The following is a 115,343-nucleotide window of genomic DNA, read 5'->3' on the forward strand; positions in this document are numbered from 1 at the left end:
GGCCGGCGCGCCCCCTGGCCTCCCGGCCGCTGCCGCCGCCGCTGGGGGCGGCCCCGCCGGCGGCCTTGCCAGCGGCCCCGCCAGCGGCCCCGCCAGGGGTGCCGCCAGGGGTGCCGGGGGTGGCGAGGCCGGGGCTAGCGCTGGCGGGCGGGGACGTCACGGCGACGGCCACCTGGGCGTGGTCGCCGGCCCCTTCCTGGGCGCGCAGCGCGAGCGCCACGAACGTGGCGTCGGCGACGTCGAGCACCCGGCTGGCGAGCGCGTCGAGCGCGTCGGTGTCCCCGGCCATGAACAGTCGGGTGATCTCGGCGGACGCGGTCATCCACAGGTGTCGTTGCTGCGACTCGTGGTAGAGCCGCGCGTTCTCGATGGCGACCCCGGCGTTGGCCGCGAGCGCCAGCGCGAGTTCCTCGTCCTCGGCGGTGAACGGCACACCGTCGTGCTTGTCCGTCAGGTAGAGGTTCCCGAAGACCTCGCCACGCACCATGATCGGAACGCCGAGGAAGGTCCGCATGGGCGGGTGCCCCGGCGGGAAGCCGTAGGCGCTCGGGTCCTCGGCGATGTCGTCGATCCGGCGCGGCCGCTGGTCGTCGATCAGCAGACCGAGAATGCCCTGGCCGGTCGGGAGGTACCTGATCCTGGCGACTTCGGCGTCGGTCAGGCCGACGTGGACGAACTCCTCCAGGGTGCGGTCGGGCGCGACGACCCCGAGCGCGCCGTAGCGCGCTCCGAGCAGGTCGGTCGCCGCCTCGACGATGTGCCGCAGCAGCACGGGCAGCCGCAGGTCGGTGGCGATGATCCGGTTGGCCTGGAGCAGGCCACGCAGCCGGCTCTGGGTGGCGAGGACGTCCTGTGCCCGCTCGACGAGCTGGGTGAGCAGGTCGTCGAGTTCCAGGCGGGCCACGGTGGGGAACAGCAGCCCGTCGCCGGTGCCCGTGGGCAGTGTGACCGGCAGCGGCTGGCCGGGCTGCGCGCCCGTCACCGTCTCGCCGCGGCCCGCGGGGCCCGCGGTGGGTCCGGTCGTGGGGCCTGCCGCGGAGCGCTGCCGTCCCGGGGAACCCGGCGTGCTGGGCCGAGGTGTCGCGGACCGGGGCGTGCTGGATCGGGGCGTGCTGGATCGGGGCGTGGTGGACCGCGGCGGGGACGCGGGCGTGAGCGGACCCGTGATCGGGTGGGGGGCCGGTGCGGAGGCAGGGTGGGCGGTCTCCGGCGGGCGGGCGGCGGGCGGTTCACCGAACCGCCCGCCGTGCCGCCCGGTGGATGTCGGTCGGCGCGGGTCCGTGTTCAAGGGTCTTCGCCTCCGGCCACGGGTCGGTGTGGAAGGTGTGCTCCGGACCGGCCGGCCTTGACCGGTCGTCGGAGTGCGCGTCAGCCCCCGTGCTGGCGGTGGGCCCCATCCCGGGCGGTGGGGGCGCGCAGCGGAGCTGGACGAGGTCGGTGAAGGCCGCGCGGGCGAGCATGGCGGCCTGCTCGCGGTCGTGGCGGCGTGCCCAGGGGGCGTCGATGACGACGGTCTCGCCGCGTTCCACCGCGGTCCGTGCCCGCCGCAGCAGCTCGTCGCGCACCGCGTCCTGCATCGCCTCGTCGCTGTGGTCGCCCGGGGCGAGGTGCGCGAGTTCCCGCTCGACGGAGGCGTCCCGCAGCAGCGTCCAGCCTTCGGCCTCGGCGAGCCTGGCGGCCACGGCGGAGCGGCCGGTCTGGGCGGCACCGCCGACGAGGACCAGCCTGATCCGTCCGCGGCGGAGGCTGGCCAGGGCGAGGGAGGCGAGCGTCCTGGCCTCGGCCGCCGCGGCGCCCGCGCCCTGCGCGTACTGGGTGCAGGCGAACCGGCACATCGCGAAGGCTCGGTAGGCGATGTAGAGGTTCTCCAGGGAGAGCGGGTGCGTCACGGCCGTGTAGGCGCGGTACTGGTCCATCAGGAAGCGGCTGAGGTCGGCCCGGCCGAGGCGTTCGAGGTCCATCGCGAGGAACGCGATGTCCGCGAGCACGTCGCCGATCCGCAGGCGCTGGTCGAACTCGAGGCAGTCGAGAATGCGCGGGCCGTCGTCCAGGCAGTAGATGTCGTCGGCCAGCAGGTCGCCGTGGCCGTCGCGGATGCGCCCGTCGCGTTGCCGTTCGCGCAGCAGGGGCCCGCGGCCGTCGATGTAGCGGCTCGCGAGGTGGCGGATCGCGTCGACGGTGGTCCTGTCGAGCACCGGGCCGAGGAACGGCTCGATGCTTTCCAGTACCTCGTTCCACAGCCAGCGCAGGTTCGCCGGCGAGCCGGCCTCGGTGATCTGCGTCGAGGTGGCGCACCGGGCGTGGAAGTCGGCGAGCAGCCGGGCGACGGCGCGCAGCGGACCGCTGACGTCACTGCCGGCGATGAGCAGTGCGGACAGTCGGCGTTCCGCGGGCAGCCGCCGCATCACCACCATGTGGTCGAGCGCGTTCCCGTCCGGGCCGAGGATGTCGGCGACACCGAGGTAGACGTCCGGGGCGAGCCGGCGGTTGAGGTTGACTTCGGCCTGGCACGCGGCGAGACGTGCCTCACGCGTGCGGAAGTCCAGGAACCCGAGATCCGCGGTCTTCTTTATCTTGTAGACCCGGTCCCCGAGGAACACGAGCACGGACGTCAGCGTCTCGGAGAGAGCGGCGGGCAGGCCCGGCACCGCGCCGAGACCGGGCTCGGCGCCCACGGGGACCGCCATGCCGGTCGTCGCCATACGCATGGCATGAGCCTGCCGGGCGACCCCGGGGGAGCACAGCGTGCGTGAGTCGGCCTGGTGGCGTCCGAAGGTCGCACCCCGGGGGGCGGAAGGTCACCCGTCCCCCTATGATCGCCCTTCGTGACAGATCCGGTGNTGATGGGTGGGGACCCGTGGGGGGTGTGCTCCGGAAGTGGACCCGGTGCCGTTGTACGACTCGGCGCGAGTGGCCGCCGCGCTGCCCGGCTACACTTTGGGTGACCCGCTGGGTGTGGGGGCGTCCGGGCTGGTCATCGCGGGGTGGCATCACGGCCTGCAGCGCGACGTCGCGGTGAAGATCCTGCACCGTGCGCCCGACAGACCCGCGGCCGGTTTCGCGACGGAGGCGCGGCTGCTGGCCGGGCTCGACCATCCGCACGTCGTGCGGGTCTACGACTTCGTCGAGAAGGACGACTTCAGCCTCCTGGTCATGGAGAAGCTGAGCGGCGGAACCCTGCGCAGCCGGCAGCCCACGCTGACACCGCCGGCGGCGTGCGCGGTCGGCCTCGCCACGTCGGCGGCGCTCGCCTACGCGCACACCCGTGGTGTGCTGCACCGCGACATCAAGCCGGATAACATCCTCTTCGACTCCGCCGGCCTGCCCAAGGTGGCCGATTTCGGCATCGCGCGGGCGGTCAACGACTCCGGGCCGGCGACCAGCACCGTCATCGGGACTCCGCTCTACATGGCGCCCGAGCAGCTCGCGGGCGGTCGGCTGCGGCCGGCGACCGACGTCTACGCCCTCGGCGTGGTGCTCTACGAGATGCTCACCGGAGTGCATCCGGCGGACCAGGGGCAGCTCGCGGGCGACGAGAGCGGGCCACCCGCGCCGCCCGACGTGCCGCACCGGCTGGCCGTCGTGCTCGCGGGCGCGCTGGCCCGTGATCCGCTGGAGCGCACCGGGTCCGCGCATGCCTTCGCGTTCGACCTGGCCCGGGCGGCGGCGCTGGAGTTCGGCTCCGACTGGCTGTCGCGGTCCGGGATGTCGATCCAGGTTGATCACGAGCTGCTGGTCACCGCGGCGCTGGTGCCACCCGGCGCCCTCACCTCGTCGGTTGGCGCCGGGTCGGGGGGCGGCCCGCCANGGGGCAACTCGTGGAGGGGCAGCTCGTCGGGGGGCGGCTCGTCGGCCGGGGCGCTGCCGGCCGGGGTGCGCCCTGCCGGTCGGTCGGCTGGCGGCGGGCCCGGCGGCAGGTGGCCGGCAGGCCGAAGGGACCGGGCCGACCGGACGGGCCAGGTGGGCCGGTCGCGCCAGCCGGAGCGGGCGGATGATCTTCTTGGGCCGCGGGCCGGCGAGGCCGCGGGCAGGGGGACCCCCGCGCGCCTCACCGGCGGCGGCCGGTCGCTTCGGCTGCGGCTCGTTGGGCCCGCGCACAAGGCCGCGATCATGATCGGCGTGCTCGCGCTCGCCGTCGGCGGCAGCGGCGTCGCCTTCGCCTTCGTGTTCACCCGTGAACCCGAGGCGAAGGCACTCGGCCAGCCGCTGGACAGCTACCGCGACTGGGCGCTGGCGGCGGTGTTCTCCCCGGACGGCCAGGTGATGGCCACCAGTGACAAGACCGGCGACGTCTGGCTGTGGGAGGTGCGGGATCCGTCCGCGCCCAGCCGGATCGGACGTCAGCTCGACGGACCCATGACCGGTGTCACCTCCCTGGCCTTCTCCCCGGACGGGCGTGCGCTCGCGGGCGGCGGCTGGGACGGTTCGGTCTGGATGTGGGATGTCACCGACCGCTACGCGCCGGCGGCGGTGGGGATCCGGCTCTCCGGGCACGTCGGCCCGGTCTGGTCGGTCGCGTTCGCCCCGGACGGCCGGACGCTGGTCAGCGGGGGTGACGACGCGACGGTCCGGCTGTGGGACACCCGCCAGCGGGCCGCGCCGGTGCCGATCGGGCAGCCGCTGACCGGCCTCGACGGCTACGTCACCTCGGTGGCGCTGTCCGCCGACGGCCAGCTCCTCGCCGCTGCCGGTGAGGACAGCTCCGTCCTGCTCTGGGACGTCACCGACCCGGCGGCGCCGCGCCTGCACCAGCACGGCCCCAGGCTGCCCACCCCGGTCTACGTCGTGGCCTTCGCCCCGCGGGGCCGAACGCTGGCCACCGGCGGCGCCGACGGTGTCATCCGGTTGTGGGACGTGAATGACCCGGAGGGGCCGCGCCCGATCGGCAGGGAGCTGCGGGGGCACACCAACCGCGTCTGGTCGTTGGCCTTCGCACCCGATGGCGACACACTGGCCAGCGGCGGGCTGGACAGCGCGGTCCGGCTGTGGGACGTGTCCGATCCGGCCGCCCCGCGGCCGCGGAGCCGGCCGGCGACCGCGCACCGTGACTGGGTGCTGTCGGTCCGGTTCAGCCCGGACGGCGCCGTGCTGGCCACGGCCTCCGCCGACGCCACGGTCCGGCTGTGGTCGGTGCCCTGATCCGGCGGCGCGGTGGCGCTACCGTCTCCCAATGGCGGTGTCACAGTACGGCGAGCCCATCGAGCTGGACGTCCGCGGTCGGAAGGTGCGGGTCAGCAATCCCGAGCGGGTCTACTTCCCCGAAGCAGGGGTCACCAAGCTCGATCTCGTCCGCTACTACCTCGCTGTCGGTGACGGCGTCGTCCGAGCGCTGCGGTCGCGGCCGACTACGCTGGAACGGTGGCCGAGCGGCGTGGTCGAGGGTGCCCGGCTCGCGCAGCGTGACGGCACCCCCGGCGATGCCTNTTACCAGAAGCGGGTGCCCCGCAACGCGCCGGACTACGTGACGACCACCCGGATCACCTTCCCCAGCGGTCGCACCGCGGACGAGATCTGCGTGACCGAGGAGGCGGTCGTCGCCTGGGCGGTCAACCTGGGCACCATCACCTTCCATCCGTGGCCGGTCCGTGCCTCGGACGTCGATCATCCGGACGAGCTGCGGATCGACCTGGATCCGCAGCCGGGGACCGGCTTCGCCGACGCGGTCACCGTCGCGGGCGAGGCCCGGGCCGTCCTCGAGGAGCTGGGGTGGACCGGCTGGCCCAAGACCAGCGGCGGCCGAGGCCTGCACATCTACGTCCGGATCCAGCCGCGGTGGACGTTCACCGAGGTGCGCCAGGCCGCCATCGCGTTCGCCCGGGAGCTCGAGCGCCGCCGCTCCGACCTGGTCACCACCAACTGGTGGAAAGAGGAGCGCGGGGAGCGCGTCTTCGTGGACTACAACCAGAACGCCCGCGACCGCACGATCGCCTCGGCCTACTCGGCGCGGGCGCGGGCCTGGGCGCCGGTCTCCACCCCGGTGCGCTGGGACGAACTGGCCGACGTGCAGCCCCGGGAGCTCACCGTCCGCACCGTGCCGGACCGCTTCGAACGCCTCGGTGACCTCTGGGCAGGTCTCGACGACACCCAGCACGACCTCACCCCGCTGCTGCAGTGGTGGGAGCGGGACGTGGGGCAGCACGGCCTGACGGACCTGCCGTACCCGCCGGATCATCCGAAGATGGCCGGCGAGCCCCGCCGGGTGCAGCCGAGCCGGGCGAAGAAGACCACCTGAAGCACCCCGCTCGCCCCATATCGGCCTGACCTGCTACGGCTCGAGTGAGCCGCAGGTCGCCACACCCCCGCCCATAACGGGCGGCGAGCATCAGCTCGCGTACGCTGATCGACATACCCGAGGTCCCGTTCCGGTTGCCGTCGGTCAGGGGGGAGTCGGCGCGTGTGGATTGTTCTGCTCGACCATTCGGCGTCCATGACGGGGCCGTTCGGCACCGACTCCACCCGGGCGCGGTTCGGCCGCCGCCACGGCGGGCGGGCCCGAGCACACCGGGCCGGCCAGCGCCCTTCCGGCGGCCGGCAGCCAGGTGAGCCCGGTCGGGCGCGGGCGGAGCGGGACCCGCGTGCCGCCGCCCGCGGCCGGGGCAAGCTCGACGCGACCGTCGAGAGCGTGTCGAACACCCTCGCCGAGCTGCCGCCGGGCCTGCGCACGGTGCTGGTCGGCTTCACCGACTCGGCGGACGTCGTCTACGAGGGCCGCGCCGGTGACCGCGCGGCCTTCGAGCGGACGCTGCGTACCGCCGGCCCGGCCAGCGGCGGCGCGGACGTCGCCGCCGCCCTGGAACGCGCCCGGGCACATCTCGCCGGGCTCGCGGAGCGGCCGCCCTTCGTACGGCTGCTGCTCGTGACGGACAATCTCGCGGCGCCCGGGGATCTCCTCCAGGCCGCCTACGACTGCGCGCGCTCGGGCATCATCGTGGACGTGGTCGTGCTCGGTGACTCACCACAGGTGGCCGAGCTGGCCGCGGTGATCGTCGACGTCACCGGTGGTGACTGGCAGGCTGCCCCAGGTGAGGGTGACCTGGCCCCCGCGATCTCCGCGGCCGGCCGCCGGGCCGCGCGGCAGGTGCTGCAGGCGAATGACGACCCAGACGATCCGGACGATCCGGACGACGCGAAGCTCGCCCCACTGGCCGCCACCGTCACCGCTACCGCTACAACGACAGGCGCAGGCGCGGAAGCAGCCACGGCAACCGCGCCCCCGCCGGCGACGAGGCGCGCCTGGGCAACTCCGCCCGCGCCATCTGCGCCGGCGCCCGCATCTGTGCCGGCGCCCGCAACTGTGCCGGCGCCCGCATCTGTGCCGGCGCCCGCAACTGTGCCGGCGCACACAGGCCCACCGGCGCCCGCGCCCGTGCGGGCGCCGGGTGCGCCGGGTGCGGGGGAGGCGTCGGCGGCGGCGAAGCCGGCGGGACAGGGGCCTGTGGAGCCGGGGCGGACCGCCCACCGCCGGGTCGATGTCGCCTTCCCGGTCTTCACGCTGGTGCCGACGGTCGCGAACAGCGACGTCGAGCGCATCGGCGAGTCGCTGCGCACGATCGTGCCGTTCCTGGAGGACCTCACCGGCCTGCGCTACTACCCGCCGCCGACCTACGTCACCGACGACACCACGGTCACCCGCCTGCGCCGCACTTGCGAACCGGACGCGCGGTTCCTGGCGGACGAGCTTTCCGGCGAGGTCCCGCCCGGTGTTCTCGACGACGAGGAGGAGGCCCTGGCCGAACGCGTCCGCGAGATCCTCGTGGTGTTCGGCACCCACGTGCTCGACGTCGGCCCGGATACCGATCTGATCCACGTCCGGCGGGAGGCGATGGGCGGCTTCGTCCGCAACGTCCGCCGCTGCCTGGCGGGGCGCCCGACCCGCCTCGACGGCGCCGCGGCCCCGCCGGGCTTCCCCGACCCGCCGGTGATCTGGCGCCAGCGCTGCGCCGAGGACTTCCCCAGCTTCGCCGGTCTCTACTGCGAGCTGGTCGTCCGCTACGCCGATCGCCACATCCGGGCCCGGTCGAGCAACCGGATCGACCCCGAGGTGCGTGCGCGGCTGGTCGCGGAGCTTGGGCCGCGGGCGGCGGCCGCGATCGAGCGGTCGGTGGGTGGGGTGGTCGTCGAACCGCCGATCGACCTGGACTTCCGGGCTCGGCTGGGCGCGGCCCTGGACGAGCTGCGTGCTCTGGTCACGTCGCGGGAGCAGGTCACGTCCGACTACCTGAGCTCGGGCGCCAACACCTTCGGCGTCTTCCGTTTCTCCGGCGGCGCCGGGCGTTTCGGGCGGTCGGGCATGCTCGTCCCGACCTCCGCGCCGGCGGTGCTGATCGGCGCCGGCGCGCTGTCGAAGACCGCGGCGGCACTGCGCGGGGACGCCTCCCTCGACGAACCGATCTGGGAGCGGGCCGCGGAGTTCTGCGAGCTGGCGTTGCTGCACGAGCACGCCCACGCGGCGATCGCGACCGGCCTGGACGAGCACGGTGCGCGGGCGGCCGCCGTCGGCAGCTCGGTGTGGGCGGCCGGGTCCGGCCTCAACGAGGCGCTGGTCACCTGGGCCCAGGCGCACTTCTACCGCGACAACCAGCGGCTGTACCGCGAGTGCGCCCAGTACATCCGGTCCGGCCCGCGCAGGTCCTGGCCGTACCGCGGTGCGGAGGCCCTGGAAGGGCTCTACCGGCGCGAGGGAATCGAGGCGGTGCGCGGGTTCGTCCGGCTGCTGCGTGCTTCACCCGAAGCCGCGCAGGCCGAGTTCGACCGCCTCCCCGAGAGCGGCTGACGGTCGAGGAGGCCGGCGGTCGGGGAGGCCGGCGGTCCTCCGGGCGGGAACGGCCGTCAGGCCGCGGAGCCCCGGACCGCGAACCGGGGAACCACCCCCCACGAGCCGCCGAACGACTCGCCTGGTTCGAGCACCCGCAGGCCGTCCCCGCTGTTGAAGGCGTTCGCCGGGCAGGTCATCGGCTCGACGGCGATGCTGCGCCGGCGCTGCCCCGGGCCGAAGCTGTCGCCGGTGAACAGCTGCACGTAGGGCCAGGTCTCGTCCTGCCAGATCGTGAGCGTGCCGCCGGCCGCGGTGAGGGTCACCTCGGCACGGCCGGAACCGGCACGCGCCAGGTCGGTGAAACAGGTGTCGAGGGCGAGGCCGCCCAGCCGGCGGGGCTGGCGAAGGTCGAACGGGCTGCCCGCGACCGGCTGGGCGCCGGTGGGTATGAGACGTCCGTTCACCAGCAGGTGCGTCTCGGCGGGCACGGTGACCGTCAGATCGTCCGCCCGCACCGGGGCGCCGTCCGCGCCGGGGAGGACGAAGTAGGGGTGGGCGCCCATGCCGACCGGCGCGGCCTGAGCGCCCAGGTTGGTCGCGGTCAGCGTCACCGTCAGTCCACCCTCGGCGAGGGAGTAGAGGGCGGAGAAGGCGACGGTGAACGGGTAGCCGGACTGCGCCCGCAGCACGACCTCGGCGCGCGCCGTGCCCTCGTCGAGGCGGTGCAGGTTCCACCCGAGCCAGCGGGTCAGGCCGTGGCTGGCGTTGCCGAGGGCGACCTCGTTCACCGGCAGCTGGTGCTCGGTGCCGCCGAAGGTGTAGCGGCCGCCGTCGACGCGGTTCGGCCACGGGAGCAGCAGCTGCCCGCGGCCACGGCTGGCCATCTCCCCGGTGTCGTATCCGTCGAGGACCGGGATTCCGCCGACGCGGTAGTCGCGCAGGCCCCCGCCCACCTCGGTGATCACGGCCCGGCTCTCGCCGTGCACCAGCTCGAGCTGGTGCCCTGACGGTGCGGTGGTGTCCATCGCGTTACCTCTCCCTGCCCTTTTCGACCCGTCTCACTGGTCCTGCCGACCCGGCCGAGGGTCCTTTCCGGCCCCACCGCGTGACGCGCGTGACGCCGCGCGGGCGCCCGTGAGGCGCCCGTGAGGGGCCATCGACCATCATCCGCGATCGCCACGCCAGTGCTGGCGGCGGTGGCGGCCGTGGTTTCATCGGCGGCTTTCCGCCACCGGGGGGCGGGCCGGCGGAATCCGACCACCTGGGAACAGGGCCGGGAATGCCTCCGTGGCCGCCGCCGCCCGCCCGGCGCCCTTTCTGCCCGGTGCGCGGCGGTGGTGGGGAATCCGCGTTCCCGCCGCGGGTGGGCCTTGTCACTGCGGCCGCCAATTCGTGCCACCGGTTCCCTTTGTGTGGCCCGCGGCGGTGCCCGCGGTTTACGCAGATTCCTCACCCACCCCTGTGAAGAGCCGTCAGAAGGGCACTGAAGTGCTGTTCTGGCGGGGGTTGTACCAGCGTGCCCAGTCGGGGTTGCGCAAGGGGTCCAAATAGAGAGTACCCGGATTGTTTTGACCGCCCCCACTAAAGGTGGAAAGGGGCTTATTTTCCCGTTCTAGGGTGTTCAAATGACCGACAGGCCCGAGAGACCAGCCGGAGTCGTGGGGATTATCGCGCGTTCCTGCTCCCGTCATCGCTGGCTTGTCCTGGCGGTATGGCTGGTCGCGTTCGTGCCCGCGGTGCAGCACATCCGCGAAGGCGGAGCCCGGTATGCCCAGGAGGTCGCGCCCACGGGTTCGGAATCCGCCCGGGCCATGGACGGCGTCGCCCGGGCCTCCCCCGGCGGCCGGCTCCCGGACGTCGAGACGATCGTGGTCCGAGCACGCCGCGGCACCGTCGACGGCGGTCGCGCCCGGGAGCGGATCACGGCGCTGGTGGCGGAGATCGGCCGTCTTCCCGGCGTCACGCTCGTCGCCGATCCGGCCGGGCCGATCGGCGCGGCGACCGCCGGCGTCGACCCGATCAGCGCGGACCGCCGGACGGCCCTGGTGTCGGTGCTCATGGAGGATGGTGCGCTGGCCCCCGACCTGGGAGCCGTCCGCGGGGTCCTCGAAGCCGCCCGCGCCTACGACGGCCCCGAGATCCAGGTGGAGATGGCCGGCCCGGGGGCCACGATGATCGGCTCCGCGGACCTCTCGCCGGCGCCGCTCGCCGTCGCCGCCTTCGCGGTGATAGTCCTGCTCGGGGTCACCCTCCGCTCCCGGCTGGCCGTCGTGGTGTGTGTGCTGCCCGCCGCGGTGTGTGCGGTGATGGCCGTCGCCGTCACGGCACGGCTGTCGGAGACGACACAGCTCACACCGTTCGCGCCGGTGACCGCGGCCGTCCTCGCCTTCGGCATGTGCCTGGGTGGCGCCGTGGTCGCTGTGCACCGCACCCAGTCGGCCCTGCTGAGCGGCCAGAACCGGGTGCAGGCCGCGGCCCTGGCGGCGACGGCCTCCGGGTCGGCGGTGGTGGTCGGCGGGCTGGGCGTCACACTCGCCCTGCTGGTCACCGCCGCGCTGCTCCCGAGCACCTTCGGTGCCCTGACGCTCGCGTCCGCCGCCGCCACGATGATCTCCGTGCTGGCGCTGCTCACCCTGCTGCCGGCCCTGCTCGCCGCGGGCGGCGTGCGCCTGCTCGGCTGGGCCGAGCGGCACTACCTGGCCATGGCCGGCGCGGGGCTGGCCCGGCGGCCCGGGCTGCGGTCCTGGTGGGCGGCCCAGGTCGGCCGCTACCCGGCCCTGGTCGCCATCGCCGTCGGGGTGCTGCTGATGGCCCTGGCCAACCAGACCGACGGGTTGCGCGTCGGCGGCGGCGACGCTGGCACCGATCCGACATCCATGACCACCAGGCGGGCCTACGACCTGGTCAGCGACGGCTTCTTCCCCGGCCTCAACGGCCCGGTCCTGCTCGCGGTGGACCGGGGCGTACCGACCACCCCCGCCGAGAGGATCATGCAGCCGGACGCCGTCGCCGCCGCCGTCCGGGGCACGCCGGGAGTGTGGTCGGCGGACGTCTCGCTGGACGACCCCGCCCGCGGACCGGCTGTCATCCGGGTCCTGCCCGTCGCCGGCCCGCGCAGCCCCGAAGCCAGCGACCTGGTCCGCAGGCTGCGCGACGAGGTGCTGCCGGCCACGTTGGGCGGCACGGTCACCACCGCCGCGGTGGGCGGACCCACCGCGATGTTCGACGACGCGGCCGAGGACTTCCGCTCCACTCTGCCGCTGTTCCTGGCTGTGGTGCTGCTGACGGTCGGGTTGGCGGTCTACGTGGTGGCCCGCTCACCGGTGCTGTCCGTCCTGCTCGGGGCCGCCGCCGTGCTCGGTGTGCTCACCTCCGCGGGCGTGCTGCGCGTCCTGTTCCAGGATGTGGACGCGGCCCGCCGGCTGAGTGTCATGACCAGTCCCGTCGAGCCGTTCGTGCTCGTCCCCGTCATGGTGGCCGTCTTCGGCCTGGCGCCCGTGATGCATCTGATCCTGTTCACCCGCCTGCGGGAGGGCAGCAGCGTCGAGGCCCCGCGGCCAGGTTCGGGTCGCGGGGAAGCGCTGCGCGGTGCGGCGCGGCTGCTGGCCCGCCGCCGCGACGGGGCACGGCCCGACCCCATCCGTGACGGCCGGGACGCGATTCGGCGCGGCCACGCCGACCTGGGTCATGTCGTGCTGACGATGAACTTCGTCATGATGTTCGCCTTCCTCGCGATCGCGGCCCAGCCGCCGAGGACGCTGAAGATGCTCGGCTGTGGCCTGGCCGTGGGTGTTGCGGTGGACGCGGTCCTCATCCGCGCGGCGATCCTGCCCGCCGCGGTGCACCTGGGTCAGCGCTGGGCCACCGACCGTGCGGCCCGCGGTCGCCAGGGCACGGCCGCGGGCGGGAAGGCCGCGGGTGGGAAGGCCGCGGGCGGCTCCGGCGGCGGGGCGGGTACGGGGACGTCACCGGACTCCAAGGACTCCAAGGACTCCAAGGGATCCGGGGGCGCGTCGGGCGGCAAGATCGCCGGTGGCTCGGGCGCCCCGCTCGTCCGCTGACTCCCGTCCGGATCGCCGTCCGGGAACGGCCGGACCGGAACTCATTGACCGACATGCCGGCACAAGACTGGACGGACGCCCCTGTCGGCGGCATCGTTTCCCGCGGTTGCTCCGCGGCGACGGCCGCCTCGACGGAAGGCTCGAAGGACAGTCAGTGCAGAACGGCACCGAGTCACGCCTGGACCACCTCCGTGGCTGCGCGCCGCGCCGCCGGCATGACGCCCGGACGATCGCGGCACTGACCCGCAACCCGGGCTGCGCCCGGCGCGCGGTCCTGGACGCCGCGGGTGTCGACAAGGAACAGCTGGCCCAGTACATCGGCTTCCCGGCACCGTTCGGCCAGTCGCAGTTCGCAATCGTGCGCGGCAACATCTTCGAGTCGCGGGTCACCGGTGACGACTGCGCCACCCTGCTCGCCCTGCTGGCCGAATGCCTGGGGCCCGGCGCCGACGGCGCGGTGTTCGGCCCCGACGCCGACTACGTCGACCTGGGTTCGTCCGCCACCGGTGTGGCGGCTGGCGCTGGCGCCGCGGCTGGTGTCGGCGGTGACAGCCTGGTGGGACGGCATGACCGCACCCGGGAGGTACTCGGCCGCGCGGCCGGCCGGACGGTGCTGGCCGCGCATCCACTGCTGCGCCTGGCGGTCGGTGGCCAGGACGTCCAGCTGGAACCGGACCTGCTCGTGATCCGCCCCGACGGGCTGATCCACGTCATCGAGATCAAGTCGTTTGCCGTCGTCGACGGCCAGGCGGACGGGGAGAAGGTCGCCGCCGCCGCGATCCAGGCCGCCGTCTACGTCCTGGCCCTGCGTCGCCTGCTCGGCGAGTCGGCCGCCGTCTCCCATGACGTGGTCCTCGTCTGCCCCCGGGACTTCTCGAACGTGCCCACGGCGACCCGGGTCGACGTCCGCCGGCAGCTCCTCGCCCTCGAACACCAGCTCGCCCGCCTGGTCACGCTGGACACCCTGCTCGCCGAGCTGCCGCCCGACCTGACCTTCGACCTCGCGCCGGCCACCGACGGCAGGCCCACCCGCGCCGCCGAGGAGCTGACCGCCGGCCTCGGCCTGCTGCCCGCCCGCTATGCCCCGGACTGCCTCTCGATCTGCGAGCTGGCCTTCCGCTGCCGGCAGGAGACCGCCGGCCGGACGGCCGCGCTGGGCGCGAGCGTGCGCGAGGAACTGGGCGGCATCGACAGCGTCGACGAGGTGCTGGAGCTCGCCGACGGCACCCGCCGGCCGACCGAGGAGCAGGCCGAGGCGGCCGCCCACCTGCGGATCACCGCCCGGATGTACGCCGAGGGACTGGCGGGCGTGTGACGGCGATCAGCTCGTACGCCCGGGTGCTGGCGGCCGCCACCGGAAGCGCCGCGCCGATCGCCACCGTGCGGCACCTGCACATCTCCGCGCGCCCGTTCGTCCTGGTCCCGCTGACCATGGCCGGGGAGGCGAACGCGCCGCTGGCCGCGATGGTGGGCACCGCTCGGGACGAGCCGACCCTGCTGGTGGTTCCGCAGCCCCGCAACCGGGATCTGCGGTTCGCGTTCGCGGCCAGGCTGGCCCAGTTGCTGCTGCCCTACGTGCTGGGTTACGCCGCCGAGACCGAGGAGCTCCNGAACGGTCCACGCGCCCTCGACGCCCCCCAGCTCCTGCTGCCCAACCGGGCTGGCCTTGAGTTCGTTCGGCTGTTCGGCCGCTCGACCCGCTTCCGTTCCACCGAAGGCGAATACGCCGTCGCGCCCGAAGTGCCGGTGCTCGGCCGGTGGCTCACCTTCTTCGCCGAACGGGCCGAGATTCCCGGGTCTTCGCTGGCGCTCGCCGTCACCGAGATGCTCACCCTGCACTGGGCCACCGGCCAGAGCGCCCTGGAGGACGCCAACCTCGCCGCCCTCATGGGATGGATCGACCCGGCCCCCGGCCTGGACGGCCCCGCCGCGGCCCGACTGGCCGAGGACCCGCGGCACTGCCCGCCCGCCGGGCCCACCACCGACCCGGACTTCGACAACGAACTGCTGGCACCGGCGATCGCCGCCTACGACGCCGCCGCGCTCGCCGCCGCCACCGACCTGGATGGACGTCCCGCCACCGACCTGGATGGACGTCCCGGCGCCGTCGCCCGGCTGGAGGACCTGCTGCGGGCACAGCTCCAGCCGACCTGGGACCTCGTCTGGCGCGCACTCGACCTGCTCGACGCGCTGCCGGGCGGGACGTCGGTGCCGGGACGCTGGGAGAAGGACCGCGCCCGCTTCACCGGCTTCCACACCTACATGATCGAGGAGGGCTTCCCGCAGGCCCGGCGGGACGGGGCGGTGACGGCCGCGCGCCGGCTGAACCGCATCGAGCAGGCCCAGTCCAGCTACGAGGCCGAACGGGCCTTCGACGACCCGCTGGTCATGGCCGAGTACCGGGTGACCGGGGAGGCGTTCCGCGGCACGGTCGTCCAGGCCGACCCTGAGCGTCGCATCCCCAACGGGCGTGGGAAGGGGCGGATGGTGACCCGTCCGCTGGTGACGGTGCGCACCGAGGACCCGGTCCGGCTCGCCACGGGCACCAGGGTCGCGGCCAGCAGCCGCCGCCGGCAGGAATGCGTGATCATGACGATCACACCCGTGGGCGGCGACACCGGGACCGAGGCCGTCCTCATCACCCTGGAGGTGCAGAACGGGATGGGTCGGTCGGCGACGCCGGCACCCGGCTCCGTCCCCGAGGTCGGGGAGGAGCTCTGCTACAGCTCGGTCCTCCCGGACGGCGTGCGCTCGGCCGCGATGCCGGACGCCGCCGACACCCCTTGGACCCATGGCGGCCCACCCGAGCCCTACGAGGCGAACGAGGCGGACACCGCGGAGGCCTGGGATTAACACTCGCATCGCGTCCCGCGCCGTGGTCCCGGGCCCGGCGGGTTCCGCTGGCTCCCCGGGTTCCGCTGGCTCCCCGGCCGACGAGGCCGAGAGGGTAACCCGCGCGATCCTGGACGACCTGCGCTCGGGGCGTCACCGCGGGGTAATCGTCGACTCGCCGCCCGGGGCGGGAAAGTCGACGCTGGTCGTTCGGGCCGCCGCCGTCCTCGCCGCGTCCGGCGCACCGCTGATGATCGTCGCGCAGACCAACGAGCAGGTCGACGATCTCGTGGCGCGGCTGGCTGCCCGGCTCGCAGAGGAACTGCCCGCGGCCAGGATCGGGCGGCTGGGGCGGGCGGGCTACGTCCCGCCGGCTCGCCTGGCGGATCTGCCGAATGTCGTCACCGCCAGTGACGTCGGCGGACTGGGTGAGCCCGAGGTGACGATCTCGACGGCCGCGAAGTGGGCCTACGTCCGCGAGGGAACTTGGCCGTGGGCCATCGTCGACGAGGCCTATCAGATGCGGTCCGACACCCTGTTGGCGATCGCCGCGCGGTTCGAGCGCGCGCTGTTCGTGGGCGACCCGGGTCAGCTTGACCCGTTCTCCACGGTCACCAACGACCGGTGGCACGGGCTGGTCTGGAACCCGATGCAGAGCGCCGTGGCCGTACTCCAGCGCAACAATCCGGACCTCCCGGTGCACCGGCTGCCGGTCTCGTGGCGGCTGCCGCGCACGGCACAGTCCGTGGTCGCCGATGCCTTCTACCCCTTCACCGGCTTCCGGACGGGAACGGACCTCGGCGACCGCGGACTCGTGCTTCCGCGGCGCGGCGAAGGACCGCTGGACGAGATACTCGACGTCGCCGCCGAGACCGGCTGGGGCCTGCTCGAACTGCCCCCGCGGCACACGATGCGAACCGACGCCGAGGCCGTCGCCGCGGTCGCAGACCTTACTCGACGGGTCCTCCAGCGCGGCACGATCGCCAGATCGGACGGCGCGGAGACCACGATCACCCCGGACCGGATAGCGGTCGGTGCCGCGCACCGGGACCAGGTTGTCGCCATCCGAGCGGCCCTCGGTGACCTCGCCGCCCCCGACGGCGGTCCTCCCGCCGACGGCAGTCCGGCCACCGGCCAGATCGTGGTGGACACCGCCAACCGCCTGCAGGGCCGGGAGTACGAGGTCACCGTGGTGCTGCACCCACTGTCCGGCCGGCGGGACGCCACCGCGTTCCACCTGGAGGCGGGGCGGCTGTGCGTCCTGGCCTCCAGGCACCGGCAGGCCTGCCTGGTGGTCGCGCGGGCCGGCATCCGGGAGCTGCTCGACGCGCATCCCAGCAGCGAGCCCGTCCACCTCGGCGAGCCGGTGAGATTCCCGGACGGATGGGCCGCCAACCAGGCGGTGCTGGCCCACTTGGCGTCCAGCCGGGTTCGGATCCAAGGTTCCGGATCCTAAGCGCGGCGACGACCAGGCGCTCCGCCCTGGTCAGGCCGCCAGATAGCCGCGCCGGACGGCGTCGCCCACCAGTTGGTTGATGTACTCCCAAAGCGCGAGCGATCCCTCAGAAACGACCCGCTGGTGGGCCAGGACATCCTGGGCGCGCACCCCGTGGGTCTGCCAGCTGCCACCACCCGTGACGTAGTTCAGGATCAGTGGCTGCAGCCGGTCCAGCGCGCGGGCGAAACGGGCGTCGGGTGTGCGCCGGGCCTCGAACTCCTCCCACAGCGAGCGAAGCTGCACCGCCTGGTCGCGGGGGAGGAGAGGGAACAGCCGGTCGGCCGCCGCCTTCTCCCGGGCGTCCTGGTCGGCGACCGCGGCCGAGTCGTAGACGAAGGTGTCGCCCGCGTAGATCTCCACAAGATCGTGCAGGAGGAGCATCCGCAGTACCCGCCCGGTGTCCACCTCCTCGTCGGCGTACTCGCCCAGCACTATGGCCATCATCGCCAGATGCCAGGAGTGCTCGGCATCGTTCTCCGGCCGTGAGCCGTCCGCCAGCTGGCTGCGTCGCAGGACCGACTTGAGCTTGTCGATCTCCAGGATGAACGTGAGCTGCCGCGCGAGCCGGGAGTCGGCCGCCGACGGCAACGTGGCGACAGGCTCACCTGGCCTCGCGGGTGACGCCGAATCCTGGGGGGTCGGGGACTGCGTCGACACCTGTCCTCCTTGTGCTTCCGTGCGCATGCGTGCCTGATCCCTCGGACCGGTTGCGTCGCTCACCTTCGTGCGGTCGGTCTGCGGGAATCGTGGCGACCGCCCGCGGACCGTTCACGCGATCGGCTGATCGGCTGATCGGCTTGCTGGAGAGCGCCGCGTGCCCCCAGTGTGCGCGGATTCGCCGCCACAAGCGTCGCCTTGCGATGTGAACAGAGTCCGATCATCCTTCGGGTTGACAAATTAACAATGAACGGCAAACGAACCCTGTTCTGGTTGTCAATCCATCGATCTTGGCGATCGAGGGTTGGGTATGGTGCTCGCGTTCGCCTCGACGGGCGTCGAGGGCTCGCCTTCACCGGAGCTGCGGCGCACCGGCCCGACACCCNCCTCGGGACCGGAGTCCTCTTCGCCGGTGAGGTAGTTGTGGGGGTGGGTGGTGGTGGTTGTGCCGAGTGGGCTGGTCCAGGTGAAGGTGCCTGGGTGGGGCTGTGTGACGGTCCACGGGCGTTCGGGGTCGTGGCGTGCTTTGTGGTGTTTGAGGCAGGCGGGGCCGAGGTTGTGGGTGTGGGTGGGTCCACCGGCGGCGTGGGGGATGGTGTGGTCGGTTTCGGTGTGGGTGGCGGGGCGGGTGCAGGTGGGTTGGGTGCAGTGTCGGTTGCGGGCGCGGATGTGGCGGACCTGGGCGGGGCTGGGGAACCGTCGGTCGGCGACTTCGAGGAGGGCGCCGGCGGGGTCGGTGAGGATGCGCCGCCAGGTGGAGCCGGGCCGGTTGGCGATGTCGCGGGCGATTTCGGCTGGTACGGGTCCGTAGCCGGGGATCTCGCCGGGCTCGGTGGTGAGGCCGAGCAGGGTGGTGACGGGGACGACGACCTGTGTTTCACAGGGGATGGGGCTGAGGGGGGTGCGGCCGGTGAGAAGGTCGACGAGGATGTCGGCGCGGATCTGGTCGCGGGTGCGGAGGTCGTCGGAGGCGCGGCTGCGGGCGGTGCGGGTGGCGAGGTGGTCGAGGTGTTGGTAGCAGGCGGCGGCGTCTTCGGCGGGGAGTAGTGCGGTGAGGGTGCTGGTGGCGTCGTCGCCGGGATGGAGCCGGACGGCGCGGTCTCCTCGCCGGTGTGCGGCTCGTTGTGCGGCGCCGTGGGGGTCGAGGTTGATGACGGCGCGGCGGCAGGCTTTGGTGAAGGCGCGTCGGTGGCGTCGTGGTCCGTGGGCGAGCATCTGTGTCTCGACGTCGGTGGCGAGTGTGTCGCTGAGGGGTCTGGTGGCATTCTCCAGGGAGTGCAGCCGTTGCAGGTCCAGTACTCCGTCTTCCAGGGCTTGCACCGCCTGGGGGAGGCGGCGCACCACGGTTTCGGCGAAGGTCATCTGGGTGGTGGCGGCGCCGGTGGAGATGGCGAGGGTGAGGGCGAGTTCGTCGGGTGCGGACAGGGCGTGGCTGCCGGTGGGGTCGAGGTCGGGTGGTGGGTGTAGTCGGGCGTAGTCGGCGATCGCGCGGAGCATTCCGGCGTTGGCCGCGGCCAGGGTCGCGGCCTGGTTGGCGACGCGGGTGAGTGCCTCCCGGGCCTGGGCCTCGAACGCCAGCATCCTCTCGGCCCTCTCGGGTGTTCTGGTCACGGTGTCACCCGACCCCGCGCCCGAAGTCGCGTCCGAGCTCTCCGGCACAGGTAGGTTCATCCCGGCCACCCGGTCGGTGATGGGCCGTGTGATCGAACGTCCGTGTGCTGGCATGCTGCGCGCGCCTCGTTCCTTGATCCGAACCGGAACCACCTGCCCGACAGATGTCGAACACATGTTCGATCATAGGTGGGTGCTTCAGCGGTCTGCCGGTCCATGCGGACGAGACCACATGGAGTTCCTGAATGCGGGACCGCGGGCGGCTGCACGGAGAGGATGCTCATGGAGCCGGAGCCGGAGCCGGAGCCGGAGCCGGAGCCGGAGCCAGTCGTGCCGCGTGCGATGTCGGCGTCCTGCGGCCGTCGAGCGGAAATCGGTCTTGGAGGAACACACGATGGAAGCGTCGCCGGACGCGAAGTCCGTGCACTCCCTGCTCGCGGATCTTGTACTCGGTGGGCCGGCGGAGACTGTCATCGATCTGGGCGCAGGTAGCGGTGACACGCTGGCCGAGATCCGAGCCCGGGCCCCGGTCGGTCGTCTGGCCGCGGTCGACGTCGACGAGAACGCACTGGCCAAGGTCGTCGTCCGGATACCCGGGACCCACGGCGTCCAGCATGACGTCGCTGCTCCACTGCCGTTCGGCGATGAGACCTTCGACGTTGTTGTCTCGCACAACATGCTGGAATGCGTGCGTGAACCGGCCGCGCTGTTAGCCGAGATCGGCCGGATCCTCCGGCCGGGTGGCAGGGCGATTTTGGGGCACACCGACTTCGAGACCGTACTGGTGACGATCGAGGATCGTGATCTTGCTCGCCGGGTGCTGCGCACCTATGCGGAGCTGCCGGTTCGCTATCGCCATATGGCAACCTGCGACCCATGGATGGGGCGGAGGCTGGCCGGGCTTGTCCGGAACAGTCGGCTGAGCCTCGAGTCGGTGCGGGCCTTCGTGACGGTCCACACGAACCTGCCAGACGCGGCCGAGGTCCGTCTCGAGGAGGTTGCGGCGGCCGCGCGTCAGGCGGCCGCTCGCGGACTCGGTTACGTCACGCCGGAGGAGGTGGAGCATTGGCGGGATCAGTTACGCGCGGCTGACGAGACCGGGCATTTTCTGTTCAGCGAGACCGCCTTCGTCGTGACGGCAACGCGGCTTACCGAAGTGTGATCACGGTCTGCAGGTAGGCCGACGGCAGGGCGATCGCACTCTCGCATCCCTGATACCGGTCCCAGCTGCGGGCCAGGTCCGCCAGTTCGGCCGCGAGCTGGTCACGTCCGGCCGGCTCCAGTGCTTCGAAGGCCTTGAGGGTCGGGCCGTACCAGCGCCGGAAGAACGCGACGAAGGCCTCGGCGGAGGCGAACCGGAAAGTGCAGAACCGCTCGACCGACTCGATGGTCCTGATCGAGTCGCCGAACAGGTCGCCCAGATGTGAGCGGGTTCCCCACCGCAACGGGGAGGTGACGCCTGCCGGCGGCGGGACATGCGCGGAGATGACGCGGAACATCTCGCCGATGAAGCCGTCGGGCGTCCAGGAGACGAGTCCGACCGTGCCCCCGGGGCGGGTGACCCGCACGATCTCGTTCACCGTGCGCTGATGGTCGGGTGCGAACATCGAGCCGAAGACGCTGAGGACCGCGTCGAAGGAGTTGTCGCCGACCGGCAAGCTCTGCGCGTCGCCAACCCGGAACTCGACGTCGAGGCCCTCGGCGTGGGCTCGGGTCCGCGCGCCCTCCAACAACTGGGGTACATAGTCGATCCCGACGGCGTGGGCCCCCGCCCTGGCCGCGGCGATGGCGGCGTTTCCCGTGCCGCAGGCGACGTCCAGGACGTGCCAGCCGGCACGCAGATCCGCCGCGTCGGCGAGCAGCTCGCTCGGGAGCACGATGCGGGACGCGACCATGGCGAAGTTTCCGCTGGACCAGGTCGCCTGCTGCCGGTGCGTGATGGCGGCCAGGTCCGGTGACGTCTGCGCGGTGGACATGCCGAGCTCCTCTCGATTGGTTGCCCTGTGTGATGAGGGCTGTTCCTTGAGCAAGCATGCGCCGGCCTGGAGGAGGCTGACGAGTATCGATCTAGTACTGGTTCCAGCTAGTACTGGTTCCAGCCTGGCGACGGTGCCCGCGGTGCCCGCGGTGCCCGCGGTGCCCGCCGTGCCGCGTCGTGTCCCGTCGCGCACTGCCGTGCTCGCGGCGGCGGCGGTGCCGCGGCACCGCGGCACCGCATGCGGCACGCGGGTGTCCGGTTCCGGATGCGCGGCGCCATCGGGTCCCTCGCGGTGCGACCATCCGGGCATGGCTGGCCACGTCGACTACTGCCCGATCGCTGTCGGTGTCGAGATTCTTGGTGACCGGTGGACGCCCCTGGTGATCCGGGAGCTGAGCGTCGGCGCGAGCGGATTCAACGAGATCGCCCGCGGACTGCCCAGACTCAGTCGGACCCTGCTCGCGCAGCGGCTGCGCACGTTGGAACGTCGTGGACTGGTGCGCAAGGAGGAGGCCCCGCGGGGCCAGCAGGTGCGGTATCAGCTGACCGAGTCCGGCGCCGCGTTGTCTGCCGTCGTGTGGTCGATCGGCCAGTGGGCGGCGGAGTGGATGTTCGGTGACCCGGTCGAGGAGGAGTGCGACGGCCTGACGCTGATGTGGCGGCTGCACCAGTGCGCGATCATGGATGCGCTGCCGCACCGGCGCACGGTGGTGCACCTGCTCCTGACCGGCGCGGGTGCGGCCGAGGGCTGGTTGGACATCGATTCGGGCCTGGTCACCGTGTGCAGGGAGGCTCCCGGCCGCGATGTGGACCTCACCGTCGAGGCGCAGACCGCGCACATGCTCCGCTGGCTCCTGGGGGTCGCCAGCTTCCGTGACCTGATGATCGATGGTCAGGTGCGCACCATGGGCCCGGCGAACCTCGTCCGGGAGTTTCCCGGCTGGTTCGACACGACGGCGTTCGCGGAGAGTCTGCGGCGCGCGAGGTTGCGCAGAGATCAGGAAACCGTCCCGGCCTGAGCCTCGGCGGGCGCGATCCCAGCGGGCGCGGTGCCAGCGGGCGCGGTGCCGGCGGGCGCGGTGCCGGCGGGCGCGGTGCCGGTGGGCGCGGTGCCGGTGGACAGGTCCCGGGTTGGCGAGGTTTCGCCGGCTGGGGCGGTGGCCGGCCCGGTGGCCCGCTCGGCGGTCGAGGTGGCTGCGGCTGCTTCGGCGCGCGCCGCCTCCAACCCGGAGACGGTTCGCAGCGGGACCTCGGGCAGGAGCAGCGCCAAAATCAGGCCGAGCACCAGGACGCCGGCGCCGACCAGGAAGGCGAGATCCATCGCGTCCGAAAAGCCGATCATGAAGGGATGGGCGATCGCCTTCTCGATCTCCTGGAGGAACCCGGTGTCATCCAGCGTTCCGCCGGAGGTGACCTGGCGGAGCTGGTCGGGGTGTGCGGCGACCGCCGCGTCGAAGGCGGCGTTACCCCGGGCGGCCTGGTAGGCGTCGGTGATCCGGCCGGGTGCCGCACCGAAGAGAAGCGAGAGGAACACAGCGGTGCCCAGCGTGCCGCCGATCTGCCGGAAGAAGGTGGCCGACGCGGTCGCCACTCCGATGTCGCGGGGCGCCACGCAGTTCTGCATCGCGACGACGAGGGTCTGCATGCTCTGGCCGAGTCCGAGCCCGAACAGCAGCATCGTGAGGTTCGTCCGCCACAGCGGCGTGTCCGCGCCGACGAACGAGAGAGCGACGAGCGCGACGAGCATGAACGCGGTGCCGATGATCGGGAAGAGGCGGTAGCGGCCGCTGCGCGCGATCAGCCGCCCCGAGGTCATCGACGCCACCAGCACGCCGCCCATCAGCGGGAGCAGCAGCAGGCCGGCCTCGGTGGGTGAGGCGCCCTGGACTATCTGCAGGTACAGCGGGATGGTCGCGAGTGCGCCGAACATCCCGACACCGACGATGATCGACAGGATCGAGCCCATGGAGAAGGCTCCGGTGCGGAACAGGCGGAGCGGAATGAGGGCGTCGTCGCCCATGCGCCGCTCGGCGACGACGAAGGCGGCGAGTCCGAGCACTCCGATCACGTAGCAGAGGATGGAGACGGTCGAGCCCCAGCCCCACTCCCGTCCCCGCTCGGCGACGAGGAGGAGCGGGACCACCGCCGCCATGATCGCGACAGTGCCCCACCAGTCGATCCGCGCGGTTCCCCGGCTCCTGCCCGCGCGCAGCACCCGGTTGACGACCACCAGCGCGATCAGCCCGATCGGAACGTTGATCCAGAAGATCCACCGCCAGCCCGCGAGCCCGAGCACGCTGTCGCGCCCGGAGAGGAAGCCGCCGATGACCGGGCCGGCGACGCTGGACGTCGCGAACGTCGCCAGGAAGTAGGCCATGTACCGGGGACGTTGCTGAGGCGACACGATATCGGCCATGATCGACATCGCGAGCGAGAAGAGGCCCCCGGCGCCGAGCCCCTGGAGCGCACGGAAGCCAGCCAGGACGTACATGTTGGACGCCAGCCCGCACAGCACCGAGCCGACGATGAAGATCGCGATCGCAAGCATGAACAGCGGCTTGCGCCCGTAGATGTCGGAGAGCTTGCCGTAGAGCGGTGTGGTGATCGTCGAGGTGATGAGGAAGGCGGTCGTGACCCACGCCTGGGCGGACAGGCCGTGGAGATCGTCCCCGATGCTCCGGATGGCTGTCGTGACCACAGTCTGGTCGAGCGCGGCGAGGAAGGTGCCGAGCAGGAGCGCGGTGACGATGGTCATGATCTGTCGGTGGCTGAGGCCGCCCGCCGGCGGTGCGGCTTCGGTCGTCGTCACGCCGGCGGCGCTCATCGGCTGCCTTCCTCCGCTGTCGAGACGCCCCTGCCGGTGGTCGGATCACCGACCGGCCGGGCGCCTGTGTCGGCCCGCGGGCCGTCCGGGCCGTCCGGGCCGTCCGGGTCCTCGGATCCGCCGCCCGGCCGCGTGCCCGGCTCGCCGCCCCGGTCGCCGCCCGGCTCGTTCTGCCTGCGGAGGCGGGTGGTCGGCCCGGAGGCGCTCCAGGTCGGCTGGTGGATCTCCATCGCGTTGCCGAACCGGCGCAGCAGCGCGGCGAGGGTGACCACGTCCTCGCTGCTCCAGTTCGCGAGCATGGCGGAGTACCGCTCGTTCCGGACTCGGATGTGGTCCCGGTGGACCTGCCGGCCGGCCTCGGTGACGCCGAGGACCACGGCGCGCCCGTCGTCCGGGTCGGCCCGCCGCTCGACGTAGCCGTCCCGCACGAGTCCGGCGATCTGCCGGCTCACGGTGGACGGATCGGACTGCACCGAAGTGGCGAGCGCCCCGAGCCGCATCGGGCCGTTCGCGGCCAGATGTGAGATCAGGATCTGCGCTGCCCATTCCATGTCGTTCCGTGCCCTGGCCAGGAACTGGCTGCGGGCACGGGCGAGGCCGCGCAGCAACCGCGCGAGGTCGTCAGCGAGTTGCGCGACCTGTTCCTCGCGGTCCATCGGTGTCTCGTGCGGGGCGGTCCCGATCATCGGGGGCCGGTCGGTCTGGGTCCTGGGCCCGCTGGCGGTCGTCTCGTCCATGCTCGCGGTGCTCTCTCTGCTGTCGACCCTCGCGGTACTCTCCAGGCCGCTGGCGGTCATTGACGGTCGTTGTCGGTCGTTGACGGTCGCGACGTGGGGCGCCCCGCCGAGATCCCGGCGCGGCGGCGGCCTGGATGCAGTGATGGCGCAATGTGGATGCAGCATACAACTAATATGTTCAGTTGTGTGGAGCTGGCGACCTCGATTGCCGAGGCCAGCGGTCGGTGGGTGGTCAGTGGGTGGTCAGTGGGGCGGTCGGATGGGCAGAGACCGGAGTACCTGCTCCGCCCGTGCCGAGAGTTCCTCCGCCTGCGCGAGGAGCGCGTCCGCCCGCGCGTCCAGGGCACGTTGCGAGGCGGCGAGCTCGTGGTCGCTGACGACATCCGGCCGGTCGTCGAGCTCGACCGGCGGCTGTGTGCGCCGATCGGTGTCCTGACGCCGGTGGGTGGGCTGGTCGCCATGCCGCGCCGATCGGTCACGGTTGCTGGCTGGCGACAGCGTCCGGACGGCTCGCGGGGCGGCGGCACGTGGCGCGGCGGCACGTGGCGCGGAGGCCGCCCGGCGTCGCGCGGCGCCCTCGCCGCCGAGGGCCCGGCCGGACCGCTGGGGCGCCCCCGGGCCGGGTTCGGCCCCGGGCACGCGAACCGACGGGCGGCCCTCGGTCTGCCGGCGAGCCCGCCCCAGAGATCCGTTGGCCACCGGGACGGTGCCGCGCCTGACCCGGGGCGGTGCCGCGGCACCGCTGGCCGGGTTCGTCCTGAGGCGGATCCGGGCCGCGGCCCGGCGCAACCCGGCACCGACGGCGGTGCCACCGGGCTGGGTGGTGTCCGTGAGGCCGGTTGCCTCGGCCCGGGCAGCCGCGGGTTCGTCCGCCGGCCGATCCCGGTGTCTGGAAGCCACAGCGGAGGTGCCGACGGCGCTCCGCGGGTCGTGCGCCCCCGTGCCATGTGTGCCGGCGGCACCCGTGTGACCGGTGCCGCCCGCACCCGTGTGACCGGTGCCGCCCGCACCCGTGTGACCGGTGCCGCCCGCACCCGTGTGACCGGTGCCGTTCGCGCCCGCGAGGCCGGTGCCGTCGGCGTTCACGTGACCGGCACCCGCACCCGCCGCCGCCGCCCGCATCGTGCTGATGCGCGTGTCGAGGTGCTCCCGGTCGTCGACCAGCCGGGCCAGCTCGCAGTGGATTCGGTCCAGATCCTGGTGCAGATGGCGGTACTGGCGCCGCTGCGCGCGGTCGGTGCTGGCCCGCCGCCCGCGGGCGAGGTCGTCGCGCAGCAGTTCCAGATCCCGGTGGAGCAGGTCCTCCAGCCGCGAGAGCTGGCCCTGGGACGTCCTCGCGTGCAGCCGGGACAACTGGCCGGTCACCAGCGGTGAGGCGGCCAGGGCCCGGACCCCGATGATCATGACGGCCAGGCCGGCGATCTCGCCGACCACCGCGAGGGGGCTGAGGCGGAGCATGCCACCGAGCAGGAACACCCCGATGGCGACCCCGCCGAGCGGCTCCAGGCTCACCGCCGCCGGCAGGGAGGCCGGCAGCGGCGCCATCTCGTAGGCGCTCTGCAGCAGCAGTCCGCTGGTGAGGGCGACCACGACGACCGCATAGGTCTGCCAGGACGTCGGGAGCGCACGCACACCCGAGGTCTCCACCAGCCGCCCGACCCCGCCGATGAGCGCGCCCTGCAGCGCCGACAGCAGGCCGGCGCCGCCCGCCAGCAGGGTGGCGCGCCGCGCGGGATCGAGCCGGCGGGTGCCCAGCACCGCCCAGGTCGCCAGCCCGCCGATCGAGGCGCAGGTGAGAATCCAGCCGAGCGTGGTCGCCGCCTCGACCTTGCCCTGGTGCGGGTCACCGGCCAGCAGGAACGTGGCCAGGCCGAGCGCCGTCGCCGCCGCGGCCGCCCAGTCCCGGCGCGGCACCCGTCTGCGGGCCCAGACGGCGGCCAGCGGCAGGGCGAAGAGAAGTTGGCAGACCTGAAGCGGCGCGACGAAGGCGACGGTGGAGCGGGCCAGTGCGGCCGCGGACGCGAACGTCCCGACCGCGGAGAGAAGCACACCGACATCCCACATCGGGCGCCGAACCAGCCACAGCAACAACCGCAGCCGCAGGACGTCCTCCGGCGGCGCGTGGAACGCGACACGTTGCTGGATCACCGCGGCCACGCCGAAGCACACCGCGGATCCCAGGCCCAACAGGTAGGTCGTCAGCATCTGTGATCTCGTCCCGTGCCGGGCGGCGCTGTCTGGGCAGATCCTGCCGGATGGCCGATCCGCGCCGACGGCACCCTGCCGCCGGGTGCCGGGGGAGCGTGGCCATGCGCCGCTGGTTGGTTCAGGAGTGGTCGAACGGTGATCCTCCTGGACGCCGGTTCGGTTCGGGTCCGCGGGCCGGGCGCGTACCCGGGCGGTAGCCAGACTCCTGCGAGCATGCCGCACGGCCGTGCCGCGGGTGCGGTGCCCGGAGAACGAGTCGGGGTGAGCGCGCGCACCACGGACGTGGACGGGGCAGGCCGGTTGTGCGCCACCTGGGGCGGCGTCCCCCCGCCGGCGAGTCTGCGTGGCGTGGCGTACCGGCGCGGCAGGGCCAGGTACTCGTCGAGCACCCCCGGCAGATGATCGAGGACGACGAGCTCGATGGTACGGCGCGCCCGTTCGCGCCGACGGCCGGCCCCGCGCTTCCGGTCCGTCCGGTGGGCGAAGCCGCCCACGGCGTCGGCGAGAACCTGTACCGAGCAGGGCGATCGGGAGCTGGCACGAGCCCGGGCGGCGTCGACTGACAGCCGGAAGGCCGGGGCGTCGGAGACCCCCGCGAGCCCTCGGGTCGCCGGCCGTTACCCGGGCCGTCCTGAAGCGAGGTGTGCGCGGGACCCGTGATGCCGCGCCCGCCACAGGCGCACCGTGCCGTCCTCGCCGGCGCTGGCGAGGATGTCGCCGTACTGGGAGAAGGCCACCGCGTTCACCCAGCCGGCGTGGCCGCGCAGCGGCTCGCCGAGGGGAAGGGGCGCAGTCGGTGTGGTGGTGTCCCAGAGCCGCACCACCTGGTCGCAGCCCGCGCTGGCGAGAATCTTCTCCGCCGGGGAGAAGGCGACCGCGTTCACCGCCGCGCGTCTGGCCCGCAACGGCTCGCCGAGGAACCGGGGAGCGGCCGGGCTGGCGACATCCCACAACCACACCGTGGACGCCGCCCGCAGGGAGACGTTGATGCTGGAACTGGCGAGGATGTTCTGACGCGGGGAGAACGCCACCGAATACACCCAGCCGACGTGGTCGCCGAGTCGTTCGCCGAGGAGCTGGGGGGCGGCGCGGTCGGTCAGATCCCAGAGCCGGACCGTTCGGTCGGCGCTGGCGCTGGCGAGGGTCCGCCCGTCCCGGGAGAACGCCACTGAAAGCACCCTGCCGGTGTGGCCTCGAAGAGGCGCGCAGATCGGGCGCGCGGCGGCCGGGTTGGCCACGTCCCACAGCCGGACGGTCTCGTCCTTGCCGCCGCTGGCGAGGGTGCGCCCATCGGGTGCGAAGGCCACCGAGTTCACCTGACCGGTGTGTCCCTGCAGGGTCCTGCCCGCGGGTGCGGGGGCGGTCGGGTCGGTCAGATCCCACAGTCGGATCGTGCTGTCGGCGCCCGCGCTGGCGAGGATCTCCGCCTCCGGGGAGAACGCCAGTGTCAGGACGGTGCCGGAGTGGCCGGGTAGTGGTCTGCCGACGAGCTGCGGGTGGGCTGGGCTGGTCAGGTTCCACAGCCGAACGGTCTGGTCGGCGCCGGCGCTGGCGAGGATGGGCCGCGCTGAGGAGAACGCCACCGCATGGACGGGCTTCTCGTGGCCGCGCAGGGGGCGGCCCAAGGCACGCGGGCCGGGCTCGCCCGGGCTCGGGCGCCTGGTGGCACTCGCGCTCCGCTCCGACGACCGGGGGTCCGCGAGCGGGCGGGCGCGCTGCGCCGCCCGGTTGGCCTGCGCTCCTCGGTCGGCCTGGGTGACCTGGCTGACCGGGGGGACCTGGCTGACCGGGGGGACAGCCGCCTGGTGGGGCCCGGTCGGGCCGCGGATGATGTCGATCAGTTCTTCCGGAAGGCCGGTCAGGTTCAGCGGCAGCCCGGTGCGGGACCTGCTGGCCCAGCCCGGCTGGTAGACATCGGTGGCTGCCTGGGCGAGGTCCATGGCGAAGTCGGCGGCGTGGGCGTGGCGGTCGCCCGGGTTCTTCTCCAGCGCACGCAGGACCACCTGGGCCAGTCGGGCGGGCACACCGGTCATGGGCGGGGGCTCGTCCTCGAGGTGCGCACGCCACATCGGCTTGGCGCCCCTCGGGTCGAAGGGGAGCCGGTTGGTCAGCAGCCGGTAGAGCACGACGCCGAGGGCGTAGATGTCGGTGGCCCGGGTGAGGCCCTCCCTGGTGAACTGCTCAGGTGCCATGTACGGTTCGGTGCCGACCACATTGCTGGTGCGGACGGACGACCCCTCGAACGGCTTCGCGAGCCCGAAGTCGCAGACCTTCAGTGTGCCGTCCTCCGCGAAGAGGATGTTGGNGGGTTTGATGTCGCGATGCAGCAGGCCGCGCCCGTGGGCGTGTTCCAGCCCGGCGGCCGCCGCGAGGCCGACCGCGCAGGACTGCTCGGGAGACAGATCGTTCCTTCGTGTCTGCAGGGTGCCGCCGGGTAGGTATTCCATCACGATCAGGTGAAGATCGCCGGGCCCGCCGGAATGCTGGACTGAATACTTGAAGGAGTCGTACACTCGCACCACGTGCGGGTGATCAAGGCTGGCCAGCAGGCGCGCCTCGGTGGTCGTGCCGGGCATTCCCTTGATGGCGCTCGGGCTCCCCATTTCGCGATGGGTGGCCATGATGACCAGGCCGTAGCCGCCCGCGCCCAGCTCCCCACCCAGGCTGTACTCGGGCCGTCTCGCCGCCACCGCCTCAGGTATGTGCGTGCTGAGCCATCTACGAAGCAACCCTGAATCAGACGTCATGTCGTGGTGAGGCCCGCTAGCCTCTTTTCCCCCCGTCCGCGTCGTGGTGAACGGCATCATAGTGGTCACTCGACGTACCCGATGNGGTGAACCGTCCAGTGGCCACCGGACGGTTCGCCCCATCGGACGTTCATTCAGCGAGCAAACCCGGCCAGATGTCGTTGAGTGCGGCGCCATCCCGTGCACCGTCCCTTGCCCACCGTCAACCCGCCCGCTGTCCGCCCCGGGGGGTGTTACCGCTGGTCGGCGATGCCGTCACTGCTGAACCGCGGGCCCATCCACGGATCGGGAGGCGATCCCGGCGACATCAAAACCCAAATCCTCCCGGCGTCGTCCGGATTCCGATCAACCACAGGTCAATGCGAGTGGTCGGCGGGCCCGCTCGACTGCTGCCGCACAACTGACTCCGATGACCCCGAATACCACGGTCGTCCGCCGTCCGCGTGCGGTACCTTCCCGTCGGCGGAGCTGTCGCGTCGTCGGCGGAGCTGTTGCGGACCGCCGAAGGAGCGGGCGTCGAACCAGCCGCCGGGGCGGTCGCCGCCTGCCCGGTGGCGGCGCCGCGGAACGGGGGGCAGCAGGGGGCGAGGCAGCAGGGGGCACAGTACGGACCTTCCGTCGGTGAGCGCAGCCACAACGGCCGCTTCGCCCGCCCCTGTCGCCCTCGTGGCGCCGGCCGTGCGGCTTTGAGGACGGCGTGGGAACGATGCACGCGGGAACGGCGCTCGCCGGAACGATGCCTAGGGGAACGATGCCTGCGGGAACGATGCCTGCCGGGACGGTTGCTGGCGGGAACGAGCCGCGGGGNCTTTTTTGCGGGTAGTGTTCTGATGGGCCACTTCATCCGGCTGGGCGGGCCGTCGGGCTGCCGCGGCGGGGTAATGACGTTAACGGGGAGCGTCATGTCAAACAGTTTTTTCCTGGGCAGCCCGGAGCAGGGCGGTTCGCCAGGCGCTGCCGCGGCGGAGGTCACGCGCCGCCAGTCGCGGGTAACCCGCCTGCTGCTGTGGCTCTCCGGCGCGAACACCGAGATACTGAACCGGTTTCCGTCCGACGTGGCGAAGTACGTGGGTATCGGCGGCGCCGTGCTCACGACGTCGACCATGGCCGCCATCTCCTGCGCGTTCGCGCTGCGCATGGCGCTGGGTCTGAATCCGTTTTTCTACCTGATCCTCGGCCTGGCCTGGGGTTTTGCCATCATGAGCCTGGACCGGTGGCTCGTGGTCTCGATGCAGCGTCGGGACCACTGGTACCAGATCCTGCCGGTTGCCCTTCCCCGGCTCGTGCTCGCGCTGCTGATCGGTGTGGTCATCTCCACCCCGCTGGTGCTGCGCATCTTCGAGGCGGAGATCACGACCGAGCTCGCGCAGATGCGCAGCGATCGGGAAAGCGAGTTCCTGGCGACCTCGCAGACCGACGAACGCGGCCAGCGGATCACGGCGCTGACCGCGGAGCGGGACCAGCTGCAGAACACGATCGACTCCGGCGCCTCGGTGGATGTCAGCAAGGATCCCGAGGTCATCCGCATTCAGGCGCTGGTTGACGCCAAGCAGGGCGAGTACAACCAGGCCGAGCAGAACGTCGTCTGCGAGAACGAGGGCACCTGTGGCAGCACCAGGGTCGGCCGCGGTCCCGCCTACGCGGAGAAGGTGGCGATCCGGGATCGTCTCAAAGGCGAGCTGGACGAGCTGAAGGGGCAGCTCACCACCGCCCAGCAGAACGCGCGGACCGCGGGTGAGACCACCCGCGGCGCCGAGGTGACGACCGCGCGCTCCCGGCTGACCGAGGTCTCCACGGAGCTGGCGACCCTCACCGCGCAGCGCACTGAGTCCGTCGACAGGTTCCGGAAGGAGAACGGCAAGGAGAACGGCCTGCTCATCCGCATGGAGGCGCTGGACAACCTGACCGCGCACCGGCCGGCCCTGGGGCTCGCCCACCGCTTCCTGCTGCTGTTCATCACCGCGATCGAGTGCCTTCCCATCATCGTCAAGTTCTTCATCTCGATCGGCCCACCGACCGACTACGAACAGGCGGTCGCCCTCGACGGGCGGAGCCGGCTGCGGGCCGAGGAGGAGCGCATCCGGCAGCGGCGGGCGGACACCATCCTGGAGAACAACGGCCTGCACCGGCGCCGACAACTCGGCTGGGAGATGGAGGCCGAGGCGGTCGAGCAGGCCAGCGAGGCCGCCCTCGAACAGTACAAACGCCGGGCGCTCCGGCTGGCCCGGCGAAACCCGGAGCAGTTCCTGTTTCCCGGGTCGCAGCCGGTTACCGCCGGGCGGCGGGACGGCGGCCGGCAGTCGGACCCGGGCGGCGATCCGGTCCAGCCCCCCGGTCCGTTCTTCGACGGCGACTCGGGTGACACCCATGGCCGATGGCGGCGCTGAGCGGCCCGCTCGGCTCCTCGACGCAGGACGGGCACGCAGGGAGCTGACGGCAGGCGACGGGTGACGCGAAGATCATCTGGTGGGGCCGGCCTGGTGCCCGTGGCGCGGCGCGGCCGCACCCGTTGTTCCTCCGGCCGCCGGGCGCACCGGGCAGGACGAGCGGCTCACCGAGGATGACGCGATCACCAGACTGACCCGATCACCAGACGATGGGGAGACGACTCCGGTGGCCTGGAACCCCGCCCCGGCGACAGCGACAGCGACAGCGGCGGCGGCGGCGGCCGGCTGCCCGGTCTGCCGCCGGCCGGTCGAGCGGCAGGATCGCGCCTGCCCGCGCTGTGGCTGGCAGTTGCGCGGCGGCTATGTCCTCGGCGAGGTGACGGCGGAACTCCGGCGGGCGTTCGATGAGCGGTTGACCCAGGCCCGGCGCCGCCGCGATCTGCGGGCCGTCGCCAGGGTGCTCGCCGCCCTGGAGCACACGGACCCGGATCTGCCGGGCCGCCTCGCGGCCCTCGTGCACGGCGGGCCACCCAGTGCGACGGCCCTCGCCGCCGAGCGGACGGCCCTCGCCGCCGAGCGGACGGCCCTCGCCGCCGAGCGGACAGCGCTCGCCGCCGAGCGGCCGGCCCGCGCAGCTGGGCGCGCGGCGACGGCGACCCCCAGCGGCCGGGTGGCCGGGCCGGTCCGGCCGTCGCCGGCCCCATCGTTGCCGGCCCCATCGTCGGCGGCCCCATCGTCGGCGGTCTCGGAGCTGGTGGTCGCGTTGAGCTCGCTGCTGCGCGGGGTGGGGTCCGGTGGGGCCGGGCGGATCACGATCGTGGAGTTCCAGCCTGACGCCGTGGTCGTCAGCCTGCTGGCTTCCGGCGCCGGCGGGGTGCCCGGCCGACCGGGGGTGACCCGCACCTGGGAGTGGTCGGAGCTGCTCCCCGCCCTGCCCGCGAACCGGGACGCTCGCCGGCTGAGCCTCGCCTGCGGTCTGGGGGACGACGTCCAGCCCGGTTCGCTCGCCCCGCTGCTCGCCGCGGTGGAGGGCACGGGCGCCACCGAGATCCTGCTCGTCCGGCCGGCGGTCGACTGGCCGATGATCAGCCAGGCCGTGGGCGTGCTGGCTGACAGCCTGCACCGGGCCGACGACGGTCCGCGGGTTCATCAGGTTCGGGCCCGCCGCCGGGAGAGCCTCGGCAGCGCCTTCGACGCGGCGCTTGCGCGGGTACCACTCACCGTCGGCTACGGGCTGGTCGTGGCGGATGTCGACCCGGTCACCAGGCAGGTGCGCCTGCGTACCCGGGATCTGTTCGCCGCGGGGACGGTCGCCGCCGGCGGGCGGCCGCCGACCGCCGAGGTCACCGTCGCGGTCCCCGGGCTCGCCCCGGCCGAGCTGGCGCTGGCGATTGTGGCCGGCGGGCCGGTCGGCGTCCACACCGGTTCGGATCCGTACCGATGGGCGCCGATCGCCTTCGGCTGGGCGGAGGTGTCCCCGGGCAGCGAGCTGCGGCTGCGGCTGGCCCTGGACGGCCCGGGCCGGGTCCGTTTCCTCGAACCCGACGGCGTGCGGGTCGACAACCCGGGGCCAGGCTGGCCGGAGCTGCTGGCGCACCTCCCGCGGTACTACGGCGCCAGCCCGGCGGACGTCGTCTGCCTGGTGGAGACGGCCGGGACGGACCAGGCTGTCGCCCCCCGGCTGCGGCTGGTCGAGGAGCTGCTCGCCCTGGTCGAGGCCGAGCACGCCGATCCGGGGTCTGTACGGTTCGCGGTGCTCGGTTTCGATGATCATGATTTTCTGGGTGGGTCGCGGCGCGGGCGGGAACCGACGGTGCGCGCCGCGGGGCCGGGAACCGTCGACCAGGTCCGCGCAGAGCTGCGTGACTGGCGTCCGAGCGCCCCTCAGCACGACTTCGCCGCGGCCATCGAGGACGCGCTGGCCGCCGCGGCCCGGCTGCCCTGGCGCCGCGGGGCCGCCGCCGCACTGGTGACCGTCGGCGCCCGGCCACCGCATCCGCCGAGGCAGGAGGCGGACGACCTGACGCTGCCCTGCCTGGTCCGTCATGACTGGAGAAGGATCATGGACGACCTGGCTGCCGAACGCGGCCCGCGCCGGGTGGCTGTGCGCGGGCAGCCGAGTGCCGACCTCGCCCAGGCGGGCCCGGACGCCCCGGCTCGGGCCAGGGCGGCCTGGAACGCGCTGGGTGCGGACGCGCTGCTCGACCTCGGGACGGCGTCGGCGAGGCAGGTGGCCGACGCACTGGGGCTGCTCACCGGGCCGGCCGGCCAGCCGCTGCCGCTGCCGCTGGGCACCGGTGCTGCCGGGGCCGCGACGGGCGGAGCGCGGTGACGGGTCCGACCTCCGGCGGGATCTCCGGGCCCAGCGGCCGCTACTCCCAGTCCGGCCGGGTTCCACCGTCTTCCCGGGTTCCACCGGCGGCTGCCCGAGTCACCTCGTCTGACGGGGGTCCGCCACCTGACGGGGTTCCGCCGGTCCAACCGGCCCGGCGCCCGCGGTCGCCGAAGCGGGTGCGCATCGGGCTGTGGGGAGCGGCGAGCAGCGGGAAGACGACCATGATGGCCGTCATCCAGCTCGCGGCCATGCAGCACGCGGCCCGCCAGCCCCGAGGCAGGTCCGTCCAGTGGACCGTCTCCAACGGGGACACCACGACGGAGGTCGCCTACGAGGAGCTGAAGGCCACGCTGCTGCAGACGCACACCTTCCCGAAATCGACCCAGGCCACGACCAAGCTGCGGCTCGACTTCCAGGGCCGGGTGCGGCCGTCCGGGCCGAGGAGCCCGAGACCGATCAACTTCTCGCTGGACTTCCTGGACGTCCCCGGCAGGTTCTTCCGAGACACCGGAGCCGGGGGTGGGGACGCCCGGAACGGCACGCACGGCGACGGCATCGGCATCGGCTTTGGCGACCGGCTGCCCGCCGCCGGTCGCGGCGGCCGCGGCGACGGCGACGACGGCGACGGCGACGACCTGCGGTTCGACGACGACCCCGGCCCGGACACCCCGGCCGGCCCCTCGCCGGGCGCGCGGCTCGCGGCGCAGGCCGAACTCATCGACTACCTGGTCAGCTGCGACGGGATCGTCCTGCTCGTGGATCCGATCCGGGAGCGGGAGGACCGCGACAACCTCGCCTACTTCGATGCCATGATCAACCGGGTGTTCCGGCGGGTCCACGCCGCGGGCGGGACCCAGGGCGGGGCACTGCCGCACCATCTCTCGGTCTGCATCACGAAGTTCGACGACCCGAGGGTCCTCGGGGTGGCGCTGGACGCCGCCCAGCTCGCCGAACTGGCCGCCCGCCCCGGCCCGCCCCGGCTGGACGACAAGGTCGCCAGCCGCTACCTCGAGCAGCTCTGCGCGAGCTCGCCGAGCGCCGCCTACCTGCGCGGCACGATCGACGGGCTCTTCCAGAAGGACCGGGTTCGCTACTACGCGACGTCGTCCATCGGCTTCCACGTCGGCCAGGACGGCAGATTCAGCCCCGCCGACTACGCGAACGTCGTGATGACCGGCGGGCAGGCCCGCGTCCGCGGAATGGTGCGGCCGATGAACGTGCTGGAGCCGATCGTGAGCCTGGTGACCCGGATCACCCAGACGGCGTCGGGGTCGGCGCCGTGACCGGCGCCGTGACCGGCGTCGACCTCGACTGGGCGCTGCTGGGCAAGGAGCGTGGGCAGCGCGACGACTACCAGGTCCTGTGCTCCTCCTCCGCCCGGCTGCGGCCGGCCGCGCTGGAGCGGATCATCCAGCACTTCTCGCCCGGCTCGCCGGCCGGCGAGCGCCCGGGTGAGCTGGACGCGCTGCCCTGGATCACCTTCACCGCGGCCACGTCGGGCGACACCCCCTACGTGGGCGTGGCGATCCGCGAGTGGCCCGCGCAGCCGTCCACGGCGGTCGACGCCACCAACCGGGTCGTCGTCCCCACCCGCTTCTTCTGCCTGCCGCTGGACGACTTCCGCCAGCGGCTGGGAAGCTTCGCGGCGCTGTACGAGACGGTGCGGGACGTGACCGTGAGCGACCTCGAGCAGGTTTACCGGACGCAGGGCGAGCGGCCGCTGCACCTGCCGGTCCCCGACTGGCCCGACCGCCGGGCCGGCACCCCGGCCCGACCGGCCCTGCGGTACCTGCGTGGCGCGATCGCCGCCGCGGGGCTCGCGCTGGACGGCCCGATCACGCTGCACGCCGTCCCCGAGCTGGCCGGCCAACCGGCCCGGATCGCCTTCCTCGACCTGGTCGCCGCGCTGCTGCCGGCGGGCGCCGAGGGTGTCCTCGCCGCCGGCACCTGGGTGGACGTCACGACCAGCCACCGGGTCCGCGTCGCCTTCGGCCAGCAGCTCGGCGGCAGCGGCCGGCAGGTCGACCCCCTGGCCCCGCCGCGGTTCGACCTCGTCGACCCGTCTGGTCCGCCCGCTCTGTCCGGCGGGTCCGGCGCGTCCGGCGGGTCCGGCGCGTCGGGCGGGTCCGGCGCGGCCGGTTCGGCCGACGGGCTCGGGACATCGGCTGGATGGGGCCCGCGCTACGCCGCCCTGCTGACCTACCTGCTCGACGGCGACCAGCCGGCCGACGTCGCCTGGGTGCCCGCCCCCGGGGACCGGGAGCCTGACGGGAGACGGCTGCGCGTGCTGCTGGGCTGGCTCGCGTCGGACACCGTGCCGCGCAGCTTCAGCCGGCCCTGGGAGATCTTCCGGGCTCTCGCCGAGGCCGCCGCGCGGGACCTGGACGGCCGGGTCGCCGCCGGCGAGGCCGGAGTGGAGAGCATCCGGCGCCACCTGGACGCTCTGCCGGGGCTGGCGGACCCGGCCGGCATCCTGGTGCCGCGGCTCATCCCGCACGCCCGGCCAGCCGACCTCGCGCGCGTCGCCCGGCACTGGACCCCGGCGCTGGCCCGGCCGGTGGCCGACCTCGCCGTACAGCTCTGCGTCGCCGGTGGGCGGGAGTACGGCCACCTGGCGCCCCATCTGCAGGGGGCTCCCGCGGCGATGTCCGCCGCGATGGTCAGTGGCCTGCTGACTCCGTGGCCCGGCGACACCTCGCCGCCCGCGGACGCGATCACCCTCGCCACGGACATCATCCGGGAACACGGAGGGCCGGCCGGCCAGGGCGAGGTCTGGGCACCCGTTCGGGACCGGCTGGCCCTCGACCCGGTAGGCACCCTGCAGGTGCTGGTGCAGTATTTCGACACCCGCGGGACGCCCGGACTGCTGGAGCTGGTGGAGTGGCTGGCCGCCGCCGGGAGGCCGCCGAGCGAGGCCGTGCTGCGCCCGTTCAGGGTGCTGCTCGCCGGGCAGGGGCAGGAGGCTGTCGGCTACCCGGATCTGGCCGCGGTCGGCGCCCAGGCCGGGATCGGCGAGCGCGCGCTGCAGACCCTCGCCCGGCTCGCCGCGTGGCAGGGCTGGGCGGCGGCCCTCGTGCCGGCACTCGAGGACTGGCTGCGGGCCGAAGCGGACCAGGCGCCGTTCAGCACTGCCCGCCGCAGGTCCTGGACGCCCATCCTGGACGACCTGTCGCCGAACCGCCGCGCCGAGGAACGGCAGCGGCTGGGGGAACTGATCGGTGAGCCCAGGCCCAGGCGGGGCCTGCTGCGGAGGAGCCCGGGAGCCGCGGCTGGCGACCCGGCCGGTGATCCGGCCGGTGATCCTGCCGGTGATCCCGATGCCGGCCCACCCCGGCCGGCCGCGGGCACCCGGGTGGTGCTCGGAGCGGGCTGGGTGACCCCGGCCCCGGCCCCGCCGCCCGGCTCTGGCGACGGCCGCGGGATCTGGGAGCTCGCCCGGCTGTACACCTCCGCCACCGGTGATGACGGCCTGGTGCTGTTCGGCGACGGCGGCGGGCGGATCGCGGTCTGTGGCCGGACCTGGTGCTGCCACACCGGGTACCAGCGGTTCCTGGAGTCGGGTGCCAGCCTGGCCGACCTGTGCCTCCAGGCCCAGGCCGCGGCGGGAACCCGGCCGAGCCGGCTGCCGCTGGTCACCGCCGACCAGCACCGGATAGCCCAGGATGTCGACGCGTTCGGCTTCGGTCCGGTCGCCGTCGTCGCGGCTGCTCTGCTCGACGGGCCGGTGTCGGTGGTGGGCGCCCCGGCGACGCTGTCCGCGGGGCAGCGCCTCGCCTTCGTCGAGGCGGTGCTGGCGCTGCTGCCGGTCGGCCTGCTGGCCGGGATGACCGTGGCCACCGCGACCGGCGACCCGTCCCCCTTCCGGCTCGCGTTCACGACCCGGGCGGGGACGTCCGGCCGCCGGCCCCGGCTGATCGTGCACTGGGGGGACCTGCCGGAGGCCACCCAGCCCACGACGGGCTACGGCCGGGACTACTTCCGCCGGCTGCTGGCGGCCCGCGCCCTCTTCCGGGACACGGCGGGCCTGGTGCACGCGATGTCGATCTGGCGGGACGCCCTGGACTTCGACCAGGCCGACGACCTGTTCGAGGTCCTGACCGACGCGAACCCGGCATTCCTGTCGCCGCTGACGGCCGGCAGGAGCCTGGAGAAGGCGCGCGGCCGGCGGCAGACCGTGCTCGCCGGCCGGTTCGGCCGGGAGTCCGACGAGGCCGACGCGCTGGCGACCCTGCTCTCCGACGGCACCATGGCCGACCTGCAGGACGCGGTCACGTTCGCCGACCGCCTGGCCGTCTTCGAGCGGCTCGACCCCGCCCTCGCCCGGCTGATCCGCACCGCGGGAAAGGACGCGGCCCGGGTGGCCCGCGTGCACCAGGGAGCGCTGCTGCTGGTGTACCACTCCGGTGGGGGCGACGCCATCCAGGCGGCGCTGCGGGAGCTGCCCGAGGCCGCGGTCGGTCTGATCGTCCAGCTGACCCGGGCGGGCGTGTTCGCGTCGCTGGGCGCCCCCGACAACGGCTGGCTGAGCTGGCTCACCCCGGTGACCGGGCCGTCGCCGGCGCTGCAGGTCTTCCAGACGGCGCTGGCGGGCCCGGACAACGTTGTTCCCGACCTGCGGGTTCTGGTGCCCTTCGGGGACGACGCGCTGCTGGCGGCGCTGCAGATCGTCCGCTACCGGGAGCGGCCGCGGTCGTCGGGGCGGCTCGCCCGCCTGCTGACGCTGCTCCAGGCCGTGCGCCCGGACCTGGTGGCGGCGTTCCTGCGGACCGGGGCCGCGGGCATCGCCGCCGGCTCGGGCACGCCCGGCCTGGCCGGCACCGGCCACGCCGCCGCCGGCCTGACGGGGTCGATCGGATGAGCGCCGCACCGCCCGGCCGCTGGGCCGGTGTCGACCTGGGCACGCAGTTCACCAGGATCGTCCTCCTGGACGCCGCGGCGGAGGGCGTCCCGGGCGACGGCCCGCCCCGGCCGGGCGACATCGGGTCCGCCCCCGTCCGGCCGGGGACGTGGCTGGTCACTGGCCCCGCCGATGCGCGGCGGGATCCGGCGGCGGCCGGGGGGGAGCTTCTCGCGGGGCTTACCGGTGACGCCGGATTCATGATCATGGGGGAGGCGGGTGCGCGGGAGCTGACATCGGTCTCCGGCCTCGCCGTCGCCGTCGCCGGTGACGGTTTCCGCGATGAGGCGGGTACCCGGGTCCGGGCCCGGCTCCGGCAGTCGCTCGCCGACAGGCTGGGACTACCGCCGGGTGCGGTAGCCGTGCACAGCACCGCGGTCTGCGCCGCGGCCGTGCGGGCCGCGCAGCTCGCGGCCACCGGGGATCTCGCCCCCGCCGGCCGCCTCGTCCTCGTCTGCGACATCGGTGCGGACGCCGTCGAGACCGCGCTGATCGAGATCGGTCCCGACCCGGGCGTTGCCGCGCCGGCGGGCGTCGCGACCGTTCGGCTGCTGGAGCGCCGTATCCAGGCCGGCTACGCCGGCCGCCGCCTGGCCGCGGATGCCGTCCGACGCGCCGGCCCCGCCGGCCCCGCCAGCCTGGACGACCCCGACGACCCCGACGACCCCGACTACCTGGCCGATTTCGCCGGTCTGGGTGGTCTGGGCGACGTGGACAATCCTGAGCGGGCCGGCGGCGGCCCGGACGGCGAAGCGGCCACACCCCCGGGCGACGGGACCCGGCTGATCGGCGGGCCGCCGCCGGAAGACAGGACCACGCGGGTCAGCGGTCCGCTGCCCCAGCTGCCGCGGGGTGACCCGGGGCAGCCGAACCTGCGGCCGCAGGGGGACATGTGGTCGGGAGACGACCTGGCTCGGGCAGCTGGTCCGGCTCTGGCCGAGGCGGAGACAGAACTGGTCCTGACGTTCCTGGACGGTGTCCGCGCCAGCCGGGAGCGGGTCGTCACGGTGCTGGCGAACGCTGCCGGGGATCCCCGCTGGCTGGCCGCTGGTGCGCTGGTCTTCGGCTCCGGCCGGCGCCTGACCGCGGGCGAGCTGATGGCCGCCTTCCAGCCGGTGGCCCAGACGCTGCGGGCAGCCGTCGGCGGGCTGTTGCGCCACCGGGACGACCTGCGCCGCCCCTCCTCGCCGCCGGATGCCGTTTCGCCGGATGCCGTGCCCTGGCCTGAGGTGATGATCGTCGGTGGTCTGGGTTTTCTCCCGCTGGTGAAGGCAGCGGTTCGACAGGCCGTCGCCGAGACCTGGCCCGCGGGCCGGCCGAGCGGCGCGGCGGAGGTCGCGGTGCGGCCGGTCGCCGAACCGGAGTACGCCGCTGCCCGGGGGGCCGCGCTGCTCGCCGCGGGGAAGGTCCGTGCTGTGGAGCTCTATCCGCACATGGTGAGCGTGCGCGTTCACCGTGTCCTGGCCGGGCGACTGAGCGCGGGAAACCTACGGGTGATCTCGGCGGGGGGTGTCCCCCGGGAACGGTGTGAGCACGCCGGCAGGCCGGTCACCGTTCACCACGACGGCTCCGCCGGCGGGATGCTGGCCGTGGACGTCAGGGCCGGTGACGGCGCCGACCCGGAGGTGGTGCGCCTCCCGCTGCCGGCCGGGCTGAAACCCGGGAAGTACCACGTCGGGATCCGGGTGGATCGCTCCCGCCTGGGTGCGCTGCTGCTCAGCCCGGCCGACGGCGGGCCGGCCACCGCGCTGCCATTGGGGTAGGAACATGCGCGGAGCGGCCCGGCGGAGGGGACGGGGTGGCGGCGGAACCTACCCCGTGGGTAGCCACACCTCGAGCCAGCGCCTGCCGGCCGGTCGCCGTCTGGCCCGCGGGTTGTCCCGTAGGTACCGGCGGACGGCATCGGTCAGCGCCGTCAGCCCGGGAGGCCGGCGGCGGGCGTCGGTGCCCGCCCGCACCTGGCGCACGAACGGCTCCAGGGCCTGGAGCATCAGGTCCGCCTTCGCCGGGTCCTTCGGCCAGTCGGCGTCGGGGTCCCCGACGGACCGGGCGAGCGTGCTCAGGACCCGGTCGACCCGCCGGTCGACGCCCTGTTCCCGCACCAGGTCGGCGAAGCGGGCCCCCAGCGCGGTCACGTAGTCGGTTTCCATCTGGTGAATCCGGTGCCGCAACGGCCCGCCGGGCGCCTCGCCCATCATCAGCAGGAGCAGGTCGTGGTCAGCGGCCTCGCCGGCGGACTCGAAGCGGAAGGCGCGGATCTCGGCGGCCCACTCCCGCTGGTGGCGTGGCGACAGAGTCGGGCCGACCCGCCACAACCAGGGAAGCAGCAGGCCCACCAGCGCGCGGCTGGTGCCGACGAGCCTGGCGAGCTGGGAGAGCGAGAGCAGATACCTGTCCTGGCCGTCGAGTGCGGCGACGACATCCGGGGCGGGAGAGCCCTCGAGCACACCGCGGAAGAGGTGGGTCCGCTCGGCGAGTTCGGGTGCGCCCTCCAGCCAGCTCAGCCAGCGTCGCGTCGACTCCGCCGCACCGCGGTCGACGTGGCGGCTCCGGGCGTGGGGGGGCCGGGCGTTGTCGGTCTGGACGTCGTCCAGGATGGCCAGGCGCATCAGCTCCAGCACCAGGCTGTCCCCCGGTACCGGGACCTGGGCGACCCGAGCCCGTAGCTCGTCGTCGAACGTCCGCGCTCCGGTGCTGCCGGCGGCTGTGCCTCCGGGCGGTGTGCGCCCCGGGGACGCGGTGGCCGGGGACGGGATGTTGTCCCGGGCGGCCCGCACCAGCCCGGCGGCGTCCTCCACGGCCTGCTCCCAGGCTGCCTCCCGCACCGCGGGCTCGGTGGATTCGGTGCCCGGCCACACCCGTCGCGGGTTGAGCCGCCGGGCGATCAGATCGCCCATCGCGTCCGCGACGCCGCTGCCGGTCAGTTGGAAGAGGCAGAAGTAGGCGTGCTCGGGTGGGCCGACCCGGCGCCGGCCGCTGCGGTACCTGGCCAGGTGGGCGACGAGGTCGGCCGGTGAGCCGGCCAGCTGGTCGCGCAGCCGCAGCAGCAGGTTGTAGTAGTCGGCGGGTGGGCCCAGCAGTTCGGCGGGCTGCTCGTGCGGGTCGCGCCAGCGCATCACCAGATCACCCGGGCGGGGCCGGTCGGTGAAGGCGAGCCGGATGCGGTGCGCGGCGCCGCTGACCGCCCAGGTGCTGGCGGTCAGCCGGGCCCGGTGGCCGTAGGGCAGCAGCGCGGCGACCGCGTCGAGGAACCGCAGCCGTGCCTGTGCGGGCGGCTCGTCGGGCCCGGGGGTCGGGGCGCCGAGGATCGCCACCCGGCCGGCCAGCACGAGCGCCGCGGTCTCGGCGGCCAGCAGGAACAGCCGCTCTCCGCCCCGGGCCAGGTAGTCGCCGATCCCGGCCGGGTCGAGGCGCGACACGGCCACCGGCAGCCCGTCCCGCTCGTTCCCCCCGTCCCCGTCCCCGCCCCCGCCTCCCGCGTCCTCGGTGTCGCGCGGGTCGTCCGCGGTCGTCGCGCGCCGGATCTCCGGGCCGCTGAGGGCGGCGTGCAGGCCCAGGTAGGAGACTGGAGCGGCGGCGAGCGCGCTGAACGGAACGCAGAGCAGGAGCGTCCGGGCGACCCGGCGACCCGAGGCGTCGACCTCGTCCGACCAGGTGCGCTCGGCGATCCCGAACATGGTGTCCGCGCCGTCCCGGCCGCGCGGGGCGTAGCTCACCGTCACCCACGGCAGCGCGCCCGGCAGGTTGGGCCGCTGTGCGGGCGGCGGCGTCCCCGGGGAGTACCGGTGCAGGATCGACTGGTAGGCCGACCTGCTGAAGTAGGCCTCGTTCGAGCGGAGCACGACGTAGTCGGTGTAGCCGCCCCGCTCCTTGCCCATCAGCGCCCAGCCCGCCACCAGAACGTGATCGGCCGGGGTCGGCGGCCGGCTCACGGTGCCGCGGGCTCCGGCGGCTGTGGCTGCGACGGCTGCGGCGGCGGGTTCCGCCGGATCGCGTGCTCCAGCCACAGGAACGGCTCGAGGACGTTGATCGGCCGGATCTCCCCGCGGATTCGCGGATGTCCGTCGTCGCCCTCGGTCACGTTCCGGTAGTCGCTGTGCCGGAACAGGCGGCCCGGGCGCACGTAGAACCCGATGGACGACGTGGCGAAGTAGGACACGCGGGTCGGGTCGAAGTACTGGCGGATGACGCCGAGAACCTGTTCGGCGGTGCCAGCCTCCTGACTCAGGCACAGGCTCTCGAACAGCTCCCGGGCGTAGTCGGCGGGAACTTCGGGCAGCAGCAGGTCGTTCTCGCCGGTGAGCAGGTAGCCGGCCTGGTACGCCTTCCGGTAAACGGCCGGGTCGTCAATCTTGTTAATGCAGATGGCCAGGTAGTGCGGCAGCCTGCCATCCCGGATCCGCCCGGAGTCGTGGGACAGTCGCGCGATCTCGTTGAGGACGCGCGCGAAGTACTGGTAGGAGTTCTTCTCCTGGTACTCGATTACCGGGTCGAACAGGTAGACCAGCCCGTCGNAGTCCGCCAGTTTACGGATGACATCGTCGGCCTCCTCGCCCGAGGTCCGCTGGCCCTCGAAGAGCGGGATCCCCGCGTCCTCGTCGTCGTAATACAGCTCGTTCGGGTCGTCCAGCACCTCGCCCGGATGGTTGAGGAACATGTAACCGCCGACGTCGAGCGTGTTGATCTCGAACATCTGCTGGCCGGTGGCCAGCCGGCGGCGGAACCGCTCGCGCAGCCAGCGGGATATCCCGCGGGGTGGGGGATCGGGCCGGTAGAAGAGCCACGAGAGCGGCTCCGGGCCCATCGTCCCCTCGGGGAACTTCTTGTCCTTGATCAGGATGTCGATGTTGCGGCCCAGGAACTCCGAGGACGCCTGGTCGGCTCCGACGACCATCCAGCCGCTGCCCGCGGACTGCTGGCCGGCGGCGATCTGCAGTGCGGCCAACAGGGTCGTCTTGCCGCTCTGGGTGGCTCCCCACAGCCCGATCCGCCGCCGGGACGATGCCGCCGGGTCTGCCTGAACCGGCAGGTCCGGCGGGTCGGGCAGAGCGTCAGCCGTCACGGCCGGACCTCGCGCGCCCTTTGCTGGTCATACTCGTTATCCCCCCGCACCGCCCCCGACCGGGTCACCGACTGCGGTGAAACCGCCGGCGGTTCGGCAAACCTACCACCGCCGCCATCGCCACCGGCGGGGTTGAAGCTCAACCGTCCGGTCCCCGACAGCTATCTGACGGCTGGTCGGGCACTCCCTCGGGCGGTTGCTGTGCCGTATGCTGACAATGAACTGTTCGTGTCGTTGGGGGGCGGCCGTGTATTCATCTGGTGACAGGCGAGGGTGAGCGCCGAGGCGCAATGGAGGCGTCGGCGGGAATGGGTAAGCCACCTGCTTGCCGGCGCCGCGGGCCAGCGTTCATCCGACCTGCTGGACCAGCTCGCGATGCAGACGTATGACGTGAGTCTGCGGGCGACGTACGACCGCGGTCTCGTCGCGCCGGGGTCGGTGCTGGCGCGGGTCAATCCGGATGATCACCGGCAGATCACGGAGACGCTGCGGGCCCGCCGGGTCCGGCTGGGCCGGGCCGTCCAGGAGACGCTGACGGCGATCCTGGAACGGGAAGGCCGGGCGCCGGTCCGGTTCCACGACCGTTTCACCGTGAAGCTGGAAAGCGGCACCGACGTCCGGCCGGGTCGCCCGCAGTGCCGGTCGCTGGTGTCGGTCGACCTGGGGCTGCAGGCGTACATCGCCAACCCGCTGGACCGCAGCCGGCCCCGGGCGCTCGGCCCGGCCACCGACATCAACCAGGAACTGGTGTTACTCGTCTCCGGTCGGCGGGACCAGCACATCTCGACGCGCAGACATGCCGCGGTGCGCGTCGATCCGCACGGTCGGCTCACGCTCATGCCCTCGTCGAACCCGCGCCACGAGGTGGTCGTCGGCGAGACGCCACTGACCGAGAAACTCGTGCTGGATCCGCACGGCTGGGGCTACCCGCTGAAGGTCGGGCACACCTGGCTGGATCTCTACTGGGAGCCGGGCTGGTTCGTGCTCGACGAGGTGCTCGGGCAGACGTCGGCAGCGCAGACCAGGGGGCACTGGTGAACGAATATGATCATGCAGATGATTTTGCTGGTGCTCCTGCTCGGGAATGTCACGAGCCTCGCCTGGTGGGTGGTGCACCGGCATGAGTGAGCACGACGTGCCCAGATACTCCACGTCCGAGAACGACGCTCCGGACTACGGCACCCTCGACTACGGCACCCTCGACTACGGCACCCTCGGCTACGACACGCCCGGCTACGACACGCCCGAGCACGAGAGGCCCGAGGACGGCATGCCGGCCCATGGCATGCCCGAGAACAACGAGAGTGTCACCGGTGAGACCCCGGAAGGCCGTCAGGAGACCTGGTGGGTGCGGTTCCGGCCCGCCAACGAGGTCAGCGGCCCGCCATACCAGGTGCGGCGCGGCACGCTGACCGGCCCGGACGGCCGGCGGCACGCCGTCGCCCGCAAACGGGTGTCCCCGCCGGACGGGCGGGTGGCGGAGGAACTCCGCGGGGAGATCGAAATTCTCCTCACTCTCTGGCACGCCATGCGGCGGGACGGCCCGAGCCCCGACCGGTACCACCCCTACCCGTACCCGGCCGAACTGGTCCGTCTGATCTGCTACGGCGAAGGTGACACTCCCTTCCTCCTGACCACGTCGCTGCCCGGGGGCGAGACGCTGGCCCAGCGGCTGCGGAGCGGGGAATGGCTGGGCCGGGAGGAAGGGCGCCGCTTCGCGGCCAGCCTCCTCATGGGTCTGTACTGGCTGCACACCGCCGGAATCGTGCACCGGGACCTGACCCCCGAGAACATTCTCTGGGACGGTCAGACCGCCCTCATCCTCGATTTCAGCCACGCCTGCTGGGCGGGGGAACGCCGACTGCATGTCGACACGCCGCCGTGGAGTGCCCTTGATCCGCCGCGCGACGACCTCTACGCCGACCACACCGAAGACGTCTCCCGGGCCTGCCTGATCATCCTGCACCTCGCCACCGGCCAGCCGCCGGAGGCCCTGGCCGGGCTGTTGGACGGCGTCCGCGGGAGCCGGAGCCGAGACGACCAGTTCGCCCCCGGGCAGCCGTTTCCGACAGACCATTCCAGTCCGGGCCACTCCGGTTCGGGGCAGTTCGGTTCGGGCCCGGCCGAGACCGAGCGCCCCATCGTGACGGATTGGTTTGACGGCCACTTCTTCTCCGGGGTCTTCCGGCCCAACTCCCGGGTGNCCGCGGGCGAGATGCTCCGCCGGCTGGGCCTGACCCAGCCCGCGCATCGGACCCGGCACGACCCCGCGGGGATGGTGGCCGGGCTCGAGCAGTTCAGAGCGCTGCGGGACGACAAGGAGCGACGCCGCACCGGACGGGACATCCCGTCACAGCCGCGGCCCGGCACCGCACCGCAGCCGATGCCGCGGCCGGCACCCAGGACGGACCAGTGGGCCCGGTACGCGGTCCCGTTGATCGCGGCCCTGGTGCTCGTGGTCGTGGTCATGGTCGGTCTGCGCGGGCTGTAGCGGTAACGGGAAGCGGGGGAGAGCCGTGTCCGAGGTGCGATGCCCGATCTGCCTGTACGTCTTCGAGGAGTGGCCGGACGCCTACGAGGGTGAGTTCCACGAGTACAACGTCGAGGAGCAGAAGTACGAGCCCGTCGACGAGAACCTCCTCCGGCGTTTCCGGGAGGACGACCAGGACCCGCAGCGGCGGCGGTTCCAGGCCTGGCTGGCGACCAAGTACGTGAAATGCCCCAACCCGTACAAGGACCAGCCGCACTACCTGTTCTATCCCTACGGCTGGTACGGCGAGCCGTTCATGATCGGGATGGTCGGCGCGACAGGGGTGGGGAAGAGCCATCTGCTGGCGGCGATGATCGGCCAGCTCGTGAACCAGCGCGGCCTCGACGATCTCGGCCTGTCGGTGACGGTGGCGGACCCGCGCCGGCACCAGGACTACGTGACCAGGCAGGTCGACCCGCTGCTGGTCGACTCGAAGGTGCTGGAGGCCACCCAGACGCCGGACCAGCCGGTGGAGTTCGTCGACGCCGTGATCGTCAGTAATCTGCGGACCAGGCGTGATCACCTCGTCACTTTCTATGACATCGGCGGCGAGAGTTTCACCCGCAACAAGCGCTCGGCCGACTTCGTGAACGCCGCCGGAGCCCTCATCTTCGTCGTCGACCCGCACCACAGCGGTCTGGTGGGCGACCGGCAGAAGCTTGAGGACGAGGCGTTCAACGCGGTCCTCAGCCAGCTCAAGATCGTCGGCCGTAAGGATCTCGACACCGGCCTGTACGACGTCAACGCGGCGGTCGTGGTGAACAAGGCCGACGTCCTGCGGTTCCAGCCGCCGGTCCAGGACTGGTACCGCAAGGAGCGCCTGCGGGAGTGGGTGAACCTCGACGACATCCACGACGAGAGCTCCTTCGTGTACGCCCTCCTGTACAGCCGGGACGCGACAGCCTGGCTCGCGCCGGTGCGCGAATGCCAGCGGGCGACTCTGCACTTCGCCTCGGCGACCGGAGCGGAGAAGGCCCTCGACGGGTCCGGCTCGTTCCGCCGCCGGGTTCAGCCCAACCGGGTGCTGGAGGTGCTGGTGGCGGTCTTCGCGATGGGCGGCATCATCGATTCCGAAGCCTTCGTCGCCCGGCGGACCGGATCGGTGGGCGTCTGACATGGGCAGCGGCCCCGACGCCGCCGCGGACCAGAACGATCTGATCGATCAGATCGTCTTCCACTGGGTGCCGGGGCAGCAGTCGCCACTCGGCCTGGAGGGCATCGGTCCAGCGGCGACGTCGCTCTCCGACCTGCGCCGGCTCTCCGTCTGGAGCGACCGGCTGCTCGGCACCATCCTGGCCGGAACCCTGCCGTCCGGTGCTGCCCAGAGCGGTCCGGCGCGGCCACAGATCTCGGACGGGTCACTGTGCTACCTGCGGTGCGGCCCGGCCGGCGCGGAGGCGGCCGTCATCCGCAAGGTTGCCGCGCGCGACCCGCTGGGCCGCTCGTCGGTTCTCGCCCATGCCCTGGTCGGCCCGGCGGCGCAGCTGTCGCCGGTGTGGGCGCTCGCGCTGCGAGCCTGGCCGGGCTGGTTCGGCGGCCGATGGTCCGGCGGGTCCGGGCCGGCCGGCGAGCAGGTCGACGCACCCGCCGTCAGCCGTCCACTGGTGCCGGCGGAGCTGATCACCGCGGAGGTCAGGGCGTCCTACCGGGAGCTCGGCCAGGCTGCGGCCGGGCTCGGTGAACCGCTGGTCCACCTGGTGGCCGCGCTCCTCGGCGACCCGACCCGCCAGGTCAGCATCGTCGGTTATCAGGGGCGGCCCGAACCGCTGATGTTCGGCCTCATCGTGGTGCTCGCCGACCTGCTGCGCCAGGTGCCCGACCAGGACTGGTCGTTCTCCACCGGCGAGACGGCGGAGCAGCAGTCCTCGCTTCGCCACATCTTCCTGGCCCGCACCGGCCAGTCCGGGTTCGAGCTGAACCGCCTGCGCGTGCGCTATCCGCCCAGGCGGCCCCCCGAGGAGTCCGGCGCCGCCGGGGAGATCGCGGCCGAGCTGGTGGCGGCCTATCAGGACGGCGGGCGCGCCGAGGTGGCCCGCAGGCTCGCCGGGCCGCTTCCGGGCTCGCTGGCGGACGTCGCCTCGTGGGTCGCCCGTGCCGCCGGCGCGCCCGAGGCGACCTCGCCCGCGCTCGCTGCGCTGCGCCGCGTGCTGCAGGGGCGGGGCGGCGAGCGTGACCGGGCGGAGCTCGAGCAGCCGGAGGCCGTGGGCGCCCTGTGCGCGGAGCTGCGGAGCCTCGACACGGCCGGGTTCCGGTGGGTGCGGGCCGGGTGGAAGCCGGGGATGACCTCCCTGCTGCCGGCGTCCGCCCAGCGCGTGCGCCTGATCCTCGGCGAGCGAGTCGTCGAGGCCGTTCTCGACAGGTCGCTCGCCGCGGCGGCGAACGGTGCCGCCGTTCCAGACGATGCCGCTGTTCGGGACGGTGTCGCCGTGCGTGATCATTTCGTCGCGGGTGATCGGATCACCGGGGGTGACGGCGGCACCGCGGACGACGGCGGTCTCGACAGGAGCGTGGAGGTCGCGATCCGGCAGGCCGTGAACGAATGCGGCCTCGGGCCGGCCGAGGTGCGGGCGGCCGTGGAAACCTGGTGGGACCGGCTCGAGGCCGACCAGCAGTACGCCGCCGGCCAGCAGTACGCCGTCGACCAGCAGAACGCCGCCGGACGGCTGCGCGCCGCGCGGACCGCCGTCGAGATCTGGGCCGACGCGGGCCGGTCGGAACGGGACGGCCCGCGGGCCGGGGGCCGTCCGACGGCTTCGCGGCTGGACTCGGCACAGCGACGGGAGTTCGCGGCGGCGCTGGGGCGTCTGCTCGCCGGGGTGCCGGTGGACCACATCGCCCAGCGATTCCCCGCGGGCACGGACGACCCCACCCACCCGATCATCCTCGCGGTCATGCTGCACGTGCTCGAGAACCGGTTCCTGCAGTCCGGCCGAAGCGGTCGGAGCGCGGCCGAGCACGGGCCGGAGGCCATCAGACGGCGTGGCCGCATCCGCCGTCACCTCACCGGCGACCGGCTCGATCCGCTGTGGGCGGAGCCCGGGACGCTGCTCGATCCCGCCCCGGAGCGTCGGCTGGTGGTTGATCTGCTGTTCCGGCCCGATCTCGTGGACCCGCGGGTTGCCTCGGATCGCCAGTTCGCCGACGAGCTGCGCAGACTCCTCCGCCAGGGCATCCCGCCGGGCCTGATCTCCGACCTCCTGGACGCCGCGCGGGAGACGGCCTCGGCGCGGGCCGAACAGGTCCTCGTCGACCATGTCGTCGATCTGTGGCGTGAGTCGATCGACCGCCCCGCGCTCCCGCCCCGCCGGAAGAACAGACAGGCCGTCCCGGCCAGGGCGCCGCGGGCCGCACTGCCAGCCGCGACGCCCGCGCCCGGGATGAGCACAGCGCCGCCCGCCCCCGCGGCCGGCAGCCACGCCGGTGCCCACCAGGACCCCTGGCGCGAGGGCGGGCACGCGCCCGGTCCGTACCCGGGAGCAGTGCCCCCGGCGGCCGCGCCGGTGGCCGGGGCCGGGGCGGGTCCAGTCGGCCACGGGAGCCCGGTACCGCACGGCAGCCCGGGACGGCGTGACAACTCGCCGTACGCGGACAGCCTGGGCCACAACGGCTACGGTTCGCTCGACGAGGACGACGACGACCTGACCGCTGGCCGGGAGGGCGGCAGTCCCCTGGACCGGGCAGCGTCCGGGGACTGGATCGTCACGGTCGCGCTGATAGCGGGGCTGTTGGGCGCGGCGGCCGTGATCATGTGGCTCCTCGCTCAGTACCTTCTGCCGTGACGGCCACCGCCGCCGGTCGCTCCGGTCGGGCGGGCGGGATGCGGTCGGCAGGCTCGCCGATACTGCCGGGCACCGCGGGGCCGGGCGCGCTCCTCGCCGGGCTGGTCTTCGCCCTGTGGTGGCACCGGCCGGCGATGGTCGACCCGATGCCGGCCATCATCACCATCGGTGCGCACACGGCTACGACGGCGCTGTTGCTCCGCGGTGCCCGTCGCGTTGGTGATCCGGCCCTCGCCCCGCTCGTCATCACCGTCCAGGTGCTCGCGGCGATCGGCTTCGTGCTGCGGATGCGGGTCGGCGTCGGGTCGTTGGGCTCCCTGGCCGCCTACCTGACCGCCGTTGTCGCCGGGGTCGTGCTGTTCTCCCTGGGGCGGGCGCTCGCGGCGGCCGACCGGCTGCCGGAGGGGACGGTCCGCAACCGGCGGATCCAGCGCACGAACATGGTGCTGCTCACTCTGACGGTCGGTTCCTGTGCGCTGGCGCTGGCCAGCCCGGTCGACCGAGGCGCCCAGATCGGCCTCTCCCTGGGCCCGCTGCACATACAGCCCACCGAGGTCTTCCGGTTCTGTCTCCTGGGCTGGATCGCCTTCCGGCTGAGGGCGCCCGCGGACGTCCCCCGCCTGTGGGGCGCCCACCGGCCGTCCGGGGCTGGCTGGATGCTGGCCGAGTACGCCCTGGTGCCGGCCGTTCTGGCCACCCTGATCTTCGTGAAGCTCAGTGATCTCGGGCCCGCGGTGGTGCTTTTCATCGGCATCGTCGGCGTCGTCGTCCACCTCACCGGCCGCTGGCGTTACGCCGTCCAGGCGACCATCGGGTTCCTGGTGCTGGCCGTGCTGGCGACGGCCGTCCACCTCGGGGTGCTGGGGGAGCGGCTCGCGCTGTGGGAGGACCCCTTCTACAAGGGCGCTCACGGTGCGGGCGCGACACTCCACCAACCCGGGATGGCACTGCTCGCCTACGCGCGCGGCGGGATGCTCGGGGCCNGGCCGGGCCTCGGCAGAGTTGACAGCATCGGGCTGGAGCGGCGCAACGACTTCATCCTGGCGGTGCTCGGCGAGGAGTTCGGCCTCATCGGCACCCTGCTGACCGGTGCGCTCTACGTCCTGCTGCTCAGCCAGCTGTTCGGGCTCGCCCGGCGGGTCGAGCGGGAGTCCTGGCTGCGCGCCTGGCTGGTGGGGCTCTCCGTCATGCTGGCGGCCAACATCGCCNGGCCGGCGCTGGCGACGACCGGGGTACTGCCGATCTCCGGCATCACGACCCCGCTGCTCTCGGCCGGGGGCACCTCCATGCTGGTGGTGCTCGGCATTGTCGGCCTCGCGGCGGGCTGCGCCGAGCCGCGACCAGGCGCCGCCTCCGGTCCTGCCTCCGGTCCTGCCTCCGGTCCCGCCGCCTCGGCCGGTCCCGCGGGCCCCGCAGGTCCTGGCGCCCCCGTCTCGTCACCCGCCGGCCGTCGGCCGGCGCGGTCCCGGCGGGCACCGGCGCTCGCCGGGCTGCTGGTCCTGGTCGCCGCTTTCTCCCTGCTGCACGCACAGCTCCTGGCCGCCGCGCCCCGCCTGGATCGGCACGACCCGGGCGGCGGGATCGTCCGGACGGAGCGGGCGACCTTCGACCGGGGCCGGGTCCTCACCGCCGACGGCCAGGTGCTCGCCGCCACCGACTGGTCCGGCCCGCGTCCGGCCCGCCAACGGCCGGCCGCGGACCCGCCCGTCGGCGAGTTCCGGCCGTCCGTGGGAAGCACCAGTGCCAGCGGACTGGAATACGCCTGGTCGATGCAGCTCGAATGCGGCTCCCCGCCGGGGGAGGCCCGGCCCGGCCTGCACGGTGCGCTGGGCCGGCGATGCCAGCCCGCCGACCTGCGGACCTCGTATGACGCCAGAATCCAGGAGGCGGCGGTCAGCGCCCTGCGGGAGGCGAAGGCGGCCGCCCCGGGCGCCCTCGGCGCCGTGGTCGCCCTGGACCCGCGCACCGGTGGAGTACTGGCCATCGCCGACGACGACGATCTCGCGACGTCCCCCGGAACTCCCGTCCAGCCGGGCTCGGTGTTCAAAATGGTCACGACCGCCGCGATAGATCCAGCCAGGCTGGGTGGATATCAGCTGGCCCCGCATTCCGGCCTGCCGTTGCCGGACGGCAGATCGTTGCGGAACTTCGGCCACGGCACCTGCCCAGCCACCCCGATGACCGGCGTCCCGGCCCTGGTGGACGCGTTACGCGAGTCCTGCAACACCGCATTCGCCCTGGTCGGCAGGGACCTCGGCGCGGAGCGCATCGCCGCCGCGGCCGCCGCGCTCGGGTTCAGGGCACCCGGCCTCCCGCCGGCCGGCAGATCCGCCTGTGCGGCTGTCGGGCTGACGCCCCGCGGCGAGCACTTCTGCGATCTGGACGGTCTGCCGCTCGCCCTCTCCTCCATCGGGTCCCATACCGCGGACGGCCGGCCCTGCCTGGTGGAGCAGCTGGCCCTCGGCCAGGCCTGCGTCTCCGCCACGCCGCTGCAGATGGCGCTGGTCGGCGCGGCCGTGGCCGACGGCGGCGAACTGCCTCCGCCGCACATCGTCACCCAGGTCGAGCGGGGTGGCGCCGTGCTCTGGCGGGCTCCGGCGGGCCGGCCCCGGCCGATCATGCCGCCGGCGAACGCCGCCGTGATCAGGGACGGGATGGTCGCGGCCGTCCAGGCGGGGACGGCGACCAGAGCCGCCGTTCCCTGTGCCCAGGTGGCGGCGAAGACGGGGACCCCGGAGGTCGGCGCCGACCCGGCCAACCTGGACAACGACGCCTGGACGGTGGCGTTCGCCCCGGCGCTGGACCCGGCGGTCGTGGTGGCGGTCTATCTCCGGGCGCCTCCCGGCGGCGACCTCACCGGCGGCGGGAACGCGGCCCCGCCGGCCGCCACGGTCCTGCGGACCGCGCTGGTCGCCCTGGGGGCAGCCGACCACTGCTGACGCGCGGACCGCTCACTGGTAGCCGCGGATCTCCCGGAACACCTCGGGCAGGGAGGACGACCGCGCGTCGAACATCGCGCCTCCGGTCCAGTCCGCGATGGTTCGCATGTCCCCGACCCGGGCGTCGCCGAAGACCACGGTGAAGGTCCGCCCGTGGGCCGGCGGGCCACCCGGTTGTCAGGACTGGTACAGCTCGGTCCGCTCGACCTGCGCGATCGTGGCCTGCGGCGGGGGCAGGAAGCCGAGCTGGACGGTGCGCGGCTTCACCAGGGCGGCGAGCAGCCAGTCCGCGGCGACGTAGGCCCGGTTCGTCGCCGACCGGAGCGCGAGCAGGTGATAGGCCCGGGTGACGGCCGCCGCCGGAACTCCGGACAGCCGCAGCCCCAGGGGGTTGGCGACCGCGTCCGCGCCGCCCAGGTCCACGACGAACCCCAGGTCACGGTGCCGGTAGGGCCGCATCCCGCCGTAACCGAGGGAGGCCGCGACGTTGCGTCCCGCGGCGGCACCCTGGCGGACGGCGTTCTGGGCGGTCTGTCCGGCGGGTAGGCCGCCGCGGGTCGAGTCGGGTACCGCGGCGGCGTCCCCCAGCGCGAAGACCCCGCTGAGGCCGGGTACCTGGAACCGCTCGTCGACGACCACGCGGCCGCGTACGGTCTCGGCACCCAGTGAGCCCACCAGCGGATTCGGTGTCACACCCGCGCACCAGACGAGGGTGTGGGTCGGGATCACCTCACCGCTGGTGAGCGTGACGGCGTCGGTGCGCACCTCGCGGACCGACGTCTTCAGCCGGATCTCCACACCCCGCTCCCGCAGGACCTGACGCGCGCCGATCCCGAGGTGCTCGTCCAGTTCCGGCAGGACCTTGTCCGCGAGGTCGAGCAGCAGCCACCGCACCTGCTCCAGCCGCAGCCGAGGGAACTGCTCCAGCGCCTTGACGGTGAAGCGCCGCATCTGGGCGGCGAGCTCGGTCCCGGTGTAGCCGGCGCCGACGACGACGAAGGTGCAGTGCGCGCGGCGGGCGGCCGCATCCGGGCTGGCGTCGGCGTACGCGAGCTGACGCAGCACGTGGTCGCGCAGGTAGACGGCCTCGGCGAGATTCTTCATCCCGAGCCCGTGGTCGGCCAGGCCGGGGATGTCGAAGGTCCGGGTGTGCGCGCCGGGAGCCAGGACGAGCCGGTCCCAGGCCAGGGTGTACGGCACATCGGCCCGGCCCAGCACGGTGATCGTCCGCCGCTTCGTGTCGATCTCGGTGACGTGCCCCAGGTGCGACACCGTCCGCCGCAGCGTGCCTCGAACGGAGACCGCCAGGTGCCGGGGCTCGATGTCCCCGGCGGCCACCTGCGGCAGCAGCGATGTGTACAGCAGATGGTCGACGGGGGAGACGAGGGCGAGATCCGCCGCGTGGGCGGGGAGTCGTGCCTCCAGGTGGCTGAGCACGCCGAGCCCGGCGTAGCCACTCCCCACCACGATCACCTTCGGCCGTGCCCGGCCGTGCTCCGCCGGACCGCTCGTGGCCGGTGCCGCGCCCGACTGAGGTGCCGCGCCCGACTGAGATGCCATGCCCGACTGAGGTGCCATGCCCGACTCGAAGGGCGCGGTGCGCCGCCACTGCTCGACCTGGCGGGTGACGCGGGCCACGGTCACTGAGTTCCTCATGTGTGCTCCTCATCCCCCGGCGTCATCATCCCCGGCGTCATCCCGATCCCGGACCGTCATCCCGCGGAGGCCTGGAGGGGTCGGCGGGCCGCCGGGCGGTGTCCGCGGGTCGTTTAGTCCGGCCTACCGCGCTCCGGCTCCTCCCAACCCGCGCCCGTCGACCCGGGCCAACCCGCGCCCGCGACCGGGCCGGTGCCGGACCCCGACCCGAGCCCCCGGTGGTGACTTATCGAGACTGAACCGTCACTGAACCCAAGGGGGGCACGCTGGAGTTCGGACGGGTGCTCCCCACCGTTCCGGCCTGATGATCAGGCAGTCGACCTGTCGCGGTGCGGCGGGCGACCTGCCGCCTACCGGAGCCGGAGGGGGCGCTCGGACTGCCGGAGATTGCGATTGAGGATCCGGACGGAGGAGTAGGTCATGAGGGCTACGTACGAGGCACCGGCCATTCGGTCCCAGGGCTCGTTCCGCGACTCCACCCGCGCTGGCGTGATCATCGTTGGCGGCGGTGGCGGTGGTTGGGGTGGCGGCTGGGGTGGTTGGGGCTGGGGTGGTTGGGGCTGGGGTGGCTGGGGTTGGGGTGGCTGGGGCTGGTGAGCCCCGCACCGCGACCGCACCCTGGGCGAGAGTGTGAGCGCAGGGCGTGAGCCCTGACGCGGCGTTGAAGGCCCGCCAGTGGGTCGTGCAGGTCGGTTGATCGTTGCCCGGGCTGCACGGCCCTTCGCTGTCCGCGGCCGTTCGCCGCATCATCCGGATTTCGCATCGTCCGGTTGTCCGTGCCTCGGTTGCCAGCAGCCTTTTCCCGCGCCGCGGATGTCACCGGCCGCGGCGCCGCCGCGATGAAGGTCAGCGCGATGAAGGTCAGGGGGAACTGTGAGGATCGTCTGTGTGGGTGGAGGTCCGGCCGGGCTGTACCTCGCCATCTCCGCGAAGCGCCGCGACGCCGGCCACGAGATCACCATCATCGAGCGGGACCCGCCGGGCTCGACCTATGGCTGGGGGGTCGTCTATTGGGACAACCTGCTGGACGTCCTGTACCGCAACGATCCGGAGAGCGCCCGCGAGATCCGCGCCGCCTCGACACTCTGGCAGGAGCAGGATGTCAGCCTCGGGCCTGGCCGGGTCGCGCACTTCGCGGGCTACGGGTTCAGCGTGCAGCGGGCGACCCTGCTCGACATCCTGAGCCGGCGGGCGATCGAGCTGGGGGTCCGCATCGACCACGGCCGGGAGATCGCCGACCTGGCCGATCTTTCCGGCCTCGGTGGCCCGGGGACGGGCGCGCACGCCGACGCCGACCTCGTCGTCGCCGCCGACGGCGCGAACAGCCAGCTTCGCGCGATGTTCGGCGACCGGTTCGGAACCCACACGGATGTCGGCGCCAACCAGTACATCTGGCTGGGCACCCGGAAGCGCTTCGACAGGTTCATGTTCGCGTTCGAGCGAACCCCGGCGGGCTGGGTGTGGTTCCACGCCTACCCGTCGGGGCCCAACATCAGCACCTGCATCGTCGAGTGCGCGCCGGGGACCTGGGAGCGACTCGGGTTCGCNACCGCTGACAGCGAGGAGACCCGGCGCACACTGGGCGAGATCTTCGCGGGGCCGCTCGGCGGGGAGGGTCTGACCGACCACCCGCGGCGGCCCGCCCGCTGGCAGCGCTTCGCCCAGATCAGTAACCGAACCTGGTACGTGGACAACACGGTGCTGCTGGGCGACGCCGCGCACACCACGCACTTCACCCTCGGGTCGGGAACCGCGCTGGCCATGCTCGACGGGGTGATGCTCGCCCAGATGCTCTACGAGCACGGCGAGGTATCCGCCGCGCTCGCCCAGTTCGACCGGGGTGGCCACGCCGCCCTGGCTCCNCTGCAGGCCAGGGCGCGGACGAGCATGGCCTGGTTCGAACGGGTCGACGCGATGCTCGACCGGGCGGCGCAGCGCCCCGGCGGGCCCGACCCCGTCGAGTTCGCCTACGCGATGGCCAACCGGCAGAGCGACCAGCCGCCGTGGCGCTACCAGACGCACCGGGCGATGCAGATCCCGGCGCTGCGCCGGGCCCGCCGCTGCGTCGACACGTCCGTGCGGTGGTACCTGGCCCGCCGCCGCGGTGAGCCGGCCCGCGGCGGGCCCACTCCGGCTTCGGTCCCGCCGCCGGGGCTGACCGCCGGTGCCAGCCGGGCGACCGCCGGTGCCAGCCGGGCGACCGTCGGCGCCGCTCGCGGTGATCGCGCTGGTCGCGCTCCCGACCGCGATGACCGCACTCACCGGTCCGCCGGTGATGCCAGGCAGCCCGCGGGCGCGGCCGGTGGTGGAACGCGCCCCGGCGGCTGGCCTTCCTGACCAGGCCGCGCGGCGTCACGTTCTGTCCCGTATCTCCACACAGTGCGATTTCTGACTCTCGTGTCTACTTTCTGGTAGACAGGATTGCACAGGGCCCGCGCAGGACGTACGGACAAGGTGACGACACGATGCGGTTCATCTTTCATTACCCGGAGACGTCAGGGACCAGCGGTGACATGCTCGATCCCGGACCGCTGCGGGACGTGGCCCAGGCGGTCGAGCGAGCCGGCTTCGACGCCCTTTCGCTCACCGAGCACCCCGTCCCGGGTGCCCGCTGGCTGGAGAACGGCGGGCACCAGAGCCTCGACCCGTTCGTCGGCCTTGGATACGTGGCCGCGGCGACCGAGCGGCTGCGGCTGCTCACCCATCTGTCGGTGGCGCCGTACCGAAACCCGTTCCTGCTCGCCAAGGCCGCGGCGACCATCGACAAACTCTCCGGCGGCCGTTTCACCCTCGGTATCGGCACCGGCTACCAGAAGTCCGAGTTCTACGCGCTCGGCGTGGACTTCGAGGAGCGCAACGCGCTGTTCGACGAGATCCTCGACGTCCTGCCGCTGCACTGGTCAGGCGAGCCGTTCAGTCACAAGGGCCTGCACTTCGACGCCCGCAACGTGATCGCGCGGCCCAAGCCGGTGCAGGACCCGATCCCGGTCTGGNTCGGCGGCAACTCGAAGCTCTCCCGCCGCCGGGTGGCCGCGCGGGCCCAGGGCTGGATGGCGATGTCCGGCGGGCCGGAGCTGTCGACCACGGCGCGGACGGTCTCGATCGGCTCGCTCACCGATCTCGCCGCAATGATCCGGGAGGTGCGCGACACCGCCGCGGCCAACGGCCGGACGGACTTCATCGATGTGTCGTACTCGTACTCCGGGGCCGTCTCCGAGGGCAACATCACCGCCGAGGCCGACCGGCACCGCGAGGCGATCGCCGAGATCGAGAAGGCCGGCGTGACCTGGGCCGTGGTCTCCGCCCGCAGCCGGTCGGCCGCCGAGACCATCGGATTCATCGAGGCGTTCGGCGAGACGTTTCTTTCCTGACGTCCTTTCCTGACGTCCTTTCCGGGCGTCCCTACAGCGTTCCTTCCCGGCGTCACTTCTGGCGTCCGCGGCGCCTCGCGCGCCGCCGGAAGGGGCGTGACCCGCGTGCCGCAGACAGGTGTAACCACAGTGAAGGCGANGGTGGCGTGGGCTGGTTCGAGGACCGCGGCAGGCTGGCGGACAGCGTCGCCGTCATCAGCGGGGGAGCGGGCGGCATCGGCGGTGCCGTCACCGCGGATCTGGCCGCCAACGGGGTGCGCGTGGCGGTGCTGGACATCGACGCGACCGCGGTCGAGCAGCTGCGCGACGCTCTCAAGGCCCAGGGCGCGGAGGCGATCGTGCTCCACGGCGACGCCCGGGACCCGGACGAGCTGGGGAGACTGTTCACCGCGGTCGACGAGGCCTGGGGGCGGGTGGACACCCTGGTCAACGTCGTCGGCGGCACGTTCCGCGCGCCGTTCGTCGAGACCCGCCCGAAGGGCTGGGACGCGCTGCTGCGGCTCAACCTCCTGCACGTCCTGCACGCCTGCTCGCTGGCCGTTCCCAGGATGCAGGCGGGTGGGCGCGGGGGCAGCATCATCAACCTGACGACGATCGAGGCGCACCGCGCGGCACCGGGCTTCGCGGTGTACTCGGCGGCGAAGGCGGCCGTCGAGCAGTTCGGCCGCACGCTGGCAGTCGAGGTCGCCCCGGACGGAATCCGGGTCAACAACGTCGCCCCGGACTTCACCCCGACCCCGAACATGCGGCGGATGGTCGGCGGCGACGGCGCCTACTCCACACCCACCGGGCTGCGGGTCGGGATCCCGATGGGGCGCGCGGGCGAGCTCACCGACATCTCGGGGTGCGTGGTCTTCCTCGCCTCCGCCCTGTCCTCCTACCTCACCGGGACGACACTGCACCCGGACGGTGGCACCTACGCCTCCTCCGGGTGGCTGAACTGGCCCGGGGTGGGCTGGGCGAACCACGCCCCGTCACCGGTCGTCCGAACCCTGGACTCGACGGGCACCGGGCCGGGCGCCGACGCGGGGGCGTAGGCGGACGCCGCAACTGGATTCGCGGGATCCGTCCCATCAGGAGTCGCATGTCTGCCGAAATGGCACTTCCTGAATGTGCTGCCGCCACTGGTCGGGTGTGAGACGGGAGCGGCTCGTGGCGCAGACATAGCGGGCCATGGCAGCGGAGTCGGCCCGCCAGAGGGTCGCGCTGTGGTCGTTCGAGGCGGACACCAGCAGACCGTCGGGCCCCACGGCGAGATCGTTAACGGCCTCGCCATGACCACTCAGGGTGCCGAGGCGGCGGGGCGCGTGGGCGTCGGCGACCGACACCACCACGATCTGCCCGTTGTCCAGCCCGATCATGAGACGGGACGACGGGGTGTCGAAGGCGACGGCTCGCGTGGCCGCCTCGATGTCGACCGCCGCGACCTGGCCAAGGCCGTCCGCCCCGTTGCTCCAGAGCGACACGGCGCCCACATTGTCCGCCGCGGCGATCAGCTCCCGCTCGTCGTCGACGGCAATGTCCGCCACGACGACGTCTTCAAGCACCCGGTCCGTCGGCATCGGCGCGACGGCCGGGGCGAGCCGCCAGCGGGCCATCCCGTCGAACCCTCCCGCGACGAGACCCAGGCCCGGGAGGCTCTCCTCCGGAAGGAAGACCAACACCGTCACGTGGCCGACGCCACCGTCGAACACCGCCGTCTGTGACGGCGTCCCGGCGACGTCCCAGACCTCGACCGTGCCATCCCAGCGTCCGATCGCGAGGTGGGTGCCGGTCCGGTCGAAGGTGACGGTGCTGGGACCGGTGACGTCGATGCCGCCGAGAGGGCGCGGAGCGGCGCCGTTGATCTCGTGGAGCGCCAGGTGATTGTTTCGGTCGGCCACCGCGACCCGTCGTCCGTCNGGGCTGAGCGCGGAGAGACCCTCAGTAGCGCTGATTCCGAAGGTGCCGAGCAACCCGGGCCGCGCCGGGTCCGCCGTGTCATAGAGCCGAGCGGAGCCGTCCGTCGACGAGGTGAGCATCCGGCGCCCGGTGTCGCCGAGGGACACCGTGGTGACCGTGTCGGTATTGTCCTGAATTGTGGCGACGCTGAGCGGGTTGCGCTCCCTGTGCAAGTCCCACACGTCGACCGCGTTGTCATCGGCGAGGTAGAGCCTTTCCCCGTCTGGGGAGAAGGCCGCCGTCAAGCGGGGGGAACGGGCCGCGAGAGTGAGGTCCCGCACCCGGAACGGCCGGTTCGGAGTCTCGATGTTCCACACGTGCAGGACGGGTTGCCCGCCTTCGTCCGTCACGGTCGCGAGCAGGTCCCCGCCGGCGTTCATCGCCAGGGCGGAGCCGGCAATCGTCGTGCTGGCGGAGAAACCTGTCGGATCGCGTAGGTCGGACACCACCACCTGCCCGCTGCTGTCGCTGTTGACGAGCAGAGTCCGACCGGCGCCCGCGAACGCCATTCCGAACTCCCCGGCGGCGCCGCCGAAGTTCTCCGCGAACAGTGGACGGGAGATCCCGCGGCCCGTGGACCACACCCTGGTCATCCTGTCCTGGCCGGCGCTGACGAGCAGCGTGCCGTCTCGGCTGAAGGCCAGCTGGTGGATGACACCGTCGTGGCCGGGGAACACCGCCCGCGGCGCTGCCGCGTTCCGGGTGTCCGCCAATACGATCCGCCCGTCGTCCAGGGCCAGTGCCAGCAGCTCCCCGTCATCGCTGAACCGCATTTGGGTGGCCGGCCGGGGCTGCTCCCACCAGGCCGTGGGGAGGGGACTACCGGGATCCGTTACGTCGTAGAGCCGCACAGAACCGTCGGTGCGGGACACCGCGAGACGGTCACCGGCCGGGCTGAACGTGAATCCGGTGTCACCGACTCCCGGGGCGCCCACGATTCGGCCGATCGGTCGAGGAGGCACGGCCCGCGGGTCCCACAGCGTGATCTCGCCGCGGGCGCTCGCCGTGGCGAGCAGGGAGCCGGCCGCGCCGAACTCCCGACCTTCGTTGTTGTCGATGGTCCCAGGAAGCTCCACCGGGTCGTGGCGGCCTGTCAGGTTCATGACGCCATCGCTGAAACGTGCGCCGCTGTCCACGTCGCCCCGCATTGAGAAAGCGATCATATCGGAGTTCGGCCCGAACTCCGGCCGGAACGCCCGCCTCGGCAGGTCGATCCGGGCGGGCGAGTCGACGGCCCCGAACAGTGCGCTGGCCGCCTCCGCGGTCGGGGCGACCCGGTATGCCGCGACAGCCAGGTTCCGGGCCAGTTCGGGGTTCACGGGTCGCAGGTCCCGGGACGTGTTCGCGACCGCGCGGGAGACCGCCGCATTCCGCTGCCGGACCGCGTCGGCTCGTTCGACCGCGTAATACGACGCGCTCACTCCGGCGGCGACGGCGAAGACGAGGGCGAGGGCGGCCAGGGTGGCGAAAAGTCCGACGGCACGCCGGCGGTTGCGGTGATCCTCGCTGAGGAGGTCGGTCTTGTCGATCCCTTGGATCCGGGCCGAGACCGCGGCCGCGGCGTCGAAGATCTGGCCGCGTTTGGGGCCTGGCGTCGGCGCCCGGACATCGGTGAGCAGCCAGTCCTCGTCGATAAGGTTCCGCAGGCACGGAGGAAGCGAGGTCGGAGGCGATCCGTTGGCGAGCACGATGACGAGACGGTCGAGGTCGCCGCCCGCAGCCAGCCACGTCTGACATTCAAGTTCCACCCAGCGGGAGCGGGCCGCCTCCTCGGACGCCAGTACGACGAGGTAACGGGATTCCCGCACCGCACGGTCGAGAGCGGGCGGCAGGGGGCCGACCGCGGGCAGGTTGTCGGTATCGCGGAAGACGTTGAGCCGTGGGCGCTCGTACCAGCGCCGGCCCAGCCGGTGTAGCGCCCGCCGTAGCTCCATGGCGAGTTCCTTCTGGCGGTGACTGTAGGAGATGAAGGCGTCGTACCTGAATATCCTTTGTTCTTTCGCGGGTATTCCGGCGGTTTCTCCGGTGGATGGGGTGGACCCGTTTGCAGCCACCCGGGCCGATGTATGGCCGGCGCGCAGGGACGCCTCGTTGCCGGTGGTCGGCATATCAGCTCCGGTGTCCGGCACCATGGCACCCCCGTACCATCTGTCTGCTGGCGGGCGCAGCCGGTCAACGCGGCCGGAACCCGTTGCGGGCACGATGGTATGCGGCCGGCGCCGACCCGCTCTGCGGTGGATCCGCCCGCCGGCCTGCGATGACGGGGGGAGATCCGAATGCGGGCAGAAAAGGCGTCAGGTGGCGGGAAGTGTGCCGCCGGCTTCCGGGGAAGATACCTGGCGGCCTGCGCGCTGGTGTTTCTCGCGGGGGGCGTCGGGTCATCCTGCGCGGGGGACGGTCTGCCCGGCGGGGTGGCCGTCCAGGAAAACAGCACACCGGCTCCGACGCCGTTCACCGTGCCGGCAGGCACCCGCGCTCCCCTGGCGACCGCCGGTGGTCCGTGGGGGGGAGCGGCGAGTGCGGAGGAGGCAGTGCGGAAAGTGCTCGACGCCTGGCGCGGCGGGCAGCCGGAAGATGCCGCGCCGTATCTCGGGGACGACCCGGACAAGGGCCGGAACCTGATTCTGCCGTTGCCGCCCGGCCATCGGGTGCAACTGGTCACCGCATCGTGTGAACCGTTGCCCGAGTCCGACCAGACCCAGTGCCGGATCGCGCAGCCGGACGACGCGGGCACTCTGGGGGAGGCTCTGGTCGCGGGCGCTGCGACCAGCGGTTACCGGGTGATCCGCATCTATCTCATCGACCGCGACTGAGTAGTCGCCGCCGACGCCTGTTCCGCACCGGATGCCGGTTCTGTACCGACGGCTGTTCCGGACCGCGGCGACGCCCGGGCCGCACCGGCCGGCTCCGCAGTGATGTCGGAGCCGGCCGGTGGGTGTCAGGGGGATGTCAGTTGAGAACGAACGGAAGCTTCTCGTAGCCCCGGACGGTGCTGGTGTGCAGCCGCACGGCCCGCTCGCGGTCAACGTCCCATTCCGGAAAGCGCTTCAGCGTCTCCTCCAGGCCGATCCGCGCCTCCAGCCGGGCCAGCGCGGCACCGAGGCAGTAGTGCGTCCCGTGGCCGAAGGAGACATGGCTGTCGAACCGGCGGTGGATGTCGAACCGGTCGGGGTCGGGGTACTTGCGCTCGTCCCGGCCGGCCGAGCCGGTGATCAGCAGCACCTTCGACTTCGCCGGCATCAGCGTGCCGTGCAGCTCGACGTCCGCGGTGAGCGTGCGGCCCTGCACCGGCGAGGGTGCCTCGTAGCGCAGCAGCTCCTCGATCGTCGGGCCGAGCAGCGACGGGTCGGCGACGAGCTCGGCGCGCTGGTCGGGGTGCTCGGCGAGCACGGAGCCGGCCCAGCCGAGCAGCCGGGCGACGGTCTCGGTGCCCGCGCTGATGAGCAGGTTGGCGAAGTCGGCGGCCTGCTGGTTGTCCAGCCGCCGCGTGCCCTGCTCGGTGGTGATCTCCGCCTGGACGAGGCTGGTCATCATGTCGTCGCGCGGGTTGCGCCGACGATCCTCCAGCTGCCCGGTCAGGTACTCGTGGATCTTGATCTGGGCGGCGAACGAGACGTCGTTCACCATGCCCTGGCCTTCCTCGATGTGGAAGGTCTGGTCGATGAGGCGCCGGATCTCCTCGCGGTCCGCCGGGTCGACGCCGATCAGCTCGGAGATGACCTTGGACGGCAGCTGGGCCGCGAAGTCCTGCACGTAGTCGAAGCCGCTGCCGCCGATGTGCGGGTCGAGCATCTCGGCGGACAGCTCGCGGATGGAGGTCTCGAGCGCCGAGATCCGCCGCGGGGTGAAGGCGCGGGAGACCAGCGTCCGCAGCTCGGTGTGCGTCGGCGGGTCGATGAAGATCATGTGCCCGGTGTTCATGGGCTCCGGAGACATGATCTCCAGGACGGTCCCGTAGGCCGAGCTGAAGACCAGGGGCTCACGGCTGGCGGCCTCGACGTCGGCGTGCCGGGACAGCGCGAAGAAATCCAGCTCATCGTTTCGATAGACCGGCGCCTCGTCGCGAAGTCGTCGCCACACGTCGTAGGGCGCCAAATGGATCACTTTGTCGTATGGATTCCACGTTAATCCGGTCATGACACTACTATGTCATAAATTGTCCTCACCCGATCGGACTGGCCACCGACCTGATCATGACGTCGCCAGCCGCGGCGCCGCGGTTAGCCCGGTGGCCCGTCCGGGGGCTGTGAGCAGGGCTTTCAGGCCCCGTCGCGCTGGAGCAGCAGCACCCCCGAGGGGGTGCCGCCACCGGAGGTGACGACGGCCGTGCGCGCGTCGGCCACCTGGCGTTCGCCGGCCTCGTGGCGCAGCTGGGCGACCGCCTCGTAGAAGAAGCCGTAGCCGTGGGTGCGGCCCTCCGACAGCTGCCCGCCGTGCGGGTTGAGCGGCAGCTCGCCGTCCAGCGCGATCCGCCGGCCGGAGTCCAGCCAGTCCTGGGCCTCGCCGATGCCGCAGAAGCCGAGCGCCTCGATCCAGGAGATCGCGTTGAAGGTGAAGCCGTCGTACACCAGCGCCAGGTCGACGTCCGCGGGCCGCAGGTCCGTCCTCGTCCACAGGTGGGCGGCCTGCCCCAGCNCCTGCGGCTCGTGGGTGATGATCCCCTGCTCCCAGGAGACCCGCTCCAGGATCTGGGTGCCGACGGCCTCGACCCGGATCGCCGGCTTCGGCAGGTCACCCGCGACGGATGCGTCGGAGACCACGACGGCGATGGAGGCGTCGCACGGCACGTCGCAGTCGTAGAGGCCGAAGGGAGTGCTGACCATCCNGGCCGACATGTAGTCGTCCAGGGTGAGCGGGTCCCGGTAGATGGCGTTCGGGTTGCGGGCCGCGCCGGCCCGGCCGTTGAGCGCGATCGCGGCGAGCATCTCCCGGTCGGCGCCGTAGCGGTGGAAGTACTGGCTGGCGTTCATGGCAATCCAGTTGGCCGCGGACATCGCCCCGAACGGCGCCCGCCACAGCGAGCTGACGTTCGACAGCCGGCCGCCCCCGCCGCCGCCCAGGCCGAGGGTCCGGTAGGTGGACTCCCAGACGGTCCGGAAGCACAGCACGTGCCGGCACAGGCCGGCCGAGACGGCCAGCATCGCGGCGATGACCGACCCGCCCGGCCCCGGCAGGTCGCCGCCGCCGTTCGTCCAGGTCGGGTGCAGCCGCAGCGCCTCCTCGACGGCGGTCACCCCACCCTCGCTCATGCCCACGCCAACCGGGCCCGGGTAGGTGGACAGCCCGTCGATGTCGTCCAGGGTCAGCCCGGCGTCGGCGACGGCCTTCAGGCAGGCGTCGACCGTCAGCTCCAGCGGGTCGACCATCAGCCGCCGCCCGATCCGGGACCGGCCGATGCCGGACAGGACCGACCGGTGCTCGAAACGGTCCGAGCTCAGCGGCGCGCGCGGCGCCGGCAGGTCGGGCTCGCCGACGCGGTCCGTGGGGTCGGTCCCGCCGGTCGGCTCGAACATGGCCAGCCAGACGTCCTCGTGCTGCTCGAAACGGACGGCCACCTCCTGACCGATGTGGACGTCCGCGGGCTCGCAGCCGGTGATGTTCGTGGTCAGGCGGACGCTCGCGTCCTCCACCAGGGCCACGTTCGCGACCGTGTAGGGCGGCGGCATCGACGGCAGCCACTGCTGGGCGTTGATGGTGAAGCCGACGACGGTCGCCCGGCCGGACACCTCGGTCGGGGTGTGGGCGCGGCTGCGGCACCGCGGACAGATGGGCACCGGCGGGTGCACGAGCTGGCCGCAGTCGTCGCAGCCCTGGATCCGCAGCTTGCCGTCGGCGCCGGACTTCCAGAACCACTCGGTGGCGGGCGTGATCTCGGGAAGTGGGCGCATGGCTGCTTGCCGTCCTCTCAGGTGCCCCGGCGGGCAGGGGCGTGTTGGCTGGCGGGGTGGTTGGCTGGCGGGGTCGTTGGCCGGCGGATCGTGCTGGCGGGCTGGCGGGCGGGTCGTGTCGGCTGGCGGGGGTGTCGGCCGGCGCCCCGGCCTCAGGTTCCCGCCGCCGGGCCGGGGAACGTCCGCGTGGTCGCGTAGACGGCGAGTCTGTCCTGCCCGCCGGCGTCGCGGACCTCGACCCGGCCGAGACCTGCCTGCACCGTCGCCGTCGCGACCGCGGGCCCGGTGCGGACCGGCCGCAGGTAGCGCAGTGCCAGCAGCGACAGGGTGGCGCCGGGGGTGAGGGACAGCGCGGCCTCCTCCACCGTGAGGGCGATCAGCCCACCGTTGACGGTCTGCGCCGCGTTCAGCCCGTCATCGGCCCGCGGCAGCATCGCGACGCCGGGCCGGGTGACCTCACAGCGCGCCCGGCGGGCGAAGGGCACGCTCAGCCGCTGGCGGGGCAGCGGCAGGCCGGCCAGCCGGGTCATCTCCGGGGACATCAGCACGGTCGGGTCCGGGGCGGCCATGAACGACGCCACGCCGAGGGCCACACTGCGCCCGTCCGACCCGGTCAGGTCCACGTCGATGACCGCCACCGAGCGGCCCTGTTTCACCAGCCGGCCGACCGCGTTGATCCGTTCGACCTCGCGCAGCGGCTCGTGGACGTGGATGTCGAGATCGAGGGTCACCGGGACCCGCGGCGCCAGGTGCTCCATCACCAGGTACCCGGCGACGACGTCCGCCCAGGTGGCGAGGATCGAGGTGCGGACGCTGCGGGTGCCCGGCACGAACATCTCCGGGACGATCGCGGCCGATCCGTGGATCTCGTCGCCGACGCGGCGGGCGTCGAAGCCGAGCTCGCGGATGATGTGGCTGTCCTGGCGGGGGCCGTCACTGCTCGTGGTGGTCATCGCATCGTGGTGGTCATCGAATCGTGGTGGTCATCGAACTCGTTCCGGAGGAAGGACGCTCGTTGCGGTGAGGGTGCCCGGACACGCGTTGACCGCGACGGGAGGCCGCCGGCGCTGGGCCGGCGGCCGGGCTCCCGTCGCGGTCGAGGTGCGGGTGCCTAGCTGCGGCCGGACAGGAACTTCACGATCGGGGTCGCCGGCGGGAAGACCTCGGTGAGGCCGGCGGAGAAGTAGCCGGAGTCGGTGACGATGGTGACGCCGTTGATCGCGGAGGCAGCCTCACTGACGAGGAACAGCAGCGGGTAGGCCTGCTCCAGCGGGGTGGCCGCCTCGATGCCCAGCTCGCCGCGGTAGTCGGCGCCGAAGCCCAGCCACAGCTCCTTGTTGTCCTGGGCCAGCGGGGTGTCGGTGGGGCCGGGGCAGATCGCGTTGATGCGGATGCCCTGCTTGAGCAGCGGCATCGCCTGGGTGGCGACGTAGGCGCAGACCGCCTGCTTGCTGTTCATGTAGTCGGCCTTGCCGTTGTCGACGGCCCACTTGGCGGCCTCGTCGAAGTCGCTGATGGCCAGGTACTCCTTGAGCGACGGGAGGTTGGCCTCCCAGCCGAGCCNGGCGGCCGAGGAGATGAAGCCGATCGCGGAGCCGCGGGGCAGCAGCCCGCCGGCGATCAGCTTGTCGATCAGGTAGCGGTGACCGATGAAGTTGATCCGCTCGATCCCCGGGGTGCCGTCGGCGACACCGGCGGCGGAAACCAGCGCGTGCACGGGGCCACCGAGCTGCGCCAGCGCGGCGTCGATGGAGGCCGACTCGGCGAGGTTCACGTGGATGGCCTTGGCACCGTCCAGCTTGACCTCGGCGTAGTCCATCACCACGACCTCGGCGCCGGCGCTCAGCGCCAGCTCGGCGGCGGCGGCACCCATGCCGGTCGCACCGCCGACGACGAGGACCCGCTTGCCGTCGAACCGGAAGGCGTCAAACAGCGTCATGTCTTGTCTCCTGCTCTTCGTTGAGAATGAGTGCTACGCGACGACGCCGCGGATCTTGAGGTCCAGGACGGCCTCGGTGTCCAGACCCAGTTCGGCGAGGATCTCGTCGCCGTGCTCGTTGAACAGCGGAGCCCGCCGGGGCGCGGCCGGCTGTTCGTCGTACTGCACCGGCGCCGCGGTGAGCTGGAAGGGCACACCGGCCGCCGTGGTGCAGTCCTGGACGTACCCGTTGGCGACCGTCTGGGGGTCGGCGGCCGCCTCCAGGGTGTCCTGGACCACGGTCCACTGGCCGACGAAGTTCTCCAGCCGCTCCCGCCACTCGGCGAGCGGGCGGGCCGCGAAGGTCTCCACCAGGATCGCGATCGCCTCGGCGCTGTTCGTCATCAGCGAGGCGTGGTCGGCGAAGCGCGGGTCGGTGGCGAGTTCCGGGCGCTCGATGACGTCGCACATCGGCGCCCAGTACCGCCCCGCCTGCAGGCAGGTGAAGGACAGCCAGCGGCCGTCCTTGGTGAGGTAGTTGCCGGTGNGCGGGTTCATCCGCTGCTGGTCGGCCGGCGGCGGGGTCCACGGGACGCCGAGCAGCAGCGACAGCGCCATGGCCTGCCCCATCGACCACATCGCGGTGCCCATCAGCGACACGTCGACGGTCGTCGCCTCACCGGTGCGCTCCCGGTGGAACAGCGCGCCCATGATCCCGCCGGCGATGGTCATCGCGCCGATCGAGTCGCCGAAACCGGGCGCGGGCGGGACGGGCACGTGGCCGTACTCGGGGCGCATGATGCCGACCGCGACCCCGGCCCGGGCCCAGAACGCCAGCGAGTCGTAGGAGCCGCGGTCCGCGTCCGGGCCGCGCTCGCCCTGGCCGGTGCCGCGCACGTAGATGATCTTTGGGTTGTGGGCGCGGATGTCCTCCACGTCCACGTGCAGCTTGGTGCGCACGCTCGGGAGCTTGTTGGTGAGGAACACGTCGGCGGTCGCCGCGATGCGGTAGAGGATGTCGCGGCCGGCCTCTGAGGTGAGGTCGAGTCCGAGGCTGCGCTTGCCGCGGTTGGAGTGCTCCAGCAGGACGTGGACGTCCTTCGGTACCACCGCGATGCCGGACGAGGCCAGCGCGCGCATCGCGTCGCCGCGCTCGACATGCTCGATCTTGATGACGTCGGCGCCCAGATCGGCCAACAGGGCGGAGGCCGCGGGGACGAACGTGTGCTCGGCGACCTCGAGAATCCGGACACCCTGCATCACCGAGGTCACGAACGTCCTCCTGTGCGTGTTAAGGCCGGCGATCCGGCCAACCGAGAAGTATTTAACATCGACGTCAATACCAGCTTCGTATGGGTGGGTCCAGGAACGCCGGTCGCNCCCGCGCCCGGGCACGGCAACGGCCGGAGGGGGCCGTCTGACGGCGGCGGCCACGCGCGTGGCAGTGGGCGGGAGGGCCGCCGGCCACGGATCCGCAGACCTGCGATCCGCCTGTCAGGTCCGTCTGCCACGTCCGTTATGACACTCTCATGTCAGCGCCGCAGAGGCCAGACGCGTAGGGCGCGGCCGCCGGGTGCGTGGGGCGCGGCCGGCGGTGCGGTCGTGCCGGTGTGGTCGTGGCGGTGTGGTCGTCGGCGCGCGGGGCGAGCGGCCCCGGAAGCGCCGAAGCCGCCGTGCGGGGCACGGCGGCTTCGGGAAACCCCCGGAACTGACCGGGAGCCGGGAGTCACGGGCGGGGAGCGGGGTACCTCCCCGCCCGCCCGAGGGCGTTGCGACGGTCAGCGCGGCGCCATCCGCAGCGCGCCGTCGAGCCGGATGACCTCGCCGTTGACGTAGCCGTTCTCCAGTAGATCGGTCGCGAGCCGCCCGAAGTCGGCCGGAGTGCCGAGCCGCTTCGGGTGCGGCACCCCCGCCGCGAGGCCGTCGCGGATGTCGTCCCGCAGGCGGCCGAGCATCGGGGTCTCGAACACGCCCGGGGCGATGGTGTTGACCCGGATCGCCCAGCTGGCCAGATCACGGGCGGCCACGATGGTCATGCCGCGCACGCCGGCCTTCGCGCTCGCGTAGGCCGTCTGGCCGATCTGCCCCTCGAACGCAGCCACCGACGCGGTCAGCACGATCGCGCCGCGGTCGCCGTCGAGCAGCTCGGTGTTCTTCGCCATCCGGGCCGCGGCGAGCCGCACCACGTTGTAGGTGCCGACCAGGTTGATCCGGATGATGTCCGCGTAGCTGTCGAGCGCGCCGGGCTTCCCCTCGCGGTCCAGGATCCGCAGCCGGTCACCGCCGCGGCCGGCGCAGTGCACGACCCCGCGCAGCGGGCCGTCGGCCTCGGCGGCGTCGAGGGCGGCCTCGAACTGCTCGGTGTCGGTGATGTCCGCCGCCACGAAGCGCACGCCCAGTTCCGCGGCGACGTCCTTGCCCGGGGAGGACGGCAGGTCGACGATGGTGACGGTCGCGCCACGGTCCAACAGGACCCGGGCGGTGCCGAGGCCGAGGCCCGACGCCCCGCCCGTGACCAGAGCCGACCTTCCGTTGAGCAGCACGAATCCTCCAGCGCGAGTATGGGTGGGTGGTGCGGACGGGTGCACGCGGGCGGGCACATGCTCCACGGTCGCGCGGGCCGGTGTCGAGCCGGGCCGCGGCGGTTTCCCCTCGTGGAGGTGCCGACAGCCATGACAGTATTTGACCGCCGTATCAAAAAGTGTCCGGTCTGTGGCGGGAAGCACACGGCGGCGCCCGGCCGGTCGGCATCCTGACGAGCCGCACGACGACCGACGCGAGTGACCCGACGCGTGTGACCGGAGCAGGTGACCTGACGAGCATGACGATGAGGGGAAGGCTGACATGGGGCGGCTGCGGGTGGTCCAGTGGGCCACGGGGAACATCGGCACCTACGCGCTGCGCGCGGTGATCGGGCATCCGGACCTGGAGTTAGCCGGTGTGCTGGTGCACGGCGAGGACAAGGTCGGCCGGGACGCCGGTGACCTGTGCGGGGCCGGCACGACCGGGGTCCTCGCGACCCGGGACGAGGCGGAGATCCTCGCCGCCGGCGCCGACTGCGTGCTCTACATGCCGCGGTACTTCGACGCCGGCGAGGTCAGCCGCATCCTGGCCGCGGGCGCGAACGTGGTCACCACCCGCGGCGAGTTCCACCGGCCCGACAGCCTCGACCCGGAGACGCGCAAGCAGGTGGAGGCGGCCTGCGAGGCCGGCGGCACCTCGGTCCACAGCACCGGCAGCAGCCCCGGCTTCATCACCGAGGCCGTCCCGCTGGTGCTCTCCTCGATCCAGCGGCGGCTCGACCGGCTCGCCATCCAGGAGTTCGCCGACCTCTCCCGGCGGAACTCGCCCGGGCTGCTGTTCGACGTCATGGGCTTCGGGCGGCCGCCGGCGGCCGTGGACGAGGCGCGGCTCTCCCACGGCCGGATCAGCTTCGGGCCGTCCCTGCTGCTCATCGCCGAGACGCTGGGCATGCCGCTGGATTCGGTGGAGGCCTCCGGCGAGATCGCGGTGGCGCCCCGGCCGATCGACATCGCCGCGGGCACCCTGGAGACGGGCACGGTGGCGGCCCAGCGGCTCACCGTCGCCGGCATCCGGGGCGGCCGCGAGGTCATCAGCTTCCGGGCCAACTGGTACTGCACCAGAGACCTCGAACCCGCCTGGGAGCTGCGGGACACCGGGTGGCACATCGATGTGGAGGGGGACGCCCCGCTCGACATCGACCTGCGCTTCTCGATCCCGCTGGAGCGTATGGCCGAGGTCTCCCCGGCCTACACCGCCAACCGCGCGGTGAACGCGGTGCCGNTCGTCTGCGCGGCCGCGCCGGGGATCCGCACCTCGGTGGAGCTGCCGCAGATCTACGCGACCGGGCTGGGGTGACGCACCCGCCGACTCGGCGTCGCCCGTCAGCGCAGTGGCGTGACCGATTGCCTACCTGAGGTGACGCCGACCAGCTCACGGTCGGGTTCTCCATCAGCCGCGAGTTGATTAGCTATTTGTGAGAATGTAACTTCCGGACGTCCTCGTGTCCGGGCGGGCGGGCGGGCCGGCGGTGGCCGCCCGCCGCCCGGGCGGTCACCGCCTCCCCGGGTGGGCGTCCGGGCAGTCGGTGCCAGGGGAGTCCATTGACCTACAAGGGGATCGCGGAGGGTGCCACATGAGGCCGCTTGAGGGAATCAGGGTTCTCGAGGTGGCGATGTACGGCTTCGTCCCGTCCGCGGGCGGGGTCCTCGCGGACTGGGGAGCCGAGGTCATCAAGGTGGAGCACGCCGTCACCGGCGACCCCCAGCGAGGCCTGAAGCAGACGGGCAACCTCAAGGTCGGTGACGGCCCGAACCCGAACATCTGGCACGCCAACCGCGGCAAGCGCAGCCTCGGTCTCGACATGTCCCGGCCCGAGGGCAAAGAGGTCCTGGACGAGCTGACCCGGCGCGCGGACGTCTTCCTCACCAGCTTCCTGCCGCGTTCGCGCCAGAAGCTCGGCATCGACGTCGAGGACGTCCGCGCCGTCAACCCGAAGATCATCTATGCCCGCGGCAGCGCGCTGGGCCCGCGCGGCCTGGAGTCGGACAAGGGCGGTTTCGACATGACCGCCTTCTGGGCCCGGGCGTCCAGCGCGGCCAGCATCACGCCGCGCACGGCCGACAGCATGACCCCGCCGCCCGGGCCGGCCTACGGCGACACGATCTCGGGGACGAACCTCGCCGGTGGCATCGCGGCCGCGCTGTTCCGCCGCGAGCGCACCGGCGAGCCGTCGGTCGTGGACGTGTCCCTGCTCGGCAGCGGCCTGTGGGCAATGGGGCAGACGATCGCGCTCTCCCAGCTGCTGGACGAGCCCCTGCAGGCGCCCGAGCCCGGTGCCCACGGGTCGCCGAGCAACCCGCTCTCCGGCCTCTACCGCACCTCGGACGGGCGGTTCCTGTCGCTGGTCATGCTCCAGCCGGGGCGGTACTGGCCGGATGTCTGCCGGCACATCGACCGCCCGGAGCTGGCCGACGACCCGCGCTTCTGTTCCGTCGAGCAGCTCGCGGCCAACACCGCGGAGGCCGTCCAGATCCTGCGGGAGGTGTTCGCCACCCGCACGCTCGCGGAGTGGACCGAGCGGCTCGGCACCCTGTCCGGCCCCTGGGCGCCGGTGCAGGACTCGCTCCAGGTCGGCAGCGACCCGCAGATCCGCGCGAACGAGTACCTGCTGTCCGCGGGTGATCTGGAGGTCGTCTCCAGCCCGGTGCAGTTCGACGTCAGCGCGCCCAAGGTGGGCCCGGCGCCGGAGTTCGCCGCCCAGACCGAGGAGATCCTCATGGAGCTCGGCCTGGACTGGGAGCGGATCATCGAGCTGAAAACCGCCGGCGCGGTCACCTGACCGGCGCCGGCCAGGGGCCGGGGGCCGGGGGAGAAGCCCCCGGCCCGGCCGGGGCCCGGTGCGCGGCCGGGGTCAGCGGGCGCGCTTCGCGGTCAGCCGCTCGGCGGCGGCCCAGTGCTCGTCGGAGACCCACAGCCGCGCGAAGGTCCGGGCGGCGTCCTCGGCCTGCTCCTCGGCGGGGCGCGCGAGTGCGGCCGCCCGGATCACGTGCTTGATGGCCCGGGCGGGAGCCGCGGTGAGGGAGCGGGCGAGCGCCCGCCAGCCCTCGTCGAACGACTCCCGCGGCAGGACCTGGTCGATGAGCCCGAGCCGCTCGGCCTCGGCGGCGCCGAGGATGCGGCCGGTGCCGGCGAGCATCAGCGCTCGGCCCGGGCCGACCAGCGCGGCCAGCCGCTCGGCGCCACCCCACGCGGGCATGATCGCCAGCGTCGACTGGTTGAAGCCCATTCTGATGTCGTCGGCGGCGACCCGGATGTCGGCGGAGACCGCGACCTCGGCGCCGCCGCCCAGCGCGTGCCCGTTCATGGCGGCGATCACCGGGGCGGGGAAGTCCGCGAGCCGGTCGCAGATGGTGCGCATCCGCAGCGCCATGGCGGTCGCCTCGTCCTCGGTGCGCAGCGCCGCGAGCTCCTTCAGGTCGCCGCCGGAGACGAACGCCCGGTCGCCGGCGCCCCGGATGACCAGGGCGCCGGCACCCTCGGCGGCGTCGATGGCCTTCTCCAGCTCGCCCATGGTCGACAGGGAGATGGCGTTGCGGGCCTCGGGCCGGTCGATCGTGATCACGGCGAGCCCGGCATCCAGCTCAAGATCAATCATGGACCCAACTCCGTCTTGAGAATCGAATTCTAATTTGAGAGAGTAGCATTACCGGGCTAAATGCGCCGTTCTTGGGCTCGGGCTCGGGCTCGCGCTCGGCTCCGTCCGGGAGCCTCGTCCGGGAACGCATCCGTCGGCGGTCGCGGCGGCGCCGGGCGGTGCGGCCCGAGGCACGGGGCCGCCCGCGGTCCGCCCGCGGCGGGCAGGCGGTGCGGCGGACGCCCGCCGCCGGCCGTCCGGCGGCCCGGGCGGAGCTGTGGATTCTGTCCACCGGTCCTGGGAAAGTCTAGGAATCGCACAGATCGGAGTGCCCGGTATGCGCACTGTCCCACCTGACCTGGTCAAGCGGTACGAGTCCGAAGGCTGGTGGACGCGGGAGACCCTCGGCGACATCCTCGCCGCGGGGCTGGCGGCGGCTCCTGACGCCGAGTTCCGGGTGCATTCGGCTGTCCGGCCGTGGAGTGGGACGTTCCGGGATGTCGAGCGGGTCGCCCGCCGGCTGGCCACCGGGCTGCGCGCCCGCGGTGTCGGCCCTGGTGACGTCGTCGTCTTCCAGCTGCCCAACTGGATGGAGGCGGCCGCGACCTTCTGGGCCTCCGCGCTGCTCGGTGCGGTTGTGGTCCCGGTCGTGCACTTCTACGGGCGCAAGGAGCTCGGCTACATCCTCGGGCGGACCTCGCCGAAGGTCTTCGTCACCGCGGCGAGCTTCGGGCGGCTGGAGTACCAGCCCGACCTGAGCGCCGGCGTCCCGGTGGTCGGCGTGGTGGGGCGTGACTTCGACGACCTGCTGGCGGACGAGCCGCTGGCCGGCACCGTCGCGACGGATCCGGCGTCCCCGGCGGTGATCGCGTTCACCTCCGGCACCACCCGCGACCCCAAGGGCGTCATCCACAGCCACCAGACGCTGGCCTTCGAGACCCGTCAGCTCGCCGGCCTCTACCCGCCCGACCGCGGGCGCCAGCTCACCGCCGCGCCCGTCGGGCACTTCATCGGCATGCTGAACGCCTTCCTCATCCCGGTGCTGGACGGCCGCCCGATCAACCTGGCGGATGTCTGGGACCCGGCGCAGGTGCTGGAGCTGGTGCGCGCCGGCGGCCTCACCGTCGGCGGCGGCGCGACCTACTTCGTGACGAGCCTGCTCGACCACCCGGACTTCACCCCCGAGCATCTGGCGGGCATGCGCTACGCCGGGCTGGGCGGCTCGTCCGTCCCGGCGGCGGTCACCACCCGGCTGGCCGAGCTGGGCATCACGGTGTTCCGCTCCTACGGCAGCACCGAGCACCCCTCGATCACCGGGTCGCGGCACACGGCGGCGGCGGAGAAGCGGCTGTTCACCGACGGGGACGTCCTGCCCGGGGTGGAGATCCGCCTCGACCCGGACGGCGAGATCCTCAGCCGGGGCCCGGACCTGTGCCTGGGCTATCTCGACGACGAGCTGACCGAGCGGGCCTTCGACGAGGAGGGCTGGTACCGCACGGGCGACGTCGGTGTGCTCGACGAGGACGGCTACCTGACGATCGTCGACCGCAAGGCCGACTTCATCATCCGCGGCGGGGAGAACATCAGCGCGCTGGAGGTCGAGGAGGCGCTGCTGGGCATGCCCGGCATCGCCGAGGCGGCGGTGGTCGCCGCGCCGGACGCCCGGCTCGGTGAGCATGCGGCCGCGGTGCTTCGCCTGCAGCCCGGCGCCGCCCTGCCCACCCTGGACGAGGTGCGCGCGCACTTCGAGCGGGCGGGCCTGGCCCGGCAGAAGTGGCCCGAGGAGCTGGTCGAGGTCGTGGACTTTCCGCGCACTCCCAGCGGTAAGGTCCAGAAGGCCGTCATCCGCCGCGAGCTCGCTGCCAGGGGTGGCGGACCCCTCGCGGGGCGGGAAGACATTGCGGCGCGGCAGGGAAGAGAATAGGATTCTCCGTATCAGTAAGGGAGGATCTCATGTCTACGCGCGTGTCGCCGTACCCCGTCTTTGACGCGGACAACCACCTGTACGAGACCGAGGACGCCTTCACCAAGTTCCTGCCCGAGGCGTTCCAGGGCGCGATCCGGTACGTCCAGGTGGACGGCCGCACGAAGATCGCGATTCGGGGCCAGATCAGCGACTACATCCCCAACCCGACCTTCGAGGTCGTGGCCCGCCCGGGTGCCCAGGAGGAGTTCTTCCGCATCGGGAACCCCGAGGGCAAGTCCTACCGCGAGATCATCGGCAAGCCGATGCGGTCGATTCCGGCGTTCCGTGAGCCGAAGTCCCGCCTTGAGCTGATGAACGAGCAGGGCCTCGAGCGGACGCTGATGTTCCCGACGCTGGCGAGCCTCATCGAGGAGCGCATGCGGGACGACCCGGAGCTGACGCACGTCGTCATCCACGCCCTCAACGAGTGGCTGTACGAGACGTGGACGTTCAACTACGAGGACCGCATCTACACCACGCCGGTCATCACCCTGCCGATCGTCGAGAAGGCGATCGAGGAGCTGGAGTGGGTGGTGGAGCGCGGTGCCCGGGCGATCCTGATCCGGCCGGCGCCGGTGCCCGGCTACGGCGGCTCCAGGTCGTTCGGCCTGCCGGAGTTCGACCCGTTCTGGGAGCGGGTCGTGCACCACAAGATCCTGGTCGGCCTGCACTCGTCCGACAGCGGTTACAACCGCTACACCCAGGACTGGGAGGGCAAGGTCCGCGAGTACCTGCCGTTCCAGCCGGACGCCTTCCGGATGATCGGCCAGTGGCGTCCCATCCAGGACACGGTGGCCGCGCTGGTCTGCCACGGCGCGCTGTCGCGGTTCCCGGACCTGAAGATCGCCGTCATCGAGAACGGCGCCTCCTGGGTCGCCCCGCTGCTGGCCGAGCTCAAGGACGTCTACAAGAAGTACCCGCAGCAGTTCCTGGAGAACCCGATCGAGGTGATCCGGCGCAACGTCCACGTCAGCCCCTTCTGGGAGGAGGACATGGGCAAGCTCGCGGAGCTGATCGGGATCGACCGGGTGCTCTTCGGCTCGGACTTCCCGCACCCCGAGGGCCTGGGTGACCCGGTGAGCTACATCGATGTGCTCAAGGACCTCAGCGACGAGGACAAGGCCAAGATCATGGGTGGCAACATGGCCAGGCTGATCGCCGGATGAAATGGGCGACCATCCCGGAGATGGTGCTGAGCGCGGGCGACCGCTTCGGTGATGCCGAAGCGGTCGTCGACGGCACGCTGCGCCTCACCTACACCGAGCTGGTGGCTCGCGTCCGCACCGCCGCGGGTTCCTTCGCGGCGGCGGGCGTGGCCAAGGGCGACCGGGTGGCGATCTGGGCGCCGAACTCCGCCGAGTGGATCATCGCGGCCTTCGGGCTGCTGACCGCCGGCGGGGTTCTGGTGCCGGTGAACACCCGCTACAAGACCGAGGAAGCGAACGACATCCTCACCCGCAGCGGCGCGAAGCTGGTGCTGGTCCAGGAAGGCTTCCTCGGGCAGTCGTACGCGGGGCTCACCGCCGTGCCCGCGGTGGACATCAAGTCGGACTTCCTGGCCGGTGGCCCGCCGCTCGACGCGCCGGTGGTCACCGACGGTGAGGAGATTGCCGACATTCTGTTCACCTCGGGGACGACGGGGCGTCCCAAGGGCGTCATGATGAACCACCGGCAGACGCTCCGGCTGTACGAGGAGTGGTGCTTCCAGGCGGATCTGCGGGAGGGCGACCGGTACCTGATCGTCAACCCGTTCTTCCACAACTTCGGCTACAAGGCCGGCCTCGTCGCGGCCCTGATCCGNGGCGCGACGATCGTGCCGATGGCGGTCCTGGAGATGGACCGGCTGCTGGAGCTGATCGAGCGGGAGCGGATCACCATGCTCCCAGGCCCGCCCACGCTGTACCACTCGCTGCTGGCGGCCCAGGGCAGCGCGGACCTGTCCTCGCTGCGCTGCGCCGTGACCGGTTCGGCCGACATCCCGGTCGAGCTGATCCAGCGGATGAAGCAGGAGCTGCCGTTCAAGTCGATCATGACCGGCTACGGCCTCACCGAGGCGGGGACGGCGACGGCCTCCCGGCCGGGGGACTCCTTCGAGGACATCGCCACCACGGTCGGCAAGCCCTGCGACGGTGTCGAGGTCTCCATCGCCGGTGACGGCGAGGTGCTGATCCGCGGGTACACGGTGATGCAGGGGTACCTGGACGACCCGGTCGCGACGGCGGAGACGATCGACGCCGACGGCTGGCTGCACACCGGTGACCTCGGCTCGCTCGACGAGCGGGGCTACCTGCGCATCATCGGCCGCAAGAAGGACATGTTCATCGTCGGGGGCTTCAACGCCTACCCGGCCGAGATCGAGGGTTTCCTGCTGCAGCACCCCTCGGTCGCGCAGGCCGCCGTCATCGGGGTACCCGACGAGCGGCTGGGCGAGGTCGGCAAGGCGTTCGTCGTCCGGCGCGGGCCGGTCGAAGCGGACGAGCTGATCGCGTGGAGCCGGGAGAAGATGGCCGGCTTCAAGGTGCCCAGGTACGTGGAGTTCCTGGAGAGCCTCCCGCTGAACGCGTCGGGGAAAGTGATGAAGGACAAGCTGCGTTAACGATTCCTCGAAGGTCCCTGTGCGGGGTCGGCGGCCGGCGGTTGCCGTGCGGACGGGCCCGGGGTCGGTATTGACGTTCCGTCTCCAGAAGGTAACGAAGCGACGATGAGCGATTCTGTCCAGACCAATTCCGGCCTGCCGGTGAACCCGGTGTACGGGCCCGCCGACCGCGGTGCCGAGCCACCGGAGCCGGGGCGCTTCCCGTTCACCCGCGGCAACTACGCCTCCGGCTACCGGGGCCGCACGTGGACCTTCCGGCAGTACTCCGGTTTCGGTACCGCCGAGGAGTCCAACAGCCGGTACCGCTACCTGCTCGACCAGGGCGGGACGGGGCTGTCGGTGGCGCTCGACCTGCCCACCCAGTGCGGGTACGACTCCGACGACCCGGAGGTGACCGAGGAGGTCGGCCGGGTCGGCGTGGCCGTCGACACCCTCGCCGACGCCGAGGTGCTCTTCGACGGCATCCNGCTGGACAAGATCAGCACCAGTTTCACGATCAACGGCACGGCGGCGATCCTGCTCGCCTTCTACGTCGCCGCCGCCGAGCGTGCGGGGGTGCCGCGGGCCAAGCTGACCGGCACGATCCAGAACGACATCCTCAAGGAGTACGCCTCCCGGGGAACCTGGATCTGGCCGCCGGAGCCGTCCCTGCGGCTGATCGCCGACACCATCGAGTTCTGTGCCGCGGAGGTCCCGCGCTTCAACGCGATCTCGGTCGCCGGGGCGCACTTCCGCGACGCCGGTGCCAACGCGGTGCAGGAGATGGCGTTCACCCTCGCCGACGGCGTCACCTACTGCGACACGGTGATCGAGCGCGGGCGGCTGACGATCGAGCAGTTCGCCCCGCAGGTCTCGTTCTTCTTCTACACCCACGGTGACTTCTTCGAGGAGATCGCCAAGTACCGCGCGGGCCGGCGGCGGTGGGCGACCATCGTCCGGGAGCGTTACGGCGCGACGGCCGACAAGGCGTCGATGTTCCGGTTCGGCTGTGTGGCCGGCGGGGCGTCGCTGTACGCGCCGCAGGCGCAGAACAACATCGTGCGGGTCGCCTACGAGGCGATGGCCTCGGTGCTCGGCGGCGTCCAGTCGATGTTCACCGCCGCGTGGGACGAACCGTTCGCGCTGCCCAGCGAGGAGTCGGCGACGCTGGCGCTGCGCACCCAGCAGATCCTGGCCCTCGAGACCGGCGTGACCCGCACCGTCGACCCGCTCGGCGGTTCGTACTTCGTCGAGGCGCTCACCGACGCCACCGAGGCCCGCATCATCGAGATCATGGACGACCTGGAGCAGCACGGCGGCATGGTCCGGGCGATCGAGGACGGCTACCTGCAGGGCCTCATCGCGGACGAGGCCTACCAGCTGCACAAGAACATCGAGGGCGGCACGGTGCCGATCGTCGGGGTGAACCGTTTCGTCTCCGACGAGCCGGCACCCGACCTGGCCACCTACGAACTCGACGCCGAAGGCCGCGAGCGGCAGCTCAAGCGGCTGGCCAAGGTGAAGGCGGAGCGGGACGGCGCGGCCGTGCGCGCGAGCCTCGACGCCCTGGCGAAGGCCGCGGAGGGGAACGGGAACCTGATGCACAACCTGATCGACTGCGCCAACGCCTACTGCACGGTCGGCGAGATGGTCGCCGCGCTCAAGGCGGTCTGGGGCGAGTTCCAGCAGCCGGTGGTGTTCTGATGCCGGCACGGGTACTGGTCGCCAAGCCCGGCCTGGACGGGCACGACCGCGGGGCGAAGATCGTCGCCCGGGCGCTGCGGGACGCGGGCTTCGAGGTCGTGTTCACCGGCATCCGGCAGCGGATCGAGGACATCGTCACGATCGCGCTGCAGGAGGACGTGGCCGTGGTCGGCCTGAGCATCCTCTCCGGCGCGCACATCGCGCTGACCACCCGCACCGTCGAGGCGCTGCGGGCGGCGGACGCCGGTGACATCGCCGTCATCGTCGGCGGGACGATCCCGCCGGCCGACGTCCCGCGGCTGCTGGCGGCCGGTGCCGCCGCGGTGTTCCCGACCGGGACCGCCCTGGACGAGCTGGTCAGCCAGGTCCGTGAGCTGACGGCGACAGCCACCTCGACCTGAACCACCCGCCGACCCCGACGGCGGGCACGAACGCGCCGGTCGTCGACGGGGCCCGCGCACCGTCGGTGCGCGGGCGAGCGTGCCATCGAAGTAACGAGATCGGGAGGGTCCTGTGCGGGTCGGCGTGATGATCGGACCGGAGCGGGGTGACTCCGCGCGCAAGGTCGGGCGGATGATCGACGACGTGTTGTGGGCCGAGAGCGCGGGGATGGACACCGCCTGGATACCCCAGGTGCCGTCCGACTTCGACGCCCTGATCGCGGTATCGCTGATGGGCGCCCGCACCGAGCGGATCGAGCTGGGCACGGCGGTCGTGCCGCTGCAGCCGCAGCACCCGGTCGCGCTCGCCCGCCAGACGCTGTCGGCGCAGGCGGCGACCGGCGGGCGGCTCGCGCTCGGTGTCGGCCCGTCACACCACTGGATCGTGCGGGACATGCTCGGCCTGCCCTACGACAAGCCGGCCGCGTTCACCCGCGACTATCTCGAGGTCCTCAGGGTGGCCCTGAACGGGCCGGGCCCGGTGGACGTCGAGAACGATTCCTTCAAGATTCACAACCCGCTGGAGATCGGCCCGATCGCGCCGCTGCCGGTGCTCATCGCCGCGCTCGGCCCGGTGATGCTGCGGATCGCCGGTGAGCAGGCCGACGGCACCGTGCTGTGGCTGGCCGACGAGCGGGCCGTCGGTGAGCACGTGGTACCCCGCATCACCAAGGCCGCGGCGGACGCGGGCCGCCCGGCGCCGCGCGTCGTCGCGGGCATCCCGGTGTGCCTGTGCGCGCCGCAGGATGTCGACAAGGCCCGGGAGCGGGCCAACCGCATCCTCGGCGAGGCCGAGGTATCCCCGAACTACCAGCGCCTGCTCGACCAGGGTGACGCCGTGAACGTCGGCGACATCGCCGCCGCCGGCGACGAGGAGGCCATCCTCGCCCGCTTCCGGTCGTTCGCCGCCGCGGGCGTGACCGACCTGTCCGTCCGGCTGCTGCCGATCGGGGACAACCGCGAGGAGCTGGTCGCCTCCAAGCGGCGGACCCGGGAAGTGATCGCGGCCCTCGCGGCGGAGGTGAGATGAGCGCGGGACCCCTGGCCGGCATCCGCATCCTGGAGGTCGGCCACATCCTCGCGGGCCCCTACGCGACGATGCTGCTCGCCGACCTCGGGGCGGAGGTCACCAAGCTGGAGCCCCCCGGGGGTGACCTGTCCCGGCAGGTCAGCGACGCCTACTTCGCGAGCCTCAACCGGGGCAAGCGCAGCATCCGCCTCGACCTGACCGGCGAGGCGGGGCAGGCCCGGCTGCACGAGCTGGTCGCCGACGCGCACGCGCTGCTGGTCAACCTCAAGCCGTCGGCGATCCGGAACTTCGGCCTGACCTACGAGGCGCTGCGGCCGTACAACGAGAAGATCGTCTGTGTGGCGCTGACCGGCTTCGGGCTTTCCGCCGGCGACGACCCGGCGTTCGACTACGTGATCCAGGCCGCCACCGGGGTCGCCGCGCTCACCGGCGACCCCGACGGCCCGCCGACCCTGCCCGGGTACTCCTCCGCGGACAACTCGGCCGGGATGACGGCGGCACTCGCGCTGCTCGCCCAGATCGTCTCCGGCCGCGGCGGGCAGCTGGAGGTCTCGCTGCGGGACGTGATGCTCTCCCAGCTCAACTACCGGGCCTCCGCATACCTCAACGACGGCGTCGAGCCGCGCCGGCTGCCGAACGGCGCGCACTCCTACTATGTGCCCGCGCAGCTGTTCCCCACCGCCGACGGCTACCTGGCGCTGTTCGTCACCCACGACGGCTTCTGGCGGAAGTTCTCCGCCGAGGCTGGGGTGACGGGCTTCGCGACGATGGCCGAGCGGGCGTCCCGGCGCGAGGAGGTGCTCGACGTCGTCACCAAGGCGCTCGCCGCCGACACGGCGGAGAACTGGGAGACGCGGCTGAAGCGCCTCGGTGTCCCGGCGGCCAAGGTGCGCTCGCTGCCCGAGGCACTCGAACGCACCCCGGACATGGTCGTGCGGGCCGGTGACTTCCGGCTGGTCGCCAGCCCGATCCGCGTCACCGGCCACGAGCCCGCGTACGGCCCCCCGCCCCGCCTCGGTGAACACGGCGACCTGCTGGACTCCGCCTGACGGCCCGGCCGGCGGGCGGGCCTGCGCGGCCCGCCCGCCGGCCGGTGGCGTCACTCGTAGCGGACGATCACCGACGGGGACTCCGGCACCCCCTGGCAGGTGAGCACGTAGCCCTCCTCGATCTCGTCCTCGGTGAGGGCCTCGTTCACCCGCATCGTCGCCGTCCCCTCGACCAGCTTCGCGATGCAGGTGGCGCAGGTGCCGGACTCGCAGGAGAACGGCGGGGTCAGCCCGCCGCGCCGGGCGCTCTCCAGGAAGGTCTCGCCGGGCCGCCGCGGCACCGAGATCTTCTTGTTGCGCAGGATGATGGTGACGGTCCCCTCGACCTCCGCCTCGGCGCCCGGGGTGCCCTCGGCCTCGGTCTCGGGGGCGGTCACCGCCGCGGCACCGAACCGCTCGGTGTAGACCCGGCCGGGGCCGGGGAACGTGCCCTCCACGAGGTCCATGAAGGGCTCGGGGCCGCAGACGTACACGTCGGCGTCGGTGTCCGTGCCGACGAAGGCGTTGATCGCGGCCGCGTCCAGGTAGCCGCCGTCGGTGTCGAGGTGGCGCACCACGGTGAGCCGGTCCGGATACTGCGCGACCAGGTCGGCCAGGGCGGCCTCGAAAATCATCGACGGCCGGTCCCGGTCGGCGCACAGCAGGCGGACGGTGCGCTTCGTGCCCGCCAGCGCGCTCTTCGCCAGCGAGATGACCGGGGTGATGCCGCTGCCGCCGCAGAAGCCCAGCAGCGGGGCGTCGGTCTCCCGCAGGCAGAAGACTCCGTGCGGCTCGGTGATCTCCACCTCGTCGCCCGCGGAGACATTGTCGATCAGCCAGTTGGAGACGCGTCCGCCGGGAACCCGTTTGACGGTCGTCATCATCTCGGTGTCGGTCTCGGGGGCGCTGGACATCGAATAGGAGCGCAGCAGCTCCTCGCCGTCGATCTGCACCCGGAAGGTGCAGAACTGCCCCGCCCGGTAGGTGAACGGCCCGGTGCTGGGAGCGAGCACGAAGGTTCGCGTGTCAGCGGTCTCACGGATGACCCGGGTGACGGTCGCCCTCTGGAACAGAGGGGGTCTCGGCATCTACGGCCTCCTTCTGGTATGAACATTCTACTGTCATGAGAATATAATTTCCGGACGCGGGCTGGGATCCGCACAGGGCCTCCCACCAGTACTGCTTCCGCGTGGTGACCCGATCGATCCGCGTGGTGACCGTTCGAAAGGAGCGGCAGTGAGCGATCGAGCCGCGCTCGTCTTCGAGGAACGGAAGTACAGCCTGGCACAGGTCGAGACGCTGACGGACGGGTTGGCGGCGGCGCTGGTGAAACACGGGGTACGGGCCGGTGAGCGGGTGGCGCTCATGGCCTCGAACCGGCCCGAGTTCATCCTGGCCGTCCGGGCTGCCTGGCGTCTGGGCGCGGCCATCGTACTGCTGAGCCCTTCCTGGAAACAGGCCGAGATCGAGCACGCGCTGTCGATCACCGGGGCCCGGCGCGCCGTCGGAGATCAGGAGGCGCTCGGGCGCCTGCTGCCGATGTGGCACCTGGACGAGCCGTTCCCCGCGGCCGGCGGGCCGTTTCCGGACCCCGATCCCGACGCGGACGCGCTGCTGGTGTTCAGCTCGGGCACGACCGGCTTACCCAAGGCGGTCCGCCACACCCGCCGGTCCTTCGCCGCCGCCGTCGGGCACTGGCGGGACGCGCTGGGACTGACCGCCGCGGACCGCATCCAGATCACCACCCCGCCGTCGCACATCCTCGGCCTGCTCAACATCGTCACCGCGCTGGAGACCGGCTCCTGGATGCGGCTGCACCGCCGGTTCGACCTGGAGCTGATGCTGCGCTCGATCGAGCGCGACCGGATCACCGTGGAGATGGCGGTCGCGCCGATCGCGTTGGCGATAGCGTCACACCCGGCGCTGGAAACCTACGACCTGTCGTCACTGCGGTACATCATGTGGGGGGCGACTCCGGTCACCGCCAGCGTCGCCGAGACCGTCACCCGGCGCACCGGCGTGGGCTGGCTGCCGGCCTACGGCGCGAGTGAGCTGCCGGTCATCGCCTGCAACCCGGTCGGCGGCGCGCGGCTCGACAGCGTCGGGCAGGCGGTCGGCGGCGTCCGCCTGCGGGTGGTGTCGCTGGAGTCCGGGGCGGTGCTCGGCCCCGGTGAGACCGGTGAGATCCAGGCCCGGGCGGAGTCGCTGATGGCCGGCTACCTCCCCGCCGAGGCGACCGCGGAGGCGTTCGACGACGGCTGGTACCGCACCGGCGACGTGGGCACGCTGGACGCCGACGGCTGGCTGCGGCTGACCGACCGGGTGCGGGAGATGGTGAAGGTCCGGGGCTTCCAGGTGGCTCCGGCCGAGGTCGAGGGTGTGCTGCACGCCCACCCGGCGGTGGCCGACTGCGCGGTCTTCGGCGTCCCGGACGCCGCCGACGGCGAGGCCCTGACCGCCGCCGTCACCCCCGTGGCGCCGGTCGACGCGGCGGAGCTCATCGCCTGGGTCGGCGAGCGCCTCGCCTCGTACAAGCGGCCGCGCGCGGTCGTGTTCGTGGACGAAATACCCCGCCTGCCCTCGGGCAAGGTACTGCGGCGAGTTCTCAAGGAGCGCTATGGACGTACGTCTGACCACTGAGCAGCGCGAGCTGCGGAACGCGGCCGCCCGGCTGGCCGACGACCTCGGCCCGGGGTCCGTGCTGGACCTCGACGACGCCGAGCGCGTCGAGCGGCTGGAGAAGGCGGTGGCGGCCACCGGCTGGCGCTCGCTGCGCTCCGACGGCGCCTCCGGGGTCGAGGTCGCGCTCGTCGTCGAGGAGCTCGCCCGCGGGCTGGTCGACGTCCCGTTCCTCGGGCCCGTGCTCGCCGACGACCTGCGCGCGAAGCTCGGCGAGGGCAGCGACCCGGCCGCGCTCGCCGTCGGTGACGAGGCGGTGGACGCCCGCGGCCTGCCCTCGGCCCTCGGCCTGCGCGGGACCACGGTCGGCACCGTCGCCGTCGGTGAGCCCGTGTTCGGTGTGGACCTCACCCGGACCACCGCGGCGGTCACCGGGCCGTTCGAACCGGTCGGCGAGATCCCGGCGGGCGAGGCGCAGCGTTGGCACGCGCTGGCCCTGACCGTCACGACCGCCGACATCCTCGGGGCGGCCCGGGGTGCCCACGCGCTGGCCTGCGAGTACGCCAAGGTGCGCTCGCAGTACGGCCGGACCATCGGCTCGTTCCAGGCCATCGCTCACCTGCTCGCCGAGAGCCTCGCGCTGATCGAGGGCTCCATCAGCGTCCTGCGGTACGCCGCCTGGGCGGTCGACGAACTGGACCCGGCCGAGGCGCTGCGGGCCGGCCAGGTCGCCAAGGTCTACACCGCGCGCGCCGCGCAGACCATCTGCGAGACGGCCGTGCAGGTGCACGGAGGCATCGGCAACACCTGGGAGTGCCTCGCCCACGTCTTCCTGCGTCGCGCGCTGGCGTCCGGCGCGCTGTACCCCGTGTCTCTGGAGGAGATCGATCTTGGACTTTCGTGACTCGCCGGAGGAGGCCGCGTTCCGCGCGCGGCTGCAGGACTGGCTCGCCGAGAACGCGAAGAAGTTCCCCACCTCGGGCGACGAGTACTGGGCCAAGGCCGGGGAGTGGCACCGGGCCCTGTACGCGGGTGGCTTCTTCGGCACCTCCTGGCCGAAGGCCTACGGCGGGCAGGAGCTGCCGGCCGTCTACGACGTGATCGTCGACGAGGAGCTGGCCCGCGCCGGCGCCCCGGCGCGGCCGAGCCTGGGCTACCTGGTGATCGGCCTGGGCCGGCACGGCAGCGAGGAACTGCGGCAGCGGTTCCTGCCCGGCATGATCAACGGCACCGAGCGCTGGTGCCAGGGGTTCAGCGAACCGGGTGCCGGCTCCGACCTGGCCTCCCTGAGCACCACGGCCACGCTGGAGGGCGACCACTACGTCCTGAACGGCCACAAGATCTGGACGAGCTACTCGGACGAGGCCGACTGGTGCCTGGTCCTCGCCCGCACCGACCCGAGTGCCCCGCGGCACAAGGGCATCTCCGGCTTCATCGTCTCGATGCACCAGGCGGGCATCGAGCAGCGGCCGCTGCCGATGATGAGCGGGGTCACCAAGGAGTTCGGCCAGGTCCTGTTCGACGGCGCGACGGTGCCCGCCGACCAGATGGTCGGCGGGCCCGGCGAGGGCTGGAAGCTGGCCATGACGGTCGTCGGCCACGAGCGGGAGCCGTCGACGCTGGGGTTCACCGCGCGGTACGGCAAGACCGTCCGCAACCTGGCCGCCGGCATCGACGGGCCCCCGCCCGAGTCGCTGCGGTGGGCCGCCGTGCAGACGGAGATGCTGCGCCTGCACGTGCGGCGCCGGCTGTCCGAGCAGCTCGACGAGGTCAGCCACGGCCCGGACGGCTCGCTGGACAAGCTGCTGATGACCTGGGTCGAGCAGTCGGTGGGGCACGCCTCGCTGGCGGCCGGCGGTACCCGTGACCCCGAGCTGCTGGGTACCTACCTCTACAGCCGGGCCCAGAGCGTCATGGGCGGGACGTCGCAGATCCAGAAGAACATCATCGCGTCCCGGATCATCGGGCTCGAGGCCTGACCGCCCGGCCCGGGGCGGCGGGGCGGTGCCGGGCACCCCGCGGCGGCGATTGTCGCGGGGTGCCGCCGGCGGCGGCGGTGGGGGAGCAGCTCCCCCGCCACCGCCGCGGGGGGACTACTTCGGCGGGAAGCGCAGCGCGCCGTCGAGGCGGATGACCTCGCCGTTGAGGTAGTCGTTGGTGATGAGCTGCTCGGCGAGCGAGCCGTACTCGGTCGACTGGCCCATGCGCTTCGGGAAGGGGACCTGCGGGCCCCAGTAGGCCTCCAGCTTGTCGGCGGCCTTGCCGTAGGCCGGGGTGTTGATCGTGCCTGGCGCGATCGCGTTCACCCGGATACCCAGCGGCGACAGGTCACGTGCGGCGACCAGCGTCATGGAGATGACGCCACCCTTGGCGGCGGCGTACGCGATCTGGCCGATCTGCCCCTCGAAACCGGCGATCGACGCGGTGTTGACGATGGCGCCGCGGGCGCCGCCTTCCAGCGGCTCCTCCTGCGCGATGGCGGCGGCCACCAGCCGGGTCACGTTGAACACCGAGGTGAGGTAGTACGTGATCGTGGTGGTGAACGCGTCGAGGCTGTGCGGCGAACCGTCCTTGCCGACGAGGCGGCCACCGGCGGCCGGGCCACCGTGGGTGTCGACCGAGATCCGCAGCGGGCCCAGCCCCTTGGCCTCGGCGATCGCCGCGAGGATGTCCTCCTCCTTCGTGGCGTCCGTGCGGACGTAGCGGATGCCCAGCTCGGCCTCCAGGGCCTTGCCCTTCTCATCGGCGACGTCGGCAACCACGACCTTCGCGCCCGCGGCGTGAAGGCGGCGGACGGTCGCCTCCCCGAGGCCGCCGGTGCCACCGACGACGAGCGCGGAGTTTCCGCTGATCTCCATTAACGTTTCCCTCTCTTGCTAGCCAAGCTCTCAGTCTGGAAGACTAACATTCTCATGAATGCGATCTCGATCCATAAAGCGACGTCTTCCGTTGGCTGCCGGCCCCGGTTCTCACGGGCCGGCGATCAGATCCAGGACTCCGGTTCGGAGGCCCGCGGCGTGTCAACCGTCGACCCTTCCGGTGGATCCCGATGAACATTCTGGAGACTGTCGCCGCCGCGCGCGCTGGTTCACTCCGTGCCGTCGGTCGGTTGCTCAGCATGGTGGAAGGTGACGGTCGCGACGAGGCGCTGGCGGCCATACCACCGGCCCCCGTTCGCGTGGTGGGCGTGACGGGTCCGCCCGGCGCGGGGAAATCGACCACCATCGGAGCGCTGGTCGGCGCCTACCGGGAACGCGGGCTGCGGGTCGCGGTGCTCGCCGTCGACCCCTCCTCGCCCTACAGCGGCGGTGCGCTGCTGGGAGACCGGATCCGGATGGCCGCGCACACCAACGACCCGGGGGTGCTGATCCGTTCCCTGGCGGCCCGCGGCCACCTGGGCGGGCTGTCCGCGGCCGTGCCGGCGGCGGTGCGGGTGCTGGCGGCGCTGTCCTACGACCTGGTCCTGCTGGAGACGGTCGGCGTGGGGCAGTCCGAGATCGAGATCGCCGCCGTCGCGGACCCGACCCTCGTCGTGCTGACGCCCGGCGCCGGCGACGCCGTCCAGGCGGCCAAGGCCGGCCTGCTGGAGGTCGCGGACCTGCTGGTGGTCAACAAGGCCGACCGCGACGGGGCCGAGCAGACCGTGCGGGACCTGCACATGGAGGTCAGCGCGCCGATCCTGACGCTGGTCGCTTCCAAGGGGGAGGGGCTGCCCGCCCTCGTCGAGGCCATCGACGCCCATCNCCGGCAGGACACCCGGGCCCGCCGCACGGCGCGGGCGCACGCACAGATCCTCTCCCTGGCCCAGTCGCGCCTGCGGGAGCACCCCGGGCTGGCCGCGCTCGCCGACGAGGTGGCCGACGGCCGGCGGGACCCCTACTCGGCAGCGGAGATCCTGCTGGGCGGCCAGCGGGCCGCTGCCCGGTCCACCGCGGCCGAGCCGGGCGGCCCGGCCGAATAGGCGGGCGCGCGGGCCGGGCCGTCGACGGCCGGTTGAGGCTGGGGTGAAAGGCGCCGGGACCAACACCGAACACGGCTCCGGACAGCTGCCCGAACACGCTCGGGAAACCGCCCGGATCAGCCGGTCAGGAACTGGGCACCCGCATGCGGTAGCAGGCGCGAAGGTCGACGTCCGAACCGCGGCCCAGAAAATCGAGAAGTAGGCGATTCGGCCGACCTTGACGACGGTGGTCTTCGTCAGCCGGTCCTCGTCGGGTTCGCGGGCGCGCTTTCGGGGTGGCACACCTGGAAGGGCGCGGCGCTTCCGCCCGACTGCCGGACGCGCCCCGACCAGAGCGGGGCACAGTTGGCCGTGGTCAGAGCTCGCCGCGTGGTCCCGTCATCGACTGGCCGTGGTCAGAGCTCGCCGCGTGGTCCCGTCATCGACGCCGTTGTTGAAACACCAGTCGTAGTAGACGTAGGCCTCGTGGACGGACCCGCCGGCCGACAGCCGGAGCACGATCCCGGTGTCCCCCCACCTGTCCTTCGCGCAGGTGTCCGGCGTGTCCGGGCCCCCGCCCGCCGGCGCGGCCCTGATCGCCGCCAGCAGCGCGGTCGCCTCGGTGCCGCCGAGCTCGCGGGAGGCGAGCAGCCCGGGGCCGCCCCCCGGACCGGGCAGCTCGTAGTGGCAGACGGCGACGGTGTCCACGGCGTCGAGCCGGGCCACGTCGAACGGTGCGGGCGGGCGGACGAACCCGCCGGCCTGGATCGGCGAGCTGGCGGCGCAGCCGTGGTGGTCGACCTCGGCCCGGCGGGCCGAGGCGATGATCCGCTCGGCCTCGCCGAGGTGCGCATCGTCGGTCAGGACGAACACCTTCGCCGAGCCGACCGTACGGACGAGCCGGGTCCAGCCGTGCGCGCTCGCCCGCCCGTCCCCCACCTCCTCGGCCCCCTCGGCGGCGGGCGTGGGGGCGAACCAGACATGCGGCGACCAGTGCTCGCGAGGTACGCCACCGCCATGCAGGTCAGGCCCCTCCCCAGGGTGGGGGCAGGCGATCATCATCTCGAACCGGCGGGGGCCTCGACTGTCCACGTACGGCCGGTCGGGGAACGCCCGCCGCCCGCCCTGGACCGCGGCGCACCAGTCGCCGCCCGGTGCCGGCGCGGGTTCCCAGGCGGCCGGGACATCCACGACCAGGTCTCGGAACGACTCCGACCGCCAGCCCGGCTCGGACGCCCCGCGCGCGGCGGGGGCGGGGGAGTCGGGGCCGGCCGTCAGGTCACTGCCCGCCGGCGCGCAGGCCATTGCCAGCCCGCCGATGACCAGCGCCGCGGCTGATACCCGCGCCGCCCCGCGCAGGCCACGCCACCGCAACCGGCGGGCCACGTCGACCATCCGGACGCGGGCGGGCCGCCGCGAGGCGCGGAACGGATCATTTCCCATGGTGGGTCTGACGCAGCGGCAGAGGTGTTGGTTCCACCGGCCTGTGAACAATGCCGTCTGCACCGCGTGACCGTTCCGCCCGGATGACCGGCTGTGACCGCCTCCGGATGACGGCCTCCGGGTGACCGGCTCAGGACGCCACGGAGCCGCTGATCCCGGTCAGGCAGAAGTCCCAGACCTCCTCGACGGTGATCGGGTTTGCGTTCTCGCTCCCGGAGACGCCGTTTGACTGGGAGAGGAACATGGCGGTCTGCATCACCATCGCCGCCGCCCGGCGCGGCTTCAGCCCGCCGCGCAGCTGGCCGGCCGCGGCGGCCCGGTTCATCATTTCGGTGATCAGAGCGAGCAGCGGGGCGTGCGCCACCTTCACCTCGGCCGGATGCGAGACCAGCAGCTGCGGGGCGAAGTCGGTGAACAGTGGCCGGCGGCGGCGGGCCTGATCGGAATGGCTCTGCTCGAACAGCAGCCGGACCGCGATCCGCAGCTGGCCCAGCGGGTCGGGCTCCTGCTCGGCGGCTGCGCGGATCTCCTCCGCCGACTCGTTGAGCGCGTTCTCGAACAGCGCGAGCAGCAGCTCGTGCTTACCGCTGAAGTGCTGGTAGAAGCTGCGCAGCGACTGGCGGGACCGGTCGACGACCTCCTGCACGGTGAGATCGAGCGAGCCCTTCTCGGCGATGATCGCCTGAGCCGCGTCCAGGAACTGGACCACCCGCTGCTCGGCCCGGAGCTTGGCGGCCCGGGTCGAACGCTCGACGGCACGCTGCTTCCAGGCCGGCTCTTCCTTCGGGGCGGTCACGGGCAGCTCCGTCTTCTGGGCCATGTGTCAGAACGTACTGCACTGATGCTGGGACATCCGGCCAACCGCGGTGGTAGTACACCGACCGGCTACGAGACCTTAACTTTCGATCAGTGAGAATGTTATTCTCGCAGGAGTTCGGTCCGAGTGGCTACCGCCGGTCGGACGTTACCTGGAACCTGCATACCGACTCTGGGATGTTGGGAGCGCCGACGGGGGCCGTCGGTCCCCCGGCAGCGCGCGGCTTCACGCGTACAGGTGCGGTACGCCACGGTGCGCCATCGAGGAGCCGATGTTGACGATCTTCACCGACCGGCCGGGCGGCGCGGGAGCGCGCAATGCTCTTTGAGTTCGACTCCGACCAGCGGCTCTGGCAGAAGACGGTCCGGGAGGTCCTCGTCCGGGAGTGCCCGCCGGAACTCGTCCGCCGGGTCGCGGACGAGGGCGCGGATCCCGCACCGCTGTGGCAGACCTACGCCGACCTCGGCTGGACGGAGCTGGTCGAGCCCGCCGAGGCGGTGGAACTGGCCATCCTGCTGGAGGAGCTCGGCCGGGCGGTCGACCCGACGCCCTACCTGGCCACGATGACCTGGTTCGCCCCGCTGGTCCCGGGCGGCACCGAGCCCGGCCGGACCGGCACGGCCGTACTCGACGGCGTGACCGCGCACCGGGACAGGGACGGCTGGCTGCTGCACGGCACCGGCACCCACGTCCTGGACGGTGACCGGGCGGACTCGCTGGCGGTCGTGACCGAGGCCGGGGTCTTCACCGTGCCGAGCGCCGCCGCGACCGTGACCCGCCTCCCCGTCTTCGACCCCGCCCTGCACATCGCCACCGTCACCCTGGCCGGCGTCCGGGTCGCGCCCGACGCGCGCCGCGCCGTCGACCCGGCCCCGGCGCGGGACCTGGCCCTCACCGGGCTGGCGCTGACCATCGTCGGTGCGTGCCGGCGGATCCTGGAGCTGACGCTCGACCACGTGCGGGCACGGGAGCAGTTCGGTGCGCCGATCGGGTCGTTCCAGGCCGTCAAGCACAAGGCCGTGGACATGCACGTCGCGGTGGAACGGGCCCGGGCGCTCGCCTACTTCGCCGCGCTGACCATCGCCGCCGGCGACCCCCGCCGCCGGCTGGCCGCCGCGATGGCCAAGGCCGCCGCCGGCGAATGCCAGTCGCTCGTGGTCCGCAACGGCCTGCAGCTGTTCGGGGCGATGGGCTTCACCTGGGAGAACGACCTGCAGTTCGCGATCAAGCGGGCGGTGGCCTGTGAGCTGCTGCTGGGCGGGGCCGCCGAACACCGGGCACTGATCGCCGAGGAGTACCGTGCAGCTGACGTTTGACGCCGATGTGGAGAGGTTCCGCGCCGAGTTCGCCGCCTTCCTCGACGCGAACCTGCCCGGCGAGGCGGAGACGGTGCAGCGCGCCTACTCCAGCGCGCACGTTCCCGACTGGGCCCGCCGCTGGCAGCGGCAGCTGTTCGACGCCGGCTGGCTGCTGCCCGGGAACTCGCCCGAGTTCGGCGGGCGCAACGCCTCCATCCTGGAGCAGTACGTCCACCTGGAGGAGCTCAGCCGGCGGCGGATCTACCACAGCTTCAACCCGCAGGGCCTGGGCATCATCGGCGCCTCGCTGCTGTCGTTCGGCACGCCGGAGCAGAAGCGGCGCTGGGCGGTGCCGATCCTGCGGGCCGAGATCACCGCGGCGCTCGGGATGAGCGAGCCCGGCGCGGGGTCCGACCTGGCCTCGCTGCGCACCCGAGCGGTCCTCGACGGCGACCATTTCGTCGTCAACGGCCAGAAGATCTGGACCTCCGGCGCGCACGACGCGGACGTCCTGCTGACCTTCGTGCGGACTGATCCGGACGCGCCGAAGCACCGGGGGATCAGCGTGCTGCTGATCCCGACGGACACCCCCGGGGTGACCCGCCGGCCGTTCGGCTCGGCGATCGACCGCGATGACGTCGACTTCAACGAGGTCTTCTTCGACGACGTCCGGGTGCCCGCCGAGAACCTCGTCGGCGCGCTGAACAACGGCTGGCACGTGGCCAACGGCTCCCTCGGCCACGAGCGCACCCTGCTGTGGCTGAGTTTCGCCGACCGGCTCGAGGACCTGACCCGCGACTTCCACCCGCGGGACGTGCTCGGCCGGGACGCCTACGCGCGCCTCGTCATGGACGCCCACGCGCTGCGTCTGCTGGGCTCGGCGGCGCTGGCCAGCGCCGCCCGCGGCGAGCAGGACGTCGCCGCGCTGTCGGTGCTCAAGCTGCTCGGTTCGGAGGCCGTCCAGCGGGCCTCGGAGCAGGCGATGGAGTCCGCGGGCGCCGCTGCTCTGGTGCATCCGGCATCCAGTGCGCCGTACGCTCACCTCAACCTTGAGGCCTTCTCCGCCGGATGGTTCGAGCGCTACCTGCGGTCGTTCGCCGGAACCATCGCGGGAGGAACCTCGGAGATCCAGCGCACGATCATCGCTGAGCGGGTGCTGGGACTGCCNCGGAACTGAGGAGCCTGGTGTGTACATCAACTATGACGTCGCCGACCGGATCGCCACGATTAGTCTCAATCGTCCGGAGGCTGCCAACGCCCAGAACCTGGAGCTGTTGGAGGAGCTCGACCAGGCCTGGACCCGCGCCGCGGCGGATGACGAGGTCGCGGTCATCGTTCTGCGGGCGGAGGGGAAGCACTTCTCCGCGGGCCACGACCTGAAGTCGAACGCGCCCGCCCCGGAGAAGATCACCCTGGAGTGGATCTACCGGGTGGAGGCGCGGCGCTACCTGGAGTTCTCGTTGCGGTGGCGGAACGTGCCGAAGCCGTCGATCGCCGCCGTGCAGGGCCGGTGCATCTCCGGTGGGCTGCTGCTGGCCTGGCCGTGCGACCTGATCATCGCCTCCGAGGACGCGATGTTCTCCGACCCGGTGGTGGCCATGGGCNTCGGCGGGGTCGAGTACCACGGGCACACCTGGGAACTGGGGCCCCGCAAGGCCAAGGAGATCCTCTTCACCGGGCGCGCGGTCACCGCCGCCGAGGCGGAGCAGATCGGCATGGTCAACAAGGTGGTTCCGCGCGAGGAACTGGACGCGCAGACCCGGGCGCTGGCCGCGCACATCGCGACCATGCCCAGCTTCGGGCTGCGCCAGGCCAAGCGCGCGGTCAACCAGACCCTCGACGTGCAGGGTTTCTACGCGGCGATCCAGTCGGTGTTCGACATCCACCAGACCGGGCACGGAAACGCGCTGAGCGTCAGCGGGTGGCCCGTCCTGGTCAACCTCGACCAGATGAAGACGGCGATCAAGAACGCCAACTGAACCGAAGCAAGGCGGGCCGGCCGGTCGCGTTGACCGGCCGCGCCTGCCGGTCGCGCTGACCGGAGACCGGTCGACGCGACCGGTCGACGAGACCGGACCCGTGCCGGGCGCGAGTTGCAGGCCGCCCGGTTACCGAGCCCGCCACCGCCACGCGTCATGACACGACGCGGGCACTGCCCCGAGGAGGCGCCATGACCGCGACGGACGAGCGGGATTTTCGCGAGACCGCGGGAGGCGGGCGGCGTCCGCTGGAGGGACTCCTGGTCGTCGGCCTGGAGCAGGCCGTGGCGGCCCCGATCGCCACCCGGCACCTGGCCGATATGGGCGCCCGTGTCGTGAAGATCGAGAATCCCCGCGGCGGCGACTTCGCCCGCCACTACGACGGGGCGCTGAACGGCATGGCCGCCCACTTCGTCTGGGTCAACCGGGGCAAGGAGTCGGTGACGCTCAACTGGGCGGACCCGCGCGGGGCGGAGGTGCTGGAACGCCTGCTGGCCCGGGCCGACGTCCTGATCCAGAACCTCGCGCCCGGCGCGGCGGAGCGCCGCGGCCTGGCCGCCGCGCAGGTCTGCGCGCGGCACCCGCGCCTGGTCGCCGTGGACATCTCCGGCTACGGCGAAGGTGGCCCGCTCTCCCACAAGCGCGCCTACGACCTGCTGGTGCAGTCCGAGGGCGGCTCGTGCGCGATCACCGGTGAGCCGGGCCGGCCGGCCAAGGCGGGTATCCCGCTGGTCGACCTCGCCACCGGGATGTACGCGCTCAGCTCGGTGCTCAGCGCGCTCTACGCGCGGCGGGAGACCGGACGCGGCTCGGCGATCGCGGTCAGCCTCTTCGACGTGGTCACCGAGTGGATGGGTTACCCCCTCAACTACACCATGGGGACCGGCCTCGAACAGGAGCCGGCCGGGGTCGGCTCGCCCGCCGTCGCGCCCTACGGGGCCTACCCGACGGCGGACGGCCAGACGGTGGTGCTCGGCACCACCAACGACAGCGAATGGCAGCGGCTGGCGCGCAAGGTCCTGGACCGGCCGGACCTGGCCGACGATCCGGCGTTCGCCGGCAACGCCGACCGGGTCCGGGAGCGTGCCCGGCTGGACAAGGTGATCACGGCCTGGGCCGGGAGCGTCACCCTCGACCGCGCGCAGGAGATCCTCGATGCCGCGGGTCTGGGCAACGCCCGCCTCAACGGCGTCCAGGACGTGCTCGACCATCCGCACCTCGCCGCGCGCGACCGCTGGCGCGAGGTGGCCACCCCCACCGGCAACGTGCGGGCGCTGCTCCCGCCGCCGATCGCGGCCGAGTGGTCGCCGCCGATGGGCGCCGTGCCGGCGCTCGGTGAGCACACCGACGCCGTTCTGGCCGAGTTGGGCCTCGGCGCGGACGACATCGCCGCCCTGCGCGCCGACCGGGTGGTATGAGCGCCGCCGCCCGGAGTCAACCGGAATAAAGGTCCTCCATTTTCGGCGCTGGTGGCACGTAGCTGCGTGTTGCTAACCACGCAGGTGATCCCGGTGTCTTAATCGGTGGGCTTGCCCGGGCCCGGCGCCGGCAATTAAAAAGTCCGGAACAGGTGCTTGCTCTCCGTGTACTGTCGTTGGCACTCGGCATTGATCCGGATGAAACGTGCCATGTTTGTGCGACCGCCCAGGTATATGGCTACGATCGTGACCCACAACACAGGGTGCTTGATCCAGGCGGATGGCGGTGCCCGGCCCGGTCGATGACCGGCCGGGCACGGCGCATCTCCGGGCGCCCGTCGTCACTCGTCCGGTCTTGGGGGGTTAATGCGAACAGGCGTTCCGCGGGCGCTCTTATGCGTCAGCATCGTGTTCGGTCTCGTCGGGGCGGTGGGCTGCTCGGCCGAGCGGCCGGCGACACGCGCCGCTGCCTGCGACAGCCCCGGAGTCAGCGCCGACCAGGTCAAGGCGGGTCTGGTCCTGTCCGACACCGGCGTCGGCAGCGTCGCGATGTCCTCGGCCCGCTCCGGGTTGGACGCCCGGATCGGTCTCGCCAACGCCGAAGGCGGGGTGCGCGGGCGGCAGATCGTCTACCGGTGGCGCGACGACGCCGGCTCTCCCTCCCAGAACGCCCAGGTCACCAAGGACCTCGTCGACCACGAGTCCGTCCTGGGCATCGTGGCGGTCACCACCGCGCTCGGCGGGTCGCTGGACGAGACGCAGGCCCGTGGGATACCGGTCGTGGGCCTCGCCGTACCGAGCTGGGCCGAGTACCAGAACCTGTTCGCCTACGCCTACGAGACCTCGCCGCAGACGGTGGGCCGGTACATCCTGCAGGGCGGCGGCAAGAAGGTCGGCATCCTGGTGACGGGAACCGCGGAGTCGGTGATCCAGAGCGCGAACGAGTACCGCGAGGACTTCGAGGCGGTCGGTCTCGCCACCGCCGCCCCGATCTCGTACGCCAGCAGCACCGACAGCCCGCTGCAGGTGGCCAGGCAGCTGGCCGCCGCCGGCGTCGACTCCCTGGTGGGTCTGACCTCCGCCGAGGACTTCGCCGCGGTCGTCAAGGCGGCTCGGGAGGCGGGCCCCGACCTCGCCGTCAGCGTCACGCTCAGCGGGTACGCCCGCTCGCTGCTGCCCTCGCTGGGACCCGCGCTGGCCGGGGTGTCGATCCCGGTGTACTTCCGCCCCTTCGAGGCCGGTGGGGACGCTCTCGGCCGGTACCGCGAGGCGATGAACCGGTACGCGCCGGAGACCACGCAGCCGGAGCAGGAGTTCGCCATGTACGGGTATCTCTTCGCCGACATGTTCATCCGCGGGCTGGACCTCGCCGGCGACTGCCCGACCCGCGAAGGCTTCATCAGCGCGCTGCGGGGGGTGTCCGACTACGACGCGGGGGGTCTGCTCGCGCCGGTCGACCTGGGTGCGAACGCGCGGCAGCCGCTCAGTTGCTATGCGTTCGTCCAGGTGAACCCGTCCGGAACGGCCTTCGGCGTCGCCCGCGAGCGCCTCTGCGCCGACGGCACGGGCCGGTAGGCCGGCGGACGTCGGTGTCCGGCGGAGGTCAGTGCCCGCCGGCGAGGTTGACGACGATGACACCGGCGATGATCAGCGCCACGCCCAGGAGCTTCGCCGCGGTGAGCCGCTCGTGGAGGAACACGGCGCCGATCGCGACGATGAGGGTGGTGCCCAGCCCGGCCCAGATGGCATAGCCGATTCCGACGTCCAACCCGCGCTGGACTGCTCGGGACAGCGCCAGGAACGCCAGCCCGTAAGCGCTGAGGCAGGCGACCGTGGGCCAAAGGCGGGTGAAGCCCTCAGTGGCCTTCAACAGACTGGTACCCGTCACCTCGGAAAGGACTGCCAGCATCAGTAGCAGGTACTGCACCCGCACCACCCTCTCGTGTCGGCGAAGGTCCCCCACGGACTCTGGCCCACCCGGACTCCGGCCGACCTGAGCCACGCGGTGCGCACGGCTGGTACTGACTGGCAGCAAAATCCGTTTCCTCGCGGCCGGTTTCCAGACGCATCTCGAATCGGGCGCACCCCGTATTTCCGGGGGTGGCCGGCAACCCCGCCCACCGCTGTTTCCGCCACCGCCTCATTTCGGCGATCAGCGGCGCACCGCCGCCGCCGGCGGCGATGGCCGGCGATTCGTCCGAGCTGATCAGATCGCGGGGGCCGGTACCCCGAGCACGGCGCGCATCGCCCGCAGGCTCCAGGCGGCGGCCCGGGTGTCTCCGTGCAGCTGCCGGGCCGGGTTCATGCCGGCCGCGAGTGCGTCCAGACTGAACGCGACCTGCGCCGGATCCGTGTCGGCGGCGAGCTCGCCGGCCGCGACCGCCGTCTCGATCTCGGCGATCAGCACCCGGCGCCAGCGCGCGGTGCAGGCGGCCACCGCGTCGTGGACCGGCCCGGGCCGGCCGTCCCACTCGAAGCTCGCGGCCGCGATGAAGCAGCCGCCGGCGAGGCTCGGCGAGTCGGCGTAGCGGACCCAGGACGCGCAGATCCCGAGCAGGCGCTCGAGACCGGGCCGCAGATGACGCACCGGTTCCCAGACGCCGGCGCGGAACAGGTCGACCGCGTGGTCGANGGTGGCCAGCTGAAGCTGCTCCTTGGTCCCGAAATGACCGATCACGCCGGACTTGCTCATGCCCAGCTCGGCGGCGAGTCGCCCGATCGTGAGCCCTTCCATCCCCTCGACGGACGCGATGTCGGCGGCGCGGCGGATGATCGCGGCGCGGGTCTCTCCCGCGTCGTGGGCGGAGCGGCGGCCGGACACGGCGCCAACGATACCGACCGATCGTGCGCTATTGAAGAACGAACGTTCGTTCGCTAAGTTCTCGGCTCATGAGCTCCTCCGACGCGCTCCCCGTTCTCGGCCCCCCAGCCGAGGGACCTCCGACGGCCGGGCCCGCGACCGGCCGGGCGGCCAGCCCGCCGGCCGCCCGGTCCGGCGCGGCGCTGCTGCTCGCCTGCGGCGGCTCGTTCCTCGCCTTCCTCGACGTGACGATCACCAACCTGGCGGTGCCCGACCTCGCCCGCGACTTCAAGGTCGGCGTGACGTCGGTGTCCTGGGTGGTGAACTGCTACTCCATCCTGTTCGCGGCCCTGCTCGCGCCGGCTGGTCGGCTGGCGGACGTGCTCGGCCGCCGGCGGCTGTTCGTCGTGGGCGCCGCGGTGTTCACCGCGTCCTCCCTGGTGGCGGCGGCGGCCCCGGTGTTCGCGGTGCTGCTCGTCGCCCGGGCCGCGCAGGGGCTCGGCGCGGCGTTGCTCATCCCGGCGTCGTTCGCCGTCGTGCTCGCCGACACTCCGCCCGCGCGCCGGGCCGCGGCCATCGGGCTGTGGAGCGCCTCGGCCGGTCTCGCCGCGGCGGCGGGTCCGGCGATCGGCGGCCTGCTGGTCGACGCGGTCGGCTGGCGGGTGCTGTTCTGCGTCAACGTGCCGATCGGGGGCTGGCTGCTGCTCCGCGCCTGGCAACTGCCCACCGGTTCCGGGCAGGCCGGTGGCCGCCGCCCCGACGTGGTGGCGACACTGCTGCTCACCGGCGGGATCGGGGCCGCGGTACTCGGCCTGACCGAGGGCGCGAGCTGGGGCTGGGATGCCCCGGCGACCCTCGGGTGCCTGCTCGCCGGCCTCGCCGCCGTCGCGGTCGCGCTGGTCCGCTCGTCCGGTCACCCGGCCCCGGCGATCGAGATCGACCTCTGGCGCAACCGGACCTACGCCCGCGCGAACGCGGTCTCGGTGCTCTTCGGCGCGGCCCTCTACGCTTCGCTGCTGCTCGCCGTCCTGTTCCTGGTGGACGTCTGGGACTACTCGGCGCTGCGAGCCGGGCTCGCGATGACACCGGCGGCGGTGTGGTCGGCACTGGTCGGGATCACGATCAGCCGGGCACGGCGGCAGCCGTCCGCGCACACGCTGGTCGTCGCCGGCGGGCTCACCATCGCCGTCACCGCCGCGGCGCTGGCCTGGTGGCTGCCGGTCGAGCCGCACTTCGTCAGCGCCTGGCTGACCGGCGGGGTCGGGCTCGGCCTGGGGATCGGCGCGGTCAGCGTGGGGGTGTCGAGTGCCGCGGCCCTGTCGGTCGACCCGTCCCGCTTCGCGGCGGCCGTCGGCCTGAACATCGCCGCCCGCCAGGTCGGCGGGGCGCTCGGCATCGCCGCCGTGGCCGTGCTGCTCGACGCCGGGCCCGTCGCTGACGGCGACGAACCCTACCGGTTCGTCTACTGGCTGATGGCCGCCCTGTGCGTGGCGGTGGCCGTCCTCGGGCTGGGCCTGCGTCGCCCCGCCCCGCCCGCGTCCCTGCCGGCGTCCCCGTCCCCGTCCCCGGAGGCCGCGGCGGCCGTGCTGCCGCGGGAAGCAGGTCGGCGATGACGATCGTCGACGACGCGCTCGAACGCGCCGACCCGGACTGCCTGCCCGCCGCCGCCGAGGCCGCCCTGCTGCGGGACGCACCCTGGCGGCGGCTGGTGGTACTGGGTGACAGCGTGGCGGCCGGAGTCCGCGAACCGCGCCCCGGCTACCTCGACCTCGGTTTCGCGGACCGGGTGGCGCGGGCGCTGGCCCGCGATCGCGCGGATTTCCGTTACGTCAATCTCGGTGCCCGCGGGCTGCGGGTCGCCGAGATCCGGGACCGGCAGCTGCGGACCGCGCTCACCCACGAACCGGATCTCGCGGTGGTCGTGGCCGGCGGCAACGACACGCTGAGCACCAGGTTCGACCCGGCGGCGGTCCGGCGCGGACTGCTGGACATCCTCGGGCCGCTCGCCGACCGGGGCGCGCTGGTCGTGACGCTGGGGCTGTTCGACCTGGCCCGCTCGGGCCTGATGCCACCGGAGCTCGCCGACACCATGATCGGTCGGTTCGACGAGCTCGAGGCACTGACCGCGGCCGCCTCGGCCGAGGTCGGCGGCCTGCACGTCGACACCCACCATCACCCGCGGGCGTCGGATCCCGACATCTTCGCCAGCGACCTGATCCACGCCAATGCCGCCGGCCACGCGATCGCCTCCGCCGCGGTCGTGCGCGCGCTCGCCGGCCGGCTGACGACCTGATCGCCGGCGGGGCTGGTACTACCCGCCGGCGGGGCACAGCCCCGTCGGCGGCGGCCGGATCAGAGGTTGATCAGGCGCGGGGCGTGGCCCTGCTGGCGGATGAGGGCGCCGGCCTCGCGGGTGAGATCGCGGGCGCTGCCGAGGAGCCCGTCGAGGGTGAGGGCCCGGCGCAGGTGGTGGTGGAAGTCGTGCTCGGCGGTGAAGCCGATCCCGGCGAGCACCTGCTGGCAGTGGCGGGCGGTGTCCAGCACGGCCTTGCCGGCCGCGGCCTTGGCGAGCAGCGCTGTCAGATCGCCGGGGTTCGCGGTGGCGGCGTTCAGCGTGGCCTCGGCGCCCTCGAGGGCGACCAGGGTCTCGGCGAGACGGTGGCGGACCGCCTGGAAACCGGCGATGGGCCGACCGAACTGGGTGCGGGCCAGCGCGTGCTCGCGGGTGAGCGACAGCATGGTGCGGCCGGTGCCGAGCAGCCACCAGCCCACCGCCCGGCGGCCGGCCGCGAGCGGGAGGTCCAGGTCGCCGCCGGTCGCGGAGCGGAGCGGGAGGGCCGTGTCGAGGGCCGCGGGCTGACCGGAGGCGGCGTCCTCGGCCACCTCGGGGGCGTCGGCGCGCTCCCAGCGGACCCAGCTGCCCCCGGTGTAGGGGAGGGGCAGGGTGCCACCCAGCGGCTGGCCCGCGGCATGCAGCAGGACGTCGTTGAGGACGGAGGCGTGGCTGCCGGTCTCGCCGAGGAGGGTGAACACGACGGGGATGGCGGTGTCGGGTTCCTCGGCGAGCAGGTCGGGCCAGCCGAGCTCGTCCAGCGCGGAGTCGAGCGCGGCGCCGCTGGTGCCGGTCATGGCCTTGCGCAGGGTGTCGGCGAGCAGGTCGCGTTCGGCGGCGTCCATGGTTACTCCTTGCCCAGCTCGAGGAGCCGGCGGGCGATGATGTTCCGCTGGATCTCGGCCGTGCCACCGTAGATGGTGGCCGCGCGGGAGTAGAGATACTCGGAGCGCCAGCGGGGGTCGGTGAGTTCGACGGCGCCGGGGAGCAGGTCGCGGGCGGTGTCGAACAGGCGTTGTTCGGCGGTGGCGAGCAGGACCTTGTCGATGGAGGTCTCCGGGCCGAGGTGGGCGCCGGCGGCGAGTCTGCGCTGGGTGGCGTGCGAGCGGCAGCGGATCGTGTGCAGCGCCAGATACGCGCCGCCCAGGTCGGCGTCGTCAGCCCCAGCGTTGGCGGTGGCCCCGGCGTTGACGGTCGCACCGGCAGCGGCCGCCGTGCCGACGGTGGCGGGGGCCTTGTCGAGGCCGGCCCGCTCGTCGATCAGCCGCTCCAGCCGCTCGTAGAGGAACGCGACCCGGTGCCAGAAGCAGGTCGACCGCTCGTGCGGCAGCAGGTCCATCGCGAGCTGCCAGCCGTCACCGGGTTCTCCCAGCATCCGGTCGGCGGGGACGACGACGTCGTCGAAGAAGACCTCGGCGAACTCGTCGATGCCGTGCATGGTGCGCAGCGGGCGGACGGTGATCCCCGGGGTGTCCATGTCGACGAAGAACGCGGTGATGCCACCGTGCCCGGGCGCGGTGCGGGTGAGCAGCACACAGCGCTGGGAGTACTGCGCCAGGCTGGTCCACACCTTCTGCCCGTTGACCAGCCAGCTGCCGTCTTCGCGCTGCTCGGCCCGGGTCGACAGCGATGCCAGATCACTGCCCGAACCCGGCTCCGAGAACCCCTGGCACCACTGCTCGGCACCGGACAGCAGCAGCGGCACCATCTCGGCGGCCAGCGCCGGCGGCGCGTACGAGATCATGGTGGGCGCGAGGACCTCGATCATCGAGTAGATCCCCGGCTCCGCGAGATCGCGGGAGGCGACCTCCTCGCCGAGCACCGCGCGCAGGACCGCCGGGCCGCCCAGCCCACCGACCTCCACCGGCCAGCCGTAGCGCATCCAGCCGGCGTCGTACAGCGCGCGGCGCACCCGCGCGAGCTGCGCCACCTGCCCGTCGAGGGAATGGTCGGGCCCGGGGGAGAGGTCGTTGTGCGCGAACCACTCCCGCAGTCCCGACCGGAATTCCGCGATGTTCACGGGGTGGGCTCGTACGCGTGCGGACGTCCCGAGTCGTGGTCGCCACTGCGGCGGATGAACGTCATCTTCCGGGTGCGCAGCCGCCAGCCGTCGGCCGTGCGCTGGTAGGTGTCCGAGTAGTACCCGATCCGCATGTCGTGCTTCGAGTGCTCGATGAAGCACAGCGGCTGCGTGCCGGTGGCGGAGTCGCCGTCGATGTCGACCAGCGCCGTCCCGGTCAGGAACAGGCCCTTGGGTGCGGCGGCGACCATCTTGGGAAAGAGGTCCAGGGTGAACACGTCACCGAAGGCGCTGTAGGTGCCGTCCGGAGTGAAGACCGACAGCAGTCCCTCGATGTCGCCTTTGGTGATGGTCACCGCGTACTTGGCGAGCAGCTGCTGGATCTCGACGACGTCGTCAGTGGACAACGGACCTGCCACCCTTCATCTGGACTGCAACTGGGCTGCCATCTGGGAGCGTTGTGATTCACCGGGCCGGCCCCGCCGTCGGGACCGGCCCGGGGGCGCCGGGTCTGTCGACGTCGGTCACCCGACGTCGACAGACCCGGCCGTGCTGACCGCGAGCGTCTCAGACCACCGGCTCGACGGTGACGTCCAGGTAGGCGGCACCGCTGTCCGGAACCCGGGGCTGCTTCCAGACCTCGACCGGGAAGGACACCATGACCAGGGACTGCATCAGGTGCATCAGGGTGCGGGCCTCCTCGGGCAGGTCGTCGAGGGGGAACTTGTCGAGGTAGGCGATCGCGTCCTCGAGCAGCGGGAAGGCCGCGTCGTAGTAGGCCTGCATCTCCTCCATGGAGGAAGCCAGCCGCTTCGCGTAGCGCTCCGGCTCGGTGGCCAGATCCCAGGCCAGGTACGGCTCGAGCTCCGAGAACTCAGCGGGCAGAGGCATCGGTGTACTCCTTCACGCGGTCGCCGACTTCCTTGTGCAGGGCCCGGAGGAGGATTTCCTGGTCGCACAGGGGGAATTCGCTGACGGTACGGGTGGCCAGCATGGTCTGCGTGGCTTCGAGGGTGTTGGCGTCCTGGAGCGCGTACTCCTTGAACGTCACCGCGGCCAGCTCCTGCGCGAGGCGCTCACGGGCGTTCTTCGGCGGCACGAAGTACAGGTTCGCCTCGAAGATGTGCTTGTCGACCGCGGTCGGCCAGTACAGGTAGGTGAGGTACCAGCCCGGGGCCCAGATCAGCAGGGTCATGTTGGGGAAGAACTCGAAGGAGTCCTGGCCCCAGGCCCGGTGCCCCGCCGGGTTGAGGGCCGGCGGCAGCGGGTCGAGCCCGTCGATGGCCGGCCGGTCCCACGGGCCGAACAGGCCGCTGCGCAGCACCCGCTCGATCGGCTTCACCATCGAGGGGTCCTTCGGCGGAGCCATGCCGCCCCAGGAGGAGACCATCGAGTGCGGGCTCTTCAGCTCGTAGTGCAGCGCCTCGAAGCCGTAGCCGAGAAGCTTCTCGGCCTCCTCCTTCACGGCCTGCTTCTGGTGCAGCACCGGCGCGTGGTAGAACTCGGCGAAGGCGTCGATGAAGATCTTCCAGTTGCTGCCGACCTCGGCCTTGTACGAGTAGACCTCGGTCATCTCACCGAAGGGGTAGCCCTCAAGGCCCTTGGCGAAGTCGCCGAGGTACTCGGCGAGCGTCTGCTGCGGGTTGAGGTTGATGTAGATGAAGCCTTCCCAGACGTCACACGGGACCTCCTTCAGGCCGTAGTCGGCCTTGTCGAGGTCGAAGAACTCACCCTCCTGCTGGACGAAGGTGAGCTGCCCGGTGAGGTCGTAGCGCCAGGCGTGGTACTTGCAGATGAACTGCCGGCAGCTGCCCTCGGTCTCCTCGCCCGGGTAGTCGTTCCACACCAGCTTGTTGCCGCGGTGGCGGCACACGTTGTGGAACGCCCGGATCTTGCCGTCGCCGCCCTTGACGATGATGAGCGACGTTCCGAGGACGGGCAGCTCCCTGGTGAAGTAGCTGCCGGTGCGGGGGAGGCGCTCGACCCGGCCGACGTGCAGCCAGGTGCGCTTGAAGATCGCCTCGCGCTCCTTCTCGTAGAAGGCGGGGTCGATCGAGTCGGTGTAGTCGACGGGTGCGGTGCCGAGCTCGGGATAGTGCTGGGTCCAGCTGCCCGCGTCGGGCTTCTTGTAGTGGGGCACAGGTCTACCTCTCGTGTGCGAGCTCTATGCCGACAGTGGTGCGGGACGCCGATAGGGACGCGGGCCGTGGCGAGCAGGCGCCCGGCACCCGTGGCGCCAGGCGGATCCGTCCTCTCGTGGCCGTCGACGGGGTCCACGGGTCAGCCGATCGCGAAGTCGGGCGGAACGACACGCGCATTGCCGTCCACCTCCCTCGCCGCCGGTGAGAACTACGTTCTCCTTGTCGATAATTAGGTTTCCATGCGAAGGGTGTCCGAGTCAACGTCAGTGGCCGTGCCGATGAATTTTCCTGCTCCCCGGAGTTGGGAAGTAGCGTTCGGTAGCCACTTCCGGGTCGCCCGGCGTGCTGCCCGCCGCCCCGCGTGACCGCGGGGCGACCCCCACGCACCCGTGGTGCGACCGTGGTTCCGGCTGGCTGCCCGGCGGTGCCCCGACACCTCCCTGATCGCCTTCAGTTCTCCACGACAGAGAAGGATCCTCCCCCTCGTGGAGAGGAGGATGCCACACCTGGTCGCGCGGAGGCGCCGCGAGGGATGGCGGAAACGCGACCGCGCCCGGCAGGGTCAGCCCCAGTACCCGCCGGGCGCGGTCGCGAATGGGCGCGCTTTCCGCCGCGCCGCGGCCGGAGCCGCTCTCAGGCGTCCCGGATGAAGGGATAGATCCGGGTGAAGTCGACGCCGGGCTGGGCGGCCGCGAACGCCTCCCACAGCGAGGAGGTGACCGCGCCCATCGACTCCGGTCCGTCGAGCTCCCGTACTTCGCCGAGATAGAGACGCAGGTCCTTGGCCATGAGCGAGTTGGCGAACCCGGCGGCGTAGTTCTCGGTGAGCACCTGGTTCGGGAACTTCTCGGCGGTGGCGTTGTTCTGCCCGCTGGCGCTGTTGAGCACGTCCAGCATGGTTGCCATGTCCAGCCCGGCCGCCGTGCCGAAGGCGACGGCCTCGCTGGTGGCGGCGAGCGCGACCGCGGCCAGGAAGTTGTTGGCCAGTTTGAGGGCCTGCGCGAGGCCGGGGCGGTCGCCGACGCGGCGGCGGCGGTCGCTGAGCGCGGCCAGCACCGGTTCCACCCGCTCGCAGTCCGCGTCCGCACCCGCGTACATCACCGTCAGCGTGCGGGCGCGGGCACCGGCCACTCCGCCGGACACCGGCGCGTCCACGTACCCGATGCCCCGGGCCGCGAGCAGGGCGGTGATGCGGCCGGCGGCGCTCACCCCGATCGTGGAGGTGTCGACGACCTGGGTCACCCGCCGCTCGGCGGCGCCGGCGAGCTGGGCGGCCACCTGCTCCGAGGCGATGCCGTCGGGAAGACTCAGGACGACGATCTCGGCCGCTCGGGCGACGTCGGCGACCTCCGCGGCGAAGGTGCTCCCCGCCGGCGCGCGGGCCGGACCGGCGGCGTCGTGGACGATCAGGTCGACACCGGTCGCGGCCACGTTCGCGGCGAGCGCGCCGCCCATGTTCCCGAGGCCGACGAACCCGACACTCGGCGTGCTCATACGCCGTCGCGTTCCGCCCGCAGGGCCTTGACCGCCCGCCGCGCGGAGATCGCGGCCGGCGCACCGCAGTAGGCGGCCACCTGGAACAGCAACTCGTCGATCTCCGCGTCACTCACCCCGGTACGAGGCGCGGAGCCGGCATGCAGGCGGAACTCCTCCATCCGGCCCAGCGCCGCGGTCATCGCCATCACCAGCAGGCTGCGGTCACGGGTGGAAAGCACCCCCTCACGTGTCCACACCCCCCACGCCTGCGCGGTGATGTGGTCCTGGAACTGCTGGCTGATCTCGTCGGTGTCACCGGTGGCACTGTCCACGTAGGCGTCACCGAGCATGGCCCGGCGCATGGCGTACGCGGCCCGCAGCCGCTCGCTCTGTTCCATGGTCCGCGTGATCCTCTCCGTGCTCTCAGTAGAGGGACAGGGCTCTCAGTAGCGGGACAGGGCTCTCAGCCGAGGGACAGGCTGATCGACTTCACCCGGGCGTACTCGTGCAGAGCCTCGATGCCCTTCTCCCGCCCGTACCCGCTGGCCTTGTAGCCCCCGAACGGCGTCTCGATCGTCATCGGCCCACCGTTCACCGCGACCTGCCCGGCATCGATACGCTCGGCGAGCNGCAGCCCACGGGCGACATCACCACTCCACACACTGCCCACCAGCCCGTACTCGGAGTCGTTGGCGAGCGCGAGCGCCTCGGCCTCGTCGGTGAACGGCATCGTCACGAGCACCGGCCCGAAGATCTCGTCGCGGGCGACCGGCAGCTCCGGCGACACCCCGGCGTAGACCGTGGGACGGATGTACAGCCCCCGGGCGCCGGGCCCGTCCTCGTAGGCGCCCCCGCCGGTCACCGGCTCCACACCGGACGACCTCGTCGCGGCGAAGAAGTCCAACACCTTGTGGTACTGGGCCTCGCTGATGATCGGCCCGAAGTCGACTCCCGGGGTGAGCCGCTCCACGCCGGCCACCACCCGCTCGACCAGCTCGTCGTGCACCTGCGCCTCGACGAGCAGCCGGGTGGTGGCCGAGCAGACCTGCCCGGCGTTGGTGGCCGCCGACGCCACCGCGGCGGCGGCGGCCTTCGTCAGGTCGGCGTCGGCGAACACCACCAGCGGCGACTTGCCGCCGAGCTCAAGGGTCACCGGAATCAGCCGGTCGGCCGCGATCCGCGCCAGATACCGCCCGGTGGCAACCGACCCGGTGAACGTGATCCGCCCGACCCGGTCGTCGGACACCAGCGGAGTGCCAACCTCCGGACCGGTCCCGGTCACCACGTTGAGCAGCCCGTCCGGCAGGCCGGCCTCGGTCGCGAGCCGCGCGAGCCGCACGGTTGACGCCGAGGTCAGCTCGGACGGCTTGGCGACGATGGCGTTGCCGGCCGCCAGCGCCGGAGCCAGCGCCCGGCACGCCTGGTTCAACGGCAGATTCCACGGGGTGATCACCGCGATGATCCCGTACGGCTCGAGCCGGGTGTAGGTGTGGCTGCCGCCGCCCTGGTCGATCGTGCGCCCGTGGTGGGCCCGCAGGATGCCGGCGTAGTAGCGGAAGTAGGCCGCCGACATGTCGACCTCGGACCGCACCTGGTCGGGAACCTTCCCCGTCGCCGCCCGCTCCAGCTCGATCAGCTCAGGCGCGTGCGCGTCGATGGCATCGGCCACCCGAAGCAGGGCGTCGCAGCGCTGCGCGCCGGAGCTGCGGGCCCAACCGGGCTGCGCCGCCGCAGCCGCGGTCACGGCCCGGTCGACGTCCGCGGCGGAGCCGGCGGCCACCTCGTCGCCGGCCTGGCGGGTCGCGGGCTGAAGGGTGGGCAGGTAGGCCCCGCCCGCCGGTGCCACCGCTCTGCCGTCGATCCAGTGGTCATGGCGCACGGCCGGGCGCGCCGTCACAGCCCGAGCGACTTCGCGATGATCGTCTTCATGACCTCGCTGGAGCCACCGTAGATCCGCCCGACCCGGGCATCCGCCCACGCCCGCGCCACCGGGTACTCGTTGATGTAGCCGTAGCCGCCGAACAGCTGCAGGCAGGCGTCGATCACCCGCCCCTGCATCTCCGTGCAGAACAGCTTGACCACCGCCGCGTCGGCCGGAGTGGCCCCGCCGGTGACATGGGCGACGAGAATCTGGTCGAGCAGCGCCTGCCCGGCCGCGACCTCCGTCGCGCACCCGGCCAGCACGAACTTGGTGTTCTGGAAGGTGTTGAGCGTCTTGCCGAACAGCTTGCGGTCGTTCACATAGGCGACGGTCTGCTCGACGATCGAGGCGGCCGCCCCCTGCGCGTTGATCGCGATCGAAAGCCGCTCCTGCACCAGGTGCGAGGTCAGGTAGGTGAATCCCTGGCCCTCCTCGCCGAGCAGGTTCGCCGCGGGGACGCGGACGTCGTCGAAGAAGATCTCGACGGCTTCCTGGATGTGCAGCCCGATCTTGTGCAGCGGGGCGCCGCGGCTGACACCAGGGAGGTCGCCGGGGATGACCAGCAGCGACAGGCCGGCGTGGCGCTGGGTCGGGTCCGTCTTCACCGCGGTCAGGAACAGGTCGGCGTTGAGGCCACCGGTGATGAACGTCTTCGAGCCGTTCACCACGTAGTGGTCGCCCTCGCGGCGCGCGCTGGTGGTGAGCCCGGCGAGGTCCGAGCCCGCGCCCGGCTCCGTCAGCGCCAGCGCGGCGACCAGCTCGCCGCTGGCCAGGCCCGGCAGCCAGCGGGCCTTCTGCTCGTCGTTGCCGTGGTCGACGAAGTACGGCACCGAGATGTCGGCGTGGATGCGCAGCGGCCCCAGCGCGTAGCCGGCCCGGGCGGCCTCCTCGGTGACGACGGCGTTGAACAGGAAGTCCGCGCCGCCGCCGCCGTACTCCTCCGGGATTCCCAGCCCGAGGATCCCGAGGTCACCGGCCTTGTTGTAGAAGTCGCGCGGCGGCCGGCCGGCCTCCTCCCACTCCTGGTAATGCGCCCCGATCTCCTTTTCGAAAAAGGTGCGGACCACCGCCCGGAAAGCGTCGTGTTCGGGACCGAAGACCGTGCGTCGCATCCGGTCGCCCTCTCATGGTCGAGGCGGTTTCCCCGCCGTTTCGATAAATCGATGAGTAGTGAATGGCCTGCCCGGGAGTGCGCCGACCCGGAAGAGGGAGGGCGACCCGTGGAACCTCCGGAGCGGCGCGGCGGCACAGCGGATCGTGGCGAGTGCGGACCCGCCACCAGCAGCCCAGCCACGGACAGCCCAGCCACGGACAGCCCGGCCACGGCTCCCCCCAAGCAGCCCGGCTGGGAGCAGCCCGGCTGCTCCGCGACCGGAGTGAGAGATCGTCCTCGGTGCGCGCTCCGAGGACGGAATCACTCAACAGGCCCGGCTGCACCGCCGGTGCGAGCGGGCGCCCAGGTGCGTTTCGGCGGGCTCGGGGCCTGGTGATAATCCGGCGGCGACCGCTCGGGGGACCTGCGGCGTGGATCTCGCCTTCGACAGCATCGGTCGGATGCCTCCAGGTCGCCTCGGACGGGTTCGCCACGGACGGTTCGCACCGGCGGTTCGCACAGAATTATGTGCTCTCGCGCCAAACGGATCGCTGCTCAACGTACCGTCGGCCACTGGACACAGTCCAGCAGAGGGCTGGGCGGGGCCAGGCGGGGGAGTGTGCGCGGCCCCGGCGGGAGGGGGCGCGTGCCCCGGCGGCGAGGGTGCGACCCCTTCGGGTGATCTTCCCCTGCGGGGAGGTAAGTCTCTGCTAACGTGCCCCAGGGTGTCGTGTCCCGTCCGACACCGGAGTTCCCGGGAACCGTGGCACGGTCGGGCTGGTCGGCCCGACAGCGGTCGCGCGATGATCCGCCGCGCCGCGCTGAGCGAACGTTGTTGCTGCTTGCAGTGGACGGACTTGCAGTGGACGGACGAGGACCGGCACCGGTGCGCGAGTGAGGGGTGGACAGGTTGGACAAGGTGGTTGCGAGCACGGCGCTCGCCGTGGCGGACGTCCCGGACGGGGCGTCGCTGGCAGTGGGCGGCTTCGGCCTCTGCGGCATCCCGAGTGGCCTCATCCGCGCTCTCCTTGAGGCCGGCCCCAAGGATCTGGAGACGGTCAGCAACAACTGCGGGGTCGACGACTGGGGGCTCGGCCTGCTGCTGAAGGCGGGCCGGATCCGCCGCACGACCGGCTCGTACGTCGGTGAGAACAAGGAGTTCGAGCGCCAGTTCCTCTCCGGTGAGCTGGAGGTGGAGCTCGTCCCGCAGGGCACGCTCGCCGAGCGGCTGCGGGCCGGCGGTGCCGGCATCCCCGCCTTCTACACCCCGGCCGGGGTCGGTACCCAGGTCGCCGACGGTGGCCTTCCGTGGCTGTACGACGGCAAGGGCGGTGTGGCGGTCGCCTCACCGCCGAAGGAGACCCGGGAGTTCGACGGCGTGCCCTACGTCCTCGAGCGCGGGATCGTGTGTGACTTCGCGCTCGTGCACGCCTGGAAGGGCGACCAGCACGGCAACCTCGTCTACCGGGCCAGCGCCGCCAACTTCAACCCGCTGTGCGCGACCGCCGGCCGGGTGACCATCGCCGAGGTCGAGGAGCTGGTCGAGCCGGGTGAGCTCGACCCGGCCCAGGTGCACACCCCGGGCATCTTCGTCCAGCGGGTCGTGCACGTGCCGGACACGGAGAAGCGGATCGAGAAGCGGACGGTGAGCTGACATGGCCCTGACTCGCACCGAGCTTGCCGCCCGGGTCGCCCGGGAACTGCGCAGCGGTCAGTACGTGAACCTCGGCATCGGCCTGCCGACGCTGGTGCCCAACTACCTGCCCGCCGGCGTGACCGTGGTGCTGCACAGCGAGAACGGCATCCTCGGCGTCGGCCCCTACCCGGCCGAGAGCGCCGTCGACGCGGATCTGATCAACGCCGGCAAGGAGACCGTGACCGTACTGCCGGGCGCCTCCTTCTTCGACTCGGCGGCGTCCTTCGGGATGATCCGCGGCGGGCACGTCGACGTCGCGGTGCTCGGGGCGATGCAGGTCTCGCGGGCCGGTGACCTGGCCAACTGGATGATCCCCGGCAAAATGGTCAAGGGTATGGGCGGTGCCATGGACCTCGTGCACGGCGCCCGGCACGTGATCGTGATGATGGAGCACGTCGCCCGGGACGGCAGCCACAAGATCCTGGACGAGTGCACGCTGCCGCTCACCGGCCGCGCCTGCGCGCACCGGATCATCACCGATCTGGCGGTGATCGACGTGGTGGCCGGCGGTGGGCTCGTGCTCCGGGAGACCGCTCCGGGCGTGAGCGTCGACGACGTGCGCGCCGCCACCGGCAGCGAGCTCACCGTGGACCTGGTCGCGGCGTAGCCGCCGTGGCGCGCTGGTGGCCGACCCGCGCCGCGGGCCGGGTCGGCCACGGCGGGGCGGGTGCGGCGGCCGGTCCGTGCCACGGTCCGCATCCGGCTGATCTGACACAGCTGACCGCTCTGCGCCGCCGGCCTGGGTGTTGCGTTCGCGCGACTATGGGGCTCCCTGTGTCCTCGCCTGGACGCCTCTTGACGCAGTTGGTGGTGGCCGTTCCTCCAACCGGCGAGTTCGGTGCTCCACAAGATCGTTCTTGGTGTTCCAGGAGCAGCTTCCGCGGGCTGTGCTCCGTGCTGTGGCGGGGAAAGGCCCTGGTCAAGGGCCAGTGGATGCTCGGGATGTCGCAGCTGCGGCGGCTCGGGCGGGCCACCGCCGCCCCGCCCGGGGAACGGGCGTCCGACGGTGGGCTGCGCGGCCGGGAGCGCTGCCCCGAACGGCCGCCGGTGGGGCCGCCCGCCGGGACGTCCGACCCGAAGGACCCGCCTTCTGGCATGTCTGTCAGCTTTCGGCTTGGCTGGTCCGGCGGGCTCGGCCTCAGGCGGGTCGACGGGCCTCGATCAGGAACCTCGTGGTGTGCGCGACGAACGGACCCTCCGCCCGCATCCGGTCATGCAGGGCGGCCAGCTGCCGGCGGTACCGCGCGACGGTGAAATCCGGCACCATCCAGATCACCTTGCGCAGAAAGTAGATCACCGCGCCCACGTCGAAGAACTCGGTGCGCAGCGATTCCGACCGCAGGTCGACCACCTCCAGGCCGGCGGCCTGGGCGGCTGCCCGGGCCCGGTCCGGGTGGCGGCGGTCCCGTACCTCCGGCGGCTGCGGGCCGAGGAAATACTCGACCAGCTCGAAGACACTCGCCGGACCGACCTGCTGCGAAAGGTAGCAGCCCCCGCGGCGCAGCACCCGCGCGATCTCCGCCCACGCGGTGTTGACCGGATGCCGGCTCACCACCAGGTCGAACGCCTCTCCGGTGAAGGGCAGCGCATCCCCGGCACCGACGACCGCGACGCCGCGCGGGCGCAGCACCGCCGCCGCGCGGGCGAGGTTCGGCCGCCATGCCTCGGTGGCCACGGTCAGGACCGGCAGTCGAGGCGCACCGGCGAGAACCTCTCCGCCGCCGGTCTGGACGTCCAGCGCGGCCGCCGCCTGCGCCAGCCGTTCACCCATCAGCCGGGAGTATCCCCAGGAAGGGCGCTGCTCGGTGGCCCGTCCGTCCAGCCAGGAGAAGTCCCACCCGGTCACCGGCACCGCCCCGGCCTCGGCAACCAGCTCCTCGAAGGTGCGCGACATGGCCCGATCATGGCACCGGGCGCGGCGTTGACGCTGTTCCTGGGATGACGGTCGCGGCGGGTTGGCGCGGCGGGTGGGAATCGACCCGCGCCATTGACGCCGGGAGTCAGAGGCTGGCGATGGCGGCGGGGTCGCCGCTCAGCTCGACCTGCGCCACCGAGCGCCGGCCGAAGGCATGCAGCAGCAGTTCCTCGGGGGGTCCGGCGATGACCACCGTCGATTTTCCGCGGCGCAGCACCCGGCGGGCGCCGGTGTCGGTGCGTTCCGCGACCACCTCGGCGTCGGTGCTCCGGTAGCCGGCGCGGGCCAGCAGGCGCAGCCCGGACCAGATCCGCTCCCGCGACACCGGGTCGAGGGCCCGCGGGGTGAAGCCGGGTACGGCGCGGTCCACGTCGGCGTGGTGGACGTAGAACTCGGCGACGTTGGTGGCGTCGTCGAACCGGCGCAGCCGGGCCGGGTTCCACCAGGCCGGCCCGTTGCGGAACAGCTCGACCAGCTCGGTGAAGGGGTGCGACTGCCCGGTCGACCGCTCCGCCCGCTCGGTGATCCCGTGCAGGGCCGGGATCACCAGGCCCGGCCCGGCGAGGGGGGACCGCTCGCGGGTGACCAGGTGGGCGGCCAGGTCATGGGTGGTCCAGCCGGCACAGAGGGTCGGCCGGTCCGGGCCGGCGGCGGCGAGCAGGTCCGCGAGCAGCGCGCGCTCCGCGCGGGCCCGGCCGCCGCCGTCGGGGGTGCCGCCTGGCCCCGTGCCGCTTGGCCCTGCGCCGCCTGGCCGGTCATCGGCTGGCCGATCAGACGCCCGCTCAGACGACATTGAGGGTGACCTCGATGTTGCCGCGCACGGCGTTCGAGTACGGGCAGACCTGATGCGCCTTCTGCAGCAGGTTGCCGGCGGTCTCGCGGTCGACGCGGGGGGTGTGGACGTCGATCTCCACCGCCAGGCCG

The 115,343-nt window shown here is 72.5% G+C and carries 81 protein-coding genes and 25 pseudogenes (2 of these 106 running past the window's edge); 59 read left to right on the forward strand and 47 right to left on the reverse strand.

Annotated features, from left to right (window positions below; translation table 11 throughout):
- Window positions 1-1,288: pseudogene (locus UG55_RS30775) on the reverse strand (GAF domain-containing protein); its annotated part reaches 195 nt to the left of the window's first position; the annotation flags it as partial.
- Window positions 1,230-2,708, reverse strand: a complete 1,479-nt coding sequence (locus UG55_RS00470; RefSeq protein ID WP_066061068.1) for an AAA family ATPase — start codon at window positions 2,706-2,708, stop codon at window positions 1,230-1,232. The gene UG55_RS00470 and the pseudogene UG55_RS30775, both read right to left, overlap by 59 nt.
- 178 nt (window positions 2,709-2,886) lie before the next feature.
- Here UG55_RS00470 and UG55_RS30780 point away from each other — a divergent pair.
- From UG55_RS30780 to UG55_RS29325, 5 genes and pseudogenes are all read left to right on the forward strand, one after another.
- Window positions 2,887-3,807, forward strand: a 921-nt coding sequence (locus UG55_RS30780; RefSeq protein WP_242423517.1) for a serine/threonine-protein kinase, incomplete at its 3' end; no start/stop codon positions are given.
- A 456-nt stretch (window positions 3,808-4,263) separates the two neighbouring features.
- Entirely contained in the window at window positions 4,264-5,139 is an 876-nt protein-coding gene (locus tag UG55_RS30785) for a WD40 repeat domain-containing protein (RefSeq protein WP_255360397.1), read from the forward strand.
- Between the two features lie 31 nt (window positions 5,140-5,170).
- Window positions 5,171-5,423, forward strand: a pseudogene (locus tag UG55_RS30790) (ATP-dependent DNA ligase); the annotation flags it as partial.
- 1 nt (window position 5,424) lies between these two features.
- A pseudogene (locus UG55_RS00480) lies at window positions 5,425-6,232 on the forward strand (DNA polymerase domain-containing protein); the annotation flags it as partial.
- A gap of 162 nt (window positions 6,233-6,394) precedes the next feature.
- On the forward strand, window positions 6,395-8,773 hold the full coding sequence (locus UG55_RS29325) for a vWA domain-containing protein (RefSeq protein ID WP_066061074.1): 2,379 nt from the start codon (window positions 6,395-6,397) through the stop codon (window positions 8,771-8,773).
- 56 nt (window positions 8,774-8,829) lie between these two features.
- Here UG55_RS29325 and UG55_RS00490 read toward each other — a convergent pair whose 3' ends face one another.
- Window positions 8,830-9,780 carry an aldose 1-epimerase family protein gene (locus UG55_RS00490; protein ID WP_066061077.1) on the reverse strand — a complete coding sequence of 317 codons (951 nt, stop codon included), beginning with the start codon at window positions 9,778-9,780 and terminating at the stop codon, window positions 8,830-8,832.
- A gap of 600 nt (window positions 9,781-10,380) precedes the next feature.
- Between UG55_RS00490 and UG55_RS00495 the strand changes: the two genes are divergently transcribed.
- The 5 genes and pseudogenes from UG55_RS00495 to UG55_RS00510 all read left to right on the forward strand — a co-directional run bounded on the left by UG55_RS00495 (window position 10,381) and on the right by UG55_RS00510 (window position 17,104).
- Complete coding sequence (locus tag UG55_RS00495; protein WP_083986245.1) at window positions 10,381-12,816, forward strand: MMPL family transporter; 2,436 nt, start codon at window positions 10,381-10,383, stop codon at window positions 12,814-12,816.
- 154 nt (window positions 12,817-12,970) lie between these two features.
- Window positions 12,971-14,131: a hypothetical protein gene (locus UG55_RS00500; protein WP_066061083.1), complete on the forward strand. Its 1,161-nt coding sequence runs from the start codon at window positions 12,971-12,973 to the stop codon at window positions 14,129-14,131.
- Window positions 14,128-14,425 (forward strand): annotated as a pseudogene (locus UG55_RS46490) (hypothetical protein); the annotation flags it as partial. The gene UG55_RS00500 and the pseudogene UG55_RS46490, both read left to right, overlap by 4 nt.
- 1 nt (window position 14,426) lies before the next feature.
- Window positions 14,427-15,669: pseudogene (locus UG55_RS46495) on the forward strand (hypothetical protein); the annotation flags it as partial.
- 22 nt (window positions 15,670-15,691) lie between these two features.
- Entirely contained in the window at window positions 15,692-17,104 is a 1,413-nt protein-coding gene (locus tag UG55_RS00510; RefSeq protein WP_066061089.1) for an AAA family ATPase, read from the forward strand.
- 30 nt (window positions 17,105-17,134) lie between these two features.
- On the opposite strand, the gene UG55_RS00515 is transcribed toward UG55_RS00510, so the two are convergent.
- Together UG55_RS00515 and UG55_RS00520 are read right to left on the reverse strand one after the other, a co-directional pair.
- Entirely contained in the window at window positions 17,135-17,803 is a 669-nt protein-coding gene (locus UG55_RS00515; RefSeq protein WP_199864992.1) for an HD family hydrolase, read from the reverse strand.
- A 386-nt stretch (window positions 17,804-18,189) separates the two neighbouring features.
- A pseudogene (locus UG55_RS00520) lies at window positions 18,190-19,591 on the reverse strand (DUF222 domain-containing protein); the annotation flags it as partial.
- A 217-nt stretch (window positions 19,592-19,808) separates the two neighbouring features.
- Between UG55_RS00520 and UG55_RS00525 the strand changes: the two are divergent.
- Complete coding sequence (locus UG55_RS00525) at window positions 19,809-20,576, forward strand: methyltransferase domain-containing protein (RefSeq protein ID WP_066061098.1); 768 nt, start codon at window positions 19,809-19,811, stop codon at window positions 20,574-20,576.
- On the opposite strand, the gene UG55_RS00530 is transcribed toward UG55_RS00525, so the two are convergent.
- Window positions 20,563-21,390, reverse strand: coding sequence for a class I SAM-dependent methyltransferase (locus tag UG55_RS00530; RefSeq protein WP_066061101.1), 828 nt, complete (start codon window positions 21,388-21,390; stop codon window positions 20,563-20,565). The genes UG55_RS00525 and UG55_RS00530 overlap by 14 nt on opposite strands.
- Before the next feature lie 310 nt (window positions 21,391-21,700).
- On the opposite strand from UG55_RS00530, the gene UG55_RS00535 reads away from it, so the two are divergent.
- Window positions 21,701-22,411 (forward strand): helix-turn-helix domain-containing protein, encoded by a 711-nt coding sequence (locus UG55_RS00535; RefSeq protein ID WP_066061341.1) that lies wholly within the window; start codon window positions 21,701-21,703, stop codon window positions 22,409-22,411.
- Here UG55_RS00535 and UG55_RS00540 read toward each other — a convergent pair.
- From UG55_RS00540 to UG55_RS30795, 5 genes and pseudogenes are all read right to left on the reverse strand, one after another.
- Complete coding sequence (locus tag UG55_RS00540; protein WP_066061104.1) at window positions 22,390-24,216, reverse strand: MDR family MFS transporter; 1,827 nt, start codon at window positions 24,214-24,216, stop codon at window positions 22,390-22,392. The two genes, UG55_RS00535 and UG55_RS00540, sit on opposite strands and share 22 nt — an antisense overlap.
- Window positions 24,213-24,953 carry a MarR family winged helix-turn-helix transcriptional regulator gene (locus UG55_RS00545; protein WP_128422798.1) on the reverse strand — a complete coding sequence of 247 codons (741 nt, stop codon included), beginning with the start codon at window positions 24,951-24,953 and terminating at the stop codon, window positions 24,213-24,215. Before UG55_RS00545 ends, UG55_RS00540 begins: the two co-directional genes overlap by 4 nt.
- Before the next feature lie 243 nt (window positions 24,954-25,196).
- Window positions 25,197-27,158 (reverse strand): DMT family transporter, encoded by a 1,962-nt coding sequence (locus UG55_RS00550; protein ID WP_066061107.1) that lies wholly within the window; start codon window positions 27,156-27,158, stop codon window positions 25,197-25,199.
- 620 nt (window positions 27,159-27,778) lie between these two features.
- The coding region (locus UG55_RS00555; protein WP_242423518.1) for a WD40 repeat domain-containing serine/threonine-protein kinase at window positions 27,779-29,466 on the reverse strand (1,688 nt) is incomplete at its 5' end.
- Between the two features lies 1 nt (window position 29,467).
- A pseudogene (locus UG55_RS30795) lies at window positions 29,468-29,968 on the reverse strand (protein kinase); the annotation flags it as partial.
- Window positions 29,969-30,810: 842 nt separating this feature from the next.
- Between UG55_RS30795 and UG55_RS00560 the strand changes: the two are divergent.
- From UG55_RS00560 to UG55_RS00580, 5 genes are all read left to right on the forward strand, one after another.
- Window positions 30,811-32,295, forward strand: a complete 1,485-nt coding sequence (locus UG55_RS00560; RefSeq protein ID WP_066061110.1) for a DUF4407 domain-containing protein — start codon at window positions 30,811-30,813, stop codon at window positions 32,293-32,295.
- A 79-nt stretch (window positions 32,296-32,374) separates the two neighbouring features.
- Entirely contained in the window at window positions 32,375-34,627 is a 2,253-nt protein-coding gene (locus UG55_RS00565; protein WP_242423519.1) for a hypothetical protein, read from the forward strand.
- Between the two features lie 179 nt (window positions 34,628-34,806).
- On the forward strand, window positions 34,807-35,913 hold the full coding sequence (locus UG55_RS00570) for a hypothetical protein (RefSeq protein ID WP_066061113.1): 1,107 nt from the start codon (window positions 34,807-34,809) through the stop codon (window positions 35,911-35,913).
- Window positions 35,910-39,488, forward strand: a complete 3,579-nt coding sequence (locus UG55_RS00575) for a hypothetical protein (protein WP_242423520.1) — start codon at window positions 35,910-35,912, stop codon at window positions 39,486-39,488. Before UG55_RS00570 ends, UG55_RS00575 begins: the two co-directional genes overlap by 4 nt.
- A complete protein-coding gene (locus UG55_RS00580) occupies window positions 39,485-41,290 on the forward strand; it encodes a hypothetical protein (protein ID WP_066061116.1) in 1,806 nt (601 codons plus the stop codon). The genes UG55_RS00575 and UG55_RS00580 overlap by 4 nt, the downstream gene beginning before the upstream one ends.
- Window positions 41,291-41,338: 48 nt before the next feature.
- Here UG55_RS00580 and UG55_RS00585 read toward each other — a convergent pair whose 3' ends face one another.
- Window positions 41,339-43,459, reverse strand: a complete 2,121-nt coding sequence (locus UG55_RS00585) for a hypothetical protein (protein WP_242423521.1) — start codon at window positions 43,457-43,459, stop codon at window positions 41,339-41,341.
- 1,403 nt (window positions 43,460-44,862) lie between these two features.
- Between UG55_RS00585 and UG55_RS00595 the strand changes: the two genes are divergently transcribed.
- From UG55_RS00595 to UG55_RS46505, 7 genes and pseudogenes are all read left to right on the forward strand, one after another.
- Window positions 44,863-45,627, forward strand: a complete 765-nt coding sequence (locus UG55_RS00595) for a hypothetical protein (protein ID WP_128422793.1) — start codon at window positions 44,863-44,865, stop codon at window positions 45,625-45,627.
- Window positions 45,628-45,709: 82 nt separating this feature from the next.
- A partial coding sequence (locus UG55_RS00600) for a protein kinase domain-containing protein (protein ID WP_206779333.1) occupies window positions 45,710-46,792 on the forward strand: 1,083 nt, incomplete at its 3' end.
- A 313-nt stretch (window positions 46,793-47,105) separates the two neighbouring features.
- Window positions 47,106-48,233, forward strand: coding sequence for an ATP-binding protein (locus tag UG55_RS00605; protein ID WP_066061127.1), 1,128 nt, complete (start codon window positions 47,106-47,108; stop codon window positions 48,231-48,233).
- Between the two features lies 1 nt (window position 48,234).
- Window positions 48,235-50,898, forward strand: coding sequence for a hypothetical protein (locus UG55_RS00610; protein ID WP_066061129.1), 2,664 nt, complete (start codon window positions 48,235-48,237; stop codon window positions 50,896-50,898).
- Window positions 50,895-51,881 (forward strand): FtsW/RodA/SpoVE family cell cycle protein (locus UG55_RS29760; RefSeq protein WP_206779334.1); only part of this gene is annotated, 987 nt, incomplete at its 3' end. The genes UG55_RS00610 and UG55_RS29760, both read left to right, overlap by 4 nt.
- 1 nt (window position 51,882) lies before the next feature.
- Window positions 51,883-52,106 (forward strand): annotated as a pseudogene (locus UG55_RS46500) (FtsW/RodA/SpoVE family cell cycle protein); the annotation flags it as partial.
- 1 nt (window position 52,107) lies between these two features.
- Window positions 52,108-53,837 (forward strand): annotated as a pseudogene (locus UG55_RS46505) (penicillin-binding transpeptidase domain-containing protein); the annotation flags it as partial.
- Window positions 53,838-53,849: 12 nt separating this feature from the next.
- On the opposite strand, the gene UG55_RS45045 reads toward UG55_RS46505, so the two are convergent.
- Window positions 53,850-53,975: a hypothetical protein gene (locus UG55_RS45045; protein WP_255360391.1), complete on the reverse strand. Its 126-nt coding sequence runs from the start codon at window positions 53,973-53,975 to the stop codon at window positions 53,850-53,852.
- 39 nt (window positions 53,976-54,014) lie between these two features.
- The gene (locus UG55_RS00620) at window positions 54,015-55,493 is read right to left on the reverse strand and encodes an NAD(P)/FAD-dependent oxidoreductase (protein WP_083986247.1); all 1,479 of its coding nucleotides are present in this window, start codon (window positions 55,491-55,493) and stop codon (window positions 54,015-54,017) included.
- 420 nt (window positions 55,494-55,913) lie between these two features.
- Here UG55_RS00620 and UG55_RS28130 point away from each other — a divergent pair, with 420 nt between their 5' ends.
- The 7 genes and pseudogenes from UG55_RS28130 to UG55_RS00635 all read left to right on the forward strand — a co-directional run bounded on the left by UG55_RS28130 (window position 55,914) and on the right by UG55_RS00635 (window position 59,901).
- The gene (locus UG55_RS28130) at window positions 55,914-56,090 is read left to right on the forward strand and encodes a lasso RiPP family leader peptide-containing protein (RefSeq protein WP_128422795.1); all 177 of its coding nucleotides are present in this window, start codon (window positions 55,914-55,916) and stop codon (window positions 56,088-56,090) included.
- A gap of 276 nt (window positions 56,091-56,366) precedes the next feature.
- A partial coding sequence (locus tag UG55_RS30800; protein WP_242423522.1) for an FAD-dependent oxidoreductase occupies window positions 56,367-57,040 on the forward strand: 674 nt, incomplete at its 3' end.
- 1 nt (window position 57,041) lies between these two features.
- Window positions 57,042-57,355, forward strand: a pseudogene (locus UG55_RS30805) (FAD-dependent monooxygenase); the annotation flags it as partial.
- Window position 57,356: 1 nt separating this feature from the next.
- Window positions 57,357-57,830 (forward strand): annotated as a pseudogene (locus tag UG55_RS46510) (FAD-binding monooxygenase); the annotation flags it as partial.
- A 128-nt stretch (window positions 57,831-57,958) separates the two neighbouring features.
- The coding region (locus tag UG55_RS30815; RefSeq protein ID WP_242423523.1) for a TIGR03619 family F420-dependent LLM class oxidoreductase at window positions 57,959-58,486 on the forward strand (528 nt) is incomplete at its 3' end.
- A gap of 1 nt (window position 58,487) precedes the next feature.
- Window positions 58,488-58,864, forward strand: a pseudogene (locus tag UG55_RS30820) (LLM class F420-dependent oxidoreductase); the annotation flags it as partial.
- 146 nt (window positions 58,865-59,010) lie between these two features.
- A complete protein-coding gene (locus UG55_RS00635; RefSeq protein WP_066061142.1) occupies window positions 59,011-59,901 on the forward strand; it encodes an SDR family NAD(P)-dependent oxidoreductase in 891 nt (296 codons plus the stop codon).
- 36 nt (window positions 59,902-59,937) lie between these two features.
- Here the strand turns inward: UG55_RS00635 and UG55_RS29770 are convergent.
- Both UG55_RS29770 and UG55_RS46515 read right to left on the reverse strand, forming a co-directional pair.
- The coding region (locus tag UG55_RS29770; protein ID WP_206779335.1) for a WD40 repeat domain-containing protein at window positions 59,938-60,765 on the reverse strand (828 nt) is incomplete at its 5' end.
- 1 nt (window position 60,766) lies between these two features.
- Window positions 60,767-62,937 (reverse strand): annotated as a pseudogene (locus UG55_RS46515) (toll/interleukin-1 receptor domain-containing protein); the annotation flags it as partial.
- Between the two features lie 408 nt (window positions 62,938-63,345).
- Between UG55_RS46515 and UG55_RS00645 the strand changes: the two are divergent.
- Window positions 63,346-63,618 carry a hypothetical protein gene (locus tag UG55_RS00645; protein WP_128422796.1) on the forward strand — a complete coding sequence of 91 codons (273 nt, stop codon included), beginning with the start codon at window positions 63,346-63,348 and terminating at the stop codon, window positions 63,616-63,618.
- A 136-nt stretch (window positions 63,619-63,754) separates the two neighbouring features.
- On the opposite strand, the gene UG55_RS00650 is transcribed toward UG55_RS00645, so the two are convergent.
- From UG55_RS00650 to UG55_RS00675, 10 genes and pseudogenes are all read right to left on the reverse strand, one after another.
- Window positions 63,755-64,942, reverse strand: coding sequence for a cytochrome P450 (locus UG55_RS00650; RefSeq protein ID WP_066061153.1), 1,188 nt, complete (start codon window positions 64,940-64,942; stop codon window positions 63,755-63,757).
- A 122-nt stretch (window positions 64,943-65,064) separates the two neighbouring features.
- On the reverse strand, window positions 65,065-65,440 hold a 376-nt coding region (locus UG55_RS30825), incomplete at its 5' end, for a thiolase C-terminal domain-containing protein (RefSeq protein WP_396230764.1).
- Between the two features lies 1 nt (window position 65,441).
- Window positions 65,442-65,630 (reverse strand): annotated as a pseudogene (locus tag UG55_RS30830) (3-ketoacyl-CoA thiolase); the annotation flags it as partial.
- A gap of 1 nt (window position 65,631) precedes the next feature.
- Window positions 65,632-66,693 (reverse strand): annotated as a pseudogene (locus UG55_RS00655) (OB-fold domain-containing protein); the annotation flags it as partial.
- 152 nt (window positions 66,694-66,845) lie between these two features.
- On the reverse strand, window positions 66,846-67,646 hold the full coding sequence (locus UG55_RS00660; RefSeq protein WP_066061159.1) for a hotdog domain-containing protein: 801 nt from the start codon (window positions 67,644-67,646) through the stop codon (window positions 66,846-66,848).
- Window positions 67,647-67,804: 158 nt separating this feature from the next.
- Window positions 67,805-68,256 (reverse strand): SDR family oxidoreductase (locus UG55_RS30835; RefSeq protein ID WP_242423524.1); only part of this gene is annotated, 452 nt, incomplete at its 5' end.
- 1 nt (window position 68,257) lies between these two features.
- A pseudogene (locus UG55_RS30840) lies at window positions 68,258-68,632 on the reverse strand (SDR family NAD(P)-dependent oxidoreductase); the annotation flags it as partial.
- Window positions 68,633-68,665: 33 nt separating this feature from the next.
- Window positions 68,666-69,158: CoA transferase (locus UG55_RS30845; RefSeq protein WP_242423525.1), on the reverse strand; the 493-nt coding region annotated here is incomplete at its 5' end.
- A 1-nt stretch (window position 69,159) separates the two neighbouring features.
- Window positions 69,160-69,883 (reverse strand): annotated as a pseudogene (locus UG55_RS30850) (CoA transferase); the annotation flags it as partial.
- A gap of 506 nt (window positions 69,884-70,389) precedes the next feature.
- Complete coding sequence (locus tag UG55_RS00675) at window positions 70,390-71,154, reverse strand: SDR family NAD(P)-dependent oxidoreductase (RefSeq protein WP_066061168.1); 765 nt, start codon at window positions 71,152-71,154, stop codon at window positions 70,390-70,392.
- Between the two features lie 301 nt (window positions 71,155-71,455).
- Between UG55_RS00675 and UG55_RS00680 the strand changes: the two genes are divergently transcribed.
- The 3 genes and pseudogenes from UG55_RS00680 to UG55_RS00685 all read left to right on the forward strand — a co-directional run.
- Window positions 71,456-72,415: dihydrodipicolinate reductase (locus UG55_RS00680; protein ID WP_242423526.1), on the forward strand; the 960-nt coding region annotated here is incomplete at its 3' end.
- Between the two features lies 1 nt (window position 72,416).
- Window positions 72,417-72,490, forward strand: a pseudogene (locus tag UG55_RS45050) (hypothetical protein); the annotation flags it as partial.
- A gap of 277 nt (window positions 72,491-72,767) precedes the next feature.
- Window positions 72,768-73,973, forward strand: a complete 1,206-nt coding sequence (locus tag UG55_RS00685) for a CaiB/BaiF CoA-transferase family protein (RefSeq protein ID WP_066061175.1) — start codon at window positions 72,768-72,770, stop codon at window positions 73,971-73,973.
- A 72-nt stretch (window positions 73,974-74,045) separates the two neighbouring features.
- On the opposite strand, the gene UG55_RS00690 is transcribed toward UG55_RS00685, so the two are convergent.
- Entirely contained in the window at window positions 74,046-74,789 is a 744-nt protein-coding gene (locus tag UG55_RS00690; protein WP_066061178.1) for an enoyl-CoA hydratase/isomerase family protein, read from the reverse strand.
- 316 nt (window positions 74,790-75,105) lie between these two features.
- Between UG55_RS00690 and UG55_RS00695 the strand changes: the two genes are divergently transcribed.
- The 9 genes and pseudogenes from UG55_RS00695 to UG55_RS00725 all read left to right on the forward strand — a co-directional run bounded on the left by UG55_RS00695 (window position 75,106) and on the right by UG55_RS00725 (window position 83,532).
- Window positions 75,106-76,692: an AMP-binding protein gene (locus tag UG55_RS00695; RefSeq protein ID WP_066061181.1), complete on the forward strand. Its 1,587-nt coding sequence runs from the start codon at window positions 75,106-75,108 to the stop codon at window positions 76,690-76,692.
- 29 nt (window positions 76,693-76,721) lie between these two features.
- The gene (locus UG55_RS00700) at window positions 76,722-77,900 is read left to right on the forward strand and encodes an amidohydrolase family protein (RefSeq protein ID WP_066061184.1); all 1,179 of its coding nucleotides are present in this window, start codon (window positions 76,722-76,724) and stop codon (window positions 77,898-77,900) included.
- Window positions 77,897-78,534: AMP-binding protein (locus tag UG55_RS30855; protein ID WP_242423527.1), on the forward strand; the 638-nt coding region annotated here is incomplete at its 3' end. The genes UG55_RS00700 and UG55_RS30855, both read left to right, overlap by 4 nt.
- A gap of 1 nt (window position 78,535) precedes the next feature.
- Window positions 78,536-79,330: pseudogene (locus UG55_RS30860) on the forward strand (AMP-binding protein); the annotation flags it as partial.
- A 105-nt stretch (window positions 79,331-79,435) separates the two neighbouring features.
- On the forward strand, window positions 79,436-79,796 hold a 361-nt coding region (locus UG55_RS30865), incomplete at its 3' end, for a methylmalonyl-CoA mutase family protein (RefSeq protein ID WP_242423528.1).
- A 1-nt stretch (window position 79,797) separates the two neighbouring features.
- Window positions 79,798-81,013 (forward strand): annotated as a pseudogene (locus tag UG55_RS00710) (methylmalonyl-CoA mutase family protein); the annotation flags it as partial.
- Window positions 81,013-81,414, forward strand: coding sequence for a cobalamin B12-binding domain-containing protein (locus UG55_RS00715; protein WP_066061192.1), 402 nt, complete (start codon window positions 81,013-81,015; stop codon window positions 81,412-81,414). The pseudogene UG55_RS00710 and the gene UG55_RS00715, both read left to right, overlap by 1 nt.
- A 112-nt stretch (window positions 81,415-81,526) precedes the next feature.
- On the forward strand, window positions 81,527-82,483 hold the full coding sequence (locus UG55_RS00720; protein WP_066061195.1) for an LLM class F420-dependent oxidoreductase: 957 nt from the start codon (window positions 81,527-81,529) through the stop codon (window positions 82,481-82,483).
- Window positions 82,480-83,532 carry a CaiB/BaiF CoA-transferase family protein gene (locus UG55_RS00725; RefSeq protein ID WP_066061197.1) on the forward strand — a complete coding sequence of 351 codons (1,053 nt, stop codon included), beginning with the start codon at window positions 82,480-82,482 and terminating at the stop codon, window positions 83,530-83,532. The genes UG55_RS00720 and UG55_RS00725 overlap by 4 nt, the downstream gene beginning before the upstream one ends.
- A 50-nt stretch (window positions 83,533-83,582) precedes the next feature.
- On the opposite strand, the gene UG55_RS00730 is transcribed toward UG55_RS00725, so the two are convergent.
- Window positions 83,583-84,599, reverse strand: a complete 1,017-nt coding sequence (locus UG55_RS00730; RefSeq protein ID WP_066061200.1) for a ferredoxin--NADP reductase — start codon at window positions 84,597-84,599, stop codon at window positions 83,583-83,585.
- Window positions 84,600-84,747: 148 nt separating this feature from the next.
- Here UG55_RS00730 and UG55_RS00735 point away from each other — a divergent pair, with 148 nt between their 5' ends.
- From UG55_RS00735 to UG55_RS00745, 3 genes are read left to right on the forward strand one after another with little or no spacing between them, the layout of a single operon-like run.
- Window positions 84,748-86,151, forward strand: coding sequence for a class I adenylate-forming enzyme family protein (locus UG55_RS00735; protein ID WP_066061202.1), 1,404 nt, complete (start codon window positions 84,748-84,750; stop codon window positions 86,149-86,151).
- Window positions 86,129-87,034: an acyl-CoA dehydrogenase family protein gene (locus UG55_RS00740; protein WP_066061206.1), complete on the forward strand. Its 906-nt coding sequence runs from the start codon at window positions 86,129-86,131 to the stop codon at window positions 87,032-87,034. The genes UG55_RS00735 and UG55_RS00740 overlap by 23 nt, the downstream gene beginning before the upstream one ends.
- Window positions 87,021-88,109 carry an acyl-CoA dehydrogenase family protein gene (locus UG55_RS00745; protein ID WP_066061209.1) on the forward strand — a complete coding sequence of 363 codons (1,089 nt, stop codon included), beginning with the start codon at window positions 87,021-87,023 and terminating at the stop codon, window positions 88,107-88,109. Before UG55_RS00740 ends, UG55_RS00745 begins: the two co-directional genes overlap by 14 nt.
- Before the next feature lie 114 nt (window positions 88,110-88,223).
- On the opposite strand, the gene UG55_RS00750 is transcribed toward UG55_RS00745, so the two are convergent.
- The gene (locus UG55_RS00750) at window positions 88,224-88,988 is read right to left on the reverse strand and encodes an SDR family NAD(P)-dependent oxidoreductase (RefSeq protein WP_066061212.1); all 765 of its coding nucleotides are present in this window, start codon (window positions 88,986-88,988) and stop codon (window positions 88,224-88,226) included.
- A gap of 191 nt (window positions 88,989-89,179) precedes the next feature.
- On the opposite strand from UG55_RS00750, the gene UG55_RS00755 reads away from it, so the two are divergent.
- Both UG55_RS00755 and UG55_RS30870 read left to right on the forward strand, forming a co-directional pair.
- The coding region (locus UG55_RS00755) for an ArgK/MeaB family GTPase (protein WP_255360392.1) at window positions 89,180-89,873 on the forward strand (694 nt) is incomplete at its 3' end.
- Window position 89,874: 1 nt separating this feature from the next.
- Window positions 89,875-90,091 (forward strand): annotated as a pseudogene (locus UG55_RS30870) (methylmalonyl Co-A mutase-associated GTPase MeaB); the annotation flags it as partial.
- Window positions 90,092-90,469: 378 nt separating this feature from the next.
- On the opposite strand, the gene UG55_RS00760 reads toward UG55_RS30870, so the two are convergent.
- Window positions 90,470-91,513: a hypothetical protein gene (locus UG55_RS00760; RefSeq protein WP_242423529.1), complete on the reverse strand. Its 1,044-nt coding sequence runs from the start codon at window positions 91,511-91,513 to the stop codon at window positions 90,470-90,472.
- A 130-nt stretch (window positions 91,514-91,643) separates the two neighbouring features.
- A complete protein-coding gene (locus tag UG55_RS00765) occupies window positions 91,644-92,333 on the reverse strand; it encodes a TetR/AcrR family transcriptional regulator (protein ID WP_066061218.1) in 690 nt (229 codons plus the stop codon).
- Window positions 92,334-92,647: 314 nt separating this feature from the next.
- On the opposite strand from UG55_RS00765, the gene UG55_RS00770 reads away from it, so the two are divergent.
- The 6 genes and pseudogenes from UG55_RS00770 to UG55_RS00790 all read left to right on the forward strand — a co-directional run bounded on the left by UG55_RS00770 (window position 92,648) and on the right by UG55_RS00790 (window position 98,600).
- Complete coding sequence (locus UG55_RS00770) at window positions 92,648-93,646, forward strand: acyl-CoA dehydrogenase family protein (protein ID WP_066061221.1); 999 nt, start codon at window positions 92,648-92,650, stop codon at window positions 93,644-93,646.
- Window positions 93,630-94,795, forward strand: a 1,166-nt coding sequence (locus UG55_RS00775; protein ID WP_396230765.1) for an acyl-CoA dehydrogenase family protein, incomplete at its 3' end; no start/stop codon positions are given. The genes UG55_RS00770 and UG55_RS00775, both read left to right, overlap by 17 nt.
- Before the next feature lie 20 nt (window positions 94,796-94,815).
- Window positions 94,816-95,232: enoyl-CoA hydratase-related protein (locus tag UG55_RS30875; protein ID WP_242423530.1), on the forward strand; the 417-nt coding region annotated here is incomplete at its 3' end.
- A 1-nt stretch (window position 95,233) separates the two neighbouring features.
- Window positions 95,234-95,607 (forward strand): annotated as a pseudogene (locus UG55_RS30880) (enoyl-CoA hydratase-related protein); the annotation flags it as partial.
- Between the two features lie 191 nt (window positions 95,608-95,798).
- On the forward strand, window positions 95,799-97,025 hold the full coding sequence (locus UG55_RS00785) for a CaiB/BaiF CoA-transferase family protein (RefSeq protein WP_066061230.1): 1,227 nt from the start codon (window positions 95,799-95,801) through the stop codon (window positions 97,023-97,025).
- A 366-nt stretch (window positions 97,026-97,391) separates the two neighbouring features.
- On the forward strand, window positions 97,392-98,600 hold the full coding sequence (locus UG55_RS00790; protein ID WP_066061235.1) for an ABC transporter substrate-binding protein: 1,209 nt from the start codon (window positions 97,392-97,394) through the stop codon (window positions 98,598-98,600).
- Window positions 98,601-98,628: 28 nt separating this feature from the next.
- On the opposite strand, the gene UG55_RS00795 is transcribed toward UG55_RS00790, so the two are convergent.
- The 3 genes and pseudogenes from UG55_RS00795 to UG55_RS45055 form a co-directional block, all read right to left on the reverse strand.
- Window positions 98,629-98,952, reverse strand: coding sequence for a multidrug efflux SMR transporter (locus UG55_RS00795; RefSeq protein ID WP_083986260.1), 324 nt, complete (start codon window positions 98,950-98,952; stop codon window positions 98,629-98,631).
- 279 nt (window positions 98,953-99,231) lie between these two features.
- Entirely contained in the window at window positions 99,232-99,612 is a 381-nt protein-coding gene (locus tag UG55_RS46520) for a TetR family transcriptional regulator C-terminal domain-containing protein (RefSeq protein ID WP_396230769.1), read from the reverse strand.
- A 45-nt stretch (window positions 99,613-99,657) separates the two neighbouring features.
- Window positions 99,658-99,846: pseudogene (locus UG55_RS45055) on the reverse strand (TetR/AcrR family transcriptional regulator); the annotation flags it as partial.
- A 68-nt stretch (window positions 99,847-99,914) separates the two neighbouring features.
- Between UG55_RS45055 and UG55_RS00805 the strand changes: the two are divergent.
- A complete protein-coding gene (locus tag UG55_RS00805) occupies window positions 99,915-101,438 on the forward strand; it encodes an MFS transporter (protein ID WP_083986250.1) in 1,524 nt (507 codons plus the stop codon).
- Window positions 101,435-102,118 (forward strand): SGNH/GDSL hydrolase family protein, encoded by a 684-nt coding sequence (locus UG55_RS00810; protein WP_066061240.1) that lies wholly within the window; start codon window positions 101,435-101,437, stop codon window positions 102,116-102,118. The genes UG55_RS00805 and UG55_RS00810 overlap by 4 nt, the downstream gene beginning before the upstream one ends.
- Window positions 102,119-102,177: 59 nt before the next feature.
- Here UG55_RS00810 and UG55_RS00815 read toward each other — a convergent pair whose 3' ends face one another.
- The 10 genes and pseudogenes from UG55_RS00815 to UG55_RS00855 form a co-directional block, all read right to left on the reverse strand.
- Window positions 102,178-103,002: an acyl-CoA dehydrogenase family protein gene (locus UG55_RS00815; RefSeq protein WP_066061243.1), complete on the reverse strand. Its 825-nt coding sequence runs from the start codon at window positions 103,000-103,002 to the stop codon at window positions 102,178-102,180.
- Window positions 103,003-103,004: 2 nt separating this feature from the next.
- Window positions 103,005-104,177: an acyl-CoA dehydrogenase family protein gene (locus UG55_RS00820; protein ID WP_066061246.1), complete on the reverse strand. Its 1,173-nt coding sequence runs from the start codon at window positions 104,175-104,177 to the stop codon at window positions 103,005-103,007.
- Window positions 104,174-104,584, reverse strand: coding sequence for a nuclear transport factor 2 family protein (locus UG55_RS00825; RefSeq protein WP_066061250.1), 411 nt, complete (start codon window positions 104,582-104,584; stop codon window positions 104,174-104,176). Before UG55_RS00825 ends, UG55_RS00820 begins: the two co-directional genes overlap by 4 nt.
- A 160-nt stretch (window positions 104,585-104,744) precedes the next feature.
- Window positions 104,745-105,068 carry a hypothetical protein gene (locus tag UG55_RS00830; RefSeq protein ID WP_066061253.1) on the reverse strand — a complete coding sequence of 108 codons (324 nt, stop codon included), beginning with the start codon at window positions 105,066-105,068 and terminating at the stop codon, window positions 104,745-104,747.
- Window positions 105,052-106,317: an aromatic ring-hydroxylating dioxygenase subunit alpha gene (locus UG55_RS00835; RefSeq protein ID WP_066061256.1), complete on the reverse strand. Its 1,266-nt coding sequence runs from the start codon at window positions 106,315-106,317 to the stop codon at window positions 105,052-105,054. Before UG55_RS00835 ends, UG55_RS00830 begins: the two co-directional genes overlap by 17 nt.
- Before the next feature lie 634 nt (window positions 106,318-106,951).
- A complete protein-coding gene (locus UG55_RS00840; protein WP_066061258.1) occupies window positions 106,952-107,812 on the reverse strand; it encodes an NAD(P)-dependent oxidoreductase in 861 nt (286 codons plus the stop codon).
- Window positions 107,809-108,192: a carboxymuconolactone decarboxylase family protein gene (locus tag UG55_RS00845; RefSeq protein ID WP_066061261.1), complete on the reverse strand. Its 384-nt coding sequence runs from the start codon at window positions 108,190-108,192 to the stop codon at window positions 107,809-107,811. Before UG55_RS00845 ends, UG55_RS00840 begins: the two co-directional genes overlap by 4 nt.
- A gap of 65 nt (window positions 108,193-108,257) precedes the next feature.
- Window positions 108,258-108,423, reverse strand: a 166-nt coding sequence (locus UG55_RS30890) for an aldehyde dehydrogenase family protein (protein ID WP_242423540.1), incomplete at its 5' end; no start/stop codon positions are given.
- A 1-nt stretch (window position 108,424) separates the two neighbouring features.
- Window positions 108,425-109,691, reverse strand: a pseudogene (locus UG55_RS00850) (aldehyde dehydrogenase family protein); the annotation flags it as partial.
- Window positions 109,688-110,827, reverse strand: coding sequence for an acyl-CoA dehydrogenase family protein (locus UG55_RS00855; RefSeq protein WP_066061263.1), 1,140 nt, complete (start codon window positions 110,825-110,827; stop codon window positions 109,688-109,690). The pseudogene UG55_RS00850 and the gene UG55_RS00855, both read right to left, overlap by 4 nt.
- An 891-nt stretch (window positions 110,828-111,718) precedes the next feature.
- On the opposite strand from UG55_RS00855, the gene UG55_RS00860 reads away from it, so the two are divergent.
- Window positions 111,719-112,462, forward strand: a complete 744-nt coding sequence (locus UG55_RS00860; protein ID WP_066061367.1) for a CoA transferase subunit A — start codon at window positions 111,719-111,721, stop codon at window positions 112,460-112,462.
- Between the two features lies 1 nt (window position 112,463).
- Entirely contained in the window at window positions 112,464-113,111 is a 648-nt protein-coding gene (locus tag UG55_RS00865; protein ID WP_066061266.1) for a CoA transferase subunit B, read from the forward strand.
- A gap of 531 nt (window positions 113,112-113,642) precedes the next feature.
- Here the strand turns inward: UG55_RS00865 and UG55_RS00870 are convergent.
- From UG55_RS00870 to UG55_RS30895, 3 genes and pseudogenes are all read right to left on the reverse strand, one after another.
- Window positions 113,643-114,398 (reverse strand): class I SAM-dependent methyltransferase, encoded by a 756-nt coding sequence (locus tag UG55_RS00870; protein WP_066061268.1) that lies wholly within the window; start codon window positions 114,396-114,398, stop codon window positions 113,643-113,645.
- Between the two features lie 106 nt (window positions 114,399-114,504).
- Window positions 114,505-115,212 (reverse strand): TIGR03085 family metal-binding protein, encoded by a 708-nt coding sequence (locus UG55_RS00875; RefSeq protein WP_083986252.1) that lies wholly within the window; start codon window positions 115,210-115,212, stop codon window positions 114,505-114,507.
- Window positions 115,202-115,343, reverse strand: a pseudogene (locus UG55_RS30895) (organic hydroperoxide resistance protein) (its annotated part continues 4 nt past the right edge of the window); the annotation flags it as partial. The gene UG55_RS00875 and the pseudogene UG55_RS30895, both read right to left, overlap by 11 nt.

The sequence above is a fragment of the Frankia sp. EI5c genome (assembly GCF_001636565.1).
In the GTDB taxonomy this organism is placed as follows: domain Bacteria; phylum Actinomycetota; class Actinomycetes; order Frankiales; family Frankiaceae; genus Parafrankia.

Coding starts and splice junctions, on each gene's coding strand:
- UG55_RS00855 (WP_066061263.1), bottom strand. CDS start 110,827: ATGCGACGCACGGTCTTCGGTCCCGAACACGACGCTTTCCGGGCGGTG.
- UG55_RS00550 (WP_066061107.1), bottom strand. CDS start 27,158: ATGCTGACGACCTACCTGTTGGGCCTGGGATCCGCGGTGTGCTTCGGC.
- UG55_RS00685 (WP_066061175.1), top strand. CDS start 72,768: ATGAGGCCGCTTGAGGGAATCAGGGTTCTCGAGGTGGCGATGTACGGC.
- UG55_RS00620 (WP_083986247.1), bottom strand. CDS start 55,493: ATGAGGAACTCAGTGACCGTGGCCCGCGTCACCCGCCAGGTCGAGCAG.
- UG55_RS00805 (WP_083986250.1), top strand. CDS start 99,915: ATGAGCTCCTCCGACGCGCTCCCCGTTCTCGGCCCCCCAGCCGAGGGA.
- UG55_RS00790 (WP_066061235.1), top strand. CDS start 97,392: ATGCGAACAGGCGTTCCGCGGGCGCTCTTATGCGTCAGCATCGTGTTC.
- UG55_RS00690 (WP_066061178.1), bottom strand. CDS start 74,789: ATGATTGATCTTGAGCTGGATGCCGGGCTCGCCGTGATCACGATCGAC.
- UG55_RS00845 (WP_066061261.1), bottom strand. CDS start 108,192: ATGGAACAGAGCGAGCGGCTGCGGGCCGCGTACGCCATGCGCCGGGCC.
- UG55_RS00865 (WP_066061266.1), top strand. CDS start 112,464: ATGGCCCTGACTCGCACCGAGCTTGCCGCCCGGGTCGCCCGGGAACTG.
- UG55_RS00580 (WP_066061116.1), top strand. CDS start 39,485: ATGAGCGCCGCACCGCCCGGCCGCTGGGCCGGTGTCGACCTGGGCACG.
- UG55_RS00540 (WP_066061104.1), bottom strand. CDS start 24,216: ATGAGCGCCGCCGGCGTGACGACGACCGAAGCCGCACCGCCGGCGGGC.
- UG55_RS00760 (WP_242423529.1), bottom strand. CDS start 91,513: ATGGGAAATGATCCGTTCCGCGCCTCGCGGCGGCCCGCCCGCGTCCGG.
- UG55_RS00875 (WP_083986252.1), bottom strand. CDS start 115,212: ATGTCGTCTGAGCGGGCGTCTGATCGGCCAGCCGATGACCGGCCAGGC.
- UG55_RS00830 (WP_066061253.1), bottom strand. CDS start 105,068: ATGCCTCTGCCCGCTGAGTTCTCGGAGCTCGAGCCGTACCTGGCCTGG.
- UG55_RS00610 (WP_066061129.1), top strand. CDS start 48,235: ATGGGCAGCGGCCCCGACGCCGCCGCGGACCAGAACGATCTGATCGAT.
- UG55_RS00495 (WP_083986245.1), top strand. CDS start 10,381: ATGACCGACAGGCCCGAGAGACCAGCCGGAGTCGTGGGGATTATCGCG.
- UG55_RS00700 (WP_066061184.1), top strand. CDS start 76,722: ATGTCTACGCGCGTGTCGCCGTACCCCGTCTTTGACGCGGACAACCAC.
- UG55_RS00765 (WP_066061218.1), bottom strand. CDS start 92,333: ATGGCCCAGAAGACGGAGCTGCCCGTGACCGCCCCGAAGGAAGAGCCG.
- UG55_RS00545 (WP_128422798.1), bottom strand. CDS start 24,953: ATGGACGAGACGACCGCCAGCGGGCCCAGGACCCAGACCGACCGGCCC.
- UG55_RS28130 (WP_128422795.1), top strand. CDS start 55,914: ATGAGGGCTACGTACGAGGCACCGGCCATTCGGTCCCAGGGCTCGTTC.
- UG55_RS00810 (WP_066061240.1), top strand. CDS start 101,435: ATGACGATCGTCGACGACGCGCTCGAACGCGCCGACCCGGACTGCCTG.
- UG55_RS00660 (WP_066061159.1), bottom strand. CDS start 67,646: ATGACCACCACGAGCAGTGACGGCCCCCGCCAGGACAGCCACATCATC.
- UG55_RS00470 (WP_066061068.1), bottom strand. CDS start 2,708: ATGCGTATGGCGACGACCGGCATGGCGGTCCCCGTGGGCGCCGAGCCC.
- UG55_RS00490 (WP_066061077.1), bottom strand. CDS start 9,780: ATGGACACCACCGCACCGTCAGGGCACCAGCTCGAGCTGGTGCACGGC.
- UG55_RS00725 (WP_066061197.1), top strand. CDS start 82,480: ATGAGCGCGGGACCCCTGGCCGGCATCCGCATCCTGGAGGTCGGCCAC.
- UG55_RS00650 (WP_066061153.1), bottom strand. CDS start 64,942: ATGACCGGATTAACGTGGAATCCATACGACAAAGTGATCCATTTGGCG.
- UG55_RS00560 (WP_066061110.1), top strand. CDS start 30,811: ATGTCAAACAGTTTTTTCCTGGGCAGCCCGGAGCAGGGCGGTTCGCCA.
- UG55_RS30785 (WP_255360397.1), top strand. CDS start 4,264: ATGGCCACCAGTGACAAGACCGGCGACGTCTGGCTGTGGGAGGTGCGG.
- UG55_RS00525 (WP_066061098.1), top strand. CDS start 19,809: ATGGAAGCGTCGCCGGACGCGAAGTCCGTGCACTCCCTGCTCGCGGAT.
- UG55_RS00715 (WP_066061192.1), top strand. CDS start 81,013: ATGCCGGCACGGGTACTGGTCGCCAAGCCCGGCCTGGACGGGCACGAC.
- UG55_RS00695 (WP_066061181.1), top strand. CDS start 75,106: ATGCGCACTGTCCCACCTGACCTGGTCAAGCGGTACGAGTCCGAAGGC.
- UG55_RS00750 (WP_066061212.1), bottom strand. CDS start 88,988: ATGGAGATCAGCGGAAACTCCGCGCTCGTCGTCGGTGGCACCGGCGGC.
- UG55_RS00770 (WP_066061221.1), top strand. CDS start 92,648: ATGCTCTTTGAGTTCGACTCCGACCAGCGGCTCTGGCAGAAGACGGTC.
- UG55_RS00840 (WP_066061258.1), bottom strand. CDS start 107,812: ATGAGCACGCCGAGTGTCGGGTTCGTCGGCCTCGGGAACATGGGCGGC.
- UG55_RS00530 (WP_066061101.1), bottom strand. CDS start 21,390: ATGTCCACCGCGCAGACGTCACCGGACCTGGCCGCCATCACGCACCGG.
- UG55_RS00730 (WP_066061200.1), bottom strand. CDS start 84,599: ATGCCGAGACCCCCTCTGTTCCAGAGGGCGACCGTCACCCGGGTCATC.
- UG55_RS00815 (WP_066061243.1), bottom strand. CDS start 103,002: ATGGACGCCGCCGAACGCGACCTGCTCGCCGACACCCTGCGCAAGGCC.
- UG55_RS00785 (WP_066061230.1), top strand. CDS start 95,799: ATGACCGCGACGGACGAGCGGGATTTTCGCGAGACCGCGGGAGGCGGG.
- UG55_RS00740 (WP_066061206.1), top strand. CDS start 86,129: ATGGACGTACGTCTGACCACTGAGCAGCGCGAGCTGCGGAACGCGGCC.
- UG55_RS00870 (WP_066061268.1), bottom strand. CDS start 114,398: ATGTCGCGCACCTTCGAGGAGCTGGTTGCCGAGGCCGGGGCGGTGCCG.
- UG55_RS00535 (WP_066061341.1), top strand. CDS start 21,701: ATGGCTGGCCACGTCGACTACTGCCCGATCGCTGTCGGTGTCGAGATT.